This is a genomic window from Streptomyces cellostaticus (genome assembly GCF_001513965.1).
Taxonomy (GTDB): Bacteria; Actinomycetota; Actinomycetes; order Streptomycetales; family Streptomycetaceae; genus Streptomyces; species Streptomyces cellostaticus.
Genome location: NZ_KQ948015.1, coordinates 84,734 through 196,443 on the forward strand (window position 1 = coordinate 84,734; position 111,710 = coordinate 196,443).

At 71.8% G+C, this 111,710-nt stretch carries 99 protein-coding genes, 8 pseudogenes and 1 riboswitch (1 of these 108 cut by a window edge); of the genes and pseudogenes, 55 read left to right on the forward strand and 52 right to left on the reverse strand.

Going from position 1 to position 111,710, the window contains the following annotated elements:
* Window positions 1-396, reverse strand: a pseudogene (locus AQI88_RS00345) (hypothetical protein); the annotation flags it as partial.
* 310 nt (window positions 397-706) lie between these two features.
* Between AQI88_RS00345 and AQI88_RS00350 the strand changes: the two are divergent.
* Window positions 707-1,924 (forward strand): PP2C family protein-serine/threonine phosphatase, encoded by a 1,218-nt coding sequence (locus AQI88_RS00350; protein ID WP_244183996.1) that lies wholly within the window; start codon window positions 707-709, stop codon window positions 1,922-1,924.
* 307 nt (window positions 1,925-2,231) lie between these two features.
* Window positions 2,232-3,881, forward strand: coding sequence for an allantoin permease (locus tag AQI88_RS00355; protein WP_066989861.1), 1,650 nt, complete (start codon window positions 2,232-2,234; stop codon window positions 3,879-3,881).
* 33 nt (window positions 3,882-3,914) lie between these two features.
* Here AQI88_RS00355 and AQI88_RS00360 read toward each other — a convergent pair whose 3' ends face one another.
* From AQI88_RS00360 to AQI88_RS00370, 3 genes are all read right to left on the reverse strand, one after another.
* Window positions 3,915-4,934 (reverse strand): cytochrome c oxidase assembly protein, encoded by a 1,020-nt coding sequence (locus AQI88_RS00360; protein ID WP_066989864.1) that lies wholly within the window; start codon window positions 4,932-4,934, stop codon window positions 3,915-3,917.
* A gap of 118 nt (window positions 4,935-5,052) precedes the next feature.
* Window positions 5,053-6,339, reverse strand: coding sequence for an NRAMP family divalent metal transporter (locus AQI88_RS00365; protein ID WP_244183997.1), 1,287 nt, complete (start codon window positions 6,337-6,339; stop codon window positions 5,053-5,055).
* Complete coding sequence (locus AQI88_RS00370) at window positions 6,336-7,703, reverse strand: magnesium transporter MgtE N-terminal domain-containing protein (RefSeq protein ID WP_066991499.1); 1,368 nt, start codon at window positions 7,701-7,703, stop codon at window positions 6,336-6,338. The genes AQI88_RS00365 and AQI88_RS00370 overlap by 4 nt, the downstream gene beginning before the upstream one ends.
* Window positions 7,704-8,010: 307 nt before the next feature.
* Window positions 8,011-8,184, reverse strand: a riboswitch (M-box (ykoK) riboswitch).
* A gap of 60 nt (window positions 8,185-8,244) precedes the next feature.
* On the opposite strand from AQI88_RS00370, the gene AQI88_RS00375 reads away from it, so the two are divergent.
* Window positions 8,245-8,625 (forward strand): PepSY domain-containing protein, encoded by a 381-nt coding sequence (locus tag AQI88_RS00375; RefSeq protein ID WP_066989867.1) that lies wholly within the window; start codon window positions 8,245-8,247, stop codon window positions 8,623-8,625.
* Window positions 8,626-8,774: 149 nt separating this feature from the next.
* A pseudogene (locus AQI88_RS47340) lies at window positions 8,775-9,362 on the forward strand (class I SAM-dependent methyltransferase); the annotation flags it as partial.
* A 46-nt stretch (window positions 9,363-9,408) separates the two neighbouring features.
* Here AQI88_RS47340 and AQI88_RS00385 read toward each other — a convergent pair.
* Window positions 9,409-9,951 (reverse strand): multicopper oxidase domain-containing protein, encoded by a 543-nt coding sequence (locus AQI88_RS00385; RefSeq protein ID WP_244183998.1) that lies wholly within the window; start codon window positions 9,949-9,951, stop codon window positions 9,409-9,411.
* Window positions 9,952-10,077: 126 nt separating this feature from the next.
* On the opposite strand from AQI88_RS00385, the gene AQI88_RS00390 reads away from it, so the two are divergent.
* Window positions 10,078-10,788 carry an SDR family NAD(P)-dependent oxidoreductase gene (locus tag AQI88_RS00390; RefSeq protein WP_066989873.1) on the forward strand — a complete coding sequence of 237 codons (711 nt, stop codon included), beginning with the start codon at window positions 10,078-10,080 and terminating at the stop codon, window positions 10,786-10,788.
* A gap of 274 nt (window positions 10,789-11,062) precedes the next feature.
* Here AQI88_RS00390 and AQI88_RS00395 read toward each other — a convergent pair whose 3' ends face one another.
* Window positions 11,063-12,472, reverse strand: a complete 1,410-nt coding sequence (locus tag AQI88_RS00395) for a short-chain fatty acyl-CoA regulator family protein (RefSeq protein ID WP_066989876.1) — start codon at window positions 12,470-12,472, stop codon at window positions 11,063-11,065.
* Between the two features lie 381 nt (window positions 12,473-12,853).
* Here AQI88_RS00395 and aceA point away from each other — a divergent pair, with 381 nt between their 5' ends.
* The 3 genes from aceA (at window position 12,854) to AQI88_RS00410 (ending at window position 16,699) form a co-directional block, all read left to right on the forward strand.
* On the forward strand, window positions 12,854-14,137 hold the full coding sequence (gene aceA, locus AQI88_RS00400; protein ID WP_066989879.1) for an isocitrate lyase: 1,284 nt from the start codon (window positions 12,854-12,856) through the stop codon (window positions 14,135-14,137).
* 100 nt (window positions 14,138-14,237) lie between these two features.
* Window positions 14,238-15,833: a malate synthase A gene (gene aceB / locus AQI88_RS00405; protein WP_066989882.1), complete on the forward strand. Its 1,596-nt coding sequence runs from the start codon at window positions 14,238-14,240 to the stop codon at window positions 15,831-15,833.
* Entirely contained in the window at window positions 15,830-16,699 is an 870-nt protein-coding gene (locus AQI88_RS00410; protein ID WP_066989885.1) for a 3-hydroxybutyryl-CoA dehydrogenase, read from the forward strand. Before aceB ends, AQI88_RS00410 begins: the two co-directional genes overlap by 4 nt.
* Before the next feature lie 137 nt (window positions 16,700-16,836).
* Here the strand turns inward: AQI88_RS00410 and AQI88_RS47345 are convergent.
* From AQI88_RS47345 to AQI88_RS00430, 5 genes and pseudogenes are all read right to left on the reverse strand, one after another.
* Window positions 16,837-17,092 (reverse strand): annotated as a pseudogene (locus AQI88_RS47345) (hypothetical protein); the annotation flags it as partial.
* Complete coding sequence (locus tag AQI88_RS00415) at window positions 17,089-17,718, reverse strand: hypothetical protein (RefSeq protein WP_066989888.1); 630 nt, start codon at window positions 17,716-17,718, stop codon at window positions 17,089-17,091. The gene AQI88_RS00415 and the pseudogene AQI88_RS47345, both read right to left, overlap by 4 nt.
* Window positions 17,719-17,953: 235 nt before the next feature.
* Complete coding sequence (locus AQI88_RS00420) at window positions 17,954-18,673, reverse strand: FAD binding domain-containing protein (RefSeq protein WP_066989890.1); 720 nt, start codon at window positions 18,671-18,673, stop codon at window positions 17,954-17,956.
* A gap of 288 nt (window positions 18,674-18,961) precedes the next feature.
* The gene (locus AQI88_RS47350) at window positions 18,962-19,504 is read right to left on the reverse strand and encodes a hypothetical protein (protein ID WP_244183999.1); all 543 of its coding nucleotides are present in this window, start codon (window positions 19,502-19,504) and stop codon (window positions 18,962-18,964) included.
* A 309-nt stretch (window positions 19,505-19,813) separates the two neighbouring features.
* The gene (locus AQI88_RS00430; protein WP_066989893.1) at window positions 19,814-20,263 is read right to left on the reverse strand and encodes a hypothetical protein; all 450 of its coding nucleotides are present in this window, start codon (window positions 20,261-20,263) and stop codon (window positions 19,814-19,816) included.
* Window positions 20,264-20,693: 430 nt separating this feature from the next.
* Here AQI88_RS00430 and AQI88_RS46960 point away from each other — a divergent pair, with 430 nt between their 5' ends.
* The 5 genes and pseudogenes from AQI88_RS46960 to AQI88_RS42505 form a co-directional block, all read left to right on the forward strand.
* On the forward strand, window positions 20,694-21,617 hold the full coding sequence (locus tag AQI88_RS46960) for a hypothetical protein (RefSeq protein ID WP_159050276.1): 924 nt from the start codon (window positions 20,694-20,696) through the stop codon (window positions 21,615-21,617).
* A 49-nt stretch (window positions 21,618-21,666) separates the two neighbouring features.
* Complete coding sequence (locus tag AQI88_RS46965) at window positions 21,667-22,641, forward strand: NAD(P)/FAD-dependent oxidoreductase (protein WP_066989907.1); 975 nt, start codon at window positions 21,667-21,669, stop codon at window positions 22,639-22,641.
* A gap of 151 nt (window positions 22,642-22,792) precedes the next feature.
* Window positions 22,793-23,473 carry a class I SAM-dependent DNA methyltransferase gene (locus AQI88_RS00455; protein WP_066989910.1) on the forward strand — a complete coding sequence of 227 codons (681 nt, stop codon included), beginning with the start codon at window positions 22,793-22,795 and terminating at the stop codon, window positions 23,471-23,473.
* A gap of 51 nt (window positions 23,474-23,524) precedes the next feature.
* Window positions 23,525-25,310 (forward strand): annotated as a pseudogene (locus tag AQI88_RS00460) (SpoIIE family protein phosphatase).
* Between the two features lie 164 nt (window positions 25,311-25,474).
* Window positions 25,475-25,606 (forward strand): annotated as a pseudogene (locus AQI88_RS42505) (LysR family transcriptional regulator); the annotation flags it as partial.
* A gap of 47 nt (window positions 25,607-25,653) precedes the next feature.
* Here AQI88_RS42505 and AQI88_RS00465 read toward each other — a convergent pair.
* Window positions 25,654-26,766, reverse strand: a complete 1,113-nt coding sequence (locus AQI88_RS00465; RefSeq protein WP_066989914.1) for an ABC transporter substrate-binding protein — start codon at window positions 26,764-26,766, stop codon at window positions 25,654-25,656.
* 245 nt (window positions 26,767-27,011) lie between these two features.
* Between AQI88_RS00465 and AQI88_RS00470 the strand changes: the two genes are divergently transcribed.
* Window positions 27,012-27,491: an SRPBCC family protein gene (locus AQI88_RS00470; protein WP_208615687.1), complete on the forward strand. Its 480-nt coding sequence runs from the start codon at window positions 27,012-27,014 to the stop codon at window positions 27,489-27,491.
* 93 nt (window positions 27,492-27,584) lie between these two features.
* Here AQI88_RS00470 and AQI88_RS48955 read toward each other — a convergent pair.
* Window positions 27,585-27,884 (reverse strand): annotated as a pseudogene (locus AQI88_RS48955) (WD40 repeat domain-containing protein); the annotation flags it as partial.
* A 168-nt stretch (window positions 27,885-28,052) separates the two neighbouring features.
* On the opposite strand from AQI88_RS48955, the gene AQI88_RS00475 reads away from it, so the two are divergent.
* Window positions 28,053-28,493, forward strand: a complete 441-nt coding sequence (locus AQI88_RS00475) for an ROK family protein (protein ID WP_107118419.1) — start codon at window positions 28,053-28,055, stop codon at window positions 28,491-28,493.
* Window positions 28,494-28,598: 105 nt separating this feature from the next.
* On the opposite strand, the gene AQI88_RS00480 is transcribed toward AQI88_RS00475, so the two are convergent.
* Window positions 28,599-29,537 (reverse strand): L,D-transpeptidase, encoded by a 939-nt coding sequence (locus tag AQI88_RS00480; RefSeq protein WP_066991509.1) that lies wholly within the window; start codon window positions 29,535-29,537, stop codon window positions 28,599-28,601.
* Window positions 29,538-30,009: 472 nt separating this feature from the next.
* On the opposite strand from AQI88_RS00480, the gene AQI88_RS00485 reads away from it, so the two are divergent.
* Window positions 30,010-30,384: a VOC family protein gene (locus AQI88_RS00485; protein ID WP_066989920.1), complete on the forward strand. Its 375-nt coding sequence runs from the start codon at window positions 30,010-30,012 to the stop codon at window positions 30,382-30,384.
* Window positions 30,385-30,558: 174 nt separating this feature from the next.
* Here the strand turns inward: AQI88_RS00485 and AQI88_RS00490 are convergent, their stop codons facing one another.
* The gene (locus AQI88_RS00490) at window positions 30,559-31,770 is read right to left on the reverse strand and encodes an erythromycin esterase family protein (RefSeq protein ID WP_066989923.1); all 1,212 of its coding nucleotides are present in this window, start codon (window positions 31,768-31,770) and stop codon (window positions 30,559-30,561) included.
* 46 nt (window positions 31,771-31,816) lie between these two features.
* Here AQI88_RS00490 and AQI88_RS00495 point away from each other — a divergent pair, with 46 nt between their 5' ends.
* Entirely contained in the window at window positions 31,817-32,566 is a 750-nt protein-coding gene (locus AQI88_RS00495; protein WP_066989926.1) for a TioE family transcriptional regulator, read from the forward strand.
* 465 nt (window positions 32,567-33,031) lie between these two features.
* Window positions 33,032-33,931, forward strand: coding sequence for an oxidoreductase (locus AQI88_RS00500; RefSeq protein WP_066991512.1), 900 nt, complete (start codon window positions 33,032-33,034; stop codon window positions 33,929-33,931).
* 93 nt (window positions 33,932-34,024) lie between these two features.
* On the opposite strand, the gene AQI88_RS00505 is transcribed toward AQI88_RS00500, so the two are convergent.
* Window positions 34,025-35,107, reverse strand: a complete 1,083-nt coding sequence (locus AQI88_RS00505; protein WP_066989929.1) for a class I SAM-dependent methyltransferase — start codon at window positions 35,105-35,107, stop codon at window positions 34,025-34,027.
* Between the two features lie 253 nt (window positions 35,108-35,360).
* Between AQI88_RS00505 and AQI88_RS00510 the strand changes: the two genes are divergently transcribed.
* Complete coding sequence (locus AQI88_RS00510) at window positions 35,361-36,161, forward strand: oxygen-binding di-iron domain-containing protein (protein ID WP_066989932.1); 801 nt, start codon at window positions 35,361-35,363, stop codon at window positions 36,159-36,161.
* Between the two features lie 106 nt (window positions 36,162-36,267).
* Here AQI88_RS00510 and AQI88_RS00515 read toward each other — a convergent pair whose 3' ends face one another.
* Window positions 36,268-36,561, reverse strand: a complete 294-nt coding sequence (locus AQI88_RS00515; RefSeq protein ID WP_066989935.1) for a hypothetical protein — start codon at window positions 36,559-36,561, stop codon at window positions 36,268-36,270.
* Between the two features lie 13 nt (window positions 36,562-36,574).
* Window positions 36,575-37,741 carry a PP2C family protein-serine/threonine phosphatase gene (locus AQI88_RS00520; RefSeq protein ID WP_398697584.1) on the reverse strand — a complete coding sequence of 389 codons (1,167 nt, stop codon included), beginning with the start codon at window positions 37,739-37,741 and terminating at the stop codon, window positions 36,575-36,577.
* Between the two features lie 51 nt (window positions 37,742-37,792).
* Here AQI88_RS00520 and AQI88_RS00525 point away from each other — a divergent pair, with 51 nt between their 5' ends.
* The 3 genes and pseudogenes from AQI88_RS00525 (at window position 37,793) to AQI88_RS00535 (ending at window position 39,069) form a co-directional block, all read left to right on the forward strand.
* Window positions 37,793-38,101, forward strand: a complete 309-nt coding sequence (locus AQI88_RS00525) for a hypothetical protein (RefSeq protein WP_066989938.1) — start codon at window positions 37,793-37,795, stop codon at window positions 38,099-38,101.
* A 69-nt stretch (window positions 38,102-38,170) separates the two neighbouring features.
* Window positions 38,171-38,659 (forward strand): annotated as a pseudogene (locus AQI88_RS00530) (MarR family winged helix-turn-helix transcriptional regulator).
* A 62-nt stretch (window positions 38,660-38,721) separates the two neighbouring features.
* Window positions 38,722-39,069, forward strand: coding sequence for a tetratricopeptide repeat protein (locus AQI88_RS00535; RefSeq protein WP_066989941.1), 348 nt, complete (start codon window positions 38,722-38,724; stop codon window positions 39,067-39,069).
* Window positions 39,070-39,119: 50 nt separating this feature from the next.
* Here AQI88_RS00535 and AQI88_RS00540 read toward each other — a convergent pair whose 3' ends face one another.
* Genes AQI88_RS00540 through AQI88_RS00555 form a run of 4 tightly spaced genes read right to left on the reverse strand, consistent with a single transcriptional unit; the run spans window position 39,120 to window position 42,530 of the window.
* On the reverse strand, window positions 39,120-39,695 hold the full coding sequence (locus AQI88_RS00540) for an N-acetyltransferase (protein WP_066989943.1): 576 nt from the start codon (window positions 39,693-39,695) through the stop codon (window positions 39,120-39,122).
* 16 nt (window positions 39,696-39,711) lie between these two features.
* The gene (locus AQI88_RS00545) at window positions 39,712-40,641 is read right to left on the reverse strand and encodes a M56 family metallopeptidase (protein WP_066989947.1); all 930 of its coding nucleotides are present in this window, start codon (window positions 40,639-40,641) and stop codon (window positions 39,712-39,714) included.
* Between the two features lie 6 nt (window positions 40,642-40,647).
* Window positions 40,648-41,079 (reverse strand): BlaI/MecI/CopY family transcriptional regulator, encoded by a 432-nt coding sequence (locus AQI88_RS00550; protein ID WP_066989950.1) that lies wholly within the window; start codon window positions 41,077-41,079, stop codon window positions 40,648-40,650.
* A gap of 38 nt (window positions 41,080-41,117) precedes the next feature.
* Window positions 41,118-42,530, reverse strand: coding sequence for a PepSY-associated TM helix domain-containing protein (locus AQI88_RS00555; protein WP_066989953.1), 1,413 nt, complete (start codon window positions 42,528-42,530; stop codon window positions 41,118-41,120).
* A 132-nt stretch (window positions 42,531-42,662) separates the two neighbouring features.
* On the opposite strand from AQI88_RS00555, the gene AQI88_RS00560 reads away from it, so the two are divergent.
* On the forward strand, window positions 42,663-43,307 hold the full coding sequence (locus AQI88_RS00560; protein WP_066989955.1) for a peptide deformylase: 645 nt from the start codon (window positions 42,663-42,665) through the stop codon (window positions 43,305-43,307).
* Window positions 43,308-43,315: 8 nt separating this feature from the next.
* On the opposite strand, the gene AQI88_RS00565 is transcribed toward AQI88_RS00560, so the two are convergent.
* Entirely contained in the window at window positions 43,316-44,746 is a 1,431-nt protein-coding gene (locus AQI88_RS00565) for a dihydrolipoyl dehydrogenase family protein (protein ID WP_066989958.1), read from the reverse strand.
* 140 nt (window positions 44,747-44,886) lie between these two features.
* Here AQI88_RS00565 and trxA point away from each other — a divergent pair, with 140 nt between their 5' ends.
* Window positions 44,887-45,261: a thioredoxin gene (gene trxA, locus AQI88_RS00570; RefSeq protein WP_066989961.1), complete on the forward strand. Its 375-nt coding sequence runs from the start codon at window positions 44,887-44,889 to the stop codon at window positions 45,259-45,261.
* Between the two features lie 24 nt (window positions 45,262-45,285).
* Here the strand turns inward: trxA and AQI88_RS00575 are convergent, their stop codons facing one another.
* On the reverse strand, window positions 45,286-46,728 hold the full coding sequence (locus tag AQI88_RS00575) for an aldehyde dehydrogenase family protein (RefSeq protein WP_066989964.1): 1,443 nt from the start codon (window positions 46,726-46,728) through the stop codon (window positions 45,286-45,288).
* A 134-nt stretch (window positions 46,729-46,862) separates the two neighbouring features.
* Window positions 46,863-47,897 (reverse strand): LacI family DNA-binding transcriptional regulator, encoded by a 1,035-nt coding sequence (locus tag AQI88_RS00580; protein WP_079057375.1) that lies wholly within the window; start codon window positions 47,895-47,897, stop codon window positions 46,863-46,865.
* A 138-nt stretch (window positions 47,898-48,035) separates the two neighbouring features.
* Between AQI88_RS00580 and AQI88_RS00585 the strand changes: the two genes are divergently transcribed.
* Window positions 48,036-48,698 carry a TetR/AcrR family transcriptional regulator gene (locus tag AQI88_RS00585; protein ID WP_066989970.1) on the forward strand — a complete coding sequence of 221 codons (663 nt, stop codon included), beginning with the start codon at window positions 48,036-48,038 and terminating at the stop codon, window positions 48,696-48,698.
* A gap of 21 nt (window positions 48,699-48,719) precedes the next feature.
* Entirely contained in the window at window positions 48,720-49,874 is a 1,155-nt protein-coding gene (locus tag AQI88_RS00590; RefSeq protein ID WP_066989973.1) for an FAD-dependent oxidoreductase, read from the forward strand.
* 7 nt (window positions 49,875-49,881) lie between these two features.
* Here AQI88_RS00590 and AQI88_RS00595 read toward each other — a convergent pair whose 3' ends face one another.
* Window positions 49,882-50,562 carry a TetR/AcrR family transcriptional regulator gene (locus AQI88_RS00595; protein WP_066989976.1) on the reverse strand — a complete coding sequence of 227 codons (681 nt, stop codon included), beginning with the start codon at window positions 50,560-50,562 and terminating at the stop codon, window positions 49,882-49,884.
* A 100-nt stretch (window positions 50,563-50,662) separates the two neighbouring features.
* On the opposite strand from AQI88_RS00595, the gene AQI88_RS00600 reads away from it, so the two are divergent.
* The 3 genes from AQI88_RS00600 to AQI88_RS00610 all read left to right on the forward strand — a co-directional run bounded on the left by AQI88_RS00600 (window position 50,663) and on the right by AQI88_RS00610 (window position 53,016).
* Window positions 50,663-51,226 (forward strand): NAD(P)H-dependent oxidoreductase, encoded by a 564-nt coding sequence (locus AQI88_RS00600; protein WP_066989979.1) that lies wholly within the window; start codon window positions 50,663-50,665, stop codon window positions 51,224-51,226.
* A 441-nt stretch (window positions 51,227-51,667) separates the two neighbouring features.
* Window positions 51,668-51,952, forward strand: coding sequence for a hypothetical protein (locus AQI88_RS00605; protein ID WP_066989982.1), 285 nt, complete (start codon window positions 51,668-51,670; stop codon window positions 51,950-51,952).
* 83 nt (window positions 51,953-52,035) lie between these two features.
* Window positions 52,036-53,016, forward strand: a complete 981-nt coding sequence (locus AQI88_RS00610) for an alpha/beta hydrolase (RefSeq protein WP_066989984.1) — start codon at window positions 52,036-52,038, stop codon at window positions 53,014-53,016.
* A gap of 3 nt (window positions 53,017-53,019) precedes the next feature.
* Here the strand turns inward: AQI88_RS00610 and AQI88_RS00615 are convergent, their stop codons facing one another.
* Together AQI88_RS00615 and AQI88_RS00620 are read right to left on the reverse strand one after the other, a co-directional pair.
* Entirely contained in the window at window positions 53,020-53,478 is a 459-nt protein-coding gene (locus AQI88_RS00615; protein ID WP_066989987.1) for a (2Fe-2S)-binding protein, read from the reverse strand.
* A gap of 20 nt (window positions 53,479-53,498) precedes the next feature.
* The gene (locus AQI88_RS00620) at window positions 53,499-55,571 is read right to left on the reverse strand and encodes a xanthine dehydrogenase family protein molybdopterin-binding subunit (protein WP_066991519.1); all 2,073 of its coding nucleotides are present in this window, start codon (window positions 55,569-55,571) and stop codon (window positions 53,499-53,501) included.
* Window positions 55,572-55,792: 221 nt separating this feature from the next.
* Here AQI88_RS00620 and AQI88_RS00625 point away from each other — a divergent pair, with 221 nt between their 5' ends.
* The 4 genes from AQI88_RS00625 (at window position 55,793) to AQI88_RS00640 (ending at window position 60,405) form a co-directional block, all read left to right on the forward strand.
* Complete coding sequence (locus AQI88_RS00625) at window positions 55,793-56,923, forward strand: helix-turn-helix domain-containing protein (RefSeq protein WP_066989991.1); 1,131 nt, start codon at window positions 55,793-55,795, stop codon at window positions 56,921-56,923.
* 192 nt (window positions 56,924-57,115) lie between these two features.
* Window positions 57,116-58,540, forward strand: a complete 1,425-nt coding sequence (locus tag AQI88_RS00630; RefSeq protein WP_066989994.1) for an amidase — start codon at window positions 57,116-57,118, stop codon at window positions 58,538-58,540.
* 25 nt (window positions 58,541-58,565) lie between these two features.
* The gene (locus AQI88_RS00635) at window positions 58,566-58,784 is read left to right on the forward strand and encodes a hypothetical protein (RefSeq protein WP_244184002.1); all 219 of its coding nucleotides are present in this window, start codon (window positions 58,566-58,568) and stop codon (window positions 58,782-58,784) included.
* A gap of 133 nt (window positions 58,785-58,917) precedes the next feature.
* Window positions 58,918-60,405 (forward strand): SPFH domain-containing protein, encoded by a 1,488-nt coding sequence (locus AQI88_RS00640; protein ID WP_066989996.1) that lies wholly within the window; start codon window positions 58,918-58,920, stop codon window positions 60,403-60,405.
* Here AQI88_RS00640 and AQI88_RS00645 read toward each other — a convergent pair.
* Window positions 60,350-62,005, reverse strand: a complete 1,656-nt coding sequence (locus tag AQI88_RS00645) for a hypothetical protein (protein WP_079057328.1) — start codon at window positions 62,003-62,005, stop codon at window positions 60,350-60,352. The genes AQI88_RS00640 and AQI88_RS00645 overlap by 56 nt on opposite strands.
* An 82-nt stretch (window positions 62,006-62,087) precedes the next feature.
* Between AQI88_RS00645 and AQI88_RS00650 the strand changes: the two genes are divergently transcribed.
* Window positions 62,088-62,534, forward strand: coding sequence for a type II toxin-antitoxin system PemK/MazF family toxin (locus tag AQI88_RS00650; RefSeq protein ID WP_066989999.1), 447 nt, complete (start codon window positions 62,088-62,090; stop codon window positions 62,532-62,534).
* Between the two features lie 6 nt (window positions 62,535-62,540).
* On the opposite strand, the gene AQI88_RS00655 is transcribed toward AQI88_RS00650, so the two are convergent.
* Window positions 62,541-63,392 (reverse strand): TIGR02452 family protein, encoded by an 852-nt coding sequence (locus AQI88_RS00655; RefSeq protein WP_066990002.1) that lies wholly within the window; start codon window positions 63,390-63,392, stop codon window positions 62,541-62,543.
* 277 nt (window positions 63,393-63,669) lie between these two features.
* On the opposite strand from AQI88_RS00655, the gene egtA reads away from it, so the two are divergent.
* From egtA to egtD, 4 genes are read left to right on the forward strand one after another with little or no spacing between them, the layout of a single operon-like run.
* A complete protein-coding gene (gene egtA / locus AQI88_RS00660) occupies window positions 63,670-64,983 on the forward strand; it encodes an ergothioneine biosynthesis glutamate--cysteine ligase EgtA (RefSeq protein WP_066990005.1) in 1,314 nt (437 codons plus the stop codon).
* The gene (gene egtB, locus AQI88_RS00665) at window positions 64,980-66,317 is read left to right on the forward strand and encodes an ergothioneine biosynthesis protein EgtB (protein WP_066990008.1); all 1,338 of its coding nucleotides are present in this window, start codon (window positions 64,980-64,982) and stop codon (window positions 66,315-66,317) included. The genes egtA and egtB overlap by 4 nt, the downstream gene beginning before the upstream one ends.
* On the forward strand, window positions 66,317-67,096 hold the full coding sequence (gene egtC / locus AQI88_RS00670; RefSeq protein WP_066990011.1) for an ergothioneine biosynthesis protein EgtC: 780 nt from the start codon (window positions 66,317-66,319) through the stop codon (window positions 67,094-67,096). Before egtB ends, egtC begins: the two co-directional genes overlap by 1 nt.
* Window positions 67,093-68,055 carry an L-histidine N(alpha)-methyltransferase gene (gene egtD, locus AQI88_RS00675; protein WP_066990014.1) on the forward strand — a complete coding sequence of 321 codons (963 nt, stop codon included), beginning with the start codon at window positions 67,093-67,095 and terminating at the stop codon, window positions 68,053-68,055. Before egtC ends, egtD begins: the two co-directional genes overlap by 4 nt.
* 1 nt (window position 68,056) lies before the next feature.
* On the opposite strand, the gene AQI88_RS00680 is transcribed toward egtD, so the two are convergent.
* The gene (locus AQI88_RS00680) at window positions 68,057-69,313 is read right to left on the reverse strand and encodes an extracellular solute-binding protein (RefSeq protein WP_066990017.1); all 1,257 of its coding nucleotides are present in this window, start codon (window positions 69,311-69,313) and stop codon (window positions 68,057-68,059) included.
* A 262-nt stretch (window positions 69,314-69,575) separates the two neighbouring features.
* Between AQI88_RS00680 and AQI88_RS00685 the strand changes: the two genes are divergently transcribed.
* Complete coding sequence (locus tag AQI88_RS00685) at window positions 69,576-69,791, forward strand: dodecin (RefSeq protein ID WP_066990020.1); 216 nt, start codon at window positions 69,576-69,578, stop codon at window positions 69,789-69,791.
* Window positions 69,792-69,795: 4 nt separating this feature from the next.
* Here AQI88_RS00685 and AQI88_RS00690 read toward each other — a convergent pair whose 3' ends face one another.
* Window positions 69,796-70,287 (reverse strand): phosphatase domain-containing protein, encoded by a 492-nt coding sequence (locus AQI88_RS00690; protein WP_066990023.1) that lies wholly within the window; start codon window positions 70,285-70,287, stop codon window positions 69,796-69,798.
* 98 nt (window positions 70,288-70,385) lie between these two features.
* Between AQI88_RS00690 and rpmF the strand changes: the two genes are divergently transcribed.
* Genes rpmF through AQI88_RS00705 form a run of 3 tightly spaced genes read left to right on the forward strand, consistent with a single transcriptional unit; the run spans window position 70,386 to window position 72,794 of the window.
* A complete protein-coding gene (gene rpmF, locus AQI88_RS00695) occupies window positions 70,386-70,568 on the forward strand; it encodes a 50S ribosomal protein L32 (protein WP_066990026.1) in 183 nt (60 codons plus the stop codon).
* Window positions 70,565-71,740, forward strand: coding sequence for a GTP-binding protein (locus tag AQI88_RS00700; protein WP_066990029.1), 1,176 nt, complete (start codon window positions 70,565-70,567; stop codon window positions 71,738-71,740). Before rpmF ends, AQI88_RS00700 begins: the two co-directional genes overlap by 4 nt.
* Window positions 71,741-71,789: 49 nt before the next feature.
* Window positions 71,790-72,794 (forward strand): LLM class flavin-dependent oxidoreductase, encoded by a 1,005-nt coding sequence (locus tag AQI88_RS00705; protein WP_066990032.1) that lies wholly within the window; start codon window positions 71,790-71,792, stop codon window positions 72,792-72,794.
* A 5-nt stretch (window positions 72,795-72,799) separates the two neighbouring features.
* On the opposite strand, the gene AQI88_RS48405 is transcribed toward AQI88_RS00705, so the two are convergent.
* Window positions 72,800-75,274 (reverse strand): ATP-dependent Clp protease ATP-binding subunit, encoded by a 2,475-nt coding sequence (locus AQI88_RS48405; RefSeq protein ID WP_066990035.1) that lies wholly within the window; start codon window positions 75,272-75,274, stop codon window positions 72,800-72,802.
* Between the two features lie 144 nt (window positions 75,275-75,418).
* Between AQI88_RS48405 and AQI88_RS00715 the strand changes: the two genes are divergently transcribed.
* Both AQI88_RS00715 and AQI88_RS00720 read left to right on the forward strand, forming a co-directional pair.
* Window positions 75,419-75,610, forward strand: coding sequence for an antitoxin (locus AQI88_RS00715; protein WP_066990038.1), 192 nt, complete (start codon window positions 75,419-75,421; stop codon window positions 75,608-75,610).
* A 69-nt stretch (window positions 75,611-75,679) separates the two neighbouring features.
* Window positions 75,680-78,019, forward strand: a complete 2,340-nt coding sequence (locus AQI88_RS00720) for an ATP-binding cassette domain-containing protein (protein WP_066990040.1) — start codon at window positions 75,680-75,682, stop codon at window positions 78,017-78,019.
* On the opposite strand, the gene AQI88_RS00725 is transcribed toward AQI88_RS00720, so the two are convergent.
* The 5 genes from AQI88_RS00725 to AQI88_RS00745 form a co-directional block, all read right to left on the reverse strand.
* A complete protein-coding gene (locus AQI88_RS00725) occupies window positions 77,995-78,840 on the reverse strand; it encodes a lysophospholipid acyltransferase family protein (protein WP_066990042.1) in 846 nt (281 codons plus the stop codon). The genes AQI88_RS00720 and AQI88_RS00725 overlap by 25 nt on opposite strands.
* The gene (locus AQI88_RS00730; protein WP_066990045.1) at window positions 78,840-79,613 is read right to left on the reverse strand and encodes a GNAT family N-acetyltransferase; all 774 of its coding nucleotides are present in this window, start codon (window positions 79,611-79,613) and stop codon (window positions 78,840-78,842) included. The genes AQI88_RS00725 and AQI88_RS00730 overlap by 1 nt, the downstream gene beginning before the upstream one ends.
* A 276-nt stretch (window positions 79,614-79,889) precedes the next feature.
* Window positions 79,890-80,639 carry a succinate dehydrogenase/fumarate reductase iron-sulfur subunit gene (locus tag AQI88_RS00735; RefSeq protein WP_066990048.1) on the reverse strand — a complete coding sequence of 250 codons (750 nt, stop codon included), beginning with the start codon at window positions 80,637-80,639 and terminating at the stop codon, window positions 79,890-79,892.
* Window positions 80,636-82,585: a fumarate reductase/succinate dehydrogenase flavoprotein subunit gene (locus AQI88_RS00740; protein WP_066990051.1), complete on the reverse strand. Its 1,950-nt coding sequence runs from the start codon at window positions 82,583-82,585 to the stop codon at window positions 80,636-80,638. Before AQI88_RS00740 ends, AQI88_RS00735 begins: the two co-directional genes overlap by 4 nt.
* A gap of 2 nt (window positions 82,586-82,587) precedes the next feature.
* Window positions 82,588-83,259 carry a succinate dehydrogenase gene (locus AQI88_RS00745; protein ID WP_066990054.1) on the reverse strand — a complete coding sequence of 224 codons (672 nt, stop codon included), beginning with the start codon at window positions 83,257-83,259 and terminating at the stop codon, window positions 82,588-82,590.
* A 120-nt stretch (window positions 83,260-83,379) separates the two neighbouring features.
* On the opposite strand from AQI88_RS00745, the gene AQI88_RS00750 reads away from it, so the two are divergent.
* Window positions 83,380-84,264, forward strand: coding sequence for a LysR family transcriptional regulator (locus AQI88_RS00750; protein WP_066990057.1), 885 nt, complete (start codon window positions 83,380-83,382; stop codon window positions 84,262-84,264).
* A gap of 120 nt (window positions 84,265-84,384) precedes the next feature.
* Here the strand turns inward: AQI88_RS00750 and AQI88_RS00755 are convergent, their stop codons facing one another.
* From AQI88_RS00755 to AQI88_RS00765, 3 genes are all read right to left on the reverse strand, one after another.
* Window positions 84,385-86,529 (reverse strand): putative bifunctional diguanylate cyclase/phosphodiesterase, encoded by a 2,145-nt coding sequence (locus tag AQI88_RS00755; RefSeq protein ID WP_066990058.1) that lies wholly within the window; start codon window positions 86,527-86,529, stop codon window positions 84,385-84,387.
* Entirely contained in the window at window positions 86,526-87,338 is an 813-nt protein-coding gene (locus tag AQI88_RS00760) for an SAM-dependent methyltransferase (protein ID WP_066990059.1), read from the reverse strand. Before AQI88_RS00760 ends, AQI88_RS00755 begins: the two co-directional genes overlap by 4 nt.
* Window positions 87,339-87,614: 276 nt before the next feature.
* Window positions 87,615-88,592, reverse strand: a complete 978-nt coding sequence (locus AQI88_RS00765) for an SCO0930 family lipoprotein (RefSeq protein WP_066990061.1) — start codon at window positions 88,590-88,592, stop codon at window positions 87,615-87,617.
* A gap of 816 nt (window positions 88,593-89,408) precedes the next feature.
* On the opposite strand from AQI88_RS00765, the gene AQI88_RS48410 reads away from it, so the two are divergent.
* The gene (locus tag AQI88_RS48410; RefSeq protein ID WP_279616516.1) at window positions 89,409-89,537 is read left to right on the forward strand and encodes a hypothetical protein; all 129 of its coding nucleotides are present in this window, start codon (window positions 89,409-89,411) and stop codon (window positions 89,535-89,537) included.
* A gap of 32 nt (window positions 89,538-89,569) precedes the next feature.
* Window positions 89,570-90,334, forward strand: coding sequence for a bestrophin-like domain (locus tag AQI88_RS00770; protein ID WP_066990064.1), 765 nt, complete (start codon window positions 89,570-89,572; stop codon window positions 90,332-90,334).
* A 93-nt stretch (window positions 90,335-90,427) separates the two neighbouring features.
* Here the strand turns inward: AQI88_RS00770 and AQI88_RS47375 are convergent.
* Window positions 90,428-90,829: pseudogene (locus tag AQI88_RS47375) on the reverse strand (hypothetical protein); the annotation flags it as partial.
* A gap of 648 nt (window positions 90,830-91,477) precedes the next feature.
* On the opposite strand from AQI88_RS47375, the gene AQI88_RS00780 reads away from it, so the two are divergent.
* Entirely contained in the window at window positions 91,478-92,149 is a 672-nt protein-coding gene (locus AQI88_RS00780; RefSeq protein WP_066990070.1) for a class F sortase, read from the forward strand.
* Between the two features lie 32 nt (window positions 92,150-92,181).
* Here AQI88_RS00780 and AQI88_RS00785 read toward each other — a convergent pair whose 3' ends face one another.
* Entirely contained in the window at window positions 92,182-93,015 is an 834-nt protein-coding gene (locus tag AQI88_RS00785; protein ID WP_066990073.1) for a polysaccharide deacetylase family protein, read from the reverse strand.
* Window positions 93,016-93,245: 230 nt separating this feature from the next.
* On the opposite strand from AQI88_RS00785, the gene AQI88_RS00790 reads away from it, so the two are divergent.
* Window positions 93,246-94,676, forward strand: a complete 1,431-nt coding sequence (locus AQI88_RS00790) for an MFS transporter (RefSeq protein ID WP_066990076.1) — start codon at window positions 93,246-93,248, stop codon at window positions 94,674-94,676.
* On the opposite strand, the gene lysX is transcribed toward AQI88_RS00790, so the two are convergent.
* Window positions 94,621-97,899 carry a bifunctional lysylphosphatidylglycerol synthetase/lysine--tRNA ligase LysX gene (gene lysX, locus AQI88_RS00795; protein WP_079057330.1) on the reverse strand — a complete coding sequence of 1,093 codons (3,279 nt, stop codon included), beginning with the start codon at window positions 97,897-97,899 and terminating at the stop codon, window positions 94,621-94,623. The two genes, AQI88_RS00790 and lysX, sit on opposite strands and share 56 nt — an antisense overlap.
* Window positions 97,900-97,988: 89 nt before the next feature.
* Here lysX and AQI88_RS00800 point away from each other — a divergent pair, with 89 nt between their 5' ends.
* Window positions 97,989-98,459 carry a universal stress protein gene (locus AQI88_RS00800; RefSeq protein WP_066990078.1) on the forward strand — a complete coding sequence of 157 codons (471 nt, stop codon included), beginning with the start codon at window positions 97,989-97,991 and terminating at the stop codon, window positions 98,457-98,459.
* Between the two features lie 520 nt (window positions 98,460-98,979).
* Complete coding sequence (locus AQI88_RS00805) at window positions 98,980-100,404, forward strand: amino acid permease (protein ID WP_066990081.1); 1,425 nt, start codon at window positions 98,980-98,982, stop codon at window positions 100,402-100,404.
* Here AQI88_RS00805 and AQI88_RS00810 read toward each other — a convergent pair whose 3' ends face one another.
* Window positions 100,405-101,559 carry a CapA family protein gene (locus AQI88_RS00810; protein WP_066990084.1) on the reverse strand — a complete coding sequence of 385 codons (1,155 nt, stop codon included), beginning with the start codon at window positions 101,557-101,559 and terminating at the stop codon, window positions 100,405-100,407.
* A gap of 227 nt (window positions 101,560-101,786) precedes the next feature.
* Here AQI88_RS00810 and AQI88_RS00815 point away from each other — a divergent pair, with 227 nt between their 5' ends.
* From AQI88_RS00815 to AQI88_RS00825, 3 genes are all read left to right on the forward strand, one after another.
* Window positions 101,787-102,335: a sigma-70 family RNA polymerase sigma factor gene (locus tag AQI88_RS00815; protein ID WP_066991528.1), complete on the forward strand. Its 549-nt coding sequence runs from the start codon at window positions 101,787-101,789 to the stop codon at window positions 102,333-102,335.
* Between the two features lie 150 nt (window positions 102,336-102,485).
* Window positions 102,486-103,001: a hypothetical protein gene (locus tag AQI88_RS00820; RefSeq protein WP_066990086.1), complete on the forward strand. Its 516-nt coding sequence runs from the start codon at window positions 102,486-102,488 to the stop codon at window positions 102,999-103,001.
* Window positions 103,002-103,152: 151 nt separating this feature from the next.
* The gene (locus AQI88_RS00825) at window positions 103,153-103,806 is read left to right on the forward strand and encodes a zf-HC2 domain-containing protein (protein ID WP_066990089.1); all 654 of its coding nucleotides are present in this window, start codon (window positions 103,153-103,155) and stop codon (window positions 103,804-103,806) included.
* Between the two features lie 36 nt (window positions 103,807-103,842).
* On the opposite strand, the gene AQI88_RS00830 is transcribed toward AQI88_RS00825, so the two are convergent.
* Together AQI88_RS00830 and AQI88_RS00835 are read right to left on the reverse strand one after the other, a co-directional pair.
* Window positions 103,843-104,706, reverse strand: coding sequence for an Fpg/Nei family DNA glycosylase (locus tag AQI88_RS00830; protein ID WP_066990091.1), 864 nt, complete (start codon window positions 104,704-104,706; stop codon window positions 103,843-103,845).
* A gap of 31 nt (window positions 104,707-104,737) precedes the next feature.
* A complete protein-coding gene (locus AQI88_RS00835; RefSeq protein ID WP_066990094.1) occupies window positions 104,738-106,825 on the reverse strand; it encodes a SpoIIE family protein phosphatase in 2,088 nt (695 codons plus the stop codon).
* A 160-nt stretch (window positions 106,826-106,985) separates the two neighbouring features.
* Here AQI88_RS00835 and AQI88_RS00840 point away from each other — a divergent pair, with 160 nt between their 5' ends.
* On the forward strand, window positions 106,986-108,407 hold the full coding sequence (locus AQI88_RS00840) for a lipase maturation factor family protein (RefSeq protein ID WP_066990096.1): 1,422 nt from the start codon (window positions 106,986-106,988) through the stop codon (window positions 108,405-108,407).
* On the opposite strand, the gene AQI88_RS00845 is transcribed toward AQI88_RS00840, so the two are convergent.
* The 5 genes in view from AQI88_RS00845 to AQI88_RS00865 are tightly spaced (each overlapping or abutting the next) and all read right to left on the reverse strand, a layout consistent with a single transcriptional unit that may run on beyond the window.
* Window positions 108,395-109,234 carry an amidohydrolase family protein gene (locus tag AQI88_RS00845; RefSeq protein WP_066990099.1) on the reverse strand — a complete coding sequence of 280 codons (840 nt, stop codon included), beginning with the start codon at window positions 109,232-109,234 and terminating at the stop codon, window positions 108,395-108,397. The genes AQI88_RS00840 and AQI88_RS00845 overlap by 13 nt on opposite strands.
* A complete protein-coding gene (locus AQI88_RS00850) occupies window positions 109,231-109,581 on the reverse strand; it encodes an L-rhamnose mutarotase (protein ID WP_066990102.1) in 351 nt (116 codons plus the stop codon). The genes AQI88_RS00845 and AQI88_RS00850 overlap by 4 nt, the downstream gene beginning before the upstream one ends.
* Window positions 109,578-110,546, reverse strand: a complete 969-nt coding sequence (locus tag AQI88_RS00855; protein ID WP_066990106.1) for an aldo/keto reductase — start codon at window positions 110,544-110,546, stop codon at window positions 109,578-109,580. The genes AQI88_RS00850 and AQI88_RS00855 overlap by 4 nt, the downstream gene beginning before the upstream one ends.
* Window positions 110,543-111,301 carry an SDR family NAD(P)-dependent oxidoreductase gene (locus AQI88_RS00860; RefSeq protein WP_066990109.1) on the reverse strand — a complete coding sequence of 253 codons (759 nt, stop codon included), beginning with the start codon at window positions 111,299-111,301 and terminating at the stop codon, window positions 110,543-110,545. Before AQI88_RS00860 ends, AQI88_RS00855 begins: the two co-directional genes overlap by 4 nt.
* Window positions 111,298-111,710 carry the final stretch of an L-fuconate dehydratase gene (locus AQI88_RS00865; RefSeq protein ID WP_066990111.1) on the reverse strand. 928 nt of this gene lie beyond the right edge of the window, so only the last 413 of its 1,341 coding nucleotides appear in the window; its start codon lies beyond the right edge, outside the window; it ends in the stop codon at window positions 111,298-111,300. Before AQI88_RS00865 ends, AQI88_RS00860 begins: the two co-directional genes overlap by 4 nt.

Genomic DNA, 111,710 nt, shown 5'->3' on the forward strand with positions numbered 1-111,710 from the left:
GGGACCGATCGCCCGAGGATCATCCTGCTTCGGACCGATCGCCCGAGGATCATCCTGCTTCGGACCGATCGCCCGAGGATCATCCTGCTTCGGACCGATCGCCCGAGGATCATCCTGCTTCGGACCGATCGCCCGAGGATCATCCTGCTTCGGACCGATCGCCCGCGACGAATCCTGACCGGTCGGGCGGCTGCCCTGGACGGTGATGGCGGTCGGGTCCGGGGCCGGATCGGTGAAACCGCCGTCCGGGCCGGCGGCCGCGACGTGGGATCCGTCCGTCGTGTGCTCGCCGCCGGTGCGGGCGGCCGCGGACGGATCCGCGGCCTCCGCATGCGTGCCTGCCGTCGCGTCGCCCTCCGGACGCGGCACGCCCGGCTCCCGTCTGCCTTCGCTCATCGCGCGCAATCCCCCACTGGCCCTCAATGGCCGTCGCTGGACATCGCCCCCATCACCACCGTCATGAGCCATGACGCCGAGGGGCTGCTCATAATTAGCCACCGTTTGGCCGAGAGGTCCACCCCAGGGATATGACAGCAACGTCCCGATCTCGTACCGACCCCCCCGTCCAGAACCGCCCGGTCCGCCGGGGCGGTGGTGCCGAGGCGGGTGAACCCCCGGGTTGTGTATGGTCACGTCCCCTGCATCCGGCACGACCGTGCCTGACGTGAGAGGGGTCGGGATCGGTGTGAGACTGAGCGCGGAAGGGGTGATCCCCGTGCCTGACCCACCGCATGCGTCCGCCGGTTCCGACACTGCCGTCGACGAGAGCCGGCTGGAAGACCTGATCATAGAGGCGCAGACGGCGCTGCCGTTCGAACTGTCCGCCCTGGCGAACCGGTGCGCTGCGGCTCTCGGCCTGGACACCGTGCTGATCTACCTCGTCGACCTGCAACAACGGCTGCTGATCCCCCTCGACGAGGCCTTGGCGCCGCTGCCGGTGGCAGACTCGTCGGCCGGCTGGGCGTACCGCACCGTCTCCCCGCGGGTGGTCGACGCCGACGACGGCGTGATGGTCTGGATGCCTCTGGTCGACGGTGCGGAGCGGCTGGGCGTGCTGGCGGTGGGGACCGCCTCGCTCGACGGGGTACGGATGCGCCGCAGCAGGATGCTGGCCCATCTGTTCGCCATGCTGATCACCTCCAAGCGTGCCTACAGCGACTGGCTCGCCGCCCGCACCCGCACTACGGCCATGCGGTTGCCCGCCGAGATGCTGCGGGCTTTCCTGCCACCCCACACCATCGGCAGCAGCAAGTGTGTCTCGACCGCGGTCCTGGAACCGGCGTACGACATCGCCGGCGACGCCTTCGACCACTCGGTGGTCAAGAACGTGCTGCACACCATGATCCTCGACTCCATGGGTCACGATCTGACCGCCGGCCTGACCACGTCGGTCGCCATGGCGGCGGCACGGAACACCCGCCGCGGCGGTGGCGACCTGGCCGACGTCGTCGGCTCCGTCGACCAGGCGCTCACCCAGTGGCTGCCCGACCATTTCTGTACCGGCGTGCTGTGCCGGCTCGATGCGGTCACCGGCGTGCTGCACTGGGTCAACTGCGGTCACCCTCCGCCGCTGCTGATCCGTGCCGAGCGGGTGCTCGACGGGGCGCTCGACAGCCCCCCGGAGCCCCCGATCGGCCTGGCGGGCGAACTCGCCCCGGCAGCCCGGCAGGTCCACGAGACGACACTGAAACCGGGCGACCACGTCCTGCTCTACACCGACGGCGTCGTGGAGGCACGCGATGCGGACGGAGTGGAGTTCGGCCTCGACCGGTTCACTGACTTCATCATCCGCTCCTCCGCCGCCGGCCAACGCCCGGCCGAGGTGCTGCGGTTGCTCCTCCACGCCATCCTCGACCACCAGCGCAACCAGCTGCGGGACGACGCGACCATCCTGCTCTTCGAATGGCGCCCGCAGGGCCGGTGACGCGGCGCCGAGCCTCTCCTGCGCTCACGCGCAGTCTTCGAGCCCCGCCTCTTCCAGGTGGTGTCGCCCCACCCTCACTGAGCCAAGACCCTGAGGCAGCAGGTGAGTTCTCGGAAACAACGCGTTCACGACAGCGGGGACCGACGGTAACAACGGCTTTCTAGCGTGACCGGCCGTGGGATCAGAGTCGTATACACGGCCGCACGCGACTCATGACGGTCCGTCGGCTTCCCCGTCCTGCCGATGACGCCAAGCGGGGCTCTTCCCTTCATCGAAGCACCCGCACCGGCACATCGGGAGGCGCGACATGAGCACCACCGAGTCACAGCTGACAACGACAAGCACGACGAAAGCCGCCGAGGACCAGGCGGTCAGGGAGACGCTGGAGGACTACACCCTCCGTTTCGCTCCCCGCAGTTACCGCCGCTGGACCCCCATGGTCGTGGCGACCACCGCGCTCGGCGGCATCGCCTACATGGCCGACTTCTCCATCGGCGCCGGCATCGGCCTGGCGCACGGCACGGGCAACGCGCTGGTCGCCATCGCCGTGGCCGCCGTCGTCATCTTCATCACCGGCTTTCCTCTCGCCTACTACGGCGCCCGCTACAACATCGACCTCGACCTGATCACCCGCGGCTCCGGCTTCGGCTACTACGGCTCGGTATTGACCAGCGTCATCTTCGCCAGCTTCACCTTCATCTTCTTCGCCCTCGAAGGCTCGATCATGGCCCAGGGCCTCAAGCTCGGCCTCGGACTGCCGCTGTGGCTGGGCTACCTGGTCTCCACCTTCATGGTCATCCCGCTGGTGATCTACGGCATGAAGGCACTGAGCAAGCTCCAGGTGTGGACGACCCCGGTCTGGCTGCTGCTGATGGTCGGCCCACTGGTCTACCTCGTCGCCACCGACCCCGGCACGGTCGACCGCTTCCTCGCCTACACCGGCACGGACGGCGACGGCGCCGTCAACACCGCGTCCGTGTTGCTGGGTGCAGGCGTGTGTCTGTCGTTGATCGCGCAGATCGGCGAGCAGATCGACTACCTGCGCTTCATGCCGCCCAAGACCGAGGCCAACAAGCGCACGTGGTGGACCGCCGTGGTCATGGCCGGTCCCGGCTGGGTGGTGCTCGGCGCGCTGAAGCAGGCCATCGGCGTCTTCCTCGCCGTCTACATCCTCGCCAAGGTCGGCCCGGCCGCCGCGACCGAGCCGATCCAGCAGTTCCGCGGTGCCTTCGATGCGATGATGCCGTCCTGGATGGTCGTCCCGCTGGCCGTGGCGCTCGTCGTGATCAGCCAGATCAAGATCAACGTGACGAACGCGTACTCCGGTTCACTGGCGTGGACGAACTCCTTCACCCGCGTCACCAAGCACTACCCGGGCCGCATGGTCTTCGTCCTGGTCAACCTGGGCTTCGCGCTCGCCCTGATGGAAGCCGACATGTTCAGTTTCCTCAACAGCATCCTGGGCTTCTACTCGAACTGCGCCATCGCCTGGGTGGTCACCGTCGCCACCGACATCGGGATCAACAAATACCTGCTGAAGCTCTCCCCGCTCCAGCCGGAGTTCCGCCGGGGCATGCTCCACGCAGTCAACCCGGTCGGTGTCGTGTCCTTCATGGCCGCCTCCGGGCTGTCCATCGCCATGTACTTCCATCTGCTGGGCGATACTCTCCAGCCGTACTCCCCCGTCGCCGCGGCCGTGATCGCCTTCGTCCTGACCCCGCTGATGGCGATCGTCACCAAGGGCAAGTACTACCTCCGCCGCATCCACGACGGCATCGACGAGCCCCTGCTGGACGCGGACGGCAACCCGAGCGCACTCACCCTCGACTGCCACGTCTGCCACCAGCCGTACGAGCGCCCGGACCTGACCGCCTGCGCCACCCACGACGCGGTGGTGTGTTCCCTGTGTCTGAGCACGGACAAGGCCGGCGACCACGTGCTGCCGTCCGCGGCCTAACGCACACCCTGCTTCGAAGCGGAGCGCTGCGGGTCAGTCGTCCCCTCGCTGGCGTCGGATCCTGGCGGCCACGTCGTTCTGTTCCGTCTCCCACCAGGGGCGTACCCGTTCGGGGGACGGTGCCGGGCCGTGGTCCGCCGCGGGCGGGGCGGGGACGACGGCGAGTTCCGCGTCCAGGCGGCGGTCCAGCACCGCGGTCTGGGCCCGATCGGCGCGCGCCCACTGGAACAGGATCGCCAGCAGGAAGGGCAGCGCGACCAGTTCGGCGATGCTGAGCATCGCGCCGCCGCCGATCTGCTGGTCGTGCTGAACGTCCGGCGACCAGGACGGGGCATGGTGCAGATACCAGGCACCCGCGATCAGCGTGCCGTGCGTCATGACGACCACGCCCGGGACCGCATCGACGATGCCGTCCAGGAAGACCAGCGCCGCCCGCACCGGATGCGTGCACCAGGACGGCAGCGCCTCTTCGTGCGTCAGCACCGGTACGACGACCAGGCAGCCGGCCGCCAGCAGGTGCAGGTACATCAGCTCGTGCAGCCAGCCCACGCGCAGGGCAGTGGCGAAGTACGGCGTGAAGTAGACCGTCAGCTCGGTGCCCAGCACCAGGGCCGTACTTACCAGCGGGAACGTCAGCGTACGTACCAACCGGCCCGTCATCACCCGCCGGACCCGCCCCGCGGCCCTCTCCGGCAGCGCTTCGACGGCCAGGCGCAGCGGATCGCCGAGGGCCAGGCCCAGGGGCGCGACCAGATCGAGCAGGATGTTCTGCACGGCGGCCGGCCAGAACAGCACGTGGTCATACACGGCGAGCCCGGACATCGTGGCCGTCACCAGGCCCCCGAGCCCGATCAGCACGAAGGCGGCTGCACGGGCGGGCGGCCAGGGCTCGCCGCGCCCGAGCAGCCGGGCCACGCCCCAGCCGTAGAGCACGCCCAGGACCACGACCAGCAGCAGCGCGGGGAGGTCCAGTTGCCACGAGGACAGCAGACGGCCGGCGGTCAGTTCCGCGAGTTGGCCTGCCGATTGATCGGTCACCGCGTAACCAAGCATGCGGATTGCCCTCCTTCGGGTCTTATGGGGACGAGTCGCCTCCACTCCGCAGCGGGACGGTAGTCCCCCAGCGCCCCGGGATGGGACAGGGGGTCTCGCGATGCGCCGGGTAGCGAGGTCACGCCAGGCCGAACCAGCCGAGCACCGTCTGGACGAGCAGGATGGTGGACATGGCGGCGACGCCGACGACCACGGCGGTCGCGGCGATGCGGTAGCGCGGCCCGTTGGCGGCCTCGCCGAGGACGGAGCGGCGGTTGGTCAGCACCAGCAGGTAGACCAGCACGATCGGGCTGATCAGGCCCTGAAGGACCTGGGTGCCGATCAGCAGCTGGATGACATCGACCGGGGTCATCGCCACCGTGGCGCCCAGCACGATCTGGGCGGTGAACAGGCCCAGGAACAGCGGGGCGTCGCGGAAGCTGCGGGAGACGGAGCGTTCCACGCCGGCGGCCTCTCCTATGGCGTAGCTGGCGGAGAGCGGGACGACGGCTCCGGCCAGGGCGGAGGCGCCGATCAGGCCGAGCGCGAACAACAGCTCGGCGTTCTGCCCGGCGACCGGCTTGAGCGCCTCGGCCGCCTGGGCGGCGGAGTTCAGCGGGCCGGTGCCGCCGATCGCAGAGGCGGTGGCGATGATGATGGTCAGGCTGATGACACAGGCGAAGACCGCGCCGAGGACGGCGTCAGCACGGATGAGGGGGTAGTCGGCGGGCTTGGCACCCCGGTCCACGACGCCTGCGGCCGCGTAGAACTGCATGTACGGGCTGACCGTCGTACCGATCAGAGCGACCGCCAGCAGGATGAAGTCCTTGCTCGGCTCGACGTGCGGGACGACCAGGTGGTGGCCGACGGCGCCCCAGTGCGGGTGGCCGAGGATCATCGCGATGGGGTAGGCGAAGAACGCCAGCGACATGATGAGGAAGATGCGTTCGGCCCAGTGGTAGGAGCCGAACAGCACCAGCGCCCAGAGCAGGATCGCAGCGGGCGGGATGACCGCCCACTTGGGTACGCCGAGGAGTTCGAAGGCGGCGCCGATGCCCGCGAACTCGCTCACCACCAGGCCCGTGTTGGCCAGCAGCAGGCAGAACACGGCGAGGGCGGTCAGGCGCAGGCTGAACTGCTCACGGATCAGCGCGCCGAGGCCCTTGCCGGTGTGGGCCCCGAGGCGGACGGCCATCTCCTGCACCATCACCAGGGCGAGGGTGACCAGGACCATGAAGAAAAGGGTTCCGTAGGTGAACTGGGAGCCGGCCGAGGCGTAGGTGGCGATGCCGGCGGCGTCGTTGCCCGCGTTCGCGGCGACCAGGCCGGGGCCCGCGATCGCCGCGACCATGGTGAGGCGCCGCCAGCCGGTACGGCGCGCCGGTGCCGCTGTCGGGGCGGTGACGGTGTCCAGGTCGTGGGTCACTGCAGGAACCTCCGGAAGTGCAGGCGCCCGCGCTCGGGCAGCATGGCGTCGAGCAGGTCGTCGGCCAGGATCCGGCCGATCGGGCGGTCCCCGTCGTCGACCACCAGCAGCGAGGAGGCGCGGGCGGCCACCAACTGATCGGCCGCCTCGGCCAGCGGGGTGTCGGCGTGGACGGTGACGGGCGGGCCGAACTGGGCCAGCCAGACGAGCAGATCGGCCACGGGCGACGTGTCCTCGGCCACCGCCAGGTCGAACAGTGCGATGTCGCACAGCAGCCGGTCGTGGTCGTCCACGACGGCGACGGCGTCGATCTCGGTGCGGTGCTCGGCCTGTTCGGCCAGCCGGGCCCGTACTTGGGCGACGGTCTCGTCCCCGTGGGCGGTGACCAGCAGGGTGGTCATCGCGCCGCCCGCGGTGCCCTCCCGGTGGGTCAGCAGCCGGCGCAGTTCCGCCGCCTCGCCGGTCGGCATACGGCGCAGCAGGTTCTCGCGCTCCTCGGGGGTCAGGTCGCGCAGGGCGTCGGTGGCCTCGTCCGGTTCCATCTCGTCGACCAGCCGGGCCGCGTGGTCGGGAGCCGCCTCGCGCAGGAGGTTCTCGAGTTCGGCCGGTTCCATCTCCTCCAGCGCGTCGGCGGCCTGCTCCGGCTCCAGCCAACCGAGCAGCTGCTGGCGCTCGCTGCGGCCGAGGTCTTCGAGGATGTCGGCCAGATCGGCCGGGCGCAGCCGTCGCAGGGCGGTCCGGGAGGCGCGCAGCCGTACCTCGGGCGGTCCGTCGGTGGCCTGCTCGGCGAACGGGGCGACGGCCTGCCAGTCCAGCACCCGCTCCGGGGTCGGCCGGGCCTGCCAGCGGCGGGGGCCGAGCCGCCGCAGCAGGGTGGGCAGCGATACGTCCACGCCGACCAGCAGCACGCGGTCCACCAGGGGCGCGAGGTAGAGGTCGGCGGCGCGGGTGACCTGGACGCCGTCGACGTCGACCAGTTGGTGGTCGAGGACGTCGCGGGCGAGCAGGACCTCGCCGGGGCGGCGGACGAAGTCGCGCAGGTCCACCCGGGCGGTACGCAGCCGCACGTGCCCGGCGTGCACCTTGCTGATGGCGTCCGCGGCCAGGAACGTGCGCCGTCGCCCGATGCGCAGGATCAGCCCGGTGACCGGCGGATACGGATCCGGCCCGTACAGGCGGGCTACGACGTCGACGACACGGCCGACCTCCTCGCCGGCCTGGTTGGTGACCGGTCCGCCGACCAGTCCGGCCAGCGAGACGAGCGAGGTGCGGACCGCCTTGGAGGCGGTGGCGCGGCGCTCCAGGGTCCCCCGGCGGTCGCGAAGACGGGCCGAGGTGGACATGAGCAGCGTGTTGACGGACAAGGTGAACACCCCCTTGCCCCTGCATGACGGGGCAGCGGGCGGGCCACGGCAGCGCCGTCTCCCCCGCCGAGGGCCGCACGACACACAAGTGCCCCGCAACTCCGGGCGGTCCGATGACGGCCGCCGGGCGGATCAGGTAAGCAGGAGGGAGAAGACGGGCTGCCCCGGGCCGCGGAAGGACGGCGAGGACAACGCGGAAAGGGGCCGACTATGACCCGGACTGCTGTCCAATTCCGCCTCCTCCCGATCCCGGCCACACTCGCGACGCTGCGGCCGAACGGCAAGGGGCAACCGGGCAGCTGGGCCCGGCGCACCCCAACTCGTCAGAGCTTTGGCACTCCACGGCGTATCCCGTACGTACGGGGAAGCCACTTGGGGTCACCCCTTGGGCCGGGGAGACCTGTCCTGATCCGGAGCGTCTCTCGACGGGTGGGATCAGTGGCCTGTGTCCGTGAAGACGCCTCACCGAACGAGGTGTCCTGTCGAAACCGCGTCAACCATACGCCCCCGCCACCCCGCCCTCCCCACCCATGACCGGCGCTTGACCTCGTGCCTACGCGACCGTGACCGTCCCTGGCTCCGCCCCGGTGGCGGACAGGGCGCGGTTGCGGCGCTCGAGCACGTCCGGCGAGGCGACGACGGCGTCCGCGTCAGCCACATCGCTACGCTCGCCGACCAAGGCGACCAAGGCGACCAAGGCGACCAAGGCGACCAAGCGTCAACATGTCCCCGCCTGCCCATTCTGAGCAACGCAACAGACGACCACGGCTGGACCGCCGCCTGGCACGTCGACCTGACGGATGCCAAGGGCGAGGACCCCGAGGTCACCGTCGACGCGAAGACCGGCAAGGTCACGGCCACCAAGGCTGACGACGGGCGGAACGACAGCGACAGCACCTCCGGCGACCACGACGAGGGCTGACAGCAGATCACCGGCATCACAGAAACCGGGCGGGGACCGCTCCGGCGGACACCCCGCCTGGTCACACCGCGCGACCTCGCGGGCAGGCCGTGCCGCTCGCTCCGGGCCACGCTGCCAGGCGGGGGCTGTCGTGGATCACGGAGTCAGCGATGCCGAAGCCCGAGCCGACGAGGAACCGGTCGTCCCTGCGACACAAGCTCCGCTGCGCCCTGCGGCACCCCGCACGGGTCCCTCTCTCTCCCTGCGCCGACTGCTCGGGACACCTGGCTGGGCCTGCGCCACCGCGACCACGTCGGGTACTACCGCGCCGTCATCAGGCGGACACCGCACGCAGCCCGGAGCGGGCCGTCGGAAGCCGTTCGGAGGAGCGGTGGCTGGCGCTGCTGGGCCTGCAGTTCGACTGCCTCGTAGAGCACGGTCTGAGGCCGCAGGACCGGATGCTGGAGATCGGCTGCGGGAACCTGCGCGCGGGGTGGCGGTTCATCGACCACCTCGAACCCGGCCACTCCTACGGGATCGACATCTCACCGGACATCCTCCTCGAGGCGCAGCACACCCTCGTCCGCCGGGGCCTGCAGGCCCGCCTCGCCCACCTGGCCCTCGTCGAGAACCTGGTGCTCGACTTCCTGCCCTCGCGCTGGTTCACCGTGGTGCACGCCCACAGCGTCTTCTCGCACTCGCCACTGGACGTGATCGACGAGTGCACGACTCCCGCACGGCCAGTCGAAGATCCGGGTCACGGACGCGGCGACGTAGCAGCGCCGCAGGCGTGTCGTGCGGTGATCACACCACCTGGAAGCTGGCCATCATCGCCATGTCCTCGTGTTCCAGGTTGTGGCAGTGCAGCATGTACCGGCCGCGGTAGCCGCGGAAGCGGACCAGCACGTCGACGACCTCGTAGGGGCGGACGTCGACCGTGTCCTTCCAGCCGGCGTCCGTCGGCTCGGGCGCCCGGCCGCCGCGCGACAGGACCTGGAAGTGGGCCAAGTGCAGATGCACCGGGTGGTGGAAGTCGCTGGTGAAGCGCCAGCGTTCGACGGTGCCGAGGCGCGGGCGGGCCATCACCTCCGAGCTGCTGAAGGGGCGGCCGTTGATGGTCCACGCGTCGTCGGAGCGGCGGAAGTCGAAATGGCGGGTGGCGACGGCGGATGCCGGGTGCAGGGCTGTGTAACGGGAGAGGCGGGCCGGGATGTGGCTGACGTCCTTCTCCTTGCGGACGACACGGAAGCGCATGACCTGGCGCATACGGCCGTGCACCGCAGTGTTGACCAGGGTGACGTGGCTGCCCACCGGCGACCAGTGGATCAGCGAGGTCCGTGCCGACACCCTCGGCCACGCGCTCCCGCCCGACCCCTCCTCGGACCGGCTCAGCCGCATCGACGCCTACCTCGTCCTCGACTTCTACGCCTGCCCCCTCCCCCGTCGGGTCACTCACCGAAACAGGAGCACCACATGTCCAGCACCACCCTCGACTTCTCCGGCCAGAAGGTCGTCGTCACCGGCCGCACGCAGGCAAGCGCCGACGAGGCAGCGGCTGCCCTGTCCTCCCACGGCAAGGCCGTCGGCCTGGCGGCCGACCTGGCCGACCCCGTGGCCGTCGACCGCCTGCGCATCGTCCTCAACGACCAGCACGCCGACGCCACCCTCCTCGTCAACGCGGCCGGTGTCTTCGCACCGAAGTCCTTCCTGGAGCACACGCCCGAGGACTACGACCGCTACCACGCCATCAACCGGGCCTTCTTCCCCCTCACCCGGACGATCGTCGGCGACATGATCGACCGCGGCGCGAAGGGAGCCGTCGTCAACATCGGCTCCATGTGGGCTCACCAGGCCGTCGCCGCCACGCCCTCGTCGGCGTACTCGATGGCCAAGGCCGGACTGCACGCGCTCACCCAGCACCTTGCGATGGAACTCGCCTCGCACGGCATCCGCGTCAACGCGGTCGCCCCGGCCGTCGTGCGCACCCCGATCTACGAGGAGTTCATTCCCAAGGCGGAGGTCGACTCCGCACTCGACGGCTTCAACACCTTCCACCCCCTCGGCCGCACCGGCACCCCCGACGACGTCGCCGCCACCGTCGCCTTCCTCCTCTCCAGCCGGACCGACTGGGTCACCGGCGCCATCTGGGACATCGACGGCGGAGTCATGGCCGGACGCAACTGACCAGCGCCCCCTCCCACTCGCGCGCCGTCCCCAGGCGGCGACGCCCGGGCCGTGGCCGTGGCCGTGGCACTGACCACCCAGTGCGCCTACTGCATCGAGACCACCATGATCGCGGCCGCCCTGCGGGCCGGCGGTGGCACCTCGGGGCCGACCAGGTCCTGTCATCAGAATCAGCGTCGAACGAGCCTCAACCATCGCCTCGGAACTCATCAGGAGAAGAGTCCACGGGCGCCCGGCCCACTGCGCTCTCTTGGAAAAGCCGCAGGCAGCACGCTCACGCGGCCCCGTCGTCCTCGACCGGATAGGGCACGAACGTGCTGCTGTTCTGATCGATGAGCAGCGAACGCCCCAGCGGGGGCACGGCCCGCTGCGAACAGCCGAGGCGTTCGCAGACCCGGCAGCCCATGCCGATCGGGGTCGCGGCGGAGGCGTTGGCCAGGTCGAGGCCGTCGGAGTAGACGAGACGGTGGGCATGACGGATTTCGCAGCCGAGCCCGATGGCATAGGTCCTGCCGGGTTCACCCCAGCCGCCGCGGTGCCGGGTGACCGCGCGGGCGGTCCACAAGTAGCGCTGTCCGTCGGGCATTTCGGCGATCTGGACATGGATGCGGCCAGGGGCGGCGAACGCCTCGTAGACGTTCCACAGCGGGCAGGTACCGCCGGCCCGGGAGAACGGGAAGCCACTCGCCGACTGTCGCTTGGACAGGTTGCCGGCCCGATCCACACGGACGAAGGAGAACGGCACCCCGCGCAGCCGGGGGCGTTGCAGGGTGCTCAGCCTGTGGCAGACGGTTTCGTAGCCGAGGCTGTAGTGGTCGGTGAGGCGTTCGATGTCGTAGCGCGCCTCTTCGGCTGCCGTGTGGAACGCGGTGTACGGCAGGATCAGCGCGGCGGCGAAGTAGTTGGCGATGCCGATGCGGGCCAACGCGTGGGAGGCCGAGCCGGGCGCGAAGTCCTCGGCGGCCTGCCGGCCGAGGATTTCGCCGTGTTCCAGCAGGGCCAGCTGGGTCGCCATCCGGAAGGCACGCTGACCGGGCCGCAACCTCGGGGACAGATGGAGGGTGCGGCTTCTCCCGTCGTAGCGGTGCAGCCGTTCGCCGGGCTCGGCGGCGAGATGGATGCCGTGGGCGTCGGCGAGTCTTCTGGTGAGTGCCCCGATCACCTCGCCCGGCCGGATGCCGATCTCCCCAGCCAGTCGCTCGGCCGCGAGGTCACTGTCGTGGAGATAGTTCTGCCGGCGGTAGAAGAAGTCCCGGATCTCCTCGTGGGGTGAGGACGCAGCTCCCCGGTCGCCGTCCCGGCCGTCCGTCACCCCGGCCAGACGCTCGGACAGCCGCTGATTGCGGCGACCGAGGTCGAGCAGGACCTGAGCGACGGCAGGCAGACGGGCAGCGAGATCACCGAGGTCGGCGGCCGTGACGCCGCCCTCGGCCATCTCCCCGGCGAGCGCCTCGCGCAGGTCGGCCAACAGCCGAGCCGTGTCACGCTCGGAGAAGAAACCCGGGTCGACGCCGAACGCCTCGGTCAGCCGCAGCAGGACCGGCACGGTGAGCGGACGGGAGTCGTGCTCCATCTGGTTCAGATAGCTCGGCGAGATCTCCAGTACACGGGCGAGTTCGGCCTGGCTCATCCGGCGTTCCTCACGCAGCCGTCGCAGTCGCGCGCCCGCGTACGTCTTGCTCACCGACCGCTCCTCCACACCCGGGACCCGATCCCGTCAGCGTACGGGACCGACCCCCGGCTGCAACCTTCGCAAGGTTGGCAAAAACCGGCGCGAAGATTCGCAGAAGTTGGCATCGATCCACCATTGATGGCACTCGGTGCCAGTGCCAAAGTCGTAGTGCGGCCCGCCGGACACCGGCAGGAACAGTCCGGAACCGGGGCACGATTTCTGCCCTGACGTCGGAGATCCCGGCAGCGGTGGCGGCCTGTATCGGCAGCATTGCTCAGCTTCGCCCTCCAGGGTGACGGCGGGCCGCATCCCGTACAACGACACGCAGTGCCAATCCTGCTTCATTGGGCGGCGGGATTGGCAGCCGGCACAGACCGAGGAGACGTGACAGGCATGGCAGGAGCAAGGACGCAGGCGGCCGATGAACTCGCGCAGCGCTGGGCCACCGACCCGCGCTGGCAGGGCATCGACCGCACCTACAGCGCCGACGACGTCGTACGGCTCTCCGGCAGCGTCCGTGAAGAGCACACCCTGGCCTGGCGCGGCGCCGAGCGGCTGTGGCGCCAACTGCACGAGCAGGACTACGTCCACGCGCTCGGCGCCCTCACCGGCGGGCAGGCCGTCCAGCAGGTCAGGGCCGGCCTCCAGGCCATCTACCTGTCCGGCTGGCAGGTCGCCGCCGACGCCAACCAGGCCGGCCACACCTACCCCGACCAGAGCCTCTACCCCGCCAACTCCGTACCCCAGGTGGTCCGACGGATCAACAACGCGCTGCCGCGCGCCGACCAGATCGCCACCGCCGAGAACGACGGCGACACCACCGACTGGCTCGCGCCGATCGTCGCCGACGCGGAGGCCGGGTTCGGCGGTCCGCTCAACGCCTTCGAGCTGACCAAGGCGATGATCGCGGCCGGCGCCGCCGGCATCCACTACGAGGACCAGCTCGCCTCGGAGAAGAAGTGCGGTCACCTCGGCGGCAAGGTCCTGGTGCCGACCTCCCAGCACATCCGCACCCTGAACGCGGCCCGCCTCGCGGCCGACATCGCCGACGTGCCCACTGTCATCATCGCCCGCACCGACGCCCTAGCCGCCAACCTGCTCACCAGCGACATCGACGAGCGCGACGCCGAGTTCGTCACCGGCGAGCGCACGGCCGAGGGCTTCTACCGCGTCCGCAACGGCATGGCCCCCGTCATCGCCCGAGGGCTGGCCTACGCCCCATACGCCGATCTGATCTGGGTCGAGACCGGCACCCCGGACCTCGCCCAGGCACGGGAGTTCGCCGAGGCGATCCACGCGCGGTACCCGGACCAGATGCTCGCCTACAACTGCTCCCCCTCCTTCAACTGGAGGGCCGCCCTGGACGACGACCAGATCGCCAAGTTCCAGCGGGAACTGGGCGCGATGGGCTACCGCTTCCAGTTCATCACGCTGGCCGGCTTCCACTCCCTCAACCACGGCATGTTCGACCTCGCGCGCGGCTACGCCGAGCACGGCATGACCGCCTATGTCGACCTGCAGGAACGGGAGTTCGCCGCCCAGGAGCACGGCTTCACCGCCGTCAGGCACCAGCGCGAGGTCGGCACCGGCTACTTCGACCTCGTCTCCACCGCCGTCAACCCCGCCTCCTCCACCACCGCCCTGGCCGGCTCCACGGAGGAAGAGCAGTTCCACTAGGCCGCCAGGCCACACTCCCCGCGGCCGGCCGGCCCTCGGCCGAGCGGAGGGCGGACGACCGTCTCCGTCCCCCTCCGCTCCCATCCCTCAGGAGAGCCCGATGTCCACCACCACCGCACTCACCCACGACGTCCGTGTCCTCGCACCTTCCGGCCACCGCCACGACGAGGTCCTCACCCCCGCAGCCCTCGATTTCCTCGGCCGGCTCGCCGCCGCATTCGGCAAGCGCCGCCAGGAACTCCTCAAGGAACGCCGACGGCAGGCGCTGCGACTGGCGTCGGGCTCTCCGCTCGACTTCCCCATGGTCACGTCCGCCGTCCGCGCCGACCCCTCCTGGCGCATCGCCCCGCTCGCGCCGGGCCTGAGCGACAGGCGCGTGGAGATCACCGGACCGCCCGACCGCCGTATGACCGTCAACGCGCTGAACTCCGGCGCGAAGGTGTGGATGGCCGACTTCGAGGACGCCACCGCACCCCTGTGGGAGAACGTCATCGGCGGCCAGCTCAACCTGCTCGACGCCATCGAGCGCCGGATCGACTTCACCACACCCGAAGGCAAGGAGTACCGGCTCGGCGAACAGCTCGCCACCATCATGGTCCGGCCGCGCGGCTGGCACCTGGACGAGGAGCACCTGGAATACGACGGCCGCCCTGTGCCCGCCTCGCTCGTCGACTTCGGCCTGTACTTCTTCCACTGCGCCCAGCACCAGATCGACGCCGGACTCGGCCCGTACTTCTACCTCCCCAAGCTGGAGAACCGCTACGAGGCCCGTCTCTGGAACGACGTGTTCCTGCTGGCCCAGGAACTGCTCGGCATCCCCTCGGGCACGATCCGCGCCACCGTCCTCATCGAGACGATCACCGCCGCGTTCGAGATGGAGGAGATCCTCTACGAGCTGCGCGAGCACAGCTGCGGCCTCAACGCGGGCCGCTGGGACTACCTGTTCAGCCTCATCAAGACCTTCGGCCACCGCAGCGACTTCCTCCTTCCGGACCGGGCGAAGGTGACCATGACGGCCCCGTTCCTGAGGGCCTACACCGAGCTGCTTGTGCGGACCTGCCACAAGCGCGGCGCTCACGCCATCGGCGGCATGGCCGCCCACGTGCCGGGCAAGGACCCGGCCGCGGACGAGGCCGCCCTCGCCAAGGTCCGGCTGGACAAGGAGCGCGAGGCCGAGGACGGCTTCGACGGATCCTGGGTCGCCCACCCCGCGCTCGTCCCCGTCTGCCGCGAGGTCTTCGACGGCGTACTCGCCGACCGCCCCCACCAGCTCGACCGCACCCGCGACGACGTGGAGGTGACCCACTCCGACCTCCTGTCGGTGCGCCGGATCAGCGGTCCGCCCACGCCGGAGGGCGTGCGCACCAACATCGCCGTCGCCCTGCGCTACTTCGCCGCCTGGCTGCGCGGTCAGGGTGCGGTCGCGCTGTACGGCCTGAGGGAAGATGCGGCCACAGCCGAGATCGCCCGCGTGCAGATCGGGCAGTGGCTGCGGCACCGGGTGATCGATCGGGAAACCGTGGTCGGACTGCTCGACGACGAGATCGCCGCCCTGGGCGCCGAGTACCCCTACGCGCCCGTCGAGGACATTCGCGCCCTGTTCGAACGGACCGCGCTCACCGGCGAGCTGCCCCTGTTCTTCACGCCGGACGCCTACAGCCGGCACCTCGTGCGCCGAACGGAGGTCGGAGCATGAGCGGGGACATCCGGCGCGTCGGTGTGGTCGGCGGCGGTCAGATGGGCGCCGGTATCGCCGAAGTCTGCGCCCGGGCCGGGCTCGACACGGTGGTGTGCGAAGCGGACGCGGTGGCGGCCCGCGCCGCCCGTGACCGGGTTGCGGCCTCGCTCGACCGTGCCGTGCGGCGTGGCAAGGTGACGAACGACGGCGCCCGGGACGCCCTTGCCCGGATGGCCTTCAGCGGCAGCCTCGACGGCCTCGCCGACCGGCAGCTGGTGGTCGAGGCCGTCGTGGAGAACCCGGACGTCAAGACCGAGGTGTTCGCCGCCCTCGACAAGATCGTCGAGGATCCGGAAGCCGTGCTGGCCTCCAACACCTCGTCCCTGCCGATCATGCGACTGGGCATGGCGACCGGCCGCGCGGACCGGGTCGTGGGCCTGCACTTCTTCAACCCCGTCCCCGTCCTGCCGCTGGTGGAGGTCGTGACCTCTCTGCACACCTCGGCCGCGACCGTCGCCGCCGTCGAGGACTTCGCGGTCCGCATCCTCGGCAAGACCGTGATCCGCTCCCAGGACCGGGCCGGCTTCGTCGTCAACGCCCTGCTCATCCCCTACCTGCTGTCCGCGGTCCGGATGGCGGAATCCGGTTTCGCCACCGCCGCGGACATCGACACGGGCATGGAGTCGGGTTGTGCCCACCCGATGGGCCCGCTGAAGCTCGCGGATCTGATCGGCCTGGACACCGTCGCCTCGATCGCCGAGTCGCTCTACGACGAGTTCCGTGAGCCCGTCTACGCCCCGCCGACGCTGCTCCAGCGGATGGTGGAGGCGGGACTGCTCGGCCGGAAGGCCGGACGGGGGTTCCACACCTACGACCAGGACTGAGGGCCTGGTTGTGCGCGGGCTGAGGGGCCCGCACCGCCGCAGGGGTGAGGGCCCCCGCGCGGCGTGACAGGGGGAAGGGCGGGAAGCACTGGTGCCGTGCTTCCCGCCCTCTGAACGACTGGAGAAGTCGCTCTCCGGCCGTCGTGTCCGGTGCCGGTGGTGCTCCAGCCCGCCTTGGTCGAGCAGCTCGCAGTCCGTTGTCGATGTCGTCCCGCAGGAGCGCAGGATGGGGCCGCCCCAGTGGCTGAAGTCGACGGCGAGGACGACGCCGGAGGTGGTGGTGCAGCGCCCCATGGGCTGCGGGTCGGCGACGGTCGGGGCCCCGGTGGCGGCGACCGCTGCGGGCGTCAGGCCGAGCGCGGCGGGCACTCGGAGCAGACGCGCGCCCTTCATCGTCCGCTCCTTGTGTCCGTGCGACGGCGCGCGACGATCACCGTGCGCCGGCCGGCGAGCGCCAGCGGGGCGGCAATCGCGGCGAAGGCACTGCCCTGGGCACCGGTGGAGGCGAGAACTCCGCCGCTGCCACCCCCACCGACGGTCGTCGCGCCGTCGCCACCGCCTGACCGGCCCATGGTGACGATGTCCGGGACGCTGCCGCTGGGGCTCGGCGTGGGCTGCGCGAACGTACCGGTCAGGCTGCGCTCCAGCTTGCCGAAGGAGATGGCTCCGCCGACGGCCTGAGCGGAGGCGCGCAGGTCGGAGTCCTTCGTGGACGGGATCAGCCTCGGCCAGGCCCCGCTGGACTGCTGAAGACTCTCCAGGTAGGCGATCGGCTGTGTGGCCGCCGCCTTCCCGCCGGGGCGTAGCTGTGCCGTCACGGCCAGGGACTGGGCGAAGACGGATGGCGCGTAGGTGTAGGCGCCCTTGGCCACGCAGGAGCGGGCGGGAGCCTTGCTCGGCTTGGCGCAGGCGGCCTTCGCGAGCGCGGCGATGAGGTCGTGCCCCGCGAAATGGCGCGCATAGCGGCCGACGGCCTCGGCGAGAACGCGGTCTTGCTGGTGGAGCCACCTGCGGCACACGGCGTGCCGACGCCGGTCCAGTCGTTGACGCTGCGGCCCTCGCCGTCCTTGCCACGGTGGTCGAAAGAGTCGATGATCCGCGCAGCTTGGCGTTGTCCGGTCCGGTGGCGGCGAGCGCGTAGGCGCAGAGGCAGGCGACGCCCTTCTTCAGGTCGGTGACGCCGAGCTCGTTCGGATCGGGGCCGACCCTCACCACCGTCCGGGCGCGAGGTCCACCGTCGCGCTCCCCGCCTCCTCAATCCGCGCCGCAACCGCCCAGAAGGCTGGTGACCTGTGAGCGGACGACGTCCCACACGGCGGCCGGGAGGTCACCGAGGGCCGTCCCCTGCAGTGCGTGCAGGGTCTCCTCGGCCTCGGTGTCGCAGGTGGCGCTGCCGCTGAGCACGTCATAGCCGTCGCGGACGGCGACCCGCAGGCAGTCCTCACCGTCGTCGGCATGCACCGCCGAGGCGACCACGAGGGGCGGCGGTCCCCCTGCCTCACTGGTCAGTTTGTGGTAAGCGCAGGCAATCGGCTCACGCCAGCGCAGGCTGAGCAGGACAGGACGCTTGGCCACCACCTCGGCCAGGTCCGTCTCATGGATGCCGTCGGGTTCCAGCACCGTCGCCCGGGCGTCCAGCACGAGCGCCGCGGGCAGCAGGCAGCGCAGGGTGCTGCCGACGAGGTTGCCGCCGACGGTCGCCGTCCGCCGCACGGCCCCGGTGCCCACCGTGGCGGCCGCCAGGCGCAGTACGTCCGGTACCCGGTCGTCGATCCGGTGCAGGACCACGGCGCCCCCCACGGTCTCCCGCCCCAGGACGTTGGCCTCAGGCAACTCACGTAGAGACATGGCCAGTTCGGGAAAGCCGTCCCGCTGCCACGTGGCCCACATGAGCGTCGCCCCACCGATCGGCACGGCCCCCTCGGCCAGGCACTCCTGCGCTTCGGACACCGATGTGGGCAGACGCAACAGCACAGCGACCGACCTGCCTTTCTGAGGACGTGGACGACGGCGAAGGGTGATGTTTTGGCCACCTGCCCGCCAGCAAGGCAGTTTTCTCGCCAGGGCGGGGGCGCGTACAGGGCTCACACGAGCACACGGTGCGCCCTCGCTGCCGACGATGACTTCGACGCAGAGACAGAGATAGGGACCGGGATCGCGCCAGGACGTTCGCCGGACTGCGGGTGACGCAGTTCGCGCGCCTGTTGAAGGTGGTGCAGGAGGGGTACTCCGACGGACAGGTGGTTGCGGATCAGTTGCCGATCAGTCGATGCGGTCACTCAGGCCCAGCACCTGCGGGCAGTCGCTGGGGAAGTCCCTGGGCATGCCCGGCACGTCGATGGTGCGCCCGTACACGCCGGCCAGGAACTCGACGGCGCCGACCGGGAACTCCGACCAGTCGCCGTTGTCCCCGCGGACGACCACCGGCCATGCGTCCGGGTCCGCGGAGCTCGTCCTCCAGTAGAAGGTGTCGCCCGAATAGGAATCCGCCCAGGAGATCAGGCCTCCCGGCTGCGGGAAGGGAACGTAGTCCTCGGTGTCGCCCATCTCGTACAGATCCTGAAGGATCTCGTCCTCCCTGGACGCGGACGCCCATGACGCCTCGGCGCCGGGCGAGGGAACGGACACGCTCAGGAAGTCGTCGACGACCAGGATCGGATACGCCTCGGCCAGAGAGCGGAAGTCCGAGGGCAGCGCCGTCCCGAGGCCCGCCTCGAGGGCGGTCCAGTCCACGCTCCGCCCGCCGGGCACACGCCACTGCGTCATCGACGGCAGCACGGCCTCCAGCTCTTCGATCCTCAGCATGTCGTCTGCCAATCCGGGTTGTTCTGGACCACGACGTTGTCGAACGATACGCCGTCGTCAGACGGACCTCTCCGCCGACTTCAACACCTCCGACGCAGCAGCCTGATGTACCGCGAACCCAACGTCACCTTCATCGCGGACGCTCGCCACGGCCTCGTCGCAAAGGGCGGCTGGAAGCAATAACACGCTCATGCTCTGATGCCTCCAGAAGACGTTGACCCAACCGAGGCCGGCGTTCAGGCAGACGTCGCAGGTGAGGGGTGACCGAGAGCCTGCTCCCGGCCACCCCTCACCGTGTTACTCCTGCTCTTACTCCTCCTCGCCGATCTGGCTCACGAATTCCAATGTCCACGTCTCTTGGAATTCGGGCTTAGGTGCGACGAGTTCGAGCTGTGCGCCACGATGCCCCGCGCGCAGGGCGAGCCCCTTGTCCGACAGGATCTTGACCCCGCCGATGACATGTTCGAACGTGAACTGCGCCCACTCGGCGCGCGGAACGTTGTTGACCCAGAGTTTTTCCTCGGCGACCACGAGCCCCGCTTGATCGTGCTGGGCGAGTCGCATCACATACGGCGCCCCCGGCACAGGCTCCGTCGGTTCGATGACCCACTCCTGCTCGATGGGGAGGGGGTTGAGCCGGTCGGTGATGACCGGAGCGCCGTTCTTGACGGCGTACTCGGTGGCTGTCACCAGGCTGGTCGGGCCGATGATGTGAGCGTGGATCTTGTAGATGCCGGGCCGTACAGGGATCGGAGGCATGCGCGTAACTCCCTATCTCTCACGGTTCGCTCGCCGCTGGCCTGTCGCCACCGGAGTGGATCCCACCCTCTACGTTCGCCAGACGCCTTAGAAGATGAGATATAGCCAAAGACTGCACAGTTCGGTCCAATCGGACAAACTTGCGAATCCGTCGCCGTAATGATCTACCCGCAGACCATTCCTGCGCGATGGCTGTCCCCACCTCGTCCGGTGTTCAAGCCGCCGCTGAGCCACAGCCCTTGGTCCGTTCGGGCGTTCACAGAAGGGGGCCGCCGCAGACGGGCTCCTGCTCGGGTTTCCCGGGCTCACCGTCCAGTACGAGGCCGTAGCCGCGCCGGCCTCCAGACCTCTCCTCGAGCCCGTCGCCGACGCCTGCGCCCGCCTCGCCGACCAGGGCTGGCGCACGCTCCTGCGCACCGTCACCCGCGGCGTGCTCGACATCGGCGCCCGGGACCTGGCCGCCGAGCTCGCCAAGCCTGTCGCCGAACTCGACCGCACCGTCCCGGGCTTCGGTGACTTCGCCCCGACGCGCCCCGCCCGCGGCATCGAACCCGGCAGCCCGGCACGCAGCCTCCTTTACCACTCCTTCGCCTCGGCGGCCGTGCGCACCGACGGTCGCGGCCGCACCCTCGGCGCGCTCCCCACCCTTGCCGAGGCGAGGCCGTCGAGAACTACGTCTACGGGGTCCGGCCCCCCAGCCTGGACCGGCTGCGCGAGATCGCCGGGGACAACCCGCTCGGCGTCGTCGTCTTCGCCCTGGACTACCGCGACGCCACCGGCGCCGTGCCACGGCCGCCACGCCGACCTCTGCTTCTCCCGGACCGGCGTCACCCGCATGGGCACCGCCGGACCTCATTACGACGCCCGGAACCGCCAGTTCGCCTCACCCGACCCGAAGCAGCCCTTCGTCTTCCGGACGGTGCCGCAGCGGTTCGCCCCGTACGTCGCCATGCAGGTGACCGGCGCCGACCCCCGGCTCTTCGGCCCCCATGACGTCGTCAGCGGCGACGAGCAGCGCTCCTTCCGGGTGCCCCTGCACAAGCCCTTCCCGGGCCGCGAATGCCTCCACCGCCTGGACCCGACCCTCTCCCTCGCCTCCCACCTCGTCAACGAGAAGCTCAAGCGGATGCACCTCTTCCAGCGGGAACAGGGCTACCCCACCGAGTGGACTGGCACGGACCTCGACGCCTTCCCCTTCTCCCTCCGCGGTGACAGCATCGCCTCCCTGCTGCCCGCACAGCAGGCCAACAGCTCCGGCGTCCCCATCCCGCAGCCGCGCGTCTACCGGCCCGGGGCGCAGAGCCGGGACCCCCATGACATCCAGAAGGTCCTGGTGCAGATACCAAGCACGTGACGGCCTGCACCGACGGCCGGACCGTCCTGCTGAGCAGGGACGGAGGGCCGTGGACGTGCGCCACCTCGATCCCGGCGCCGACGCGGACGTCCTGATCGCCGGGGCGGGACCCGCGGGCTGCGCGGCCGCCATCGTCTGCGCGGCCGCCGGGCTACGGACGGTCCTCGCCGAGCGCGCGCCCGGCCCGGCCGCACGACCCGGCGAGGCCCTTCACCCGGGAGCCGAGACACTGCTGGCCCGGCTGCTGCCGGACGGCTTCGCGGACGCCGTCCGGGCCCGGCACGACGGCATCACCGTCGGCTGGGGCGCGCCGCCCCGTTTCCAGCCGTTCGGACGGGACGCGAACGGACCCTGGTACGGCTTCCAGGCGGACCGGCAGCGACTGGACGCCCTGCTCCTGGAGCGGGCCCGGCACGCGGGCGCCGACGTCCGCCACGGCTGCCGGGTCCTGGAACCGGCGGTACGGACCGGGGCGGTGACCGGGGTCCGGCTGAGCGGGGCTGCCACGGCGCTGCGCACCCGTACGGTCATCGACGCGACGGGCCGGGCCCGCCGGCTGACCCGCTCCCTGGGCCTGACCGGTCCGCCACGCTCACCGAGGCTGCTGGTCAGGTACGGGTACGCGGCCGGGGTCTGCCCGCGGCGCGACGCCGCGCCCGCGATCGTCGCGGACGGCTCCGGCTGGACCCCGACCGCGCGGGTGGCGCCGGGTCGGTACCAGTGGATGCGGCTGGACTTCGTCCCGGATCAGACGCGGCGCCTGCGCGCCGGGCCCCCGGATGAGTTCGCGGGGCTGCGGCCGGAGGGGGGCCAGGGCGGCGGATGTCAGCTGGCGGCTGAGCCCGAGGGTGGCCGGGCCGGGCTGGTTCGTGGTGGGCGACGCGGGGGTATTGCTGGACCCGGCGTCCTCGCACGGCGTGCTGCGGGCCCTGCTGTCCGGCTGGACGGCGGGCTCGCTGGCCGCGGCGGTCCTGGACCGGGTCCTGGAGGCGGAGGGGGCAGCAGCCTTGTACGGGTCCCATGAGAACCGGAGCAAGCAGGGCGAGATGGGGGGAAGTGAAAAGCCGCCAGGGCGAGTGCGTCACCAGCCTTGCTGGTACTTTGAGGCATACAGGAAGCTTTATGTATGCAGCAGTACAAAAAGTGCATGTTTGGGAGGTTGAAGGAGAACAACCTTGGACGGCCCTGACGACAGGTTCCGCTACGAGAGTCTCCCGCTTGACCGCACGGGTCAGGCAGAGGCGTTCGACGCCATCGGTGACCGTTATGACGCCGCCTTCCCGCACCGGGAGGGGCAGGTCGCGTGTGCGGAGTGGCTCATCGGGCTGCTGCCGGAGGGGGCTCGTGTACTGGATCTGGGCTGCGGCACCGGGCTTCCTACCGCCCGCCAGCTGACGGACGCGAACTTCAGGGTTGTCGGCGTCGACCTGTCGGCCACGATGGTCGCTCTCGCCCGCGAGCACGTACCCGCTGGTGAGTTCCACACGGTGGACATCGCGGAGCTGCGCCCCAAAGGCCCCCGGGACCTCGGTCGCTTCGACGCGGTGGTCGCCTTCTTCTCTCTCCTCATGCTGCCGCGCGCCGAGATCCCCTTTGCCTTGCGGACCATCCATCACCTCCTGGTTCCAGGCGGCCTTTTCGCTCTGTCGATGGTGGAGGCCGATGTGGACGACTTCCCGATCCCGTTCATCGGCAGGACCATCCGCGTCTCCGGCTATCTGCGGGACGAGTTGCGTGAGGTGGTCGAGGCTGCCGACTTCGAGATCATCGACGAATCCTCGTACTCGTACGCTCCGGCAGCGGCTGACATCCAGCCCGAAGTGCAGATCTTCCTGCGCTGCAGACGGCACGCCTGACCACGCCTGACCCGCTCGCCACAAGGGGGCGGCTCGGCTGGAGGGACTCACATGACCAAGCACTCCGGGGCGGACGAGGGTACGGATGTGGAGGTACCCGGCACGCTTCCTGGGGGGATCCTGTCTGCTGGGGAAGAACCCGCCGGGGGCATGCTTGGACCCGGGGCAGATGTCTCCGTGCCGAAGGCCGACAGACTGCGGTACCTCGACACTGCGACCCGGCAGATCGCGCGGGGCGTGAACGTCGACGAGACGGTGCACGAACTGTGCCGCGTGTCCGTACCGGCCTTCGCCGACACCGCGATCATCCATCTGCACGCCCCGCTACCGGTCGGCGACGACAAGGCCGTCAGCCCCGGCGCCCTGGAGTTGCACACGGTGGACCATGGTTCTGCGCGGCTTCCCCTCGCCCAGGCGGCAGGCGTCGTACGCCCGGTTGCCGATGGGAGACTGGCGAAGGTGCTGCACGACGGGCGACCGGTGTTCGGGGACACCCCGGAAAACTCCGAGGCGGTCGCCGAGTTGCTGCCAGCGGCCAACACCGTTGGGACGGTGTCGCATGGCAGTCGCCTGATCCTGGCTCCGTTGCACGGACGCAGCCAAGTCCTCGGCAGCGTCGTCCTCATCCGCACGGCCGGTCGGCCCGACTTCACCGGCGACGATCTGCTCGTCGCCTCCCAGTTGGCCACGCACACCGCTCTCGCGATCGACAAGGGCGATGCTGTACGAGCGTGAGGCATCCGTAGCCGACACGTTGCAGCGCACGATGCTGCCGCCCTCGCTGCCGGAGCTGCCCGGTGTGCAGTTGGCCAGTCACTATCTGCCGTCCTCTCACACGGCCCACGTCGGTGGCGACTGGTACGACTCGATCCCGCTGCCGCGCAACCGCATCGCCCTGGTCATCGGCGATGTGATGGGCCATTCCATCACCTCGGCCGCGATCATGGGACAGCTGCGCACCAGCGTGCAGACCCTGGCCGGGCTCGACCTGCCCCCGGACGAAGTCATGCACCATCTCGACGAGCAGGCAGTGCGGTTGGGCAGCGAACACACGGCGACCTGTCTGTACGCGATGTACGACCCCGTGCTCTGCCGACTCCTGGTGTCCAACGCCGGCCATCTGCCGCCGGTGCTCCTCCACGCCGACGGCAGCGCGGAGATCCCCGGCATTCCCTCCGGAGCGCCGATCGGCGTGGGCAGCGGCGGATTCGAGTCCACCGAAATACCTGCGCCGGCCGGAACGACTCTGCTGTTGTACACCGATGGCCTGGTGGAGTCCCGCGGCTCGGACGTGCTGACCGGGATGGAGCAGCTGCGCGCGCGGCTGGAGGCAGCCGCCTCAGGAGCCGCGCCACCGGCACCGGAGGAGTTGTGCGACGTAGCGCTCGGCACCCTCGGAGCGGCGGCTCGCGACGACGACATCGCACTGCTCGCCGCCCGGTTCGAGGGACTGCTGCCGGAGACGGTCGCGTACTGGTACATGGCTCCTCATCCGCAGACTGCGCGACGAGCGCGCCGGTTGACTCGCAGGACCCTCCACCAGTGGGGTCTCGACTCGCTGGCGGAGTCCACGGAGCTTCTGGTGAGCGAGGTGGTCGCCAATGCCGTGCGCTTCGCTTCCCGGCCGATCACGCTCCGCCTCCTCCGCGCGGACACACTCCGCTGCGAGGTGGGCGACGACTGCCCGGTGGTACCGAGGATGCGGCATGCCCAGCTGAGTGACGAGGGCGGCCGAGGGCTTTTCCTGGTCGACCAGTTGGCACAGCGCTGGGGGGCGACCAGAGTGAGCACGGGCAAAGTCGTCTGGTTCGAAATGGCGTTGCCGGACAGCTGGTGACCTGCGTCCTTGGCGCAAAGCAGGCCCACGCCGCCGGTCGTTAAGGAAATATTTGCCAGCCCCGGTGAGTTCATGACGCAGCCCTCCCAGAAAACCGAAAAGCGAGCCGTCACAGCAGGCGGACCGCAGCTCCCGCACCGGCGTCGTGCCACCAGGGTGTCGGCGTGGACCTCGACACCGTCCGAACCTTCGTCGCCGTCGCCGACGCGGGACAGTGCCAGGAGGCCGCCGCCGAGCTGGCGGTCACCCAGCAGGCCGTCTCCAAGCGCGGCGCCGAGCTCACCATCGACGGACGGTGACTCGGGGTGGGCAGGGCGCGGCCATCGGCACACTCCATGCTCTCTCAGCCGGCGTGAAGGATCCGAAAGCGATCGGGTTCCGCCGGATCTCGGTCAACGACTTGGACTGGCGACCAGGCCCATTGCCAGACGCTGATGCCTGGCGTGCGGGAGAACTGGATCTGCCCGCGGGTGCCTTCGACTGCAACGCGCGGCCAGGATTCGGCGGTGCGCGCCCAGTCCGCACCGTGAGAACGCAGCACCTCGGCGAGGACGGCGACCGTGTCGTAGCCCTCGAAGGCGACGAAGGAGGGCGCTTGGGCCAGCCGCTCCCGGAGGGCCGTCTCGACTCGTGCACCGAGTGGGCCGAGGCGCTCGGGAAGGTAGCGCAAGAACGGGATCGCGGTGCTGTCGTCGCCCAGCAACCTCGCCCATTCGGCGAACTCCGGTTGCCCGGCCGGGGCACCGATCATGATCTCGGCGAGGCGCTGGTCGCGGCGGACAGACTTGACGATCGACACCGCCGGCTCCGGGTGGCCGACCAGAAGAAGGAGGGCTGTCGCGCGATGGTCGACGAGTTCGTCGCACAGGGCTGTGGGGGTGAGCGCGCTCATGTCGAGTTCGAAGACGGTGCCGCCGCGTGGAGCCAGGTAGTCCAGCAGAATGCGAGCTCCGGATGCCCAGTAGACACTCGGCTGGGCCGCTACGGCAATGCGGCTGTGGCCCGCGCCGAGGAGGAAGTCCGCGTAGATCTGCCAGCCGTGGGACTGCGCCGGGGCGAGGCGCGCGACCCATTCCGTCGGCTGTTCGGTGAGCGCGTCGAGAACCGCTGACGAACAGAGGAAGGGCAGGCCGAGGGCGTCGGCCCTGGCGGCAGCGGCGCGAGCGACGACGCTGTGATACTCCCCCGCCAAGGCAGCCACGCCCAGGCGAGCCAGTTCATCTACGGCCTCCGCGGCCCTCTGTGGATCAGCCGCGGTGTCTCGGACCACCAGCTCGAGTGGTCTTCCGACGATCCCGCCGGCGTCATTGACGTCGCGAACGGCCAGCTCGAGTCCGGCGAGCAGGTGTTGGCCTGCCTCGATCCAGCCAGGCCGGGTCAGCGGAACGAGAGCGCCGATCCGGACGGATGATCCGTCAGTCCGCTCCGCTCCAGACGGCGATGGTGGCGTAGTCATGCGTTGGCGTCTCCCGTGTGACCATCCGTGTGCAGTTCGCCCGGATCGCCGGACATTGCATCCACCACCATCGCCCACAGGCAACCGATTATTTGTCGGCCCTCGCAAGCCCGCCATGGGTGGCACGGGCGCGGGTTCCGCTCACACGACCGATGAGTTTTGCCCCGCCGGGTCGTCTGCATGGTGGGAACCCCTTCCGCGCCTGGCGGGAGGCCCGAGATGAGATGACAAGGAGCGTGCACACCGTGGACCAGGAGAACGTGAGCGCCACCCTGACTGTCGCCGCGCCCGCCGCGAGGGTGTTCGCGGTGCTGGCGGACCCGACGACCCATGCTGCGATCGACGGCACCGGCTGGGTTCAGGAAGCTGTCGACCGGGCGCCGCTGACCGAGGTGGGACAGATTTTCCGGATGCACATGTACCACCCCAACCATCCAGACGGTGATTACCAGGTGGCCAACCAGATCCACGCGCTCGACCCGCCGCGCAACATCGGCTGGCTGACGGGACAGGAGAAGGACGACGGTCACCTGGAGTTCGGCGGCTGGCTCTGGCGTTACGACCTTGCGCCGCTCGGTCCGTCCGAGACTGAGGTCACGCTCACCTACGACTGGTCGGCGGTGCCGCAGTCCATCCGGGAGTACATCCAGTTCCCACCGTTCGGACCTGAGCATCTCACCAACTCGCTGCACCACCTGGCCGAGCTTGCCGCACCGACGTCCTGAGGTGATCGCGTCGCCCGGTGTGGGGAGCGGGTCGTCGAGCGGCTGCTGGGGCGCCGTGTCCCACAGGTGCAGGGTTCCGGCGTCGCCGCCGACCGCGAGGGTGCGGCCGTCCGGTGAGAAGGCCAGGGCGGTGACCTCTTCCGGGGTGTCGCCGAGAGGCGGCGGGAAGACGTTGTCCTGGATGCCGGCGCGACGGTGCACGTCTCCGTCCCACAGGGCGACCCGGCCGGTCTGGTCGCCCGCGGCCAGTCGGGTGCCGTCCGGTGAGAAGGCCAGTGCCCCGATCGGGGCACCCTGGACCAGACCGACGCCGTTACCCGGGCCGGAGGGCAGGCGGGCGACGCGGTGGTCGCCCACGAGGAGACGGCCGTCGGGGCGGACGGCCAGGTGCATGCTGTTCAGGCCCGCGAGAGTCCTCTCGTGGCGGTGGCCGAGAGACGGGCTGCGCAGAGGGTGCGGCCGCGTGGGCCGAGGGCGAGGGAAACGAGGCTCGGGGCGCCGGCCGGGGCCGCCAGGTCCAAGCTGGTGCGCGGGCGGTCCCGGGTCAGATCCCAGAGGGTGATGCGCTGCGGGGCGGCATCCGAGGGCCCGGTGTGCGAACTGGGCCACCGGGGCTGCGCCACGAGCTGTCTCACGAACGAGTCGACAGTGCGTGCGCTCGGCTCCGCGGACTACACCGAGGCGATCACCCGGGCTCGCGATGCCGACGCCGCCGCGCAGCGGGTGTTCGGCGAAGCGGCATACGCGCTGGGCACCGTGATCGGCACCGTGGCCAATCCGGTCGACCCGGAGAAGGTACTGCTGACCGGCGACGGTCTGCCGCTGTACGAAGTCGCCGCGGACCGGATGCCCGAGGGCATCGCCCGGTCCTACACAGGCGACCCCTCGCAGATCGGCCTCGACATCCAGCCGTTCGACGTCGGCGAGTGGGCCCGCTCCGGAGCGGCTCTCGCCATCCGTGCCGCGCTGACCGGCCGGATCACCGGCCCCGCAGCGTGGTGACGCCCGAGGCGGTGACCGAGCCGACGTGGGTGAGGCCGGCAACAGCGCCACCGGCAGAGTGACGTACACGAGCCGGCAGCTGACCGGCGTCACCACCGCAGCGCATCACAGCGTTGCGGTCGTCCCCTCCCCGGACCCGCTGCCCGCGAGCCACTGGTCCCATCCCAGGTTGAAGTCGGCGTAGCCGTTGTCGGGCGAGGCCTTGGCACGGGTCGAGCCGGTGATGGTGACGGGGTCGCCCTGCTTCACCTGGCCGTAGAACCACTTGGCGTCCGCCATGGACAGGTGGACGCAGCCGTGCGAGCCGCGGGCGCTGCCGCTGCCCGGATTGGGGTCGCCGGTCGAGTAGTGCACGTAGGTGCCGGACTGGGTCAGGTGAATGTCCCAGGGCAGCGTCAGGTCGTAGTAGTTGGGGCTGCCCTTGTCGCAGCTGATGCCCACGCTGCAGGAGGTCATGTGGACCTTCTCCTGCTTGTCGATGACGGCCATCGTGCCGTTCCACGTCGGGTACTGCGGGCTGCCCGCATTGATCGACAGGGTGCGCACCGCCTTGCCGTTGCGGGTCACCTTCATGGTGTGGCCGGTCACCGAGACATCCGCGCGTACGTCGTCGCCGATCTTGAAGGTGTGCGTGTAGCTGCGCACGCCGTAGCGTCCGTTGCCGTTGCTGACGCCGTTCATGTCAGCGTCGATCTTCACCTTCGTGCCGGAGGGCCAGTACGTCTTCGGTCGCCAGTCGGCGCGCTGGTCGCCGAACCAGTGCCAGGCGCCGGCCACCGGCTGCGAGGTGCTCACTTTCATGTGCTTCTCCACCGTGGCCCGGGCCTTTGCCGACACCGGGTTCGTGAAGACCACCGAGATCGGCATGGCCACGCCGACCGTGGTTCCCGTCTGCGGAGTGATCGTCTCCAGCAGCATCGGCGGGCCCGCGGGCTTCGTCGGTGACGGAGAGGCACTCGCACCCGGCTTGCCCGGCGCCTTTGCGTCGTCCCCGCCCGCCTTGTCACTGCCGCCCCCGCCGCAGGCACTCGCGCCCACCAGCATCGCACCCGTGACGAGCGCGATCCCTATGCCGCCCTTGCGCCGTCCCACGACCAGCCCCGCTCTCTCGTTCCTCGGCCCTGACGGGCCCGACTCCCTGTCAGACAGCGAGGGCGCGGGCCGCAGTTGCGCGCGCCGGGTAAAGCGTGTCCCAAAACTCGGTGCGCACCGCCGGCTCGGGGCGACGAGGGGTACGACATCGTCGCCTCCCGCCTTCGGGGCGCGTCAGGATGCGTCCGCGCCGCCGGAGAACTCCGGTTCGGCGTGCGTCACGGACAGCGGTTCATGATCGGCCCTGGTGCCTGTCTCGACCTGCGGGTGAATGCCTTTCTCGCTTGCCCGGAACATCTCGACGGGGCAGACACAGAATGCCTGGCAGGAGCGACGCCGCCGAGCAGAACGCGAACGCGTAGCCCGTAGCCCGCCGGCACGCGGCCGACGATCGACTCCCGGGTTGTCTACGTACACTGACGGGATGGCATGCCGCATCAGTGAACTGGTCATCGACTGCGCCAACCCCAACCGGCTCGCCGCATTCTGGAGCGACGTCCTCGGCTACGTCGAACTCGGCCGGGAGGACGACGGAAGCATCGCGATCGGGCCGCCCGACGCCGGCCCGCAGCCCACCCTCGTCCTCAGCCCCAGCAGCGACCCACGGACCGGGAAGCTCCCACTGCACATCGACGTCAACGCCACCGACCGGGACCAGGACGCCGAGCTGGAGCGGCTGCTCGCTCTCGGCGCCAGGCCCGCCGACGTCGGCCAGACCGGCACCGAGAGCTGGCACGTCCTGGCCGACCCGGAAGGCAACGAATTCTGCCTCCTGCGCACCCGGCTCCAGCCCCTCTGACCACGTGCGTCCTGACGCCGAGCCGCTCGGTCGACGAGCGGCCGCGGATGTCCGGCGGCGGGCCTCCGCGTAGAGCTGGTCGTAGGTGGGGCCGTCGGCAAGCACCGGAGTGGGAGCGTCGGCCGCCCCCGTTTGCCGGAGGACATGTCGTGGGGGTGCGGCTCGCGTGCGGGCCTAGCTCGGCGGGGCGTCCTTGACGAACACGATCCCGTCATGGCCGGCCATATGGGCCGGGTCCAGCGGGGAGTAGCCGAACCAGGGGGACACGCGGGGAGCGGGCGTCGTGTCACCGAGGACAGCGGCCAGCCGGCGGGGGTCGACGACGTACCGGTCCTCCGGGAGCGCGTACAAGAGCCCTTCGACAGTGTCCGGGGGCGGGGTGTCCACCCCGTGGTGGCGGATCGTGCCGAGAGCCGTGGCCATGAAGGCGTACTCATCGCCCAGTTGGGCGCTGACGATCGCCCCGGCGCTCCACCATTCCACCGGCAGGCCGCTCATCTGCATCCTGCTCTTGTCCCGCTGGAGATGCCCGTTGTGGGCGTACGCCAGCGCCGGGCCGCGCTCGGCGAGGGCGAGCAGGTTGGCGGCCATCATCGACGCCCGCACGCCCAGCAGCTGCGCCATGCGGCTCGGTGACGGGTCGGCCATCCAGAAGTGGTACCGCAGCAGTCCGGTGGCGGTACGACCGTACATGCGTGCCCGGTCCCAGTCGTCCGACGAGGACGCCGCGATCAGGTGTGGCGTCTGCGTGTCAAGCAGGGCTACCAGGTCGTCGGCGAGCAGCCGCAGCTGCTTGGCCTCGGGCGTCTGTCCCACGGACCGGGACGGGTCCATCATCGCGGCGGGATCGGTCCACCGGGCGTCGGCGCCGAGCAGGTGGTCGAGCGTTTCCGTGGTGCAGGGAAGCAGGTCGGCGTCCACCCGGGCGGTGAGGTAGGCGTGGAGTGCGGTGAGGGCCTGCCGGGGGCTCTCGGCGCCGGTGATCTCCAGCGGGCCGTCGAAACCGGCGAAGCGCAACTGCTCCGACTCGGGCCGGCCGTCGTTGTACGCACGCATCCAGCGCACAAGCTCGCGGTTGGCCGCAGACGCGCCGAGCCCGATCTCCGGATGGCTGAAGCCGCGCTCCATGACCTCGTCGAGGGTTCCCGTACCCGACGTGACGTAGTCGTCCACGACCAGGCCCCTCATGCAGTCGCTCTCGATCGTGATCGTCCGGTAGCGCTCCTGTTCGACGAGTTGCCGGAAGAGATCGTTTCGCACCTCGAGCAGAACGTCCTCGCCGTGGGTGGGCTCACCCAGGGCAAGCAGCCGCGGCCGGGCCGGGAGCAACCCCATGACGGCAGCGGCGTCGACGGCTTGGGCGGCGTCTTTGATAGCAGCAGTCATGCCCTCAACGGTATCGTTGAAGCATCGGTTGAAACTTATTCGCGATATGGGCAAAGCAGTGAGGCAAAACCCTCAAGACCGCGGTCGGCTCAGGCCAGTCGACCTGGCGCGTGGGCACGGCCTGTCCACACAGGCGGTCAGGAACTACGAGGCGGCCGGGATCCTGCCGGACGCCGAACGCACTCCGCACGGCTACCGCACCTACACGCCGCTGCACGCGCAAGCGCTGCGCGCGTTCCTCGCGCTCGTACCCGGACACGGCCACCGGACGGCCACGTTGATCATGCAGTCGATCAACCGGGGCACGACTGAGGACGCTCTTCGGCTCATCGACGAAAGTCACGCCCAGCTTCTCGACGACCGCCGCACCCTCCAGGCCGTCGAAGGCGCGCTTCACGACCTCAGTCCCGTACCGCAGGAACGCGGCGACACGTTCGTCGGCCCGCTGGCGAAAAGGCTCGGCATCCGCCCGGCCACGCTGCGCACATGGGAACGCGTCGGCTTGGTCCAACCGCGCCGCGACCCGCAGACGGGCTACCGGGTCTACAGCGCGGCCGACGTGCGCGACGCCAAACTCGTCCACCAGCTCAGACGAGGCGGCTACCTGCTGGAACAGATCGCCCCGCTGATCGTCCAAGTCCGCTCCGCCGGAGGCGTCGCACCCCTTGAATCGACGCTGCGTGACTGGCATGCGCGCCTCTCGGCCCGCAGCCGCGCCATGCTCACCGGCGCCGCCGCACTGGACACCTACCTCGACTGCCGACCGGACGACCCCGCCCGGAGACAGGCCGAGTGACCACACCATCGCCTCGTCAACCACGGCCCTGATCCGGCCGCCCGGCAACTCCCGCTGGCCGCCGCTCAACAGCCCCGTCCCGATGACCTCCCCAGGCGACCGGCGGTCCGGCCCCGTGCCATGAACTCCTCAACCACGCGCCGCAGTTGGCCGACCGCACCCGTGCCGTCATCGGGCCGTCCGCGCACCCCGACGATCCGGCCGTCGGCAACCGCGACGTCCATCGCGTCCCCGTTGGAATGCAGCACCAGGCCTACGACGACGCGGCGCCGGTGACTCTCGGCAAACCGCGAAGGCGTCACCACTGACAACCTTGTGTGCCTTGCGCAGATTCCCGGTTTCACTGTGACATTCATCCGCCATCAGGTGCCTTCTCGTCACCGCTCCCACCTGGGCATACTCCATGCCTGCCCCGCCTCAAATCACCGAAGTGCGTGGGCTGTTGCGAAGGAGCTGATGGAAGAGATGACGTTGGAGACAGTCCGTGCAGGGGCCGCAGGCACATGGCTGCTTGGAGATCTCACGGTCAACCGGATCGGTTTCGGTGCCATGCGATTGACCGGCAGTGCCGCCTTCCACCGGGGCGTCCCGCACGACCGCAGTCAGGTGATCGGCGTACTGCGCCGTGCGGTTGAACTCGGCGTCAATCACGTCGACACCGCGGCGTTCTACTTCTCCCGGCTGCGCTCCGCCAACGAGCTGATCAACTCGGCGTTGGCCCCGTACCCGGACGACCTGGTGATCGCCACCAAGGTCGGCCCCGCACGGGACGCGTCCGGTGAGTGGGCGGCCCCGGCCCGGCCCGATCAGTTGCGTGGCCAAGTCGAGGAGAATTTGCGCCAGCTCGGCCGCGACCACCTCGACGTGGTCAACCTGCGCCTCATGGGCCAGGACTCGATCAGCGAGCACTTCGGGGCCCTCACCGAACTGCGTGATGCCGGACTGGTCCGCCACCTCGGCATCTCCGGCGCACGCCCCACTCACCTGGCCCAAGCCCAAGCGATCGCGCCCGTGGTGTGCGTCCAGAACCGCTACGGCATCGACGCACGCGCCGGCGCGGAGATGCTCCAGACATGCGCCGCACAAGGCATCGCGTTTGTACCCTTCTTCTCCATCGCCGGCGAGGGACGCGAGGCGGGCGCCGTCCGCGCCGAGCGGGAACAGATCCTCACGGTCGCCCGTGCACACAGAGTCTCGCCGGCGCAGGTACGTCTGGCATGGACCCTGCGACAGGGCAAGCATGTCCTGGCCATCCCAGGAACGGGCGACCCGGACCACCTCATCGACAACCTGGCGGCAGGCTCACTGCATCTGACAGAGGAAGACCTCGAACTCCTCGATTCGATCGACTGCACTGCACCCTGATACCGACTGCCGGCAGACGCGCTTGAACAGATGCAGGACCGCCCTTGTCAGGCACGAACCCTCTGACCGGCGCGCCGCGGGTGTGCCAGGCCGTCAGCGCTTGGTCGCGACGTAGTAGACGTTGACCGGGTCGCCCTCGACGGACTTGATGTCGATGTTCCCGAACCCGGCCTCTTCGAGCATGCGCACCGCCGTCTCCTGACCCCAGACCGTGCCGAGACCGGCTCCGCCGGTGCTGAGGGAGGTCGTCATGCAGTAGAAGACGGAGAAGCCGTAGAGCGCGGGCCCGAAGGGATGACCGATGTTCTCCTCCAGCCTGCTGGAGGCGGCGATGTCGCCCATGAGGAACGTGCCCCCGTCACGCAGGACTCGGGCGATCGCCGCCAGCGTCTCGGCCGGCCGGGCGAGGTCGTGGACCACATCGAAGGCGGTGATGAGGTCGTACTCGCCGCTGATGTCTGTCGAATCGGCAACGGTGTAGCGGACGTTCCGCAGATCGGCACGGGCCGCCGCGGCACGTGCGGTATCGATCCCGGACTCCGACTGGTCCAGACCGTGGAAACGGCTGGTGGGAAAAGCCTTCGCCAGCACCAGGGGCGCATGGCCCTGCCCCGTTCCCACGTCGAGGACGTCGATGCCGTCACGCAGGCGCTCGGGCAGCCCTGGCACGAGCGGCACGATCGTGTCCACCAGCGCCAGGTCGTAGACCCGGGCGGTCTCCTCGGCCTGCAACGCCTGGAACCGCGGATACGCCGAGTACGGCACACCTCCGCCGTCCCGGAAGCACCGTACGACCTGCTGCTCGACCTCGCCCATGAGCCCGATGTAGGGCATCATGCCCGCCAGGTTGTCCGGGCCCGCCGCCGTGGTCAGCGACGCCGCGTGCTCCGGCGGCAGGACGAAGGTCTCCCCCTCCGGGTCGTACTCGACGAATCCGCCGACGACCATGCCGCCCAGCCATTCACGCACATACCGTTCGTCGAGGTCCGCCGCCTTGGCGATGTCGGCACTGGACGACGGCGGAAGGCCGGCCAGGGCGTCGAAGAGGCCGCACTGGTGGCCGACGCTGGTGAGCAGGGCCAGCGCCGCCTTGTTGAGCACATCGACCACTTCGGCGGCGAATGCCTCCTGCCTGGCGGGATCCAGTGGCGCCTGCTGCGCTCCGAGAACCGACATGACCGCTCCTTCAACGGGGTGGCGACGAGGCATCAGCGACACCCAAAGGTGCCCGATTGCCAGGTTATGCCCCATTTGGAGTCCCGGATCTTACGGAACTGGGACAGCCTTCGCGTGGCTGCGTGTCGGCGTGGTGGAGCGGTCGGTTCCGCGGCGAGAGGGCGCGTGGTCCGCACGGAGTAGCCGGATGGCTCTGCCCGGATCCCCTGCGTAGCGTGCAAGGCACCGCTTGCTGCTCTGAGGAGGCCGTGCCGTGGAGACGTGTGTCGATGAGATCGCCGATGGCATCTATCGGATTTCGACGTTCTTCCCGGAAGTGGCCGAGCCCGCCGGGTTCACCTTCAACCAGTTCCTGATCAAGGCGGAGGAGCCGCTGCTGTTCCACACCGGCATGAAGCACCTGTTCCCCGCTGTCTCCCAGGCCGTCGGCCGGGTGGTGCCCATGGAACGGCTGCGGTGGATCGCCTTCGGTCACGTGGAGGCCGACGAATGCGGGGCCATGAACGAATTCCTGGCCGCGGCGCCGCACGCCGAAGTGGCGCACGGCCTGCTCGGCTGCCAGGTCTCCCTCAACGACCTCGCCGACCGTCCTCCGCGTCCGATGGCGCACGGGGAGGTGCTCGATCTGGGCGGCAAACAGGTCCGCCGGCGGGTCCGCCACCTCAACACGCCGCATGTGCCGCATGGCTGGGATGCCCGGGTCCTCTTCGAGGAGACCACCGGCACCCTGCTCTGCGGTGATCTGTTCACACACGTCGGAAACGGGCCGGCAGTCACCGGGGAAGACCTGGTCGAACGCGCCCTCGACGCGGAGGCCGCGTTCCGGCAGACGTCCTGCCTCACCGCAGCCGTGACCACGCTGCGGTCCCTCGCCGACCTCCGGCCGCGCACGCTGGCTGTCATGCACGGCTCCTCGTTCCACGGCGACGGCGGCGCTGCGCTGCACGCGCTTGCCGACGGTTTCGAACGGCGATTCGGCCCGGAGCCCCAGTTCGTCACCCGGCACAGCGTGCTCGCCGGCGAGGACGCACCGGGATACGTCCCACGGGCGTGAAGCCGGGTGCGCCTGCTGATCGGGCGGAGCTGCCCATCCCCTGATCCGTCTATCGGGTGCCCCCAGGGCCGGTATTCCGCTCGTGCGCGGATCCGGCCGGCGGGCGTCACTCTCCGTCGATGTCCGGCTGGATCTCGACGGTGAGGGCCGCGTCCTCGGGGCCGGTGCCTTCCGCGTCCTCCCAGACGATCACGCGGACGTGCTGGTGGACGGCGCCGCGGCGGTCCCACTCGGACACCAGGTCGGTCACGACGAGGGCGGCGACGTACTCGGCGTCCTCCTTCGGATCATCGGTGGTGACGGTCCCTCGCCAACGCTCGGGATGGTCGCCGTGGGGACGCCAGCCCTCGGAGCCGTGCGGCTCGTCCACCCGGTACACCCAGTCCGTCTCGGTGCTCATGGAGCCGATCCTGTCAGGAGGCGTGACCGAAGCCGCTCGAGTGGGTGACACGCCCGTGGCGGCGGCGTCGGTGGCTGTCGGGCTCGCGGTGGAGCGCGACGAGCGCCGCGTCGTCGTCAAGGCGTCCGCGGGTATGGGCGTGCAGATCGCGTTGGATGTGGTGAAGCAGCGATTCGGGGCCGGCTTTGTTCCACTGGGCGGCCCGCGCCTCGAAGGGGTAGAAGCGGCCGTCGGCGTCGCGGGCTTCGATGACGCCGTCCGTGTAGAGCAGGAGGGTGTCGCCGGGCTCGAAGGAAACCACGTCGATGGTGTATCCATCCGGTCCCGTCTCTGCGATCCCCAGTGGGGGCGCGGGGTGCAGGCTGGGGACCGTCAGGGCGCTACCGGGGGTGAGCAACAAGGGAGGGGGGTGTCCGCAGCTGATCATCCGGGTGATGTGGTCGTCGTCGGGGAGTTCCAGGAGCAGGGTGGTGGCAAAGCGTTCGCCGGCCTCTGCGGTGGGCTCGAAGTCGGCCAGGTAGCGGGTCACGCTCTGCTCCAGGGTGGCGGCCAGATCGGGCAGAGTGACGTGCCGGTGGGCGGCCTCACGGAAGGCCCCGAGCAGGAGGGCGGCCTCGCCGATGGCGGACAGGCCCTTGCCCCGTACATCTCCGATCATGATGCGCACGCCGCCGGTGATGCGGGTCGCCGCGTACAGGTCACCGCCGATCTGTGCCTCGTCCTCGGCGGCCAGGTACAGGCAGGCGATCCGCAAGGGGCCCATCCGCTCCGGCAGCGGCCACAGCAGGCCGTGCTGCGCGGCCTCGGCGACCGAGCGCACCTGGGCCAGCTGGCGCTGGTGTCGCACGCGCACCAGGCAGAAGAAAACGATCAGGGCTGACAGCACCGTCAGGGCGAGGATCTGGACCAGCACGTTGCGCGAGAACAGCACGCCGAAGTGCCAGCCGATGTATGCCTGCGCCGCCACGGTCAGGAACCCGATCAGCGCAGTCAGCCTGGGGCCGGCGAACGAGGCGGTGATCGCAGGGGCGATGACCAGGAGCGGGCCGAGATGGACGTCCTCCGGGACCATCTGGTCCGCCGCCGTGATCACCACGATGAGCACGATCGGGATCAGCAACAGCGCGTGGCTCGACTGCCGCAGCTGCCGCACACCAGCCAAGCCGTGCTCGGCGTTCACATCTTCCACATTGCCACTGTCGAGGACACCTGACGAACAGGGAGGACCGCTGTGACCTCGCAGGCCGACCGGCCGTACGGCGCTGGACTGCCGTGGAGCGGGACCCGCGACACGGAACCCTCGGGGGTGAACCTTCCTCCGGCGATCCGGACGCTGCGCCCGGGCTGGCTGCTGTGGCCCGTCAACCGCCCGCCGGCGGGCATCGTCTGGCGCATGGTCCGGCGCAATGCACGTGCGGACCGCGACATCCTGTGCTGGATGCGACCGGTGGACAGGGACCTCCGGTCAGCGGCGGACGGCCCCTCGGTACGCGCCTACCGGCGCTTCTGCCAGCGCAATCTCCCGGCAGACGCTCCGTAGGGACCACGTCCCAGCCGCACGGTCAGGGTGGTGACTCCGCCGCCATAGTAGCCATGTACAGCATCCGCCATGAGCAAGGCATCCGAAGGAGCCACCCCCGGTTTCCTGGTGTGGCGGCTGTCGATGAAGTGGCGGGTCGCCGTCGACCGGGCGGTGGCCCCGCTCGGCCTCACCCACGCCCAGTACTCACTGGTGGCGTCGCTGTACGGCATGTAGGGCGCGGGCGAGCGGCCCAGCCAGCGGCGCCTCGCCGACCACACCGGCCTGGAACCGCTGTACGTCTCCAAGCTCGCGCGCAGCCTGGAGGCAGCTGGACTCCTGGAGCGCGCCAAGGACCCGCGCGACCCGCGCGCGGTACAGCTCGCGCTCACCGACGAGGGCCGTGAGGCCACCCGGCGGGCGATCGGCATCGTCCAGGGCCTGCTGGCCCAGCTGCTGGAGCCGCTCGGCGGTCCGGACAGTGCGCGGACCCGGGAGCTGACCCGCGACCTGACGGCGCTGCTCGACGCACCCCTCGACCCCGCTGCGGCCGGTCTGCCGCAGCAGCAGGAGAAGTAGTGGAATATTGAACTACTGCGTTCCGTTGTGGCCGTCGAAGGAGGTCGTGAGTGGAGACGCAAGTGGAGAGCACGTACTACGGCCAGGGAACCCCCGCCGAGCGCTGGGAGCGCGCGCAGCTGTTCTTCGAGGCCCAGGACTACGCGGGCGCGGCGCGGGTGCTGGCCGGGCTGGTCGAGGAGGTTCCGGAGCAGACCGGCCCCCGACTGCTGCTGGCCCGCGCCTACTACCACTCGGCCCAACTGAGCCGTGCGGAGGCCGAGTTGCGGCTCGTCGTGGAGCGCGACCCGGTGGAGCACTACGCCCGGCTGATGCTGGGCCGCACGCTCCAGCGGCAGGCTCGGCACGAGGAGGCGGCACAGCACCTGCGGATCGCCTCGGCGCTCGCGGGTGACTTCCCTGAGGAGTGAACGGCGTGAGCGGGCCCGGTTCCGTCGAGGAACCGGGCCCTTCGCGCGTCTCAGGCCGGCCGGCGGACCGTCCGGGCGACGACCCAGTGGTTCTTGCCCAGGCGGCGGCCGCGGGTGAAGCCCCGGCTCTCGAACATCGCCAGGGTGCCGTTGTGCAGGAAGGACGCCGACACCGAGCCGCCGTCCGTGTCCTGCGGGCAGCTCTCAACGGTGCCTCCGCCCAGCCGGGCGATCTCGCGCAGGGCGCCGTCGAGCGCGGCGGAGGCCACCCCGGTGCGCCGGTGGGCGCGGTGCACGAAGAAGCAGGTGATCCGCCAGTCGGGCAGCACCGGGTCCCCGGCCTCGTAGGCGCGGCGGTGCTTGATGCGGGGCAGTTCGGCGGCCGGCCCGAACTGGCTCCAGCCGACGCAGTCGGCGCCGTCGTACACGAGCGCCGCGTGGGCCCGGCCCTCCCGCACCCGCCGCTCCTTCCCGGACCGGTTCTGCTGCGGGGTCTTCGTCCGGCCGACGCCCTCCTCGTGGAAGGCCATGCACCAGCAGCCGCCCCACACGCCGTCGTGCTCCTCGACCAGCCGGGCGAAGTCCGGCCAGGTGGCCGGGGACAGGGGCCGTACCGTGAACGTCATCGGTGACCTCCCCAGGTCACAGCGGGGTCGCCGAGTGCAGGATCCGGAACAGGGTGACGGCCGAGTTCGCCGAGGACATCGCCGACATCAGGGCGCCCGCGGCCGCGCCCCAGGCGGCGAGGCCGACCGCAGTGAAGGCCGACGGCCAGGTGCGGGCCGCGGGGGCGGGTGCCAGCAGGGCGGCCACCCGGCGCGGGACGGGGCCGGTCGCCGCGAGCGCGGCGAGGGTGGGCGCGGGGGTGCCACGGGACAGCAGCGCCGCCTTGCCGATCGCGCGGGCGACGGTGCGCCGGTCGCCGACCGCGCGGGCCGCCTCCTCGTCCGCCCAGCGCTCGGCCGTGTAGACGACTGCCGTGCGCAGCGGACGCAGGAAGGGGTTGGCCCGGGCAGCCAGGTGGGCGGCGAGCAGATGGCGGTGGTGGCGGGCGGCGAGGTGGGCGCGCTCGTGGGCGAACAGGGCGCGCCGTTCGGCGGGGGCGAGCCCGGACAGCAGCGCGGTGGTGACGACGATCCGGCCCCGGCCGCCGGGCAGGGCGTAGGCGTACGGCGTGCTGTCGGGCAGGACGGCCACCGTCGGGCCGGGCAGCGCGGCCAGTGCGCGGTGGGCCCGGCGGGTGACCCGGCGGTGCCGCCACAGGGTGCGGCCGCAGGCGACGGCGACCGCGCCGAGGGCGGGGATGGCGACGCGGCCGGCGACCTCGTCGTGCGGGACGGCGGCCCGCACCTCGGGGTCGGACCAGCCGTCCGGGAGGGGGTTGCCGGGCAGCTGGGCGGTGCCCACGACCATCAGCAGGGCCAGGCACAGCGTGCTGCACACGGCCATGACCACGGCGACCGCGGTGAGCAGCCGGGTGGCGGTGCGCGGATGCAGATGCCCCTCGGCGAGCCGGGCGACCGGCCAGGCGGACAGCGGCAGCACCAGCGGCAGGAAGACGAAGACCCCCATGGGCGCTCAGTCTTCCGTACCGCCGTCGCGGGTGTGCGCAGTCTTCCTGCTGTTCACCGAGCCGGGCTCGGCGGCGTCCAGCAGCGCCCGCAGCACCTGTTCGTCGCCCGGCGGCAGGGCCGTGACGAAGCTCGCCAGGACGGCCTGACGGTCCCGCTCGCCGTCCAGCAGGCGGCGCATGCGCAGAGCGGCGAGCCGGGCCACGTCGGCGGTGGGCGTCCACAGGAAGGAGCGGCCCTGCCGTTCGCGGGCGACGACGTCCTTGGCGAGCAGCCGGGTGAGGATGGTGACGACGGTGGTGTAGGCGAGGTCGCCGCCGAGGCGTTCCTGCACCCAGGCTGCGGTGACCGGTCCCTCCGCCTCGCGCAGCGCACCGAGGACCTGACCCTCCAGTTCACCCTGGCCGCGCCGCCGGGCCCGGCCGCCGTCCCGCACCATGTCCCGACTCTCCCTCTTCATCGGCCTGCCGGACCACGCTACTTCACGCCGGCTGTGCTCCCGTACGTGCGACGCCCGCGCCGGTGCGCGATCTCGCCGAGGCCGATGTCGACGGCGATGAACGCGGCCAGCGGGATGCCGAGCAGCGGCACGAAGTACCCGAGTACGGCGATCACCGCCAGGGCCGGTACGAGGAGGTACGGCGGCACCTGGGCCCAGGCGCCGCGCGGGAGCGGGCGGCCGAAGGCGGAGCCGCGGCCACGCTGCCACCACATGCGGTAGCCCCACCCGATGAGCAGGATCAGGGCGAGGGCGAGCAGGGCGAAGGCGATCTGGTTGACGATCCCGAAGAGGACGCCGGTGTGCAGGTCGATGCCCCAGCGGGTGAGCTTGGCGAGCACCGGGTAGTCGGCGAAGCGCAGTTCGTCGGTGACCTTGCCGGTGGCCGGGTCGACGGCGACGGCGTCCTGCTTCTCCGGCCAGCTGCGCTGGACCTGTCTGACGACGTAGGCGCTGTGTGCGTCGGCGGGCGGCACGATCTCCACGGGGTCGCCGAGCCCCTTGGCCCGCGCCGCCGCGAGCACCTTGTCGAGGCCGGCCCCGTGCCCGCCGTCCCCGCCTGCGCTGGCCGCCGTGCCGTGGCCCGCGTGCTCGCCGCCGGGCGCGGCCGCGGAGACGGACGGGGTGGCCTGGCCGAGCGAGGTGCGCAGCTCGTCGATGTGGGCGCCGGCGTAGGTGGACCAGGTCAGGCCCGTCGCCGACAGGAACAGGAAGCCGGTGGCGGCCCAGGCGCCGACCGTGCCGTGCAGGCCGAGGGTGCGGCGCCGCCCGCTGGTCCCGCGCACCTTGCGCAGGGCGCGCCGCCGGGAGAACCACAGCACCAGGCCGCCGCCCGCGATCACCCACAGCCAGCTGGCCGCCAGCTCGCTGTAGAGCCGGCCGGTCTCGCCCAGGTGCAGGTCGCGGTGGAGTTCGTCGACCCAGGTGCGCAGGGGCAGCGCGCCGGTCGCGCCGTACTGTTCGAGCGCGCCGCGCACCGTGCCGGTGTACGGGTCCACGAACACGGCGAGGGTGTGGCCGGGGTCGACGCCCTTGACGCCGGAGAGCAGCACCCGGGTGGTCGCGCCGGGCTCGGGTGCGGGCCGTACGGCCGAGAGGGTGCCCTCGGGGTGGGCCTTGCGGGCGGCGGCCACCTGGGCGGAGACGGGCAGCTCGCGTTCCCCGACGGGAACGGTCAGTTCATGGCCGTACACGAGCTTCTCGGCCTGGAACGAGCCCGCGTACAGCAGGCCGGTGACGGCGGCGACCAGCAGGAACGGGGCGACGAGGAGGCCCGCGTAGAAGTGCAGGCGCAGGACGAGGGGGCGCAGCGGGGCCCAGCGGCTCGGGGAGGGGGCCGGGGCGGGCGGTGTGGGTGTCTGGTCCGTGGCGGGCGGGATAGCGGTGGACATCGGCGGCTTCTCCGGGGACTGGGGCCGAAAGCGGGGGCGGTCCAGTGGTCGGATCGCGAAGCGCCGGAGTTCCCCGGAGTGTTGGTGACCTGCGCCACTTGGAGCGGCAGGCGGGCATGGCATGCTGACGCGATGGCACCTCCCAGTGATCGCGCACCTCTCGCCGAGCGGGTCGAGGAACTCCTCGCCGCCGGCGGCCCCTTGCCCATCGTCGCGGCCGGCCTGCCGGTGCTGCGCCAGGGCACCGAACCGTACGACGGGCAGCTCGGTCCCGCGCTGCTGGGCCGCTTCGTGGAGGCCCTGCGCGACACCATGCACGCGGCCCCGGGCGTGGGCCTGGCCGCGCCGCAGGTCGGCGTGCCCCTGCGGATCGCGGTCATCGAGGACCCGGCGCCCGTGCCGGAGGAGGTGGCGCTGGCCCGGGGCCGGGTGCCACAGCCGTTCCGGGTCCTGGTGAACCCGTCGTACGAGCCCGTGGGCACCGCCCGGGCCGCGTTCTTCGAGGGCTGTCTGAGTGTGCCCGGCTGGCAGGCGGTCGTGGCCCGGCACGCCGAGGTGCGGCTGCGCTGCCAGGACGAACAGGGCCGCGCCGTGGACGAGGTGTTCACCGGCTGGCCGGCCCGCATCGTCCAGCACGAGACGGACCACCTCGACGGCCTGCTCTACCTCGACCGCGCCGAGCTGCGTTCCCTGTCCACGAACGAGGCGGTGGCCGCCCGCTGGGGGCAGCCGACCCCGCGGGCGGCGGCCGAGGCGCTGGGTTTTGAACTGCCCTGAGCCGACGCTCAGTTGTCCCGGAACGCCTCCAGCAGCCGCAGCCACACCTCGCTCAGCGTCGGATACGACGGGACCGCGTGCCACAGGCGGCCGACCGGGACGCGGCCCGCGACCGCGACGGTCGCGGAGTGGATGAGTTCGCCGACGCCCGGGCCGACGAAGGTGACGCCGCGCAGGATCTCCTCCTCCAGGTCGACCACCATCCGGGCGCGGCCCTTGTAGCCCTCGGCGTACATGCCGGCCCCGGCGACCGAGGAGAACTCGACGTCGACGGCACGGACGCGGTGGCCGGCCTGTTCCGCCTCGGCGAGGGAGAGACCGACCGCGGCGGCCTCCGGGTCGGTGAAGACGACCTGCGGTACGGCGTAGTGGTCGGCCGTGGCCGCGTGGGCGCCCCAGGGCTCGTCCAGCAGGGAGCTGTCCGCGGCGCGGGCGGCGATGGCGGCGCCCGCGATGCGGGCCTGGTACTTGCCCTGGTGGGTGAGGAGGGCGCGGTGGTTGACGTCGCCGACGGCGTACAGCCAGTCGGTGCCGGTGACGCGCAGGCTGTCGTCGGCCTCCAGCCATGAGCCGGGTTCCAGGCCGACGGTGTCGAGGCCGATGTCGTCGGTGTGCGGGACGCGTCCGGTGGCGAAGAGGATCTCGTCGGCCTCGAGGCGGTCGCCGGCGGCGGTGACCACCACGACGGTGCCGTTCACGCGGGTGACGGACTCGACGGAGGTGCCGGTGCGGACGTCGACGCCCGCCTCGGTGAGGGCCTGGGCGACCAGTTCCCCGGCGAACGGCTCCATGCGGCCGAGCAGACCCTTGCCCCGGACCAGGAGGGTGACTCGCGAGCCGAGGGCCTGCCAGGCGGTGGCCATCTCGGTGGCGACGACACCGCCGCCGACCACGATCAGCCGACCGGGGGCCGCCTTGCCGCTGGTGGCCTCACGGCTGGTCCAGGGCTTGACCTCGGCCAGGCCCGGCAGGTCGGGCAGCTGGGCGCGGGTGCCGGTGCTGACGGCCACGGCATGCCGGGCGGTGAGGGTGGTCACGGTGCCATCGGGACCGGTCACGGTGACCGTTCGGGGCCCGGCCAGGCGGCCGTGGCCGCGGTACAGGTCGGCGCCGATGCCGTCCAGCCAGCGGACCTGGCCGTCGTCCTGCCAGTGCGAGGTGTACGCGTCCCGGCGGGCGAGGACGGCGGGCGCGTCGAGGGGGCCCTGGACCGCCTGGCTCAGGCCGGGCAGGCGGCGGGCGTCCGCCTGGGCGATGACCGGCCGCAGCAGTGCCTTGCTGGGCATGCAGGCCCAGTACGAGCACTCGCCGCCGACCAGCTCGCTCTCCACGACCGCAGTGGTGAGACCGGCCGCGCGGGTGCGGTCGGCGACGTTCTCCCCCACGGGTCCGGCCCCGAGCACCACGACGTCGTACGCGATGGATTCCGTTTCCGTCATGGGGTCAGTCTGGTGGGTGGTTGGCGCCGGGGCCACACGGGTACGCGCGCCGGTACGACCGTGCCCGCACGGAATAGGCAGCCGGGGTGCCGTGTTTGTTCCCTCGGCACCACCCCACACCAGGAAGAGGACATCACGCCATGAGCAGCACTGTGGAGCTGACCAAGGAGAACTTCGACCAGACGGTCACCGAGAACGAGTTCGTTCTCATCGACTTCTGGGCGTCCTGGTGCGGGCCGTGCCGCCAGTTCGCGCCGGTCTACGAGAAGGCCGCGGAGGACAACCCCGACCTGGTGTTCGGCAAGGTGGACACCGAGGCCCAGCCGGAGCTGGCCCAGGCCTTCGGCATCCAGTCGATCCCGACGCTGATGATCGTCCGCGACCAGGTCGCGGTCTTCGCCCAGCCTGGCGCCCTGCCCGAGGCCGCCCTCACGGACGTCATCGGGCAGGCCCGGAAGCTGGACATGGACGAGGTCCGCAAGAGCATCGCCGCCCAGGAGGGCAACGCCCAGTAATCCTCGGAAGGGGTACGGCAATCCTCAGAAGGGGTACGGCGCCACGTCGCCGCGTACGGTCGTCCAGCGCAGGTCGGTGAAGGCCTCCAGGTTGGCCTCGCCGCCGAAGCGGGCGCCGGTCCCGGACGCGGCGACGCCGCCGAAGGGGGCCACCGCCTCGTCGTTCACCGTCTGGTCGTTGATGTGGACGATACCGGTCGGGATGCGTTCGGCGAGGTCCAGGCCGCGTGTGGTGTCCCGGGTGACGATGCCGAGGGAGAGGCCGTAGGCGCTGTCCGCCGCGAGCGCGGCCGCCTCGTCGGCGGTGGCGAAGGAGCGGACCGGGGCGACCGGGCCGAAGACCTCCTCGGTGTAGGCCGGGGTGCGGTCGTCGGCCCCGGCCAGCACGGTCGGCCGGTAGAAGAGATCCCGGTAGGTGCCGCCCGCGGCGAGTTTCGCGCCGCACGCGGTGCTGGTCTCCACCAGCCCGTGGACCTTGGCGAGTTGGCCCGCGTCGATGACCGGGCCCAGGTGCACCTGCTCGCGGTGCGGGTCGCCGACGGCGAGCGAGTCGGCCTTGGCGGCGAGCCGTTCGACGTACTCCTCGTACAGGGAGGCGTGGACCAGGTGGCGGCCGGTCGTCATGCAGATCTGGCCCTGGTGGAAGAAGGATCCCCAGGCGGCCGTGGAGATCACCGCGTCCAGGTCGGCGTCCTCCAGCACGATCAGGGCCGAGTTTCCGCCGAGTTCGAGGTGGGCGCGCTTGAGGTGGCGGCCGGCCGCCTCGCCGACGGCGCGGCCGGCCGCGGTGGACCCGGTGAAGGAGATGACGGGGACGAGCGGGTCCTCGACCAGCGCCTGCCCGGCCTCGGCGGCGCCGGGCAGCACCTGGAGCAGGTCCTCGGGCAGGCCGGCCTCGGCGAGGACGGCGGCCAGGGCCAGTCCGCCGCAGACCGCGGTGCGCGGATCGGGCTTCAGGACGACCGCGTTGCCGAGCGCGAGGGCCGGCGCGACCGAGCGGATGGAGAGGATCAGCGGGGCGTTGAACGGCGCGATCACCCCGACCACGCCGACCGGGACCCGGCGGGTGTACGACAGCCGGGGCGCCTCGCTGGGCAGCACCTGTCCGGCGGGACGGGAGGCGAGGGCGGCGGCCTCGTAGCACTCCTGGGCGGCGACGTGCAGTTCGAAGTCCGCCTTGCCGGGGACGGACCCGGACTCGCGGACCAGCCAGGTGCTCAGTTCACCGGCGTGCTCGGTGAACAAGTCCCCTGCCCTGCGCAGCACTTGGGCCCGTACGAGGTGCGGTGCGCGGGCCCACGCCCGCTGGGCGGCGCGGGCGGCGCGCGCCGCCGGGGCGATGTCCTCGGGTGCGGCGAGGGTGAGCATGCCGAGCGCCTCGCCGGTGGCGGGCTCGGTGACGGTGTACTCGGGGCCCGCCAGGGTGCGGGGCTGCCAAGACATCGGGTTCGGGTCGAGCAGCGGCATGTCGCTCTCCGATCGATCGCCGGGCGGTACGGCTCGGCGCGCGGGCCCGGTCCGGGGACGCGCCTATTTTGTTGAGCGCGAAACTACATCGCAGCCATGCCCTTCCGGAACCCTAACCGCCGCCGGAAGCCCGGTCAGCTGGAGTCGCGCTGGACGAGCGACGCGCCCAGCACCTTGCGCACCTCGGGCTCCCCGCCGGGGTCGCGTACCGCGCGGTCGACCAGTTCCGCGAGATCACGGCCGGAGGGCAGCTCGATGTGGACGGTACTGAGCCGGGGCCGCAGCAGCCGCCCGAGCACCAGGTCGTCCGCGCCGACGACGGCCACCTCCTCGGGGATGCGCACACCCTCGTCCTGCAGGGCGCGCATCAGTAGCATCGCGTACTCGTCGTTGTAGGCGAACACCGCGTCGAGCCCCAACTCCCGCCAGCGGGCGGCGAGTTCGGCGGCGGCCTGCTCGGTGTACGCGAGCGGCAGCTCGGTCACGGCAGCCTCCGTACCACGCAGGGCCCGGCGCACACCCGCGAGCCGGGGCCGGGAGAACGCTTCCAGACCCGGCTCCTCGGGCACGACCACGCCGATACGGCGCCGGCCGCGGGCCCGGAGATGGGCCGCGGCGCAGTGGCCGACGGCGCCGTGGTCCGTCAGCAGGGCGTGCGCGCCGTCGACGCGCTCGGGTCCGAGGGTCACCACGGCCCGGGCACCGGACCGCTTGAGGACCGCGACGCCCTGCGGGCCGAGCCCCGTGCCGGGCACCAGGACGGCGACGGGACGCAACTCGGCCCAGGCGCGGGCGGCCTCGTCACCCTGGAGGCCGACCGCGCCGTACTGCACGACCGTGTAGTCGAGGCGGCCGAGGGCCGACTGGAGCTCGTCGAGGAAGCGGCTGTAGAGGGGGCCCACCGGGACCGCCGGGGCGGGCATCAGGACCATCCGGCTGTGTCCGGCGCGCAGGCTGCGGGCGGCCGCATGGGGCACGTACCCCAGTTCCCGCGCGGCTTCACGGACCCGGCGGCGGGTCGGCTCGCTGATCCGTACGGCGCTGGTGTTGTTGAGGACGTAGGAGACGGTCGCACGCGAGACGCCGGCCAGCCGGGCCACATCGGCACTCGTGGGCACGGAGCGCGCTGCGGGCGCAGCGGACGGGGGCGTGTTCGGTATCTGCACCATGACAGACCGCATCTTGACAGAGGGGCCGGAGCCGGAGGCGGGCGGGGGAACGTCGTTCATCGCTGAACCAAAATGACCGCTGGCGAACACGTTCGGAGCGAACTTGTTCGCAACGAACATGTTCGTTACGGTCGGGGCATGACAGCAACCCCCCGCTCCCGCCGCGAGCGTCCCGCCAAGCCCGCGCTCACCCGGGAGGGCATCGTCGCGGCAGCGGTCGCGATCCTGCGGGCCGAAGGACTGCGGAAGGTGACCATGCGGCGGCTGGCCCAGGAGCTCGACACGGGCCCGGCCTCGCTGTACGTCTACGTCCGCAACACCGACGAACTGCACGCGGCCGTCCTGGACGAGCTGCTCGGCACGGTCGGGCCCGCCCCCGCCCAGGGCACCTGGCGCGAGCGGCTGGAGCATGTGCTCACCGCCTACACCCGGATGCTCCTGGAGCATCCGAGCCTCGCCCGCTCCGCACTGACAGCCCGGCCCAGCGGCCCGCACTACCTGAACCTGATCGAGACCCTGCTCGCCCTGCTCGACGAGGCCGGGGTGCCGCGCGAGCGGGCGGCCTGGGGCGTCGACCTGCTGCTCCAGCACGCCACCGCGACCGCCGCCGAACACGCCGGGGAGGAGTCCCCGGCCGACTGGCAGGCGCTGCACCACGCCCTGCACGAGGCGTCCGAGGACACCCACCCACACATCGCCGCGACGGCCGGCGCCCTGCTGTCGGGCGCCCCCGAGACCCGGCTGGCCTGGGCCTTCCAGGCGCTGGTCAACGGCATCGAGCGGACCGCCGTACCCGACTGACACCCTCTTCAGGAGGCCACCATGACCACCCCCTCCACCGCCCTCCCCCACCACCCCGTCGCCGTCGTCGGCGGCGGGCTCGGCGGGCTGACACTCGCCCGGGTGCTGCACGTGCACGGCATCGAGGCCGCCGTGTTCGACCTGGACGCCTCGCCGGCCGCGCGGACCCAGGGCGGCATGCTCGACATCCACGACGACTCCGGCCAGGTGGCGCTGCGCGCGGCCGGGCTGCACGGGGAGTTCCTGGCCCGGGTCCACGCCGGCGGCCAGGCCCTGCGGATCCTCGGCCAGGACGGCGCCGTCCGCCTGGAGGAGGGCGACGACGGCACCGGCGGGCGCCCCGAGATCGACCGCGGCGAACTGCGGGACCTGCTGCTCGGCTCCCTGCCAAAGGGCACCGTCCGCTGGGGCGCGAAGGTGACCGGCGCACGCCCGCTCGGCGACGGCCGGCACGAGGTGACGCTCGCGGACGGCAGCGCCTTCACCACCGGCCCGCTGGTCGGCGCGGACGGGGCCTGGTCGCGCATCCGCCCCCTGCTCTCCTGCGCCGAGCCGGTCTACACCGGCGTGTCCTTCGTCGAGGCGGACCTGCGGCAGGCCGACCGGCGCCACCTGGCGAGCGCCCGGCTGGTCGGCGGCGGAATGCTGTTCGCGCTCGGTGCGGGCCGGGGCTTCCTCGGGCACCGCGAGAGCGACGCAAGCCTGCACATCTACGTCGCCGTCGAGGCTTCGGAGGACTGGCTGGACGGCATCGACTTCGCCGACACCGAGGCGGCCAAGGCGGCCGTGCTCAAGGAGTTCGACGGCTGGGACGAGAGCCTGAAGGCGCTGGTCACCGACGCGGACGGGGCGCTGGTGCCGCGGCGGATCCACGCCCTGCCGGTCGGGCACCGCTGGGACCGGGTCCCCGGCATCACGCTGCTCGGCGACGCCGCGCACCTGATGTCGCCGTTCGCGGGCGAGGGCGCCAACCTCGCGCTGCTCGACGGGGCCGAACTGGGCCTCGCGCTGGCCGCGCACCCCGGGGACACCGAAGCTGCGCTGGCCGCCTACGAGGAGGAGCTGTTCCCGCGCAGCGAGATGTCCGCGGCGGAGTCCGCCCGCAACGCCGCACTGCTGTTCCGCGCCGACGCACCGCAGGGACTGCTCGACATGTTCGCCGCCGACCACGGCTGAAGAGGCATCAGCCGGAAGGCTCCGTGCACGTCACCCGCGCCACGAGGTCGTGCCAGCCGGCCTCCAGCCGCGCCATGGGCATCCCGCACTGCCGGGTCAGATGGTTGATCAGGGCGGGGTCGAGATAGGCCATCAGCGTCTGGGAGAGGAGTTCGCAGTCGGCTGTCGGCACGATCTGCCGCAGCAGCATCGCGACGTGCGTGCGCAGCGCCTGGACCGAGGGGTGGGAGAACCGGCGGGTCGGCTCCGGCTGGGCGGCCAGCTGCAGATCCAGCTGCTCGGCCGAGCGGTACAGCACCGCCACACCGAAGGCGCGCAGCCGCTCCAGGGGCGGCGCCCCGGGCCCCAGCGGCGGAGGTCCGCCGAGGAAGTCGGCCTGCAGCTGTCGCGCCGAGTGGTCGAGCAGTGCCGTCAGCAGCCCGGTGCGATCGCCGAAGCGGCGGAACACCGTCCCCTTGCCCACCTGGGCCGCCGCGGCCACCGCCTCCATCGTCACCGCCGCCACTCCGCGCTCCGCGATCAGCCGGGCGGCGGCCTCCAGCAGCCGGGCCCGGTTGCGGGCCGCGTCGGCGCGCAGGCAGGGCTCGTCGGGGCCCTCCTCGACCTGGAGCAACTGAGGTGCGTCGACGGGCTCCTGAGGCTTCGGGAAGGGCGGCAGGGCGCTGGACATGAAGACAGCGTAAAGCATGGGGAACAAAACTGGACCGCGGTCCGGTTAGCCTGATACAAACTTAAACGGACCTCGGTCCGGATCGTAACAGCGATGTTTCAGCCCCTTGGAGTACGCCATGTCTGTTCGCATCCTCGCGCTCGTCGGCAGCCTTCGCGCCGGTTCGCACAACCGCCAGCTCGCCGAGGCGGCCGTGAAGCTCGCGCCCGAGGGCGCCGAGGTCGTGCTCCACGAGGGCCTGGCCGAGGTCCCCTTCTACAACGAGGACATCGACGTCGAGGGCAACGTCCCGGCCGCGGCCGCCAAGCTGCGTGAGGCCGCCCAGGGCGCCGACGCGTTCCTCCTCTTCTCCCCCGAGTACAACGGCACCATCCCGGCCGTCCTGAAGAACGCCATCGACTGGCTGTCCCGCCCGTACGGCGCCGGCGCCTTCGGCGGCAAGCCCGTCGCGGTGATCGGCACCGCCTTCGGCCAGTACGGCGGCGTGTGGGCGCAGGACGACACCCGCAAGGCCGTGGGCATCGCCGGCGGCAAGGTGATCGAGGACATCAAGCTGTCCATCCCCGGCTCCGTGACCCGCTTCGCCGAGACCCACCCGGTCGACGACACCGAGGTCGCCGCGCAGCTGACCGAGGTCGTCGCCCGTCTGCACGGCAACGTGGGCGAGACCGCGGCCGCCTGAGCCGTATGCACCAGGAAGGGGCCGGAGTCCGCTCCGGCCCCTTTGCGCAGTCCCGGACTGTGTACGTGACCCCGGTCACCGCATGGGGGCCTCGGCGCCGCGTCCGGAGCGCGCCCGAAGTGAAGCGAACGCGAGCTGCTCGCCCAGCGGGCTGCGCCGGTGGAGCGCGTGCCGTCCGTCCCGCACGCGGGTCACCAGGCCCGTGGCGCAGCACCAGCAGGTCCTGGGAGACGACGCTCGGAGTCACGCCGAGGCGGTGAGCGCGGAGGCGCCAGGGGCGGGTTCCGGTTCCCACAGGGGCACCGCGCCCCCGCCCGGACAGGCGAACATCGGCCGCTCGTCGGCGCTGACCGGGGGTGCCGGCCGGTGCGCCCCGGGCTCGTTCGGCCGCGCCTTTGGGCTCGTCGCGCTCGTGACGGCACGCTCCTGCTGGATGTGGGCATGCAGTCCGGCACGGTGGCCAACCGGGTCCGGATCCACTCCTTCGGCGCGGACGGCCACAACCGTCTCGACAGCGTCTCCATGACGTGCGCCTACCTGGGGACCCGGCTGGGCACGCGGACCTACGGGCGGTTCGGCCGGGCTGGGGTGTGCGCCCCGATCGTCGCCCTGTTCACCGCGCCGAGCCTGCTGCGGCACCTGGGTGTGCGGCCCGCCCCGGCCCGGGAACCCGCCGTCCGGCGGACAGGTTCCGCCGCCTGTCGGCCTCCGGGCGGCGCGGGGTAGGCAGACGATGGCCGTCACGCGGGCCGCAGGACGAGCGGCACGCACGCACCGCATGAGTGACATGCGTCAGGTGAGGAGAAGCCATGTCCCCGACCCCGCCCCCTCCCCCCTTCGATCCGGAGCTCGCCGCCTCCCTGGAGCTGATCAAGGACATGATCTCGCCCGGCCTCTCCATGGACGAGATCCCCGCCGCCCGGCAGGGCGCGGGCATCGAGCTGCTCGGCCGGCTCGACCTCAGCATGGGCGGTGCCTTCGCAGTGGAGGACCGTACGGTGCCGGGCCCGCAGGGCGCCCCGGACGTCTCCCTCCTGATCTGCCGCCCCGCGTCCGCCGATCCCGCCGAACCGCTGCCGGTGATCTACCACGTCCACGGCGGCGGCATGGTCCTCGGCGACAACCGGGCCGGCGTGGACGGCCCGCTGGCCTGGGCGTACGAGCTGGGCGCGGTCGTCGTGTCGGTCGAGTACCGTCTGGCGCCCGAACACCCGCACCCGGCACCGATCGACGACGTGTACGCGGGTCTCCTGTGGACCGTCCGGCACGCGAAGGAGATCGGCGGCGACCCGGACCGGATCGTCCTCGCCGGTGCCAGCGCCGGCGGCGGCCTGACCGCCGCGCTCGCCCTCCTGCTGCGCGACCGCCAGGGCCCGCCGGTCATCGGCCAGCTCCTGATGTGCCCGATGCTGGACGACCGCAACGACACCGTCTCCAGCCACCAGATGGCGGGCCTCGGCGTCTGGGACCGCACCGCCAACGAGACCGGCTGGACGGCGCTGCTCGGGGAGCACCGTGGCGGCCCCGACGTCTCCCCCTACGCCGCCCCCGCCCGCGCGAGCGACCTGTCCGGCCTGCCCCCGGCCTTCCTGGACGTGGGCTCCGCCGAGACCTTCCGGGACGAGGTCGTCGCCTACGCCTCCCGCATCTGGCAGTCCGGCGGCATCGCCGAACTCCACGTCTGGCCCGGCGGCTTCCACGGCTTCGACGGCTTCGCCCCACAGGCACCCCTGTCCCAGGCGGCCCGGGCGGCCCAACTGGACTGGCTGCGGAGGCTGTTGGCCCGGTGAGGGTCAGCCCCCGTTCTCCGCCGCTTTCTTGATCGCCTCCCGGATGCGGGCGTACGTGCCACAGCGGCAGATGTTCTCGATGGTGTCGATGTCGCTGTCCGTGGGGTGAGGGGTGCGCTTCAGGAGGGCGGCGGCCGCCATGATCTGGCCCGGCTGGCAGAAGCCGCACTGGGCCACGTCGCAGTCGAGCCAGGCCTGTTGGACGGGGTGGAGGGTGTCGCCGTCGGCGAGGCCCTCGATGGTGGTGACCGTGCGGTTCGCGCAGTCGGCGAGCGGGACCGTGCAGGGCTGGATCTCGGCGCCGTCGAGGTGGCTGGTGCAGGCGCGGCAGACGCCCACGCCACAGCCGTACTTGGGGCCGGTGACGCCGAGCAGATCGCGCAGGACCCACAGCAGGGGCATGTCGGCGGGGGCCTCCACGGTCACCGGTCTGCCGTTGAGGGTGAAGGAGTACGAGCGCATGGGTGCCTTCGGGTCGTGGGTCAGAAGGTGAGCGGGAAGGTGCGGGGTACGGTGCCGGTCGCGCGGGCGTAGGCGTTGGCGACCGCGCCCGATGCGGCAGGGACGCCCAGTTCGCCGGCGCCGCCCGGTTCGCCGGTCGAGGGCAGGATGTGGGCCTCGAAGGTGAGCGGGGCCTGGCGTTGGCGGGCGTAGCGGAAGTCGGCGAAGCTGCCCTCGCGGACGGCGCCCCGGTCGATGTGCAGGCCCGCCTGGAGGACGACGGAGATCCCGTCGATCGCGGTGCCCATCAACTGGGCTTCCAGACCACGCGGGTTGACGGCGATGCCCACGTCGGCCGCCATCACCACCTTGGTCACCCGGGGGCTCTTCGGGTCCCTCGTGTCGATCTCGGCGAGGCAGGCCACGCAGGAGCCGTACTCCTCGTGCACGGCGACCCCCTGGGCGGTGCCCTCGGGCATGGCCCGGCCCCAGTCGCCCGCCGCCGCGACCTTGTCGAGGACGGCTCTGACCCGCTTGTTCCGCAGGGTCGTGCGGCGGAAGGCGACGGGGTCCTGGCCGAGGCTGCGGGCGATCTCGTCCACGACGATCTCCTCAGCCGTCCGCACCGTCCCGGAGTCCACCGACCGCCAGGCGCCGAGCGGGACGGCGAGTTCGATGCCGCCCGAATCACCGGACGTACGGCCGAAGTTGTACAGTCCCGTGTCGCTGGGCCGGGGGCCGGAGAGCGAGCTCACGCCGCCCTGCGCCGACAGGCCCGTGCCGTCGCCCGACTCCGCCACCGAGGCCGTCACCTGCTCGAAGGCGACCACCCGGCCCCCAGCCACACTGGCCCGGATCCGGTGGTGGCTCGCGGGGCGCATACGGCCGTGGCGGATGTCGTCGCTCCGGCTCCACATCAGCTTCACCGGGCGCCGGGCCGCCTTGGAGACCAGCGCCGCCTCGATCGCCGCGTCGAAGTTCAGGCGGCGGCCGAACGAGCCCCCGCCGCGTACGACATGCACCCGGACCGCGGACGGGCGCATACCGACCGCCGCGGCGACAGCGTCCCGTGCGTCCATGGGGGTCTGGGAGGAGAACCACAGCTCCGCGTGGTCGGCGCGGACGTCCGCCACCGCCGTCAGCACCTCCATCGGGGCGTGGCTGACGAAGGCGAACGCGAACTCGCCCGACACCGGGGTGGATCCGCGCGGCGGGGTGCCGAGCCGGGGCACGGCCGCCTTCAGCCGGGCCCGGATCTGCGCGTCCGAAAGGCCGGCGAGCGGTCCGGGCGCCCAGGTGAGGCGCAGCGCGTCCCGGGCGCGGAAGGCCTGGTGGAACGTGTCCGCGACGACGGCCACCCCGCCGGGCAGCCGGACGACCGCGTGGACGCCCGGCAGGGCGCGGGCGGCCCGGTCGTCGACCGAGACCAGCTTGCCCCGGAGCGTCGGCGGCCGGGCCACCACCGTGGGCTTCACCCCCGCCACCGCCAGGTCCCCGGCGTACTTCGCCTGCCCGGTGACGATGTCCCGGGCGTCGATCCTGGTCGTCGGCCGGCCGATCACCCGGTGCCGGGAGGCCGGCTTGGGGCGGCTCGGGACGGCGGTGCGGCGGATCCGGGCCGCGCTCTCGGTGAGCGAGCCGAAGGTGGCCGTGCGCCCGTCCGGGGCGACGACCATCGTGTCGCGGGTGCGCAGGGACCAGGCGGGCAGGTGCCATCGGCGGGCGGCAGCGGTCACCAGCCTGGCGCGGGCCGTGGCGGCGAGGTGCCGGGCCGGGGCGTAGAGCGAACTGACCGAACTCGAGCCGCCGGTGTACTGGTTGCCCTTGGTGCGGGCGTCGGCGAGCGGGATGCGCACGTCGGCGAGGCGGGCGTCCAGTTCCTCGGCGATCATCATGGCGACCGCGGTGGTGATGCCCTGGCCGACCTCGGCCCGGGGCAGCCGGACGACGATGTGGTTGGCCGCCGTGACCTCCAGGACCAGCATCTCCTCGTCGGTGCCGGTCACCAGGACGTCGGAGCCGGCGCGGGCGGGCTCGGCGCCTTGTGCGGGTGAGGAGGTGCAGGCGAGCGGGGCGGCGACCGTCAGGGTGGTCGCGGCCACCGAATACACCATGAACCGGCGGCGGGACAGGCTGGCGGAGGACGGGGGCTCGGTGCGGTCCAAACGAGGGCTCCTGTCGGCGCGTGGGGCGGGCAGGGCACGGCACAAAGGGCGCGGCGCGTGTCCCGGTACGGATCGCTCGACAGGTAGGAGGGGTCCGGCCCCGCGCCGGTTGCCTGCCGGATCCGGTCCGCTGCCTCGGCCGCGCGGGTGCGGTGGCGCATCATGGCCGTATGAAAGAGCTCGCCGGGCGGCTGGCCGCGCTGGACCCGGATGCCGGGGCCGCCGTGCGGGTCATCGCCTATTTCGACCGGCTGGCCGAGACCAGGGCCGGTGTCGAGGCGCTGGTGCGCGGTGCCGCCGTGCTGGCGGGGTGCCCCGCGCGGCTGGTGGACGCGGAGCGGCGGGTGGTGCTGCGGGTGGAGCCGGACGGGCGGCGCCGCGATCCGGCGGCGGAGCCCGACCCCGGCTGGCCGTCCGCACCGCTGGTGCCGGGCGGGCCCGGGGCCCTGTGGCTGGAGCGGGCACAGGCCGGGCCGAGCGTGGTGGACGCGGTGATCCTGGAGCGGGCCGCCGCAGCCGTACGGTCCGTGCTCGACCGCACCCGGGGCCGCGCGCCGGCGGCACCTGCCGAGGACCCGGCGCTGGTGGAGACGGTCCTCGACGCGACGGCACCCGAGCCGGTCCGGTTGCACGCGGCCCGCCGGCTGGGGCTGGACACGGCGGACCCGGCGCTGCGAGCTCGCGCGCTCGCTCCGGCCGAGGGGCCGCCCCGGATCGTCGCGGCGCAGGAGACGGCGGACGTCACCCGGTCAGGGAACACCCTGCCCGCGCACGGCGGCGGTGCGGCGGCGCCCGGACGGCGCGGAACCGGACCCGCGCACCCCGGCTTCCCCGGGGACGCCGGACCCGGTGGGGACGCGGTCCGCTCCGAGCGCCTCGGCATCGGCCCCGCGGTCCCCGTCCTGGACCTCCCCCGTTCCTGGGCGGCCGCCCGGCTCGCGCTGCGGTTCACCGGCGAGGGCGACGGTCTGGATCCCGGGCAACGGGTGGTATGCGCCGACGAGTTGGGCGCGATCGGGCTGCTCGCCGATCTCGTCGTACCGGGTGCGCAGCCGCACCCGGACGTCCGAGCCGTGGAGACGGCCGCCGCGGACGCGCCGTGGATGCTGCGGACGCTGCACGCGGTCGCCGCCACGGGCAGCCTGCGCGCGGCCGCCGCCGAGGCCGGCGTGCACCACTCCACGCTCCAGACCCGCCTCGCCCACGCCGAACACCTGCTGGGCTGGCCGGTGCGCACCCCGCAGGGCCGGTTCCGGCTCCAACTCGCCCTGACGTTGAGACACTTGATCAGACGGAACTGAAGGACGCGCCGATCGGCATCCTCAAGCCGATCCCGGCGGCCTGATGACACTCGCCGCCCAGCCGCCGGGATGCGGACAGGTTCACGTCAGCGCTGTGAACTTGACGCGATGTCACCTGTGCGAAACCTGTACGGCACCCGGCTCCCGGCGGTTACCGTTCGGTAGACAGCGTGCTCCCGGAGGTGCCCCGCCATGACGCCCGACCGTGCCGCAGGCCTCGCTCAGTCCGTCCGCGCGCTCGCCGACGGGGAGGTGACCTCCCGCGCGCTGGTCGAGCAGGCCCTGGCCCGCATCGAGGCCACCCAGCCGACCCTGAACGCCTTCCGGCGCCTGCGCGCCGAGGCCGCGCTCGCCGAAGCGGACGCCGCCGACCGGGAGTTGGCTTCCGGAGCGCGGCGCCCGCTGCTCGGGGTACCGGTCGCGGTGAAGGACGACATGGACGTGGCGGGCGAGCCGACCGCGTTCGGCTGCCCCGGCGACTTTCCGCCGGTGGCGGCGGACGGTGAGGCGGTACGGCGGCTGCGCGCGGCCGGGGCCGTGATCGTCGGCAAGACGAACACCTGCGAGCTCGGGCAGTGGCCGTTCACCGAGGGCCCGGCGTTCGGTCAGACCCGCAACCCGTGGCACACCGGTCACACCCCCGGCGGCTCCTCCGGGGGCTCGGCAGCGGCGGTGGCCGCCGGTCTGGTCCCCGCCGCGCTCGGCTCGGACGGCGCCGGATCGGTGCGGATCCCGGCCTCCTGGACCCACCTGATCGGCATCAAGCCGCAGCGCGGGCGCATCTCGACGTGGCCGCGCGGAGAGTCCTTCCACGGCATCACGGTCAACGGCACGCTGGCCCGTACGGTCGCCGACGCGGCCCTGCTGCTGGACGCGGCGAGCGGCAACCACGACCGGGACCCGCACCGCCCGCCGGCGCTCGCGGTGGCGGACGCGGTCGGCCGCGACCCCGGCCGGCTGCGGATCGCGCTGTCGCTGAAGCCGCCGTTCACCGCCGTACCAGCCCGTCTGCACCCGGAGGTACGGGCCCGGGTTCTCGAACTCGCCGAGAAACTCGGCACGTTGGGGCACTCCGTCGAGGATGCCGACCCTCCTTACGGCCAGATCGGGCTGACCTTCGTGCCGCGCGCCACCGCCGGCATAGCCGACCATGTCCGCGAGACCCCCGACCCCGCCCTGCTCGACCCGCGCACCCGGGACGCGGCCCGGCTCGGCCGGCTGCTCGGCGGGGCCCCGCTCAGGGCGGCCCGGCGGGCCGAGGCGGTCCTGCACGACAGGATCGGGGCGTTCTTCGGGTCGTACGACGTGATCCTCGCTCCCACGACGGCCGCTCCCCCGCCCGCGATCGGCGCCCTGTACCGGCTCGGCGGCCTTGCCACCGACCGCGCCATGATCGCCGCCTGCCCCTACGCCTGGCCGTGGAACGTCCTCGGCTGGCCCGGCGTGAACGTGCCCGCCGGCTTCGTCGGCCCAGGCCTCCCGGTGGGCGCTCAGCTGCTGGGCCCGGCGAACAGCGAACCCCTGCTGGTCTCCCTCGCCGCCCAGCTGGAGGCGGAGCTGCGCTGGCACGAACTCTGGCCGCCCAAGGAGCCGGACGCGGATTCCAGGGCGGCATGAGCGCGTCCGCCCGTACCCTGTGACCATGGACGATGCGTCGATGGTCGGGCTCATGGGGCGGGTGACGGGGACGATCGGGCCCGGCCTGGTCGGCGAGGTGATCGTGCGGGTGCGCGGCGGTGCGGAGCACTTCCTCGCCTACGCCGCCGACGGCACGGGCCGCATCGAGCACGGCACGGTGGTGATGGTGGTGGAGTACCTGCCGCCGAGGACCGTCTACGTCACCGCCGCCTACGACAGTTGAGCATGCTCCGCCCCAGGTGAGGGGGGTGTGCGTCAAGATTGCAACAAGGATTCGTCAGCGTCTTCTCGGCGAGTCGCCACAGGCGCACACTCCCTTCGTTCGGTGCCGAACGGGCACCATGCCAAGGGGGCGAATGCCGATGATCGTCGGCGTCGTTGCGGGGGCGGCCGTCGTTGCCGTCCTCGTTCTGATCGGTCTGTTCAAGATGATGTGGCGGGTCGCCGAACCCAACGAGGCGCTCGTCATCTCCGGGTCCAAGCACCGTACCGAGGGCCTTGAGGAGGGCATGGGATTCCGCATCGTCACCGGGCGCGGCACGCTGGTGCTGCCCGGTGTGCAGGCGGTGCGCAAGGTCTCCCTGGACCTGAACGAGACCGAGCTGCAGGTGGACTGCGTGACCCACCAGGGCATTCCGCTGAAGGTGCGGGGCGTGGTCATCTTCAAGGTGGGCGACGACTTCGTGTCGATCGCCAACGCGTCCCGCCGTTTCCTGGACCAGCAGCGGATGATGTCGGAGCGGGTGCACAACGTCTTCGCCGGTCATCTCAGGTCCATCGTGGGCGGGTTGACGGTCGAGGACATGATCCGCGACCGGGAGAAGCTGACCGGGCAGACCCGGGCGGCCTGCGGTACGGAGATGGAGAAGCTCGGCCTGATCGTCGACTCGCTGCAGATCCACGAGATCGAGGACCCGACGGGGTACATCCAGAACCTGGCCGCACCGCACGCGGCCGCCGTCCAGCGGGACGCGCGCATCGCGCAGGCGGAGGCGAATCGTCTCGCCACCGAGGCCGAGCAGCAGTCGTTCGCCCGGATGGCGGAGGCCACCCGGGACAGCGAGATCCTGCAGGCCGGCTACCAGGCCGAACGGGACAAGGCGGCGGCGAAGGCCCGCCAGGCCGGTCCGCTCGCCGACGCGGGCGCCCGGCAGGAGGTGGTCGTCCAGGAGACGCGGGTCGCCGAACTGGAAGCCCACCGGCGGGAACAGCAGCTCCAGGCGGACGTCCGCAAGCCCGCCGACGCCAAGGCCTACGAGAAGCGGACGCTGGCAGAGGCCGAGCGCGACGCGCGGATCTCGGCGGCCGAGGCCAAGGCCAAGGAGACGGAACTCGCGGCGGCCGCCGAGGCCACCCGGGTCAAGACGGCCGCGGGCGCCGAGGCGGAGGCCACCAAGACCCGGGGTGCGGCCACGGCCGCGGCGACCCGGGCCACCGGTGAGGCCGAGGCCGCCGCCGCGCAGGCCAAGGGTCTGGCGGAGGCCGAGGCGACCAAGGCCCAGGGGCTCGCGGAGGCGGAGGCCATCAAGGCCCGCGCCGCCGCCCTCGCCGAGAACCAGGAGGCGGTCGTCGCCCAGCAACTCGCCGAGAACTGGCCGGAGATCGTCCGGGCCGGCGCGTCCGCGTTCGGCAACGTGGACAACATGGTGCTGCTCAACGGCGCCGACGGCATGGCCGAGCTGTTCGCCAAGGCGCTCACCATGGGCGGCACGGGCCTCGGCCTCGCCCGCCAGCTGCTCTCCTCGATGAACCAGAACGGGCAGGCACAGAACGCCACTTCGCCCTCCCTCAACGGGGTGGCGACGCCTCCGGCGCAGAAGGTTCCGGTGGAGCAGGAGGACTAGGCACCGGGCCGGGGTCCTCTCCAGGGCTCCGGCCGGCCGTCGTCAGCAAGCGGTCGATCGTGGCCGGGGCCAGTGCCGGGTTCGCGGCGGCGGCGTGGGCCAGTTCCTCGTCGTCGAGGAGTTGCGCGAGCCGGGGCCGGGGAAGGTTCGGGTGGCGGGCCAGCGCGGCCCGTACGTCCGGGTCCGGGTCCCGGGTGAGCCGGTCCACGGTGGCCGGCGCGGTGTCCGGGTCCCGTGCGGCCAGGGCACGGACCTGCGGGTCCTCGTGGTCGGCGAGGGTGGCGAGACCGGCACGCGGGAAGTTCGGCCGGGTGAGCAGGTTCTCGCGTTCGGGGCCGGTGTACTCCAGGAAGCTGCGCAGCAGGAGTGCCGCCGGGGCGTCCGGATGGTTCTGGGCCAGCAGCACCCGTACGCCGAGATCGTTGTCCTCGGCCAGGCGTGCCACGAGGTCCGCCGGCAGCTCATGGTCCTCGGCGGCCTTCCGGCGCAGCATCGGGTGGCCGGAGAGCGCGTTCCGGCGGACGGCCTCGGGGTCCCGGGGCTGTGGCAGCACGGACACGAAACGGAATCCGAAGCGACAGTCCATGGGGACCTCGTAGTCGATGCGCGACCGTTCCTCCTCGGTCAGCGCGGGGTGGACGGACACGGCCAGCCGCACCTTCGGGTCGGAGTCCGCCGCGAGCGCCCGGCGCTCGTCGGGCCCGAGATCCTCGCGGTACGCGACCGCCCGGCGCACGTCCGGGTCCGGATCGGTGACGAGTGGGTGACGTTCGGCGGGCTGGAGGTCCGGGCGGCGCGCGATCCGTTCCCGTACCGTCGGGTCCGGATCGGCGGCGAGGAGGACCACCACGTCGGGCGGGAGACTGGGGTTTCCCGCGATCGTGGCCCGTTCGTCCGCTTGCGCCGGAGCGGTGAGGACGCCGTCCACGACGGCTCTGCTGAGGGCCCGTTGGAGCAGGACATCGGTGCGGCCATGGCACGGGTGGGCGGGCAGCACGCTCTCCACCCAGACCGGGTCCTCCAGGCGGGCCATCGCTTGTGCCCGTTCCCGGACCGTGTCGTCGGGATCCGCCAGCAGCGCGGCCCGGATGCCGGCGGGCAGCCGATGCCAGCCGCCGACGCCCCAGCACCGGACCTCCGGAAGCGGATGCGTGGGCATGGACCGGATCAGCTCGGCGGACATCTGCTGGTAGACGCCGAGAGAGCCCAGGTGTTCGCCCTCGTAGGTGCGGATCATGCGGACGACGACCTCGTCCGGCAGTGGCCTCGGCCGGTGGGGATGACGTATGCGGGGCCCGTCGGCGAGGTGGCCGCGGACGAACCAGTCCGGATCGTCCACCAGCCGTGCCCGCTGGGCGGGATCGACGTGGGGGTTGACGGCGAAGAAGCCACGCGCATGCCGGTCGGGATGCGCGATCACGGCGTCCATGACGGCCCCGGGCAGGTCCCGGTCCCGGCACAGCACCATCCGTACGGCCAGGGGTGCTTCAGCGAGCAGCCGCAGCAGGACGTCCTCCGACGCGGACGGATTGAGCGCGAGGCCGGCGAGCCGACGCGTGGGCAGGTCGGCTTCGTCCCAGATCTGTTCAGGCGTAGGCATGCCCCCCGGATACCCCCCGTATGCGATCCCGGCCCTCAAGACCCCTTGATCAGCCAGCATATGGGACCACTAGGGTGCCTGCGTGAGCACGTTTACCGATGAAAATGTCCCCGGCCGCTACGGCCCCCACGCCACCACCGAGGCCGACCCGCGCGAGGTCGGCCGGGTGCGCACCGAGTACTCCCCCGCCCACGACGGCGATCCCGACCCCGGCGAGATCGTGTGGACCTGGGTGCCGTTCGAGGAGAACGACGGCCGGGGCAAGGACCGTCCGGTGCTGGTCGTCGCCCGGGAGTCGGTGGGCACCTTCCTCGCGGTCCAGTTGTCGAGCAAGCGGCACGACAGCGACCGGGAGTGGGTGGCGATCGGCAGCGGGCCCTGGGACCGGTCGGGCCGCGACTCGTGGGTGGACGTGGACCGCGTGCTGCGGCTGCACGAGGAGGGCATGCGCCGGGAGGCGTGCGCCCTCGACCGGATGCGGTTCAACCTGGTCCGCCAGCGGCTCCACGAGCGCTACGGCTGGACCTGACGGTCATCACCGGGTGACCGGACGCGTGTGTTCCGCGAACGCCCGCACGAAGGCGTCGCGGACCGTCGCTCCCGGCGTGCGGTCCAGGATGCCGAACACCACGTGTGCGAACGTCCGCGCGAACCGCCCGTCGGGCCCGAGGAGCGCGCGGAAGGCCCCCGCGACCTGCGCCGGGTCGTTCTGGAAGACGCCGCAGCCCCAGGCGCCGAGCACCAGCCGCCGGTAGCCGTGGGCGGCGGCGGTCTCCAGGACCCGCTCGGCGCGCACGGCCAGGGCGGCGGGCAGCTCGCCGGTGCGCTCCGGTGCCGTACGCCGTACGACGCCCGCGTTGGGCGCCGCGGCGGTCAGGAAACCCGCGCGGTACGGCTCCGGCAGCAGTCGGCCCCGGTCGTCACGGAAGACCGGCACGGCCGGGGTGTGGACCACCCGGTCCGTGTAGAACGGGTCGCGGTGGGCGCGGTGGTGGTCGTAGAACTCCCGGGCCTCGAGCAGGCAGGTGTAGAGCGCGGAGGCGCGGCACAGGGCCTCTTCCTGGGCCTGGGCGCCGTTCAGGTAGCCGCCGCCCGGATTGCGGGCCGAGGCGAAGTTCAGGACGGCGACCGGGGCGTCGGCCAGCCTGCGGGCGGCCTGAAGACTGCTCTCGCCCGTGACCTCGAAGAAGGGCTCCACCTCCACGTCCGCGGGCACCGGCACCGGCACCGGCACCGGCACCGGCTCGGGGCCGTACATCCGCGTGCCCGCCCGGGCGGCCTCGACCGCCGCCGCCACGGACACCTCCCGGCCGTCCGGAGCGCGGTACCCGCCGACCGCCACGATGCGCTCGGTCTCCGCCGCGAGGCTGCGCAGGCGCGCGCTCACGGCGCCACCCCCGTGGACTCCGTGACCGCGGCCCGCGCTGCCGCCCCCGTCGTGCTCATACACGCATCCTGGGTGATGCTGGTGATGCGGTGCAACGGAGTTTCCCGGTCCCCGGAACGGCCTGGAAACGCGCAAGAAAACGGAGGTTACCGATCCGGAACGTCCCGAGGGGCACCCTTGTGCGAATCGTTTCGACGGTCTTGGGTAGGACGAGTGCCGGCGCGGCTCGCCGAGAACCACGCCGGTGACATGGTGGTACCCGTAGGAGGATCCCGACATGTCCGACTCCATAACCGATGGCGGTGACTGTACGGAGCACCGCACCGCAGTCACCGAAGCCGAGGTGGAGGCCCTCGTCCGGGGCATCTGCTTCAAGACCGGCCCGCCCCGCACGCTCGGGGTCGAAGTGGAATGGCTCGTCCACGAGCTGCGGCTGCCGCAGCTCCCGGTGACACCCGAAAGACTCGAAGCGGCCTACGCCGCCCTGAGGACCGTGCCGCTGGCATCGCCGCTCACGGTCGAACCCGGCGGCCAGCTGGAGCTCAGCTCGCCGCCCGCCGCCTCCCTGATGGAGTGCGTGGCGACCGTCTCCGCCGACCTGGACACCGTCCGCGCGGTCCTCGCCGAGGACGGCCTGGGACTCGTCGGCGTCGGCCACGACCCCTGGCACGCACCCCGCCGGTTCCTGCACGAACCGCGCTACGACGCCATGGAGGCCTGCCTCGACCGCACCGGCACGGCCGGCCGGCACATGATGTGCACCTCCGCCTCCGTCCAGGTGTGCCTGGACGCCGGATACGAGGAACCCGGCCCGCTCGGGCACGAACGGCGCTGGTGGCTGGCACACCACCTGGGCGCGGTGCTGGTGGCGGCCTTCGCGAACTCCCCGCTGATCGGCCGGCAGCCCACGGGCTGGCGCTCCACCCGGCAGCTGCTGTGGACGGAGATCGGCGCCGGCCGCGCGGGCGCTCCCCCGTCGGACGGGCAGCCGCGGGACGCCTGGGCCCGGCATGTGCTGGACGCCCCGGTGATGTGCGTCCGCCGCGACGGCAGCCCGTGGGACGTGCCCGAGGGCCTGACCTTCCGCGAGTGGACCCGCTCGCGCTCGCCCCGGCCGCCCACCCGGGCGGATCTCGACTACCACCTGACCACCCTGTTCCCGCCGGTGCGACCGCGCGGCCACCTGGAGCTGCGCATGATCGACGCGCAGCCCGGGGACGACGGCTGGATCGTGCCGCTCGCGGTGACCGCGGCGCTGTTCGACGACCCGGAGGCCGCCGAAGCGGCGCACCGGACGGTGAAGCCCCTGGCGGAGCGGGCCCTGAACCTGCCCGCCCCGCACAATCCGCTGTGGATCGACGCGGCCCGGCAGGGGCTCACCGACCCCGAGCTGCGCGAGGCCGCCGTCGCCTGTTTCGCGGCGGCGCTGGAGGCCCTGCCCCGGCTCGGCGCCACACCCCCGGTCATCGAGGCCGTGACGACGTACCTGAACCGCTACGTCGTCCAGGGCCGCTGCCCGGCCGACGACCTGCTGGACCGTCTGCGCGGCACCGACAGCCGCGCCCACGGGAGGAAGGACATCCGCACATGACCGCCGCCGAGACCGAGGCCACGATCCCCGAGGCGGACAGCGAGGCGCTGCGCGAGCGCGCGCTCGCCTCGCTCACCACCGCCCGGGCCCGCACCACGCTGCTGACCAGCTGCGTCGAGGACCCGGACCTCACCGCCCAGCACTCCCCGCTGATGTCCCCACTGGTGTGGGACCTCGCGCACATCGGCAACCAGGAGGAGCAGTGGCTGCTGCGGGCGGTCGGCGGCCGGGAGGCGATGCGGCCCGAGATCGACGGCCTGTACGACGCCTTCGAGCACCCGCGCTCCGAGCGGCCCTCGCTGCCGCTGCTGCCGCCCGCCGAGGCCCGGCGGTACGCGGCCGAGGTGCGCGGCCGGGCCCTGGACCTGCTGGAGGCCGCGGACTTCCACGGCACCCGGCTGACCGAGGCGGGCTTCGCCTTCGGGATGATCGCCCAGCACGAACAGCAGCACGACGAGACGATGCTGATCACTCATCAGCTCCGCAGAGGGCCGCAGGCCCTGACCGCCCCCGACCCCGCACCGGCCCCGCTGTTCACGGGTCCGGCCGAAGTCCTCGTCCCCGGCGGCCCGTTCATGATGGGCACCTCCGGCGAGCCGTGGGCTCTGGACAACGAGCGTCCGGCGCACCCGGTGGACCTGGCACCGTTCTGGATCGACACGACGCCGGTGACCAACGCGGCGTACCAGGCGTTCATCGAGGACGGCGGCTACGGCACCGAGCGCTGGTGGACGCCCGAGGGCTGGGCGCACATCCGGCAGCACTCCCTCACCGCGCCGCTGTTCTGGCGCCGGGACGGCGGCCAGTGGCTCAGGCGCCGCTTCGGGGTCACCGAGGCCGTCCCGCCCGACGAGCCGGTGCTGCACGTGTGCTGGTACGAGGCGGACGCCTACGCCCGCTGGGCCGGGCGCCGGCTGCCCACCGAGGCGGAGTGGGAGAAGGCCGCCCGTCACGACCCGGCCACCGGCCGCTCGACCCGCTACCCGTGGGGCGACGCCGACCCGGCGCCCGAACACGCCAACCTGGGCCAGCGGCACCTCAGGCCCGCCCCTGCCGGCAGCTACCCGGCCGGTGAATCCCCGCTGGGCGTACGGCAGTTGATCGGTGACGTGTGGGAGTGGACGGCGAGCGACTTCCTGCCGTATCCGGGGTTCACGGCGTTCCCGTACAAGGAGTACTCGGAGGTGTTCTTCGGCTCGGACCACAAGGTGCTGCGCGGTGGTTCGTTCGCCGTGGACCCGGTGGCCTGCCGGGGCACGTTCCGCAACTGGGACCACCCGATCCGGCGGCAGATCTTCTCCGGGTTCCGCACCGCCCGCTCGGAGGCCGTCTGATGTGCCGTCACCTGGCCTATCTGGGGCCCGAGGAGCCGCTCGGCCGGCTCCTCACGGAGCCCCCGCACAGCCTGTACCGGCAGTCCTGGGCACCGCGGCGGCAGCGCTACGGGACGGTCAACGCCGACGGTTTCGGCGTGGGCTGGTACGCCCCCAACGATCCGGTCCCGGCCCGCTACCGGCGGGCCGGGCCGATCTGGGCGGACCTGTCCTTCACCGACCTGGCCCGGGTCGTGCGCAGCGGTGCCGTGCTCGCCGCCGTGCGCGACGCGACGCTCGCGGGCGCGGACGCCGAGGCCGCGGCGGCGCCCTTCACCTCCGGGCGGTGGCTGTTCAGCCACAACGGCGCGATCGCGGGCTGGCCCGACTCGGCGGCACCTCTGGCGCCCTCGCTGCCTCCGGTCGACCTGCTGTCGCTGGAGGCGCGCACCGACTCGGCGTTCGTGTGGGCCCTGGTCCTGCACCGGCTGCGCTCCGGTGACGACCCCGCCGACGCCCTGGGCGACACGGTTCGCCAACTGGCCGAGGCGGCCCCCGCCTCCCGGCTGAACCTGCTGCTCACCGACGGCGAGACCATCGCCGCCACCGCCTGGGGCGACAGCCTCTGGTACCGCACGGCGCCTGGACCCGGCACGGTCGTCGCCTCCGAGCCGTACGACGACGACCCGCTCTGGCAGGAGGCCCCCGACCGCACCGTCCTCACGGCGAGCCGCGCCGGCGTGCTGCTCGCCCCGCTGGAGGACCCGGCGTCCGTACCATCGAAGGAGCCCTGTACGTGAGTTCCCTGCGTGTCACCCGCACCCTTCCCGAGGACGCCACGGACGCCGCACTGCGCGCCGATGTCCGGCACGGCCTCACCGTCAACCCGAAGACGCTGCCGCCCAAGTGGTTCTACGACGCGCGGGGCAGCGAGTTGTTCGAGCAGATCACGGAGCTGCCCGAGTACTACCCCACGCGCGCCGAGCGCGAGATCCTCACGACCCGCTCGGGCGAGATCGCCGCCGCGAGCCGCGCCGGCGCCCTGATCGAACTGGGCTCCGGCTCCTCGGAGAAGACCCGCTACCTGATCGACGCGCTCACCTCCCTCAAGGCGTACGTCCCGGTCGACGTCAGCGACAGCGCCCTCACCCAGGCGGGCCAGGCGCTCGTCGAGGAGCGGCCGGGCCTCGAAGTCCACGCGCTCATCGCCGACTTCACGGCCCCGCTGGCCCTGCCCGAGACGCCCGGGCCCCGGCTGGTGGCGTTCCTCGGCGGCACGATCGGCAACCTGCTGCCCGCCGAGCGGGCGAAGTTCCTGGCGTCCGTGCGCGCCCTGCTCGTGCCGGGCGACGGCCTGCTGCTCGGCACGGACCTGGTCAAGGACGAGCGGGTGCTGGTCCGGGCGTACGACGACGCGGCCGGGGTGACGGCTGCGTTCAACAAGAACGTCCTCGCGGTCGTCAACCGGGAGCTGGGCGCCGACTTCGACCTCGACGCCTTCGACCATGTGGCGCTGTGGGACGCGGAACAGGAGTGGATCGAGATGCGGCTGCGCTCGCGCACCGCGCAGACGGTCAAGGTGCCCGCGCTGGACCTCGCCGTGGACTTCGCGGCGGGCGAGGAACTGCGCACCGAGGTGTCGGCGAAGTTCCGCAAGGACGGCGTGAGCGCCGAACTCGACGCCGCGGGGCTGGAGTTGACCCACTGGTGGACGGATGCGGAGGACCGCTTCGCGCTGTCGCTGAGCGTGGTGCAGTGAGTCAGCCCAGGTCGGTCGCGAGGGCTTCGGTGATGGTGTGGGAGGCCCGGCGGGCCTCCGTCGCCGGGTCGGCCCCGCCGAGCACCTCGGTCATGTACCCCTTGATCGGGTTGTCGGCCTCGACCGCCGCCCACTGAGGGGTGTTGGGGGTCGCCCGCCCGTGTGCGGCGCCCACCGCCATCGCGGCGACCCCCTCCTCCCCCGCCACCGCGCCCGCCAGGGTGGTCTTGTTGGGCACGTAGTTCATGGTGCGGGCGAGTTCGGTGTCCCATTTCGCGCCCGTGAGCGCCCCGATGACGGCCGTCGCGGCGAACTGGTCGTCGGTGTTCTGCGGGACGACGAGGTCGGACCCGCCGGTGAAGACCGTGCCGGGCCGGGCGGCGCTCTTGCCGGGCACCGGGAAGAAGCCCAGCTTGTCCTTGAGGCCCGGGTTCTGCTGCACGACGGACTGGGCGAGCCCCGGTACGGCGATGATCTGGGCCACCTTGCCGCCGGCGAACACCCCCGCCTGGGGCGGGTGTTCCTCGTCGGCGTCCACGGGCCCCTCGCCGAGCGCCTGGAGCCGCCGGTAGAAGTCCATGCCGCGCAGCGCGGCCGGTGTGTCCAGGGCGCCCCGCCACTGGTAGTCCTTCTGCACGGCCAGCTCGCCGCCCTCGTCCCAGATGAAGCCGGAGAGGGTGTACCAGTCCTGTCCGGCGAGGTAGATCCCCTGGTTGCCGCCGGAGTCGAGCTTCCGGGTGTCGGCGAGCCACTCGTCGCGGGTCTGCGGCGGGGTGGTGATGCCGGCCTGCGCGAAGAGGTCCTTGCGGTAGATCACGACCCGGTTGGCCGCGTACCAGGGCACGCCGTACTGCTTGTTGCCGTCCTTGCCGGGTTCGGCGAGGCCGCGCAGCCAGTGCTCCTTGCCCCAGTCGCGCATCGACTCCAGCGTCAGGTCGGCGAGCTGGCCGTCGTCGACGTACTGCGAGACCTGGGTGTTGCCCACCTCGATGACGTCGGGCGCGTCCTTGGCGTCGTCCTTGAGCGCCGCCCGGACCTTCGCCACGATGCCGGTCCAGTTCTGGATGCGGATGTCGAGACGCAGGTCCTGGTGGGTGCGTTCGAAGTCCTCGGTGAAGCGCCGCAGGAAGTCCTTCGAGGCGCTGTCCTTCATCAGCCACACGGTGACGGTGTGCCGCTGGTGCCCGCCGGGGAGGACCCCGCAGGCGCTGACGAGCGAGCCGGTGACGCAGAGGAGGGCGAGCAGACGACGTCTCACGAGGGGTCCTGTTCTGTCTGTCATGGGCGGTGCGGACAGGGAAAGGGGCCCGACGTGGGGGGACGGACACGAAGGTCCGTACGGGTGTACGGGATTTTGGTATGGACCAATGCAGAGGTCAAGCGCTACCGGGGGTACGCGGGCGACGCCTCGCGCGCCGGGCGCGGATACGGCACGGTGGAGTACGGCGTGACATACCGGTCACGACGGACGTGGGACACAGGCACACCTCGCCGGCCCCACGGCGGAGAGGAGCACCCGCATGACGAACCACACCTACCGGGTCACCGAGATCGTCGGCAGCTCGCACGAGGGCATCGACCAGGCCATCCGCAACGCCATCGCACGCGCCGACCAGACCCTGCGCAACCTGGACTGGTTCGAGGTGACCCAGATCCGCGGCCAGCTCGCGGGCGGGCGGATCGAGCACTACCAGGTCGGCCTGAAGGTAGGATTCCGCATCGAGGACGGCGAGTAGGACATCAGGTCCGGCCCTCCCGCTCCTGGGCGTCCTCCAGCGCGGCGGACTTCGCGGCCCAGCGGGCCCGCACGACGGTGAATCCGGCCCGTTCGGCGTCGTCGCACACCAACTCGTCGTCGTCGACGAGGAACCGGACCTCACGGTCCCGGGCGATCCGGCGCAGGACCTCCAGCTTGGTGAACCGGGCGGGCCTGCGGTCGGCGTTGCCCCGCATACGGACGCGTCCTTCGGGCAGCCTGTGGGCGGCGAGCCAGGCCAGCGTGTCGCGCCGGCAGCGCTCGGGCCGCCCGGTGAGGTACACGATCTCGCACTCCCGGGACGTCTCCAGGCAGAGCGCCACGCCCTGAACGAGCGGCGGATCCCCGGGCGCGGCCGCGAAGAACGCGGCCCAGTTCCGCGGGCGTTCCTCCAGGAAGCGCTGGCGGTGCGCGGTGTCGGCAAGGGTGTTGTCCAGATCGAACACGGCAACCGGCCGCTGACTGCTGTCTGTCACCCGGTCACCCTAGCCACCCATGGCAAATTGCTAATGGAATCCATTTTCATATAGCGTCCTCGGTGCCTGCCCGACCCGCAGTACCGAGGAGGAATCCCATGGCCGTTCCCAAACGGAAGACGTCCCGCAGCAACACCCGCCACCGCCGCGCCCAGTGGAAGGCGGCCACCCCGGCGCTGGTGCCCGTGACGGTCGACGGCGTCCGGCATCTCGTACCGCAGCGGCTGGTCAGGGCGTACGAGCGCGGGCTGCTGCGCCCCGGGGGACTGAACCGGCGATGACACACTCCCCGTCCGGGCCGCTGCCCGTCACCGTCCTGTCCGGCTTTCTCGGCGCCGGGAAGACCACACTGCTCAACCACGTCCTCGCGGGCCGCGCCGGCCTGCGGGTCGCGGTGATCGTCAACGACATGAGCGAGGTCAACATCGACGCGGCGCTGGTGCGCGGCGGCGAGGCCGCCCTCTCGCGCACCGAGGAACGCCTGGTGGAGCTGACCAACGGGTGCATCTGCTGCACCCTGCGCGACGACCTCCTGGAGGAGGTCGCCCGGCTGGCCCGGGAGGGCCGCTTCGACCACCTGCTCATCGAGTCCTCGGGCATCTCCGAGCCGCTGCCGGTCGCCGCCACGTTCGCCTTCACGCGCGACGACGGCGCGACACTCGGCGGCCTCGCCCGTCTCGACACCATGGTCACAGTGGTCGACGCGGCGAACTTCCTGCCCGAGCTGGCGCGCGGCGACGACCTGGCGGCGCGCGGCCTCGACCAGTTCGAGGACGACGAGCGCACCGTCAGCGATCTCCTGGTGGACCAGGTCGAGTTCGCCGACGTCATCGTGCTCAACAAGCTCGACCTGGTGGACGAGGCCATCGCCGGACGGCTGCGCGCGACCCTCGCCCGGCTCAACCCCCTCGCGCGGATCGTCCCCGCCGTGCACGGCCGGGTCGGCCTCCAGGAGGTGCTGGGCACCGGGCTGTTCGACCTGGAGCGGGCGCAGCAGGCGCCCGGCTGGGTGCGGGAGCTGAACGGCGACCATGTTCCGGAGACCGAGGAGTACGGCATCTCCTCGCTGGTGTTCCGTGCCGAACGCCCCTTCCATCCCGGGCGGTTGTGGCGGTTCGTGACACAGGAGCTGGACGGGGGCCGGTTCGGGCGGGTGCTGCGGTCCAAGGGCTTCTTCACGCTGGCCGGGCGGGACCGGGTGGCCGGACTGTGGTCCCAGGCGGGCGCCGTGGCCCGCTTCGAACCGTCCGGCGTACGCGACCTTGAGGCGCCGCACGCCCAGGAACTCGTCTTCATCGGAACCGGGTTGCGCGCCGAAGACCTGCGCACCGCGCTGGCGGCCTGTCTGCTGGCGCCCGGCGAGCGTGTTCCGCAGGCCGACCCGTTCCCCGCCTGGGCCCTGCACGGAGCCGACGACGCCTGCGAGGCAGAGCTGTCGGTGCCGGCGCACTGACGGTGCGTGACGGCGGGAATCCTGGAGCCGCCACGGTGTTGAACCCTGCGTGAGTGCAGTGATCGCCCGGACCAGGTTCTCCGTCCTCGACCGCTCCCGCACCCGCGAGGGGCACCCGCCCGCCGAGGCGCTGCGGGACACCGTTGCGCTGGCGCGGGAGGCGGAGGCGCTCGGCTACCACCGTTTCTGGGTGTCCGAGCACCACGGCGTGCCCGGCGTCGCCGGGTCCGCGCCGACCGTGCTGGCCGCCGCGGTGGCCGCCGCGACCCGCACGATCCGGGTCGGCACCGGCGGGGTCATGCTGCCCAATCACCGACCGCTCGTCGTCGCCGAGCAGTTCGGGGTGCTGGAGTCGCTCTTCCCGGGCCGGATCGACATGGGGCTCGGCCGTTCCGTGGGCTTCACCGACGGGGTACGCAAGGCTCTCGGGCGGGACAAGGACGACGCCGGGGACTTCGCGGCGCAGCTCGGCGAACTGCTCGGCTGGTTCGCCGGGACCTCGCCGACCGGGGTGCACGCCCGCCCGGCGGAGGGCCTGCGGGTACCGCCGTTCGCGCTGGCGATGGGCGAGGGCGCGCGGATCGCGGCCCGCGCGGGAGTGCCGATGGTCATCGGGGACATGCGGAGCCGGGAGAAGATGCTGCGCGGCATCGACCAGTACCGCTCCCTGTTCCGCCCCTCCCCCTGGGCGTCCGAGCCGTACGTCGTGATCTCCGGCACGGTCGCGGTCGCCGGGACCCCGGAAGCCGCGCGGCGGCTGCTCGTACCGGAGGCCTGGGCCATGGCGTACGCGCGCACCCACGGCACCTTCCCGCCCCTGGCCCCGGCCGAGGAGATCCTGGCCCGGACGATGACCGCGAGGGAACGGGACCTCTACGAGTCCGGGCTCGCCGGTCACCTCGCCGGCGCCGAGGACCAGGTCGCCGACGAACTGGAGACGGTCCTGAAAGAGACGGGCGCCGACGAAGTACTCGTCACCACCAGCACCTACGACCGTGCGGCGCTGCTGGACTCCCACCGGCGCCTCGCCTCGCTGTTCGCGCCCCACCGCTGAGCGGCTCAGCCCTCCACACCGGCCGGCTTCTCGGCGCGGATCGCCACGGAACCGTCGGCCGTGCCCACCACCGCCCGGTCGCCCGGGCCCAGCTCGCCGGAGAGCAGCAGGTCGGCGAGGCGGTCGTCCACCTCGCGCTGGATGGTGCGGCGCAGCGGGCGCGCGCCGAAGTCGGGCTGGTGGCCGATGTTCGCGAGCAGGTCGGCGGCCGCGTCGGTGACCTCCAGGGAGACGTCCTGGGCGTGCAGGCGGCGCCGGGTGTGCTCCAGCAGCAGATCGACGATCCGGCGCAGCTGAGCGCGGTCCAGGCCGCGGAAGACGATGATCTCGTCGATGCGGTTGAGGAACTCCGGCCGGAAGTGCTGGCTGAGGATCGGCATCACCGACTCGCGGACCTTGGCGTAGTCCTCCACACCGGCGGCCAGGATGCGGTCGGCACCGATGTTCGACGTCATGATGACGACGGTGTTCTTGAAGTCGACGGTGCGGCCCTGGGAGTCGGTGAGCCGGCCGTCGTCCAGGAGCTGCAACAGGGTGTTGAACACATCCGGGTGCGCCTTCTCCACCTCGTCCAGCAGGAGAACGGCGTACGGCTGCCGGCGCACCGCCTCGGTGAGCTGGCCGGCCTCCTCGTGGCCGACGTATCCGGGAGGGGCACCGACCAGGCGGGAGACCGTGTGCCGCTCCTGGAACTCGCTCATGTCGAGACGGATCATGCGGCTCTCGTCGCCGAAGAGGGCGGCGGCGAGGGCACGGGCCAGTTCGGTCTTGCCGACGCCGGTCGGGCCGAGGAAGAGGAAACTGCCGACGGGACGGTTGGGATCGCTCATGCCGGCGCGGGCCCGGCGCACCGCGCGGGCGACGGCGGTGATCGCCTCGTCCTGCCCGACGACCCGCTCGTGCAGGTGCTCCTCCAGCTTCATCAGCCGCGCCCGCTCCTCCTCGGTGAGCTGCGAGACCGGGATGCCGGTGGTGCGGGAGACGACCTGTGCGATGTCCTCGGCGGTGACCTTCGGGGCGTGCTCCTCGGCCTTGCCCGCCGTGGCCAGCCGTGCCTCGGCCTCCTGGATGCGGTCACGCAGGTCCCTGGCGCGCTCGTACTCCTCGTCGGCGACCGCCTGGTCCTTCTCCCGGTTCAGGGCGGCGATCCGGTCCTCGATCTCCCGGGTGTCCGCGAGGGGGGTCCGGGCGCGCAGCCGGACCCGGGCGGCGGCCTGGTCCATCAGGTCGATCGCCTTGTCGGGCAGGAAGCGGGAGGTGATGTACCGGTCGGACAGCTCGGCCGCGGCGACCACCGCCTCGTCGGTGATCCGGACCTGGTGGTGGGCCTCGTACCGGTCGCGCAGGCCGCGCAGGATCTCGATGGTGTCGTCCACGCCGGGCTCGCCGACCAGGATGGGCGCGAAGCGGCGCTCCAGGGCGGCGTCCTTCTCGATGTGCCTGCGGTACTCGTCCACGGTCGTCGCGCCGATCAGATGCAACTCGCCACGCGCCAGGGCCGGCTTGAGCATGTTCCCCGCATCCAGGGCGCCCTCGCCGCCGCCTCCGGCGCCGACGACGGTGTGCATCTCGTCCAGGAACAGGATCAGTTCGTCCCCGTGCTCGCGGACCTCGTCGAGGAGTCTCTTCAGCCGCTCCTCGAACTCGCCCCGGTACTTGGTGCCGGCCACCATGCCGGCCAGGTCCAGCGAGACCAGCCGTTTGCCGGCGAGCGTGCTGGGCACGTCCCCGGCGACGATGCGCTGGGCGATGCCTTCGACCACGGCGGTCTTGCCGACACCGGGATCGCCGATCAGGACGGGGTTGTTCTTGCTGCGCCGGGAGAGCACCTCGATGGTCTGCTCGACCTCCTCCTCGCGCCCGATCACCGGGTCCAGGCGGCCGGCCCGGGCGTCCTCGGTGAGATCGCGGCCATACTCGTCCACGGTCGGCGTGCTGCTCGGCTTCTTCCGCTCGCCCGCGCCCTCGGTGGGCAGCCGGGCCGGCTCCCAGCCGCCTTCCCCGAGCACCTGCCCGGCCGCCGACTCCGGGTTCGCGGCGAGCGCGCGCAGCAGGTGGCCGGGGCCGATGTAGGAGGCTCCCTCGGCGCGGGAGATCCGGTAGGCGTCGAGCAGGGCGCGCTTGGCGGCCGGGGTGAGCGCGGCGGGCTCGGTCTTCTCGGCGCCGTTCGCGCCGGTGCCGAGCTGCTCGCGGATGCGGTCGGGGTCGGCGCCGGCCTCGGCGAGCAGGCGCCGGGTGGATTCGTTGCGGGTGGCGGCGGCCAGCAGGTGCCGGGCGTCGAGTTCCTCGCTGCCCTCGACCGCGGCGATGTCCCGGGCCTCGGCCACCAGGTCCCGGGCCCGCTCGGAGAGCAGGCTGCCGATGTCGACGCGCTGGGTCCGCCGGGCGGACGCGGCCGGTCCGCCGCCGAAGAACCGGGACATCAGCTCGTCGAACTCCTCGAACGGGCTGCGTCCGAAACCGAAACCGGGGGTGCTCATGGGGCGGGGCCTTTCTGGAGCGGCGGACGTCCGCCCCCAAAATCGCATAAATGGTGCACATATGCATGGGAGCCGCTCCGAGATGCGAACCCGACCGGAGCCGGTGACCCTGGAAGCAAGCCTCAAGCCGCGAGGAGGGCTGTTATGTCCATGCTGGACAAGCTCAAGGGCCTGCTCAAGGGCCACGAGGACACCGCCCGGCAGGGCGTCGACAAGGCGGGCGACGCGTTCGACGAGCGGACCGGGAACAAGTACCAGTCCCAGGTCGACACGGCCCAGCAGCAGCTGAAGGACGAGCTGGGAAACCAGGAGCGGGACATCCCTCCGCATCCGTAGCCGGGGCCCGGCGGGCTAGAATCGCGGAGTTTGTCCCCGCCCGACAGGCCCGTACGGAGTGTCCGCCCGATGCACAGCCCCCACGATCCGTACGACCCCTACGTCCGTGTCCGCGGCGCCCGCGAGCACAACCTCAAGGGCGTCGACGTGGACATCCCTCGGGACGTACTGGCCGTGTTCACCGGCGTGTCCGGCTCGGGGAAGTCGTCCCTGGCGTTCGGCACCGTCTATGCCGAGGCACAGCGACGCTACTTCGAGTCGGTCGCGCCGTACGCGCGCAGGCTGATCCACCAGGTCGGGGCCCCCAAGGTCGGCGAGATCACCGGGCTGCCGCCCGCGGTCTCCCTCCAGCAGCGCCGCTCGGCCCCCACCTCGCGCTCCTCGGTGGGTACGGTCACCAACCTCTCCAACTCCCTGCGCATGCTGTTCTCGCGCGCCGGCGACTACCCGCGCGGAGCCGAACGGCTCGATTCGGACGCGTTCTCCCCCAATACGGCGGCCGGTGCCTGCCCCCAGTGCCATGGTCTCGGCCAGGTGCACCGCACCACCGAGGAACTGCTGGTCCCCGACCCCTCGCTGTCGATCCGTGAGGGCGCGATCGCCGCGTGGCCGGGCGCCTGGCAGGGCAAGAACCTGCGCGACCTCCTCGACGCGCTCGGGTACGACGTGGACCGGCCCTGGCGCGAGCTGCCCGCCGAGCAGCGGGAGTGGATCCTTTTCACGGACGAGCAGCCGGTCGTCACCGTCCATCCGGTCCGGGACGCCGACCGGATCCAACGGCCGTACCAGGGCACGTACATGAGCGCGCGCCGGTATGTGATGAAGACGTTCTCCGACACCAAGTCCGCCACGCTGCGGGCGAAGGCCGAGCGCTTTCTGACCAGTGCGCCCTGCCCGGTGTGCGGCGGCAGCAGGCTGCGACCCGAGGCCCTGGCGGTGACCTTCGGCGGCCGGACCATCGCCGAACTGGCCGCACTGCCGCTGACCGACCTGGCCGGGCTGCTCCACGGCGGCTCGGAGACCGCCCGTGTCCTCACCGAGGACCTGCGGTCCCGGATCGCGCCGGTCGTGGAGCTGGGCCTCGGCTATCTCAGCCTGGACCGGGCCGCCCCCACCCTGTCGGCGGGCGAGCTGCAACGGCTGCGGCTGGCCACCCAGTTGCGCTCGGGGCTGTTCGGTGTCGTGTACGTGCTGGACGAGCCGTCGGCCGGACTGCACCCGGCGGACACCGAGGCCCTGCTCACGGTGCTGGACCGGCTGAAGACGGCCGGCAACTCGGTGTTCGTGGTGGAGCACCACCTGGAGGTGGTGCGCGGCGCCGACTGGCTGGTGGACGTGGGTCCCGGCGCGGGCGAGCACGGCGGGCGGGTGCTGTACAGCGGCCCGGTGGCCGAGCTTGCCTCGACCGAGGAGTCGGCCACGGCCCGCTATCTGTTCGACGAGGCCCCGGGCCCGGCGCGTGAGGTCCGCGAGCCGCGCGGCTGGCTGACGGTGGGCCCGGTGACGCGGCACAACCTGCGCGCGGTGACGGCCGAGTTCCCGCTCGGTGCGTTCACCGCCGTCACCGGTGTCTCCGGCTCCGGGAAGTCCACGCTCATCGGCGAGTTGACGGAGGAACCGGCCGGGGTGGGCCGTCTGGTCCGGGTGGACCAGAAGCCGATCGGGCGCACTCCGCGCTCCAATCTCGCCACGTACACGGGCCTGTTCGACGTCGTACGGAAGGTGTTCGCCGCCACCGACGCGGCACGCGAACGCGGGTACGGCGTCGGGCGGTTCTCCTTCAATGTGGCGGGAGGGCGCTGCGAGACCTGCCAGGGCGAGGGGTTCGTCAGCGTCGAGCTGCTGTTCCTGCCGAGCACGTACGCACCGTGCCAGGAGTGCGGCGGTGCCCGCTACAACCCCGAGACCCTCCAGGTGTCGTACCGGGGGCGCAACGTCGCGGAGGTCCTCGACCTCACCGTCGAGGACGCGGCCGCGTTCTTCGCGGACGTCCCGGCCGCGGCCCGCAGCCTGGGCACGCTCCTCGACGTGGGCCTCGGCTATCTGCGTCTGGGCCAGCCCGCCACCGAGCTGTCCGGCGGGGAGGCCCAGCGGATCAAGCTGGCCAGTGAGCTGCAGCGCGGCCGCCGCGCGCACACCCTCTACCTGCTGGACGAGCCGACGACCGGGCTGCACCCGGCCGACGTCGAGGTGCTGATGGACCGGCTGCACGGGCTCGTCGACGCCGGGCACACGGTCGTCGTGGTCGAGCACGACATGACGGTGGTGGCGGAGGCCGACTGGGTGATCGACCTGGGGCCGGGCGGCGGCGACCGGGGCGGGCGCATCGTGGCGGCCGGGCCGCCGCAGCGGGTGGCGCGGGCGGAGGGCAGCGCCACGGCGCCCTACCTGGCCCGGGTCATGCCCTGACATCGGGAAGCCTGCGGGGCCAGCAGGGCCGCATGGGTCCAGGCGGGCTCGGGGGTGACCGGCTGGGCGGCACGGGCGAGGGCACGGCGGTCGCGATGGGCTCCGGGCGGTATCGCCGGGCACACCTCCACCTCGGCCACCAGGCCCCGCGCGTGGGCGACCCGCCACAGGGAGGCGAGCAGGGTGTCCTCGCCGACGAACGCGGCCGCGGTGCTCGTCCCTCCCTCGTCCTGCCGGTAGCGCAGCCGGACCGGCTGTACGGGCACGCCCGCGTCCAGGGCTGCCTGGAAGACGGCCCGGTGGAAACGGCCGTGGGCCCGCCCGCACCAGGTGCTGCCCTCGGGGAAGGCGACCACCGCCGCCCCCTGGCTCAGGGCCTGCGCGATCCGGGCGACCGTGCCGGGCAGGGCGCGCAGCCGGTCACGCTCGATGAACAGCGCCCCGCCCCGCGCGACCACGGCGCCCGCCACGGGCCACCGGCGGATCTCGGTCTTGGCGATCATCCGGGCGGGCCGTACGGCGGCGAGCAGCGGTATGTCCAGCCAGGAGACATGGTTGGCGACCAGCAGCAGTCCGCCGGTCGGTGCGGCGGCGCCGGTGACACGGACCCGTACCCCGATGGCCCGCACGACCATGCGGCACCACCGCCTGACCCACTCGGCGGGGATCCTCCCGCCCAGCGGGGAGAGCAGGATCCCGGCCAGCACCAGCAGTGCGACCGCGGTGAGCCGCAGCACGGCGCGCGGTACGGCCGTGGCGGAACCGGCCGGCTCCACGCAGGCGCCCGGAGTACAGGGCGCGACGGGCAGCCAGACGCTCATCAGGCCGGCACGAGGGAGAGGAAGTGCCGCAGGTAGCGCGCGTTGACCCGGCGCATCGACAGCAGCACGTACAGGTCGGCGACCCCGAAGTCCGGGTCGTGGGCGGGCTCCCCGCACACCCAGGCGCCGAGGCGGAGGTAGCCGCGCAGGAGGGCCGGCAGATCGCTGTGTCCGGCCGGGACCTCGGCGTTCGGGATCCACGGCCGCAGCGGCCGTACCCGGAACTCCTCCGGCGCCAGGTGCTTGGCGCGCACCCGCTCCCAGGCACCGGTGGCCAGGGTGCCGCCGTCGGCGAGCGGCACCGAGCAGCAGCCCGCCAGCCACTCGTGGCCCCGGTCCACCATGTAGCGGGCTATCCCGGCCCAGATCAGGCCGATGACCGTGCCGTCGCGGTGGTCGGGGTGCACGCAGGAGCGGCCGACCTCGACCAGACCGGAGCGGATCCCGTCGAGCGGGGCCAGATCGAACTCGCCCTCGGAGTACAGGCGGCCGGCGACCGCGGCGCGTTCGGGCGGCAGCAGCCGGTAGGTGCCGACGACCTCGCCGGTGCGGCCGTCCCGGATGAGGAGGTGGTCGCAGTACGCGTCGAAGGCGTCCATGTCCAGGCCCGGCTCCGGGCCGTCGAGACGGGCGCCCATCTCCCCGGCGAACACCAGGTGGCGCAGGCGCTGCGCGGCCCGGACGTCGTCCTGGTCACGGGCGAGCGACACCAGGTAACCGGAGCCGCCGGGCGGGGCGGCGAGGGCGGGGGGCGAGGCGGGCATGGCGGTCATGGAGGTCTCCTGCGCCGAGCGGAAGCATGAGGAAATCTGCACCTGCTTTCTTCCGCGACCGGCTGGCCTCGGCGTGACCGGCGCGGGACACCTGGGTGTGCGGCTGCTGAATGCCGGGGTTCGGCGTCCGCCGGACATGCCAGACGGGACCGGGATGAGCACCTCTCCCGGTCCCGCCCGTCCGCCCACTTTTCGGCGAACGTCACCTGCAGCGCGCCCCAAGGGGCGCGGGGAACTGCGCGAGCAACCCCCACGCACCCGCACTTCCCGGCGGCGCTACCTCTTCCCCGCCTTCCGGGCAGCCCGCAGCCACTCCTTGTTCATGCTCGTGATGGACACCAGCGGAATCCCCTTGGGACAAGCCGTCGCACACTCACCCGTCAGCGTGCACCCCCCGAACCCCTCCGAATCCATCTGCGCCACCATGTCCAGCACCCGCGTCTCCCGCTCCGGCGCCCCCTGCGGCAGCACATTCAGATGGTTGATCTTGGCGGAGGTGAACAACATCGCCGCCCCGTTGGGACACGCCGCCACACACGCCCCGCACCCGATGCACTCCGCGTGCTCGAACGCGAAGTCGGCGTCCGCCTTCGGCACCGGCGTCGCATGCGCCTCCGGCGCGGACCCGGTGGGCGCGGTGACGTAGCCGCCGGCCTGGATGATCCGGTCGAACGCGGACCGGTCGACGACCAGATCCCTGATCACCGGGAACGCCGACGCCCGCCAGGGCTCGATGTCGATCGTGTCGCCGTCCTGGAAGGACCGCATGTGCAGCTGGCAGGCGGTGGTCCGCTCGGGACCGTGCGCCTCGCCGTTGATGACGAGCGAACACGCACCGCAGATCCCCTCGCGGCAGTCGTGGTCGAAGGCGACAGGCTCCTCCCCGGAGAGGATGAGCTGTTCGTTGAGGATGTCGAGCATCTCCAGGAAGGACATGTCCGACGAAATGCCGTCCACCGCGTAGGTGGACATCGCGCCGTCGGCGTCGGCGTTCTTCTGCCGCCAGACGCGCAGGGTGAGCTTCATGCGTAGCTCCGCTGGGTGGGGTGGACGTACTCGAAGACCAGGTCTTCCTTGTGCAGGGTCGGGGCGACGCCCGTGCCGGTGAACTCCCAGGCCGCTGCGTAGGCGAACGTGTCGTCCCGGCGGGCGGCTTCACCCTCGGGGGTCTGGGACTCCTCGCGGAAGTGGCCGCCGCAGGACTCGGCGCGGTGCAGCGCGTCGAGGCACATCAGCTCGGCGAGCTCCAGGTAGTCGACGATGCGGTTGGCCTTCTCCAGCGACTGGTTGAACTCCTCGCCGGTGCCCGGCACCTTGATGCGCCGCCAGAACTCCTCGCGGATCTGCGGGATGCGTTCCAGCGCCTTGCGCAGCCCGGATTCGGTGCGGGCCATGCCGCAGAACTCCCACATCAGCTCGCCCAGTTCACGATGGAAGGAGTCGGGGGTGCGGTCGCCGTCGACGGCCAGGAGGAGGTTCAGCCGGTCCTCCGTGTCGGCCAGCATCTCCTGGACGACCGGGTGTTCGGGGGTCACCGGGTCCTGGTGCGGGTTGCGGGCGAGGTAGTCGTTGATGGTGGCCGGCAGGACGAAGTAGCCGTCGGCCAGGCCCTGCATCAGCGCCGAGGCGCCGAGCCGGTTGGCGCCGTGGTCGGAGAAGTTGGCCTCGCCGATCGCGAACAGGCCCGGGACGGTGGTCTGCAGGTCGTAGTCGACCCACAGGCCGCCCATCGTGTAGTGCACGGCCGGGTAGATGCGCATCGGCACTTCGTAGGGATCCTCGTCGGTGATCCGCTGGTACATGTCGAAGAGGTTGCCGTACCTGGCCTCGACGGCCGCCCGGCCCATGCGCCGGATCGCATCGGCGAAATCGAGGTAGACACCCTGCCCGCCGGGGCCGATTCCCCGTCCCTCGTCGCAGACGTTCTTCGCGGCACGGGAGGCGATGTCCCGTGGGACCAGGTTGCCGAAGGAGGGGTAGATGCGCTCCAGGTAGTAGTCGCGCTCGTCCTCGGGGATCTGGTTCGGCGGCCTGGTGTCTCCCTTGGCCTTCGGTACCCAGATCCGGCCGTCGTTGCGCAGCGACTCGCTCATCAGGGTGAGCTTGGACTGGTGGTCGCCGGTGCGCGGAATACAGGTCGGGTGGATCTGTGTGAAGCAGGGGTTGGCGAAGTGGGCACCGCGCCGGTGCGCCCGCCAGACGGCGGTCGCGTTGGAGTTCATGGCGTTCGTGGACAGGTAGAAGACGTTTCCGTAGCCGCCGCTCGCGAGCACGACGGCGTCGGCGACGTACGTGTCGGTCTTCCCCGTGACGAGGTCCCGCGCGACGATGCCGCGTGCCCGCCCGTCCACGACGATCAGGTCCAGCATCTCGGTGCGCGGATGCATCTCCACGTTGCCTGCGGCGATCTGCCGGGACAGCGCCTGGTAGGCGCCCAGCAGCAGTTGCTGACCCGTCTGGCCGCGGGCGTAGAACGTACGGGACACCTGGACGCCGCCGAAGGAGCGGGTGTCGAGCAGGCCGCCGTACTCGCGGGCGAACGGCACGCCCTGGGCCACGCACTGGTCGATGATCTCGACAGAGATCTGCGCGAGACGGTGCACGTTGGACTCGCGGGCGCGGAAGTCGCCGCCCTTGACGGTGTCGTAGAAGAGGCGGTGGATGGAGTCACCGTCGTTGCGGTAGTTCTTCGCCGCGTTGATACCGCCCTGGGCGGCGATGGAGTGGGCCCGGCGCGGAGAGTCCTGGTAGCAGAACTGGACGACGTGGTAGCCCTGTTCGGCGAGGGTGGCGCCCGCCGCGCCGCCGGCCAGGCCCGTGCCCACGACGATGATCGTGTGCTTGCGCCGGTTGGCGGGGTTGACCAGCCTGGCCTCGAAGCGGCGCTTGTCCCAGCGCTCGTGGACGGGGCCGGAGGGAGCCTTGCTGTCGACGGCCGGCTCCCCGGTCGTGTAGTCGGTGTACGAGGTCATGGTCAGCTCACCACTCCGGTCATGACGCCCACGGGTACGGCGATGAAGCCGGCCGTGAGCAGCAGCGCGAGGACGTCGGCGATGGTCTTCAGGGCGCGGTCGCGGGCGCGGCTGCCCACGCCGAGGGTCTGGGCGGCGCTCCAGAAGCCGTGCCGGATGTGCAGGCCGAGCGCGAGCATCGCGACGATGTAGATGACGTTGCCGTACCAGGTGGAGAAGGTGTCGACCACGTTCTGGTACGGGTGGCCCGCCTGGAAGCCGCCGGAGTGCACGGTGCCGGTGGTCAGGTCCAGGACGTGCCAGACGATGAACAGGCCGAGGATGATCCCGCCCCAGCGCATGGTGCGCGTCGCGTAGCTCGCCTGCGGCTTCCTGTGCACGTACTTGCTCGGGCGCGCCTTGATGTCGCGGCGGCTGAGCTGGTACGCGCAGACGGCGTGTGCGACGACGGCGCCGGCGAGCACGACGCGGATGAGCCAGAGCGTCCACTCGTAGTGCATGAAGGGTTCGCCGACGGTGCGCAGCCAGTGGCCGTAGTGGTTGAACTCCTCCGGGCCGAAGAAGATCTTCAGGTTGCCGATCACATGGGCGACCAGGTACATCAGCATGATCACGCCGCTGACGGCCATCACTGTCTTCTTGCCGACGGTGCTGTCCCACACGGTGCGCGCCATGGACGGCCGTCGGTCCGTCCGCGTTGCCAGAGCCATGGCATAAGACGCTAGGGCCAACCGGCCCCATCGGTCCAAGACATGGTCCAGCTGGATTCAATAGGCAGGAGCTATCGTGAAGCCATGCAGTTCCAGCAGCTCCAGTACTTCGTGGCCGTCGCCGAGACCCGGCACTTCACCCGGGCCGCCGAACTCGTGCATGTCGCCCAGCCCTCCCTCTCCCAGCAGATCAAGGCGCTGGAGCGGGAGCTGGGCGCCGACCTGTTCCTGCGCGCCCGGGGCAACATCACGCTCACCGACGCGGGCGAGGCCCTGCTGCCGCTGGCCCGGCGGATCCTGGCCGACGCGGACACGGCCCGGCACGAGGTGCAGGAACTGGTGCAGCTGCGGCGCGGGCGGGTGCGGCTGGGGGCGACGCCGAGCCTGTGCACGGGCCTGCTGCCCGACGTCCTGCGCGCCTTCCACGACCGCTACCCCGGCATCCAGCTGCTGATCGAGGAGGGCGGGTCGCACGACCTCGTACGGGAGCTGGCGCGCGGCGCCCTGGACCTCGCCCTGGTCGTGCTGCCGCTGCCGACGCCCGCGCCCGCGCTGACGACGGTGGAGCTGCTGCGGGAGGACCTCGTGGTGGTGTCCTCGCCGGAGATGCCGGCGCCGGGGCGAGGAGGCCGGGCGGTGGACATCGCCGGTCTGGAGGGCGAGCGGCTGGTGATGTTCCGGCACGGGTACGACCTGCGCGAACTGACGGTGGCCGCGTGCCGCTCCGCCGGGTTCGAGCCGGACTTCGCGGTGGAGGGGGGCGAGATGGACGCGGTGCTGGGGTTTGTGCGGGCGGGGCTCGGAGTGGCCGTGGTGCCGCGGATGGTGGCGACCAGATCCGGGCACGGTCTGCGGGTGACTCCGTTGGCTCGGCCGGGGCTGCACCGGACCATTGCGTTGGCTCACCGCAGTGACGTGGCGCCGCCGCGGGCTGCGCGGGAGTTGCAGCGGATGTTGCTTGAGCGGTGACGGTGTGTGTCGCCGGGTGCGTCTGCCTCTGAAGCGCCGTTTCGGGCTTTTCCGCCGTCGTGGTTGCTCGCGCAGTTCCCGGCGCCTCTCAGGGAACTGCGCTGCGCCTCCTTGAAAAGTTCACCCCGTCGCGTCCACCAGCGCCAGGTCGTGCAGGCGCTCCGGTGGGCCCGGGCGGGCGTAGTACCAGCCCTGGGCGGTGTCGCAGCCCAGTATGCGCAGTTGCTCGGCCTGGGCGCCCGTTTCCACGCCTTCCACGGTCACCGCGAGGTCGAGGCTGTGGGCCAGCGAGACGATGCCCTCGACGATCTTCAGGTCGACGGGATCGGCCGGGAACTGCTGCATGCCCCGGGTGAAGGAGCGGTCCAGTTTGAGGATGCTCACCGGGAGGCGGCGCAGGTTGGCGAGGTTGGAGTAGCCGGTGCCGAAGTCGTCCAGGGCGATGTCGACGCCCATCTCGGCGAGTCGGCGCAGCGGTTTGAGGAGATCGTCGTCGGCGCCGATCAGGGCCGACTCGGTGACCTCCAGGCAGAGGGCCTCCGGCGTGACGCCCGAGCGCTCGAGGATGTCCACCGTGTCCTGGACCAGGCCGGGATGGCTGAGCTGGCAGGGCGACAGGTTGACGTTGATGCGCAGAGGGCCGGCGGTCGTCTGTTCGCCGTAGCGTTCTCGCCATTCGCGGGCCTGGCGGATGGACTCCTCCAGGACCCAGCGGCCGAGCGGGACGATCAGGCCCGTGTGCTCGGCGAGCGGGATGAAGCGGTCGGGCCCGAGGACGCCGTGCTGCGGGTGCAGCCAGCGCACGAGCGCCTCGGCGCCGCGGACGCTGCCGTCGCCGAGATGGACCAGGGGCTGGTACTCGATGAAGAACTCGCCGCGCTCCAGGGCCGTCGGCAGGGCGGTGGTCAGGCCGTGCCGGGTGATCGCGCGGGCGTCGGCCTCGGCGTCGGCGAGTTCCGAGCGGTTGCCGCCCGCCGACTTGGCCCGGTACATGGTGATGTCGGCGCTTCGGAGGATCTCCGCCGCGGTGCGTTCGCCCGCCGGGCCCTCGACGATGCCCAGGCTGCCGCGCACCAGCAGGTCCCGGCCGTCGATGCTGACCGGGGTGGTCAGCGCGTTCATGATGCGTTCGGCGAGTTCGTCGACCTTGCGCTCGGTGCCGGGCCCCGTGGTCAGGGCCACGAACTCGTCGCCGCCGAGCCGGGCGACCATCTCGCCGGGCGCGGTCGCGCAGGACTGGAGCCGGTCGGCGACCTCCACCAGCAGCCGGTCGCCGGCCGCGTGGCCTAGGCTGTCGTTGATGGTCTTGAAGCCGTCCAGGTCGAGGTAGCACAGGCCGAAGCGCTGCCCCTCGCCCGCGCCCAGTACCTTCTCCAGGCGCTCGAAGAACAGCGTACGGTTGGGTAGTCCGGTGAGCGCGTCGTGCGTGGCCTCGTAGCGCAGCCGCAGGTGGAGCAGGCGCCGTTCGGTGGTGTCCTCCATGAGCGCCAGCTGGTACTGCGGGTTGCCGTCGGGGTCGCGCAGCAGGGAGACCGTCAGATTGGTCCACAGGACCGTGCCGTCGGGCCGGTTGAAGGCCTTCTCCACGTGGTAGTGCTCGCGCCCACCGCGCACCAGCTCGTCGTAGAGCTTCCAGGTCTGGGGAGCGTCCTCGGGGTGCGTCCAGTCGAAGACCCGGCGGCCGCGCAGCGTCTGCTCGGAGAGCCCGAACATGCGCAGCAGCGCCTTGTTGACCTGGAGTACGTTGCCGTCCAGGTCGGCGATGCCGATTCCTATCGCCGCGCCTTCGAAGACGGCGCGGAACCGGGCCTCGCTGGCATGCAGCGCCTGCGCCACCACGCCCTGGGCCCGCAACGCGGCCTGGGCGATGGCCTCCTGCTCGGCGAGCGTACGTTCACGCAGCGCCTGCGCGTACCCGGCGGCCATCGCGTGCTGCAACCGCGAGGAGCGCATGCGCAGTTCGTCCTGGGGGCCGTCCTCGCCGCAGTAGAGGACCAGATAGGCGTCGACGCAGTCCAGGGTGCGGGTGAGCGCCTCGGGATCGGTGCAGTGCGCCTCGACCAGGGCGGCACCGACCGCCTTCGCCTCCTCGGCGTCGAAGCTGCGGGCCCGCAGCAGGCTGCTCAACCGGTGTGCGAGCGGCAGGAGTTCCTCCTCGAACTCCGCACGGGTGAGCGACGTGGAGGTGACCGGGAAGAGGGACCGGCTCCAGATCGTCGTCAGCCGGCGCAGTCTGCCCTCCGGCCCGTCCGGCTCCGCGCTCACGCCGTACGCCCCACGCCGGCGAATCCGGAGAAGGCATACGGATCCTCGTCCTCCGGCGCCGACTCCGGGCGCCAGTGCGGCATCGGCACCAGTCCGGGTTCCACCATGTCGTACCCCTCGAAGAACCGCGCGATCTCGTCGCGCGAGCGCATGATCAGCGGGTTGCGAATGTCCCTGTATACGTCCACCACGCCCTCGGCCCGCTCCGGCGGCAACGGGATTCCCTCGTACGAGGCATGGGTGAGGATCAGCAGGCTGCCGGGCGCGAGCGCCTCGCGCAGCTCCGCCACCGCACCGTAGGGGTCGTCCACGTCTTCCACGAAGTGCAGTATGGCAACGAGAAGGACGGCGACTGGCCGATTCAGGTCGATAAGACGTTCCCGCCCCGGGCTGGAGAGGATTTCCTGGGGCTTGCACAGATCCGCGGCGACCACGTCGACGGCCTCGTTGCCCCGCAGCACCGCCTGGCTGTGCGCCACCGCCACCGGATCGTGGTCGACGTAGAGGACCCGGGCGCCCGGTACGGCGGCCTGGGCCACCTCGTGGACGTTGCCGAACGTCGGGATGCCCGAGCCGATGTCGAGGAACTGGGTGATGCCCTCCTCGGCCGCGAAGCGCACGGCCCGGCGCATGAACGCCCGGTTGGCCTGCATGATCTTCGGCAGGCCCGGCATGAACTCCATCGCCTTGCGGGCCGCTTCCCGGTCAACCTCGAAGTTGTGCGATCCGCCCAGGTAGTAGTCGTAGATACGCGAGACGCTCGGCACCGAGATGTCGATGCTCCGTGGCGCCCAGGCGGGACGCTCCATGTATCTCTCCAAGGCGTGGGCGACAGGGACAGGCGATCCGGTGTTCGAGCTGAGGCTACTGATCGCCCGGCAAAGGAGCGACCCGAAACGGAAATTGACCATCCGTTCCCGGTCACTGCCTGCGGCAAGTGCCCATGTGACCCCGCTGTGTGACAGCCGTCCGGCAGGACGGAACGCCGCCTGACACAACGGTCCGCCCCCTCCGTGCGGTGCGGAGGGGGCGGACCTTCGGTCAGGCGCCGGTGGGCGGGGCGATCGACCCTGGGGAGGTGATCTCTACTTGCCCGGCGCGCCGACCGGCTTGCCGTCGGGCGCGACGGCATACCACGTGCCGCCCACGCCCTGACCGTTGGTGTCCCCGGGAGCCTTGTCCCCGGAGAAGGTGTAGATGGGCCAGCAGTTGACCGTCATCTGCTTCGCCCCGTCGGGCCGGGTGAAGCCCATGAGCCCCTTCTTCTGGACGCCCTGGGTGTCGTCGGCCTTGACCGGGGCGACCGCGGGCCACTTCTCCAGGCAGGCCCCGGTGCAGTTCGAGATGACCTTCGGCCACGCCTTGTCCTTCAGGAAGCGGTAGACCGTCCTGCCGTTCTTGTCGACGATGATGTCGCCCAGCTTGGGGTCCTTGCGGACGGACAGACCGGGCAGGGAGGACAGGGTGGCCTTCTTGCCGTTGGGGGCGAGCGCGAACCACTTGCCGCCCACACCCTGGCCGTTGACGTCGCCGGCGTTGACGTCCTTGGCGTAGCGGTAGGCGGGCCAGCCGCCCACGGTCAGCTGCTTGGTGCCGTCAGGACGGGTGACCTCGCCGAGCAGGGACTTGTCGATGCCGGCGCCCGCAGAGGCGTCGTCCGCGGGGACCGGCGGCCAGGTGGTGGCGCAGTCGCCCTCGCAGTTCGACTTGGGCGGGTTGGCGGTGTCCTTGTCGAACCGGTAGAGGGTCAGGCCTGAGCCGTCCGTCAGCACATTGCCCAGGTCGGGGTTGCTGGCCACGGTCAGCTTGCCCGCGGGGGCGGCCGGGGTCGGGGAGCTGGAGCTCTGGTTGCCGTCGGCGCCGTAGCCGTTGCCCGCACCGGTGCCTGTGCCCGTGCCGGTCGTGCTGCCCGGGTTGCCGTACTGGCCCGCCGCGGCCGTGGCCCCGACGTTCTGGGCCGCCGAGGCCGGGGTGGTGCTGTTGTCCTGACCGCACGCCGTCGTCAGCGCCAGCACCGAAGCGGCTGTGGCCACCAGTGCGGCGGTCCGCCAGGAGGTCTTCATCGTCAACTCCCCAAATTCGCCTGGATATTGCAGCGCTTGCCGTGCCGCCGCACGGTCATGGGTACGCAGCGAAGGGGCCTCGGTGTTCAACCGGCGGGCGAATTTCTTTCCGGATCCTGTGACGGGGCCCGCGTCCGGGACTCGTACGGGACTCGTACGGGCGTACATATCGACCAGCCGGGAGGCTTCTGCTCGTCAAACCATTGATCGCCTTTTATCCCTCTTTCGGGCCAATCCCGGCCCACTCCGGCGTGCGACCGCGCCCGGCACCTCATGATCTCCGACGTGCATGGACCCGAAGTGACCCGATGTGCCCCCGCCACACGGGTGTTGGCCCTCCTGACCCTGACCTGGACCCTGGTGGGCTGCCCGGTCGGCACCGCGTCGGCCGACGCCTGCGCGTCCGCCTCGACGGGCCCGGACGGCACGGTGGCGGTGGCCGTGGCGGGAAGCGGCGACCGCCGGCCCTCCCCCAAGCTCTCAACTTCGTTCGAGCAGGGGGTACCCCCACTCCCACCGTGCCCGACGCCCACGCCGCCACCGTGTCCGCCGACGCCGACGCCCACCCCCACGCCGATGCCCACGCCGACGCCCGCCCCAACGCCGAAGCCGAAGCCGACGCCCAAGCCGCGGCCCACCCCCACTCCGAAAGCCCCGCCGAAGCCGCGGCCGAAGCCGCCCGCTCCGCCGGCACCCGCGCCCCGGCCGACGCCGACCCCGACGCCGACCGCGACGCCGGCTCCGCCGCCCGCCCCGGCGCCGGAACCGAAGCCCACCCCGACGCCCAAGCCCCGTCCCCGGCTCTCCGTGACCCCGGTGACCTACCCGGCGTACCACCCCCGGCCGGCCGCACACACCGCGCCCGCCCACACCACGCCGGTCACCTACGTCCTGCTCATCACCATCCCCGCGATCGTCGCCGTCGCGGCGCTGCGCCCGCGCTGACGTGCCGGCCGCCCACTTTCTGGAGGTACCCGTTGTCGGATTGGCTTGTTCTCGTCCTCGCGATGCTGGGGGCCTGTGCCGTGGTGGTCGTCATCACCCTCGTACGGCACAAGCGGGCGCCCGACGACGAGGATCCCAGCGAGACCCCGGACGTCATCGAGTACATGACGATGTGGATCGGTGTCGTGTACGCCATCGTCCTGGGCCTGGCCATCGCGGGTGTGTGGGAGGCGCGCAGCTCCGCCCAGGACCATGTGCAGGCCGAGGCCCAGGCGCTGCACGAGATCTCCGAGCGGGTGCGGGTCTACCCGCCGGACGTCCGTGACCGGATTCGGGACGACGTCAACGCCTATGTCGGACAGGTCGTGACCACCGAGTGGAAGGCGATGACCCGGCACGAGCGGGTCACCGAGCGCGGCACCGCACTGCTGGCGCAGGTCCGCCACGACGTCACGGACTACCAACCGAAGAACGACTTCGAGGCGCAGGCCTACCAGCCGCTGCTGGACCAGATGGCCGCCGCCGACCAGGCGCGCAACGCGCGTGCCGACTCGACCGGACCGACGATGCCGGTCGTGGTGTGGTTCGGGCTGCTCGCCGGGGCGGTCGTCACCGTCTGCATGGTCTTCGCGCTGCAGATCCGGCGCACCCGGCGCGAGTTGGTCCTGGCCGGGCTGTTCTCCGCGACCATCGCCTTCATGCTCTTCCTCATCTGGGACTTCGACGCCCCCTACAGCCGGGGCATCGCGGCGACCGCCCAGCCGTTCCTGAACCTGTTCCCGAACATCAAGGGATAGCCGCACCACGCACGGGCCTTCGCCCCGGTTCCCGCAAGGGGCCGGGGCGAAGGCCCGTCCGCGTGCGTCGTGCTGCGGGATCCGGGGCCCAGGTCAGATCCGCTTCTCGTGGCGCCGCCGCAACCAGAACGCACCACCCCCGATGACGGCCGCGGCCACCAGTCCGCCGCCGATGGCCATGTCGGTCGACGTGGCACCGCTGGTCCTGCTGCCGCCGACACCGCCCTGGACGCCGCCGAGCACGGTGAAGGCCGCCGGGCGGGTGAGGGTGCGGCCGTTGCAGTTGACCGTGATGTCGTAGTGGCCGGGACGGGCGTCCCGGTCGATCATGGCCTCACCCCGCGAGATGTCGTCGCGAATCGGCACCAGCCAGATGGTGCGGAAGGCGCGCGAGGATGCCGTGCCGCCGTGGCAGCCGTCCACGGTGACGGTGAGCCGGCCGCCGGCGGCGATCACGCCGGGCGTGGCGATGATGTTGCGCGGATTGCCGTCGCCCCGGTCGCCGAAGATGTCACCCCGCCCGTTGTCACCCCGGCCGAAGTTGTCGCCCCGTCCGTTGTCACCCCGGCCGAGGTTGCCGTTTCCGTTTCCCAGGCCGTTCCCGTTCCCGAAGCCGTTCCCCAGGCCGTTCCCGTTTCCGATGCCGTTCCCGATGCCGTTGCCGACATTGCCGGTGCCGGGGATGGTGATGACGGTGTTGTCGTTCGAGCCGCCCCCGTTGCCCATGCCGTCCGCGACAGCCACGGGGGCGGCGAGCCCGAGCGCGGCGACCGCGGTGCACGCGGCCGCCAGGGCACGTTGGTTCTGCATCTGATCCTCCGCGGGAGGCACACCGGGTCCGGTTCCCGGTCGATCGGCGAGAAAGCACCTCCCGACAAGACCCTCAGACGCGCGGAACACGCCCGCATGTCGAGAATGGTCCGTCCTGGTGAGCGGACACGCCGCGAGAAAACCACATAATCGGATATTATTGCAGGTCACGGACCGTCAGAAAATTCCTCTGGGCTGCAACTCGGATGGCGCACCGGGAGGGTGACGGGCCACCCGTTCGCCCGTCGCCCCGTCGCCCGTCACGCGCATGGGACTTAGCGTTTTCCCATGCGCGAGGGACGTGGTGACGGCCGCGTCGAGAAGGGTTGGCGAATGTCTGCGTCCGAGCTGTCCGAGCTGGCCGAAGAGGAGGAGCGCCGCAGGAGGCGCGCCCCTTGGGGCGTAATAGCGCTTGTTCTGCTGACCGGCCTGGCGCTCATTCGAAATGGTTCCGGGGAATTCGACGTCGGGCCACCGCAGCCCGCGTCGGCGGCGGCCGCGGACACCCGTGCCACCCCGGGCACGTTCACGGCCGCTCCCGCCCCGCTGCCCTTCTCCGTGCCCGACCGGGTCCGGATCCCCTCCATCCACGTCGACGCACCCATCGTGCCCGTCGGCCTGGACGACCAGGGCTGGGTCGGTGCTCCGCCGCCGGAGGACCCCAACCTGGCGGGCTGGTTCACCGGCGCGGTAGCCCCCGGGGAAAAGGGCACCGCGGTCGTCGTCGGTCATGTCGACAACAAACAGGGTCCCGCCGTTTTCTACGGACTCGGGGCCCTGGAAAAGGGCAGCCGGGTCGAGGTCCCGCGCAAGGACGGAAAGACCGCGGTGTTCGAGATCTACGGAGTCGAGGTTTTCGCGAAGAACAGTTTCCCGGGCGGCCGGGTGTACGGCTCGAAGGGCACGCCGGAACTCCGGGTGATCACCTGCGGCGGCGGTTTCTCCAAACAGCACGGCTACGACGGGAATGTCGTCGTCTTCGCCCGCCTGGCCGCGGTCACCTGAGATGCCGCGTCACCGAGCGGGCGAAAGCCCCGTCAGGACATGCGGCGGCGCGGCACGGTGAGGTGATATCCGGAGTCGAGCAGATAGGGCAGATACCGGCGGATGGCGCGGACGCTCTGCGAACGGTCGCCCCCGGCATCGTGGGAGAGCACCACGACTCCGGGGGCGGCACCGTCCTCCACCCGGTCGACGATGGTGCGCGTGCCGGGCGTCATCCAGTCGGTCGTGTCGACCGTCCAGGCCATCGGCTCCATGCCCATCTCGGCGCCGAGCTGGAAGGCGGCGCGGTTCCAGGCCCCGTACGGCGCACGGAACCACTGGGGGCGCTCCCCGTAGGCGTCCTCGATGGCATCGCTGGTCTGCTTCATCTCCCAGCGGATCTCCTTGCGGCCGAGGGTGGTCAGCAGCGGATGCGTCCAGGTGTGGTTCCCGACCACGTGTCCCTCGTCGGCCATCCGGGCCAGCAGCTCCTTGTTCTCGACCACCATCTCCCCGCACACGAAGAACATCGCCCGTACGTCGTACTCGGCGAGGGTGTCCAGGATGTGCGGGGTGTACTCCGGATGGGGGCCGTCGTCGAAGGTCAGCATCATGTGCCGGCCGCGTCCGGAGATCCGCAGGATGGGTTCGTGGCGCACCTTCAGCTTGCGCGGTGCGGCGCGCGGCGGGCCGTATCCGGTGAGCGGCTGGAGCCGGAAGGCGGAGGGTTTGAGCACCTGGCGGGCCTGCGGGCCGGCGACGGGGGCGGCGGAGCGGGCCGCTTCCTCGCTGCCGGCCACGATGACTGCCGCGGTGCCCGCGGCCCCCAGGGCGGCGGCGCCGGCAAGCAGCATCCGGCGCCGCGTGAACAACTGATCCTTCTGCATGACTCATCAGTCGCCCGGCAGGCCTGCGGCGCAGCTCAGCGACACCGGTGCGCGGCGGGAATGCACCCGTTCGGCCGAGCGGCGGGGGCGGCGGTGCGGCGCTGGTGGGCTTCTGATAATCAATCAGTCCGCAGGAACGGATCTGATGACGCAGTCGGGGGCGAGCCGAGTTGGTCGTGCACGGGGGAACACACGGGGGAACAAGTGGATTTCGGCGCAGGGGACTGGCGGTGGTGCTGCTGGCCGTCTCCCAGGTGCTGGTCGTCTTCGACACCACGGTCTTCACCGTGGGGCTGCCGTGGATCGAGGTCCGGTCGCGGCTGTCCTTCGAGGGGCTGACATGGCTGCTGAGCGTGTACAGCGTGTGTTTCGCCGCGCTGCCGGTGCTCGCGGTGGCACTCGGCGAGGCGTTCGGGCAACGGCGGGTGCTGATGGGCGGGCTCGCACTGTCGAGCCTCGCCGCCGTGGCACCCGCGGTGACGTCGGACGCCCAGGTGCTGCTGACCTCGCGGGCCGTGCAGGGCGTCGCAGCGGCGGTGATCACGGCTGGTGCGCTGGCCCTGATCGACTCCACGCATCCGCAGGGGCCGGGCCGGGACCGGGCGCTGAGCGTGCACTTCGCGGTCGTCGCCTGTGCCCCGCCCGCGGTGCTGCTGCCCTGCACCATGCTGCTGGATGCCTCGATGCGGGGCGAGACGGTCTTCTGGGTGCAGGCCGTCGCCGGGGCGGTGCTCCTGCTGCTGACGCCGGTGGCGCTCACCGAGTCCGCGCCCGTGCCGGGGGCCCGCGTCCGGGTGGGCCGTGCCGCACTGGGCGTCGTCCCGCTGGGCTTCCTGGCCTGGTTCGCCGACTGGTTCGGTGACCGGAGCGTGTCCCCTACCACGGTCATGGTCGTCGCCGTGGCCGGCGCGCTGGTGCCGTCCTCGCTGGGCCTGCTCGGCCGGGGCGAGGGGGTGCCGGCGCTGTTGGCCCGGCTGTACCGGCAGCGGGCGGCGTTCGGCGCGTACACGGTGGTGGCTCTGCTGGCATCCTGTCTGGCCGGTGTCCTCTTCGTCCTCACCCTGGCCCTGCAGATGCTCGGCGGTCTGTCCCCGATGCAGGTCGGCTGGGTCCTGCTGTCCGCCGTCGCCGGGGTGGTGCTGGGGTGGCTGGTGCTGCCCGCCCTCGCGGCACGCATGGGTCTCGGTGCCGCGGTGGCCGGGGCCTGCGGTGTGGCGGCCGTCGGGTTCGTCCTGCTGAGCCGGGAGAGCGCCTTCCACTTCGCCGATGTGCTGCTGCCGCTGCTGCTGGTCGCCTTCGGCTGCGGGGTGCTCGCCCTGCCCGTGGGTTTCGCCCGGTCCGGGAGCGGGGCGCTGCCACAGGGACTGAACTCGTCCCGGCAGCTCGGCGCCGGCCTGGGCGTGTCGTTGTTCGTCGGCATCGTCACGGTCGTGCAGAAGCAGACGTCCCCGGCCCGCGGCAGTCTCCAGGCGTACAACGCCGTCGTGGCAGACGGTGTCCGTGACTGCTTCGAGCTGGGCGTGGCCCTGTCCCTGACCGCCGCGGCGGTCGCCCTGCTGACGCTGCCCCGGCAGAGCCTGCGGGCAGCCGCCCCGGAGCCGGCTGCTAGCGACGGCGCACCAGCGGGAACGGCAGGGTCTCCCGGATCGTCAGGCCGGTGAGGAACATGACCAGCCGGTCGACGCCGATGCCGAGCCCGCCGGTCGGCGGCATCGCGTACTCGAGGGCGTCGAGGAAGTCCTCGTCGAGTTCCATGGCCTCGGGGTCCCCACCGGCCGCCAGCAGGGACTGCTCGGTCAGCCGGCGGCGCTGTTCGACGGGGTCGGTCAGTTCGGAGTAGGCGGTGCCGAGTTCGGTGCCGAAGGCGACGAGGTCCCAGCGCTCCGCGAGCCGCGGGTCGGCGCGGTGCTGCCGGGTCAGCGGGGAGACGTCGGTCGGGAAGTCCTTGTAGAAGGTGGGCAGCCGAGTGCGTTCCTCGACCAGCCGCTCGTACATCTCCAGGACCACGTCGCCCGGGCCGTCGTCGGCGGTGTACGGCACCCCCGCGCGGTCGCACAGCCGGTGCAGCCTGAGCAGCTCGGTGCCGGGGCCGATCTCCTCGTCCAGCGCCTCGCTGAGCGCCCCGTACACGGTCTTCACCGGCCACTGCCCCGAGATGTCGTACTCCTGGCCCTCCTTGCGGACGACCGGGGAGCCGAAGGCAGCGACGGCGGCGCCCTGGATCAGCTCGCGGGTCAGGTCGAGCATCACGTCGTAGTCGGCGTGCGCCTGGTAGGCCTCCAGCATCGTGAACTCGGGGTTGTGCTTGTAGGAGACGCCCTCGTTGCGGAAGGTGCGGCCCAGTTCGAAGACCTTCTCCAGGCCGCCCACGCACAGCCGCTTCAGGTACAGCTCGGGCGCGATGCGCAGGTACAGGTCGAGGTCGTAGGCGTTGATGTGGGTGGTGAAGGGGCGGGCGTTGGCGCCGCCGTGGATCTGCTGGAGCATCGGGGTCTCGACCTCCAGGAAGCCGCGGTCCAGCAGGCCCTGGCGCAGGGCCTGTACGGCGGTGGAGCGGGCGCGGACGACGCTGCGGGCGGCCGGGCTGGTCACCAGGTCGAGATGGCGGCGGCGGACCTTGGCCTCGGGGTCGGCGAGGCCGCGTCGCTTGTCGGGCAGCGGGTGCAGGCACTTGCCGGTCAGCTGCCAGGAGGTGACGAAGACGGTGGGCTCGCCCTGGTCACTCAGGCCCGCGCGGCCGGTGGCGGTGATGTGGTCGCCGATGTCGGTGTGCGCGCGGAAGCGGTCGAGGGCGGGTCCGCATGCGTCACGGGTCAGGGCCAGTTGGTGGTCCCCGGACCAGTCGCGCAGGACGGCGAAGACGATCCCGCCGAAGTCACGGACCAGCATGATGCGGCCGGCCACGATGACCTCCTGGCCCGACGGGACGTCGGCGAGGGCGTGCGTGGGGGCGGGGACGCCGGCCGGGTAGGGGTCGGTGCCGGCGGCGCGCAGCCGGTCGAGTTTGCGGTGCCGGACGCGGACCTGGTCGGGCAGGCCCGCGTCCGGGGCGGCGGGCCCGGCCTCGTCCCCTCCGTCGAGACCCAGCGCCGTCAGGGACGGCAGGCCCTCGGTGGTGGCGGGCCGCTGCCCCGTCTTCGGGTGCCCCTTTCCCCAGAGTTTGCGCAAGGACGGTACGGAGACGAATCCTTCGGCGATGCCGGAGGCGAGGCCGATGCGGGCGAGGGAGGCGGTCTCGCCGTAGCAGATGAAGCGCGGGTACCACTCGGGGTGGTACTTGGCGTTGGAGCGGTAGAGGGCCTCCAGCTGCCACCACCGGGAGAAGAACAGCAGCAGCCGGCGCCAGAGTCTGAGGACGGGTCCGGCGCCGATGCGGGCGCCCTCCTCGAACACCGAGCGGAAGACGGCGAAGTTCAGCGAGATCCTGTGCACCCCCAGTTTCGGGGCGGCCGCGCACAGTTCGGCGACCATGAACTCCATGACCCCGTTGGGGGCGCTGCGGTCACGGCGCATCAGGTCCAGGGAGACGCCGTCGCGTCCCCAGGGCACGAAGGAGAGCAGGGCGAGGAGCCGGCCGTCCTCGCCGAGGGCCTCCACGAGCAGGCAGTCGCCGTCGGTGGGGTCGCCGAGCCGGTCCAGGGCCATGGAGAAGCCGCGTTCGGTCTCCGTGTCCCGCCAGGCGTCGGCCTTGTCGACGATCTCCTCCATCTCGTGGTCGGTGAGGGTGGCGTGGCGGCGGATGCGGCTGGTCGCGCCGGTGCGGCGGACGCGGTGCACGGCCTGGCGCGTGACGCGCATGTCGCGTCCGTCGAGGTCGAATCCGGGCACGTGCAGGATCGCCTCGTCGCCGAGCTGGAGGGCGCCGAGCCCGGCGCGGGCGAAGGCGCGGGCGCCGTCCTCGGAGGCGCCCATCACCGCGGGTGCCCACGCGTACCGGCGGGCCACGTCCAGCCACGCGGCGATGGCGTGCGGCCAGGCCTCCGGGTCGCCGACGGGGTCGCCGCTGGCGAGGCACACACCGGCCTCGACACGGTAGGTGACCGCGGCCTTGCCGCTGGCGGAGAAGACGACGGCCTTGTCCCGGCGGGTGGCGAAGTAGCCGAGCGAGTCCCGAGCGCCGTAGGCCCGCAGCAGGGCGCGGATGCGGGCCTCCTCGTCGCCGTGCAGGGCCGCCTCCAGGCGCTGCGAACGGAACAGCGCGGCGGCGGCGTTCAACAGGGCGAGCGCGCCGAACAGGCCGAGCAGGAAGGTGACCCGGCGCGGCGGGCGGCCGTCGAACGAGCTGTTGGAGACCAGTCCGCCGCACACCCGGTCGGCCGCCCAGGCCAGGTGCTGGCCCTCCGGAAGGGTGCCCGGGAACAGCGAGACCAGGCCCCAGCCCGCGACGATCGCCACGGCGAGACCGGCCAGCAGCACGCCCAGTGCGCGCCACACGGCACCCCGGCGGGAGGCGGCGTAGAACTCCCCCCGGGCCACCACCAGCAGGAGCAGCAGCAGGGCGCACAGCACGAGGGAGGGCAGCGACTCGGCGTACTGGCCGAGGGCCACACCGAGGACGTCGGTGAGGAGCAGCAGGCCCAGGTAGACGACGACCAGCCACCAGGCGGCCTTCTTGCGGGCCGCGGTGGCGGCGGCCAGCAGGAACAGGAAGACCGCGTAGGCGAGGTTGGCGCTGATGGGGATCAGGAACAGGTCGAGGATGCGGACGACCGGGCGCAGCAGGCGGCGCAGCGGGGCGAAGAACGCGAGCAGGGCGCACAGCAGGCCGAGCGCGGCGAAGAGGGTCCCGAAGGCCTCGGGCACCCAGCCGAGGCGGCTGCCGGCGGGCGGGCGTACCGGGTCCGTGGCATCCCTTCGCGCGGCCGGCCCGGCGGTGGCAGTCATGGTTCCGACTGTAGGAAGGGCGCGCGCGGCTCGCCCGTCGAGCGGGCCCGGGCCTCGGTGGGAAGCGCCGGTTCCGATAGCCTCGGGATGTGACGGAGCAGCACGAACAGCACGCGCACCAGTTCGAGCGGGGCACGGACGGGCCGAAGGTCATCGTGGTCGGGGTGGACGGCTCCGACTCCTCGTTGCGGGCGGCCGCCTACGCGGCCGGTCTGGCCCGGCGGCAGCACGCGCTGCTGGCCGTGGTGTACGTGCAGCCGGTGCTCGCGGCCGGGGCGGCGCTCGGGGCGCCGGTGGCGGAGACGACCGACGAGATCGCCGAGGATCTGATCGCGCAGATCCGGGAGGCGGCCGAACGGCTCAAGGGGATATTCGAGGTGCGCTGGGAGTTCCACACCTTCCGCGGCGACGCCTACAACGGCCTGGTGAAGGCGGCCGACGAACTCAAGGCGGACGCGGTGGTGGTGGGCGCCTCGGAGCAGGCCGGGCACCGCATCGTCGGCTCGGTGGCGGTCCGGCTGGTGAAGGCGGGGCGGTGGCCCGTGACGGTCGTTCCGTAGCCTGCCGGCCGAGCAGCAGGGCCCCGGCCGGGCCGAGCGCGGTGCGCGGGCCGGTGAGGGCGGCCAGGGCGGCGGTCGTGGCCTGCCGGGGACCGACCAGGCGGCGAGGGTACGGGCCACCCGGTCGGCCGGGGTCGGCTCCGGGCGCTCATCGGCGAGAACGGGTTCAACACCCCCGCGCAGGTGATCAAGCCTGCCTCGACCGCCGTCGCCAGCAGCAGGCCGGGCACGCCGGGGCGGACGAAGGCGAGACCGGACGACCGGATCGCGCGCAGCGTGCCGGTGGTGAGCAGGACCCGGCGGCGACCGTACCGGGTGGCCGGCGGGCGGGCCGGGCATGAAGACCCGGAGCACCGGCGAGGTGGCCATGATCAGGCCGTCGACCGGCACCACGTCGATCTGCGGCGCCTCCCGCACATGGACACCCGTCCGGGCCGTGCGTGGCGTCTTCCCTGGGTGTCTCCCCTGAGCCATCATGATCCGCCGTCAGCCGTTTGCCGTCGGTGAAGAGGTGAGGCGTATGGCCAAGATCCTGGCAGGTGAAGGAATTCTCCGCCGCAAACCCATCGAGCACATCGAGGAGACGGAAGTCGGCGAGGGCCCCCGGCTGGACAGGTCGCTCGGGCTGTGGCAGCTCACCGCGATCGGCGTGGGCGGCATCATCGGCGCGGGCATCTTCACGCTGGCCGGCACGGTGGCCAACGGCACGGCCGGGCCCGCGGTGCTGGTGTCGTTCCTGATCGCCGGCGTGGCGAGCGCCTGCGCGGCGCTGTCGTACGCCGAGTTCGCCGGGCTGATCCCGAAGGCGGGGTCGGCGTACACGTACGGCTACGCGGTGCTCGGCGAGTTCGCGGGCTGGTTCATCGGCTGGGACCTGCTGCTGGAGTACACGGCGATCGTCGCCGTGGTCGCCATCGGCATCTCGGGATACTTCGGCTTCCTGGTCGAGGAGCTGGGCGCGAACCTGCCCGCCTGGATGCTGGGCGCGCCCGGCACCGGGCACGGGCACCGGGTCGACCTGTTCGCGGCCGTGCTGTGTCTGCTGATCGCCTGGCTGCTCACCATGGGCATCCGCACCGCGGCCCGCTTCGAGACGTTCGTGGTCGCGCTGAAGGTGCTGGTGGTGCTGCTGGTGATCGGGGTGGGCATGTTCCACATCGACACCGCGAACTACCACCCGTTCTTCCCGTTCGGCATCAGCGGCGCGTTCACGGGCGCGGCGACCGTGTTCTTCGCGGTGTTCGGCTACGACGCCATGTCGACCGCGGCCGAGGAGTCCAAGGACGCACAGCGGCACATGCCGAAGGCCATCATCTACTCGCTGGCGATCTCGATGGTGCTGTACGTGGCGGCCTGCCTGGTGCTGACCGGCATGCAGAACTACAAGGACATCGACCCGGAGAGCGGCTTCTCCTCGGCGTTCAAGTCGGTGGGGCTGCACAAGCTCGCGGACGTGATCGCGGTGGGCGCGATCATCGGCATCTGCACGGTGATGTTCACCTTCATGCTGGGCGTCACCCGCGTGTGGTTCAGCATGAGCCGGGACGGGCTGCTGCCCAGGTGGTTCGCCAAGACGCACCCGACGCGGCACGTGCCGACCCGGGTGACGTGGATCGTCGGGGCGGCGTCGGCCGTGATCGCCGGGTTCCTGCCGATCGGCGAGGCGGCGGAGCTGACCAACATCGGCATCCTGCTGGCGTTCGTGGTGGTGTGCGTGGCGGTGATCGTGCTGCGCTACCGCCAGCCGGAGCTGCCGCGTACCTTCCGCACCCCCTGGATGCCGTTCGTGCCCGCGCTGGGTGTGGTCTTCTCGATCTGGCTGATCACGTTTCTGCAGTGGCAGACCTGGGTGCGGTTCGCCGTCTGGTTCGTGATCGGCTGCGTGATCTACTTCGGCTACTCCTACCGCCGCTCGGCGCTGGCCGGGCGGCAGCCCGCCGAGTGATCAATCCCCCATGGCCAGCCCGTCCGCGGCGGCCCCGCGGCTGAGGACGACGTCCCTGATGCGGTCGCGCACGCCCTCCAGGTCGGAGCCCTGGGCGATCGCCTCGTTGAGGTCGATCACCCGGCCGGCGTCGAGGTCGTACGTCTGCGGGATGAACTCGGCCCGGGTGACCGACCAGCGGCCGCCGGGAGCCGTGGGCGGGGAGAAGGTGAAGCGGCCGATCGTGGACTCGTTGCCGCGCGAGTCCCGCACGCCCTTGTCGTTGAACATCTCGCCGGCGATCTGGTCGCCCAGGCCGTAGACCACCCAGGTGCCGTTGACCTTCTCGTACGCCTGCGGGACATGGGCGTGGGTGCCGAGGATCAGGTCGATGTCCGGTCGGCCGTTCGTGCGCGAGGCGGTGAGGCGCTGGGCGAGGTCGACCTGCAGCCGGTCGGGGGCGTCCTGCCACTCGGTGCCCCAGTGCACGGAGACCACGACCACGTCGGCGCCCGACAGGCGGGCGGCGCGGGCGTCGGCGATCATCCGGTCCGCGTCGATCAGGTTGACGGCCCAGGGCTGTCCGGCCGGCAGCGGGCCGTCGCCGGTGCCGTAGGTGTACGAGAGGTGCGCGACCTTGGCCGGGCCGGCCTGGAGCATCGTGACCGAGTGGGCCTCGGCCTCGGTGCGGGCGGTTCCGGAGTGTGCGAGGCCGGCCCGGTCCATGGCGTCCAGGGTGCGCCCAAGGCCCGGGGCGCCGTCGTCCAGGGCGCGGTCGGAGGCGGTGGAGCAGCCGTCGTAGCCGGTCGCGGCGAGGCCTTCGGCGATCTGCGGTGGGGACATGACGTCCGGACGGCCGCCGGTGGAGGTGCCGGCCGCGCCGTAGACAGTCTCCATGTGACACAGCGCCAGATCGGCGTGGCGTACGAGGGGTTCGACGCCGGAGAGCATCGGGCGGAAGTCGTAGCCGGTGCCGCCGGCGTCGTAGCCGGCCCGGTCGTTGACGGCGTTGTGCGGCAGGACATCGCCGGAGGCGACCAGGGTGAAGCTGCGGGCGACGGCCGGCGCCGGACGGCCCGGAGCGGCGGCCTCCTGCCGCTGGTGGTTCTGGCAGGCGGCCGCTGCGGCAAGGAGCGCGGTCACGGCCAGTGCCACCTGGTGCCTTCGTCCGATCATCAGCTCACCCCGGGATCGTCGTATTTACCGACAACGCCTTGATGGGCATATGGGTATGAATACGGCCTTCCACGCAAACAATTCAGACGCTCTCCTTAACCCATCCGGGGCTGTGGACGCGCGGTCGCGGACCGCTCGTCCTACCGTTCGCCGACACGATCGACCGTCCGTCGCAGAGCCGCGTGCGCCCCCTGTCCCCCGGCGGCGCCCTGCGTTCCCATACGGCCATGACGGCCGGAACCGCACTTCCCCACGGGACGACGACCGCCGAGCACGAGCTCGCCGCACTCCAGCGCGAGCACGGCGGCCCCCTCTTCGCGCTGCTCCTCAGGCTGAGCGACGGGGACCGCCAGCGCGCCGAGGACCTCGTCCAGGAGACCCTGGTACGCGCCTGGCAGCACCCCGAGGCCCTGCGCTCGGACGACTTCGACTCGGTACGGCCCTGGCTGCTGACCGTCGCCCGGCGGCTCGCGATCGACGCCCGGCGGGCCCGGCAGGCACGGCCGCCCGAGGTCGGCGACGAGGTGCCCGAGAACGCCCGGGTGACCGCCGACCACGCCGAGCGGGCCGCGGCGATGCTCGATGTCCGGGAGGCTGTGAAGACACTCACGCCGGAACACCGTGACGTCCTGATACTCGTGTATTTCCGTGGGGCCAGTGTTGCGGAAGCCGCGCAGACCCTGGGAATTCCACCCGGTACGGTGAAGTCCCGCGCGTACTACGCGTTGCGCGCCCTGCGCCGGGTCCTTCCGGGTTACGCAGCCGATCTGCGGTGAAACCGAGGACCTGGTCAAGCCTCGGTAAAGCGCCTTGCTGTGACCCCCGTTCGGGCAATCAGCTGTCCTCATCCGTGTTCCGGACGGGGACTGCCCGTATGGGGTCCAGGGGTTCGGGCGACACGCACGCACCGAGGAAGGCAGGAAGGGATGCTGCACAGAGGGCACGAGAGCACGGACGGCACCGGCGGCGGTGAACTGGCCGTCCCCATGGCCTGGCTGTACGCCGAGTACATCGCCGACGAACTGCTGCGCACCGGCGATCTGATGCCGCCGACGTCCTTCGAGTTCCGGGCCGGCCGGGACGCGCTGGCACTGACCGTCTTCCTGTCCGACACCGACGGCGAGCTCTCCGGCATCCGGGTGATCTCGCAGCTGGAGAACTGGCTGTCGCTGACGGCGTACGACCAGCCGTGGCAGGGCTGGGTGCGCGAGCGCATGGCCGAGCTGACCGCCGAGCAGGACGCCTCCGGCACGCCGTCACCGGACCTGGCCCTCGCGGCCGAGGCCTGGCGCTGGCTGGAGGAGACCGAGCTGCTCGCGCCCGACCTGGACGCGGTGCCGCAGGGCGGCGCGGTGTCCTGCGAGGACGACGGACCGAAGGTGTGGACGCCTGCCTGGCGGCTCGGACTGCCGCTCGGACACCTGGCCATCCACCTTTTTTGAGTTCTCGGGAAATCGGACCAATCCGCGGGCCGGGCCGCTCCGAATCTCTTGGTCACGATTCGGTGTGCGCCTTGAGTGATTCGGTGGTCGGCTGCGTACGGATGGGAGCAAGGAGTAACCCCACCCACACCCATAGGCACGAGGATTCGGCATGAGGTCCCTGGAAAGGCATCGCGACGTCGGCGCGTACGCGCTCGGCGTGCTGGACGAGGCGGAGGCCTTCCGCTTCGAGGACCACCTCATGGAGTGCCCTCAGTGCGCGGCACACGTGACCGAGTTCGGCCCCACGGCACGGCAGTTGATGCTGTACCGCCGGGCCACGCCGCGCTTCGTGCACCCCATGACCCAGCCCGGTCCCCGGCTGCTGGACCGGCTCCTCGGCGAGCTCGGGCAGCGGCACCGGGCCCGTCGCCGCCGCTTCCTGTACGGTCTGGCCGCCTCGGTGGTACTGGCCGTGGCCGGGCCGGGGATCATGGTCTACGCCGGGCACGACCAGCCGGCCGCGCGCGTCACCGCGGCGACCGACCCGAAGACGGGGGTGTGGGCCCAGGTCACGACCGAGGACGGGGACGCCGGCAGCCGGATGCGGCTGGAGGTGAAGGACACCTCCGGGCCCCACTCCTGCCGGCTCGTCGTCATCGGCAACGACGGCTCGGAGCAGGTCGTCAGCGGCTGGAACGTGGGCGCCCACGACACCGACATGACCACGACCATGGCGGGCTCCACCATGCATCCGGACGAGATCGCCCGCTACGAGGTGCGCACCGCGGACGGACAGCCGCTGGTCACCCTCGACGCCCGCTGAATATCGTGAGCAACCACGGGTGAGGATGCGGCCCGACTACTTCAGCAGCCGCGACAACCTGCGGTCCGCCAGCGGCTTGCCGCCCGTCTGGCAGGTCGGGCAGTACTGGAGCGAGGAGTCGCTGAAGGAGACCTCGCGGATGGTGTCGCCGCACACCGGGCAGGGCTCGCCGGTACGGCCATGGACGCGCAGGCCACTCTTCTTCTCCGCCTTCAACCGTCCTGCGGCCAGTCCACGCGACCGCTCGACCGCCTCGGTGAGCGTGGTGCGCAGCGCCTCGTAGAGGCTTCGGGTCTCCTCGGCGGTCAGGGACGCGGCGAGTTTGAACGGGGACATCTTCGCGGCGTGCAGGATCTCGTCGCTGTAGGCGTTGCCGACGCCGGCGATCAGGGACTGGTCGCGCAGGGCTCCCTTCAGCCGGCGCCGCTCGTCCTTCAGCAGGGCGGCGAAGCGGTCCTCGTCGAAGCCGTCGGCGAGCGGGTCCGGGCCGAGGCGGGCCACTGCGGGCACGTCCTGCGGGTCGTGGACGATGTACACGGCGAGCTTCTTCTGGGTGCCGGCCTCGGTGAGGTCGAAGCCCGAGCCGGTCTCCAGCGCCACGCGCAGGGCGAGGGGTCCCTTTCCGGGGCGCGGCGGGCCGTCCGGAAGCCGGTCCTTCCACTGCAGCCAGCCCGCGCGGGCCAGGTGGGTGACGAAGTGCAGGCCGGTGTTCCCCTCGATGTCGAGGAACTTCCCGTGCCGGTGCACGGCGGTGACCTCGCTGCCCTCGAACGCGCCGGGAGGAGGGTCGTACGTCTTCAGGACACTGATCGCGACAGGCAGCACCCGTACGACCTCGTGGCCGACCAGGTTCTCGGTCAGGAAGTCCCTGAGGGCTTCCACCTCGGGCAGTTCCGGCATACGTCCAGAGTGCCATCCGGGGCCCCTGGGGTCAGGTGCGCTCGGACACCAGGAACTCGCACCACACGCACTTGCCGCCGCCCCGCGCCTCCACGCCCCACACGTCGGCAAGCCGGTCCACGAGGAGCAGTCCGCGTCCGGAGACACCGTCCTCCCCCGCCTCTCGACGGCGCGGCAGGGCGCTGGAGCAGTCCTCGACCTCGACGCGCAGCCGCCGGTCGCTGCCTTCGAGGCCCCGCAGGGTGACGATCGCGGAGCCCTCGGTGTGTATCAGGGCGTTGGTGATCAGTTCGTCGGCGACCAGCTCGATCTCGTCGGCCCGGTCCCGGGCGCCCCAGGAGCGGACCGCGGCGCGGATCATGTGCCGGGCGTGGGTGAGGGCCTCCGGGTCGCCGGGAGCCACGTGCTGCTGGAGCCGGCCGCCGGTCCGCGGGGCCTCGGGGACCCGGCGGCGCAGCAGGAGCAGCGCCACGTCGTCGTCGCCGCGCCGCTCCTCGGCCACCTCGATCAGCCGGGCGGCGAGGTCGCGCACCTCGTCCGGGCCCTTGGCGATGAGGGTCGTCAGGGCCTGCATCCCGTCGTCGAGGTCGGTGCCGGGCTGCTCGACGAGCCCGTCGGTGCACAGCAGCAGGGTGTGGCCCGGGTCGAGTTCGAGCGTGGAGACGGGGTACTCGAGACGGCCGAACTCGGCGGAGAGACCGAGCGGCAGCCCGCCCTCGACCGGGACCCGGCGGCAGGTGCCGTCGGCGTCCCTGACCAGCGGGTCGATGTGCCCGGCCCGGACCACCTGGACGACCCCGGTGGACAGGTCGGCCTCCGCGTACAGGCAGGTGGCGAAGCGGTCGGTGTCGAGTTCGTGCAGGAAGACGGAGGCGCGGGCCATCACGGTGGCCGGGGTGTGTCCCTCGGCGGCGTAGGCGCGCAGCACGATCCGCAGCTGGCCCATCACGGCCGCCGCGTGTGTGTCGTGCCCTTGTACGTCGCCGATGACCGCTCCGACCCGGCCGCCGGGCAGCGGGATCAGGTCGTACCAGTCGCCGCCGATGTCCCGGCCGAGGGCGCCCCCGGCGGTGGCGGCGCGGTAGCGGACGGCGACGTCGGCGCCGCGGACGCTCGGGATGGTGCGGGGCAGCATCGCCTGCTGGAGGCCCTGGGCGAGGTCCTTCTCCTGCTCGTAGAGCATGGCCCGCTGCAGGCTCTGCGCGATGCTGCTGCCCAGCGCCACCAGGACGGCACGCTCCTCGCTGGAGAAGCCCTGCCGGTCGTTGTAGAGCAGGCCCATGGCGCCGAACGGGCGGGCCTGGGCGATCAGCGGCAGGTAGACGGCGGAGGTGATGTGCAGGCCGGTGATGTGCGGCCACAGGATCGGGTAGCCCTCGGCGAACTCCTCCGGGGACTCGATGAAGCGCGGGGTGAGCGTGCGGACGACCTCGCCCATCGGGTACGGCTCGTCGATCCGGGTGATCCGGGTGCCGGGCACGAAGCTGCCCACAGGGCCCTCCGCGATGAGCCGGATCCGGCCGGCCTCCACCAGCCCCATGACGAGGCTGGCCGCGCCGAGGTGGCGGATGCCGTGGGCGTCCTTGAGGACGTCGATGACGTCCTGGACGCTGCGGGCGTGGGCGAGGGCGGCGGAGATGACCTGGACGACGTTGGTCTGCTGACGGAAGGCCTGGTCCTGGGCGGCCCGCACGCTGCGCGCCTCGGTGTCGGCAAGTTCCTCGGTGGCGTCGCGGACGATGCCGACGACCCGGCGCGGCCGGCCGGTCTCGTCGCGCCGGATGTAGCCCTGGGTGTGGGCCCAGCGCGGGGTGCCGTCGCGGCAGCGGATGCGGAAGTAGGCGCCGTAGTTCTCGCTGCCGTCCTTGATGGCCTGGGCCACCAGCGCGTCCAGCCGGGCGGCCTCCGGCGGCGGCACCCGGACGGCGAGGGACTCCGCCCGGCCGTCGTACTCCTCGGGAAGCAGGTCGAAGACCTCGTGGGCCTGGGCATCCATGTGGAACAGGCCCGCGTCCAGGTCCCAGTCGAAGCTGCCCATGCGGTTGAGCGCCAGGATCGGGCCCGGGTGGGCGGGCCATTCCTCCAGGAGTGACGGGGCGCTCGCTCCCCGATCGGCCATGGGGCCACCTTGCCAGGGATTCTCCGATTATTCGACTGGGACGAAGACCGTCCGCTTCACTGCCCGGGGTTACGCAGACGCAGCGGTACGGTACCCGCAGTGACGAGCCCTTCCGGCGCGCCACCGCCGGTGGCGACAATGGAGGCAGGAGCGCACAGCCGTGGACTGGTTCACCGCACCCGACTACTGGCTGAGCCGGCTGGTCTTCCAGCGGGCTCTGGCCGGCCTGTATCTCGTCGCGTTCCTCGTGGCCGCCCTCCAGTTCCGGGCCCTGCTGGGCGAGCGCGGCATGCTGCCGATCCCTCGTTTCACGGCGCGGGCACCCTTCAGGCGGACCCCGAGCCTGTTCCATCTGCACTACTCGGACCGTTTCTTCGCGGCCTGCGCCTGGTCCGGCTGCGCGGTCTCGGCCGCCCTGCTGGCCGGCGCGGACTCCCTGCTGCCGCTGGGGGCCGGCATCCTGCTGTGGCTGGTGCCGTGGGCGCTGTATCTGTCGATCGTCAACGTGGGCCAGACCTGGTACGCGTTCGGCTGGGAGTCGCTGCTGCTGGAGGTCGGCTTCCTGGCCGCGTTCCTCGGCAACGACGCGGTCGCACCGCCCGTCGTCGTGCTGTTCCTGCTGCGCTGGATCCTGTTCCGGGTCGAGTTCGGGGCCGGGCTGATCAAGCTCCGGGGCGACGCGTGCTGGCGGAAGCTGACCTGTCTGGACTACCACCACGAGACCCAGCCGATGCCGGGCCCGCTGAGCTGGTTCTTCCACCATCTCCCGAGGCCCCTGCACCGGGTGGAGGTGGCCGCCAACCACGTCACCCAACTGGTCGTACCGGTCCTGCTGTTCACTCCGCAGCCGGTCTCCTCGGCCGCCGCCGCGCTGATGATCGTCACCCAGCTGTGGCTGGTGCTGTCCGGCAACTTCTCCTGGCTGAACTGGATCACCATCGTGCTGGCCCTGTCCGCGCTCCGGCTGCCCGCCACGGCACCGTCCGTGCCCGCGGCACCGCTCTGGTACGAGGCCGTGGTGCTCGCCCTCGCCGCCCTGCTGATCTACCTGAGCTACCACCCGGTGCTGAACATGATCTCCCGGCGCCAGGTCATGAACCGCTCCTTCGACCCCTTGCACCTGGTGAACACCTACGGCGCGTTCGGCAGCGTCAGCCGGATCCGCTACGAGGTGGTGGTCGAGGGCACCCGGGACGACCTGCCGCGGGAGGACTCGGAATGGCGGGAGTACGAGTTCAAGGGCAAGCCCGGCGATCCCCGGCACTGGCCCCGCCAGTTCGCGCCGTATCACCTGCGTCTGGACTGGCTGATGTGGTTCGCCGCGCTGTCCCCGGCCTACGCCGGCGACTGGTTCGGCGGGCTGGTGGAGCGGCTGCTGGAGAACGACCGTGACACCCTGAAGCTGCTGCGCCGCTCCCCGTTCCCGGCGGACGCCCCGCCCCGCTACGTCCGCGCCCGCCTCTTCCGCTACCGCTACACCACCTGGCGGGAGCTGCGGGAGACGGGGGCGTGCTGGGAGCGGGTGTACGTACGGGAGTGGCTGCCGCCCACGCGGCTGGCCGGGGTGGCTCAGAGGTCGTAGACGCGGCTCGCGGTGCCCTCGTACAGGGCGGCGCGCTCCGCCGCGCCGAGCCCTGACGTCAGCTCCCGGGCCGCTTGACCCACTTGTGCGTAGGTGGCCGCCAGGGTGCACACCGGCCAGTCGGAGCCGAACATCAGGCGGTCGGGGCCGAAGGACTCCAGGGCGGCGTCGGTGTACGGGCGCAGGCCGGCGGTCGTCCAGGAGGCGGGGTCGGCCTCGGTGACCAGGCCGGAGAGTTTGGCGACGGTGTTGGGGAGGGCGGCGAGGGCGCGCAGGTGGGTCGTCCAGGGTTCGCGTTCCCCCGAGGCGATGGGCGGTTTGCCCAAGTGGTCGAGCACGAAGGTCAGTCGGGGCAGGGCTGCGGCCGCCTCGGCGCAGGCCGGGAGCTGGTGGGGCAGGACCACGAGGTCGTAGACCAGGCCCGCCTCCGCCACGGCGGCCAGGCCGCGCCGCACGTCGCCCCGCAGCAGCCACTCGGGGTCGGGCTCGCTCTGGACCTGGTGGCGGATGCCCTTCAGGAAGCTGCCGCCGGGAAGCTCGCGCAGGCGGGCCAGTTCGTCGGCGATGCCGGGGCGGGTGAGGTCGGTCCAGCCGACGACGCCCGCGACCAGGTCGTGTGCGGCCGCCAGGGCCAGCAACTCGGGGGTCTCCTCGGGCACGGTGACCGTCTGGACGAGGACGGTACGGTCCACTCCGGCCGCCCGGGCCTCGGGTTCCAGGTCGGCAAGGCCGAAGTTCCGTCTGAGCGGGCGGAGTCCGGGACCGGTGATCCAGTCCTGGTCGCGGACCGACAGGTCCCAGACGTGGTGGTGGGCGTCGACGGTCACGGCAGCTCCCAGACGACGGGCAGCCCGGCCTGTGCGCCGCCCTCGGAGTAGTCGTGCACGACGTCGAGCAGCTCGGCCATGCGGGCCTGCCAGGCGACGTTGACCGGCAGCTGTTCGAGTTCCGCGAGCAGGCGGGCGTAGTCCTCGCATGCGAGGAGGTGGAAGAGGTCGGTCCCTCCCCCACGCTCGGCTTCGCTCGCGCGGGGGGACCCCCACCGCCAGATGGTCCAGGAGGTCGCTCCGGCGGCGCGGATGGCGTCGGTGAGTTCCTGCGGGACCTCTCGGTGGGCCGCCTCGTAGTCGGCGATCCGGTGGGCGCGGACCTTGGTGTGCAGGGCGACTCTCATGACGGCTCCTCGGGGGGCAGCAGACCGGTGTCCCGCAGCTCCTGCCAGAAGGCGGCCGGGACGGGGGTGGCGAACTGCTCGGCGCAGTCGTGGACTTCGGCGCAGGAGCGGGCGCCGGCCAGGACGGAGACGACAGCGGGGTGCGCGGAGCAGAAGGCCAGGGCGGCGGCGCGCAGGGTGGTGCCGTGCCGGCCGGCGACCGCCTTCAGGCGCAGGGCGCGGTCCAGCAGCTCCCTCGGTGCGCGGCCGTAGTCGTACGTCGACTGCGGCGTCGGGTCCGCCAGCAGGCCCGAGTTGAAGGCGCCGCCGATGACGACCGACACGCCCCGCGCGCGGGCCTCGGGCAGCAGCTCGGTGCCCGCGCTCTGGTCGAGCAGGCTGTAGCGGCCCGCGCAGAGCACCACGTCCACGTCCGTGTCGCGGACGAACCGGGTGAGCATCCCGGTCTGGTTCATGCCCGCGCCGATCGCGCCGACGACGCCCTCGGAGCGGAGCTTCTCCAGGGCGGGATAGCCCTCGCGGAAGGCCTGCTCGGCGTGGTCGTCGGGGTCGTGGAGGCAGACGACGTCGACGCGGTCGAGGCCGAGGCGGTCCAGGCTCGCCTCCAGGGTCCGGCGGATGCCGTCGGCGCTGAAGTCCCAGACGCGGCGGTGGGCGGCGGGGACGGCGAAGCCGTTCGCCAGGTCGTCTCCGGTGCCGTCGGCGGGTTCCAGGCGGCGGCCGACCTTCGTGGAGACCGTGTACGTGGTGCGGTCGTAGTCCCGCAGGGCCGCGCCGAGGCGGCGTTCGGAGAGGCCGAGGCCGTAGTGGGGCGCGGTGTCGAAGTAGCGGATGCCCCGCTGCCAGGCGGCCCGCACGGTCTCGTACGCCTGCTCGTCACCGACCTCGGTGTAGAGGTTGCCGAGGGCAGCGGCGCCGAAGCCCAGGGGGGTGACCTCGACGCCGCTGCGGCCCAGGGCGGTCACCGGTCCGCCGCCGGGCGCAGCCTCAGGCCCTGCATGCCGCCGTCGACGGCGAGGGCGGTGCCGGTGGTGGCGCCGGACAGGGGGCTGGCCAAGTAGGCGATGGCGCCCGCGACTTCGGCGGACGAGACGAGGCGGCCGGTGGGCTGGCGGGCCTCCAGGGCGGTGCGCTCGGCGGCGGGGTCGGGGGCCGCGTCCAGCAGGCGGCCCACCCACGGGGTGTCGGCCGTACCGGGGTTGACGCAGTTGACCCGGATGCCCTCGTGGACGTGGTCGGCGGCCATGGCCAGAGTGAGGGAGTACACGGCGCCCTTGGTGGCGCTGTACAGGGCGCGTTGCGGAAGCCCGGCGGTGGCGGCGATGGAGCAGGTGTTCACGATGGCCGCGTGCCGGGATCGGCGCAGGTGCGGGAGGGCGGCGCGGGCGGTGCGGACCATGCCGAGGACGTTGACGTCGAAGACGCACCGCCACTCGGCGTCGTCGTTGTCCTCGACGGTGCCCTGGGCGCCGATGCCGGCGTTGTTGACCAGGATGTCCAGGCCGCCGAGGGTCTCGGCGGCCTGTGCGACGGCGGTCCGCACCGAGGCGTCGTCGCTGACGTCGGCGACCAGTGCGAGGAGCGGCTTGTCCACCGAGGACGGGTCCAGGTCGAGCACGGCGACCTGGGCGCCGCGCTCGGCGAGGAGGCCGGCGGTGGCCCGGCCGATCCCGGACGCGCCGCCGGTGACCAGGGCTCTGAGGCCCTCGAAGTCGTTCATGCCGCCTGTCCCTTCTGCGTGTCGGGGTCGACGGCCCAGAAGGTGCCGCCGGGGAAGGTGTACCGCGCGAGGGACTCCGGGCGCATGGCGGCCGAGAAGCCGGGCGCGGTGGGGGCCGTGTAGTGGCCGTCGCGGATCACCACGGGGGTGAGGAAGTGCTCGTGGAGGTGGTCGACGTACTCGATGACCCGGTCCTCGGTGGTCCCGGAGACGGACAGGTAGTCGAACATGGACAGGTGCTGGACGAGTTCGCACAGGCCGACCCCGCCCGCGTGCGGGCAGACGGGGACGCCGAACTTGGCGGCGAGGAGCAGGACGGCGAGGTTCTCGTTGACTCCGGCGACCCGGGCCGCGTCGATCTGCACGATGTCGAGGGCGCCGGCCTGGAGCAGCTGCTTGAACATGATGC

What these genes read in the sequence shown, in the direction of transcription:
- AQI88_RS00355 (WP_066989861.1), top strand. Translation starts at nt 2,232, where the DNA reads ATGAGCACCACCGAGTCACAGCTGACAACGACAAGCACGACGAAAGCC.
- AQI88_RS00360 (WP_066989864.1), bottom strand. Translation starts at nt 4,934, where the DNA reads ATGCTTGGTTACGCGGTGACCGATCAATCGGCAGGCCAACTCGCGGAA.
- AQI88_RS00390 (WP_066989873.1), top strand. Translation starts at nt 10,078, where the DNA reads ATGTCCAGCACCACCCTCGACTTCTCCGGCCAGAAGGTCGTCGTCACC.
- aceA (WP_066989879.1), top strand. Translation starts at nt 12,854, where the DNA reads ATGGCAGGAGCAAGGACGCAGGCGGCCGATGAACTCGCGCAGCGCTGG.
- aceB (WP_066989882.1), top strand. Translation starts at nt 14,238, where the DNA reads ATGTCCACCACCACCGCACTCACCCACGACGTCCGTGTCCTCGCACCT.
- AQI88_RS00410 (WP_066989885.1), top strand. Translation starts at nt 15,830, where the DNA reads ATGAGCGGGGACATCCGGCGCGTCGGTGTGGTCGGCGGCGGTCAGATG.
- AQI88_RS47350 (WP_244183999.1), bottom strand. Translation starts at nt 19,504, where the DNA reads ATGCTGAGGATCGAAGAGCTGGAGGCCGTGCTGCCGTCGATGACGCAG.
- AQI88_RS00430 (WP_066989893.1), bottom strand. Translation starts at nt 20,263, where the DNA reads ATGCCTCCGATCCCTGTACGGCCCGGCATCTACAAGATCCACGCTCAC.
- AQI88_RS00465 (WP_066989914.1), bottom strand. Translation starts at nt 26,766, where the DNA reads ATGACTACGCCACCATCGCCGTCTGGAGCGGAGCGGACTGACGGATCA.
- AQI88_RS00475 (WP_107118419.1), top strand. Translation starts at nt 28,053, where the DNA reads ATGCGCTGCGGGGCGGCATCCGAGGGCCCGGTGTGCGAACTGGGCCAC.
- AQI88_RS00480 (WP_066991509.1), bottom strand. Translation starts at nt 29,537, where the DNA reads ATGCTGGTGGGCGCGAGTGCCTGCGGCGGGGGCGGCAGTGACAAGGCG.
- AQI88_RS00485 (WP_066989920.1), top strand. Translation starts at nt 30,010, where the DNA reads ATGGCATGCCGCATCAGTGAACTGGTCATCGACTGCGCCAACCCCAAC.
- AQI88_RS00490 (WP_066989923.1), bottom strand. Translation starts at nt 31,770, where the DNA reads ATGACTGCTGCTATCAAAGACGCCGCCCAAGCCGTCGACGCCGCTGCC.
- AQI88_RS00495 (WP_066989926.1), top strand. Translation starts at nt 31,817, where the DNA reads ATGGGCAAAGCAGTGAGGCAAAACCCTCAAGACCGCGGTCGGCTCAGG.
- AQI88_RS00500 (WP_066991512.1), top strand. Translation starts at nt 33,032, where the DNA reads ATGACGTTGGAGACAGTCCGTGCAGGGGCCGCAGGCACATGGCTGCTT.
- AQI88_RS00505 (WP_066989929.1), bottom strand. Translation starts at nt 35,107, where the DNA reads ATGTCGGTTCTCGGAGCGCAGCAGGCGCCACTGGATCCCGCCAGGCAG.
- AQI88_RS00515 (WP_066989935.1), bottom strand. Translation starts at nt 36,561, where the DNA reads ATGAGCACCGAGACGGACTGGGTGTACCGGGTGGACGAGCCGCACGGC.
- AQI88_RS00540 (WP_066989943.1), bottom strand. Translation starts at nt 39,695, where the DNA reads ATGACGTTCACGGTACGGCCCCTGTCCCCGGCCACCTGGCCGGACTTC.
- AQI88_RS00545 (WP_066989947.1), bottom strand. Translation starts at nt 40,641, where the DNA reads ATGGGGGTCTTCGTCTTCCTGCCGCTGGTGCTGCCGCTGTCCGCCTGG.
- AQI88_RS00550 (WP_066989950.1), bottom strand. Translation starts at nt 41,079, where the DNA reads ATGGTGCGGGACGGCGGCCGGGCCCGGCGGCGCGGCCAGGGTGAACTG.
- AQI88_RS00555 (WP_066989953.1), bottom strand. Translation starts at nt 42,530, where the DNA reads ATGTCCACCGCTATCCCGCCCGCCACGGACCAGACACCCACACCGCCC.
- AQI88_RS00560 (WP_066989955.1), top strand. Translation starts at nt 42,663, where the DNA reads ATGGCACCTCCCAGTGATCGCGCACCTCTCGCCGAGCGGGTCGAGGAA.
- AQI88_RS00565 (WP_066989958.1), bottom strand. Translation starts at nt 44,746, where the DNA reads ATGACGGAAACGGAATCCATCGCGTACGACGTCGTGGTGCTCGGGGCC.
- trxA (WP_066989961.1), top strand. Translation starts at nt 44,887, where the DNA reads ATGAGCAGCACTGTGGAGCTGACCAAGGAGAACTTCGACCAGACGGTC.
- AQI88_RS00575 (WP_066989964.1), bottom strand. Translation starts at nt 46,728, where the DNA reads ATGCCGCTGCTCGACCCGAACCCGATGTCTTGGCAGCCCCGCACCCTG.
- AQI88_RS00580 (WP_079057375.1), bottom strand. Translation starts at nt 47,897, where the DNA reads ATGGTGCAGATACCGAACACGCCCCCGTCCGCTGCGCCCGCAGCGCGC.
- AQI88_RS00585 (WP_066989970.1), top strand. Translation starts at nt 48,036, where the DNA reads ATGACAGCAACCCCCCGCTCCCGCCGCGAGCGTCCCGCCAAGCCCGCG.
- AQI88_RS00590 (WP_066989973.1), top strand. Translation starts at nt 48,720, where the DNA reads ATGACCACCCCCTCCACCGCCCTCCCCCACCACCCCGTCGCCGTCGTC.
- AQI88_RS00595 (WP_066989976.1), bottom strand. Translation starts at nt 50,562, where the DNA reads ATGCTTTACGCTGTCTTCATGTCCAGCGCCCTGCCGCCCTTCCCGAAG.
- AQI88_RS00600 (WP_066989979.1), top strand. Translation starts at nt 50,663, where the DNA reads ATGTCTGTTCGCATCCTCGCGCTCGTCGGCAGCCTTCGCGCCGGTTCG.
- AQI88_RS00605 (WP_066989982.1), top strand. Translation starts at nt 51,668, where the DNA reads ATGCAGTCCGGCACGGTGGCCAACCGGGTCCGGATCCACTCCTTCGGC.
- AQI88_RS00610 (WP_066989984.1), top strand. Translation starts at nt 52,036, where the DNA reads ATGTCCCCGACCCCGCCCCCTCCCCCCTTCGATCCGGAGCTCGCCGCC.
- AQI88_RS00615 (WP_066989987.1), bottom strand. Translation starts at nt 53,478, where the DNA reads ATGCGCTCGTACTCCTTCACCCTCAACGGCAGACCGGTGACCGTGGAG.
- AQI88_RS00620 (WP_066991519.1), bottom strand. Translation starts at nt 55,571, where the DNA reads ATGGTGTATTCGGTGGCCGCGACCACCCTGACGGTCGCCGCCCCGCTC.
- AQI88_RS00625 (WP_066989991.1), top strand. Translation starts at nt 55,793, where the DNA reads ATGAAAGAGCTCGCCGGGCGGCTGGCCGCGCTGGACCCGGATGCCGGG.
- AQI88_RS00630 (WP_066989994.1), top strand. Translation starts at nt 57,116, where the DNA reads ATGACGCCCGACCGTGCCGCAGGCCTCGCTCAGTCCGTCCGCGCGCTC.
- AQI88_RS00635 (WP_244184002.1), top strand. Translation starts at nt 58,566, where the DNA reads ATGGACGATGCGTCGATGGTCGGGCTCATGGGGCGGGTGACGGGGACG.
- AQI88_RS00640 (WP_066989996.1), top strand. Translation starts at nt 58,918, where the DNA reads ATGCCGATGATCGTCGGCGTCGTTGCGGGGGCGGCCGTCGTTGCCGTC.
- AQI88_RS00645 (WP_079057328.1), bottom strand. Translation starts at nt 62,005, where the DNA reads ATGCCTACGCCTGAACAGATCTGGGACGAAGCCGACCTGCCCACGCGT.
- egtA (WP_066990005.1), top strand. Translation starts at nt 63,670, where the DNA reads ATGTCCGACTCCATAACCGATGGCGGTGACTGTACGGAGCACCGCACC.
- egtB (WP_066990008.1), top strand. Translation starts at nt 64,980, where the DNA reads ATGACCGCCGCCGAGACCGAGGCCACGATCCCCGAGGCGGACAGCGAG.
- egtC (WP_066990011.1), top strand. Translation starts at nt 66,317, where the DNA reads ATGTGCCGTCACCTGGCCTATCTGGGGCCCGAGGAGCCGCTCGGCCGG.
- AQI88_RS00685 (WP_066990020.1), top strand. Translation starts at nt 69,576, where the DNA reads ATGACGAACCACACCTACCGGGTCACCGAGATCGTCGGCAGCTCGCAC.
- rpmF (WP_066990026.1), top strand. Translation starts at nt 70,386, where the DNA reads ATGGCCGTTCCCAAACGGAAGACGTCCCGCAGCAACACCCGCCACCGC.
- AQI88_RS00700 (WP_066990029.1), top strand. Translation starts at nt 70,565, where the DNA reads ATGACACACTCCCCGTCCGGGCCGCTGCCCGTCACCGTCCTGTCCGGC.
- AQI88_RS48405 (WP_066990035.1), bottom strand. Translation starts at nt 75,274, where the DNA reads ATGAGCACCCCCGGTTTCGGTTTCGGACGCAGCCCGTTCGAGGAGTTC.
- AQI88_RS00715 (WP_066990038.1), top strand. Translation starts at nt 75,419, where the DNA reads ATGTCCATGCTGGACAAGCTCAAGGGCCTGCTCAAGGGCCACGAGGAC.
- AQI88_RS00720 (WP_066990040.1), top strand. Translation starts at nt 75,680, where the DNA reads ATGCACAGCCCCCACGATCCGTACGACCCCTACGTCCGTGTCCGCGGC.
- AQI88_RS00725 (WP_066990042.1), bottom strand. Translation starts at nt 78,840, where the DNA reads ATGAGCGTCTGGCTGCCCGTCGCGCCCTGTACTCCGGGCGCCTGCGTG.
- AQI88_RS00730 (WP_066990045.1), bottom strand. Translation starts at nt 79,613, where the DNA reads ATGACCGCCATGCCCGCCTCGCCCCCCGCCCTCGCCGCCCCGCCCGGC.
- AQI88_RS00735 (WP_066990048.1), bottom strand. Translation starts at nt 80,639, where the DNA reads ATGAAGCTCACCCTGCGCGTCTGGCGGCAGAAGAACGCCGACGCCGAC.
- AQI88_RS00740 (WP_066990051.1), bottom strand. Translation starts at nt 82,585, where the DNA reads ATGACCTCGTACACCGACTACACGACCGGGGAGCCGGCCGTCGACAGC.
- AQI88_RS00745 (WP_066990054.1), bottom strand. Translation starts at nt 83,259, where the DNA reads ATGGCGCGCACCGTGTGGGACAGCACCGTCGGCAAGAAGACAGTGATG.
- AQI88_RS00750 (WP_066990057.1), top strand. Translation starts at nt 83,380, where the DNA reads ATGCAGTTCCAGCAGCTCCAGTACTTCGTGGCCGTCGCCGAGACCCGG.
- AQI88_RS00760 (WP_066990059.1), bottom strand. Translation starts at nt 87,338, where the DNA reads ATGGAGCGTCCCGCCTGGGCGCCACGGAGCATCGACATCTCGGTGCCG.
- AQI88_RS00765 (WP_066990061.1), bottom strand. Translation starts at nt 88,592, where the DNA reads ATGAAGACCTCCTGGCGGACCGCCGCACTGGTGGCCACAGCCGCTTCG.
- AQI88_RS00780 (WP_066990070.1), top strand. Translation starts at nt 91,478, where the DNA reads ATGTCTGCGTCCGAGCTGTCCGAGCTGGCCGAAGAGGAGGAGCGCCGC.
- AQI88_RS00785 (WP_066990073.1), bottom strand. Translation starts at nt 93,015, where the DNA reads ATGCAGAAGGATCAGTTGTTCACGCGGCGCCGGATGCTGCTTGCCGGC.
- lysX (WP_079057330.1), bottom strand. Translation starts at nt 97,899, where the DNA reads ATGACTGCCACCGCCGGGCCGGCCGCGCGAAGGGATGCCACGGACCCG.
- AQI88_RS00805 (WP_066990081.1), top strand. Translation starts at nt 98,980, where the DNA reads ATGGCCAAGATCCTGGCAGGTGAAGGAATTCTCCGCCGCAAACCCATC.
- AQI88_RS00810 (WP_066990084.1), bottom strand. Translation starts at nt 101,559, where the DNA reads ATGATCGGACGAAGGCACCAGGTGGCACTGGCCGTGACCGCGCTCCTT.
- AQI88_RS00815 (WP_066991528.1), top strand. Translation starts at nt 101,787, where the DNA reads ATGACGGCCGGAACCGCACTTCCCCACGGGACGACGACCGCCGAGCAC.
- AQI88_RS00820 (WP_066990086.1), top strand. Translation starts at nt 102,486, where the DNA reads ATGCTGCACAGAGGGCACGAGAGCACGGACGGCACCGGCGGCGGTGAA.
- AQI88_RS00825 (WP_066990089.1), top strand. Translation starts at nt 103,153, where the DNA reads ATGAGGTCCCTGGAAAGGCATCGCGACGTCGGCGCGTACGCGCTCGGC.
- AQI88_RS00830 (WP_066990091.1), bottom strand. Translation starts at nt 104,706, where the DNA reads ATGCCGGAACTGCCCGAGGTGGAAGCCCTCAGGGACTTCCTGACCGAG.
- AQI88_RS00835 (WP_066990094.1), bottom strand. Translation starts at nt 106,825, where the DNA reads ATGGCCGATCGGGGAGCGAGCGCCCCGTCACTCCTGGAGGAATGGCCC.
- AQI88_RS00850 (WP_066990102.1), bottom strand. Translation starts at nt 109,581, where the DNA reads ATGAGAGTCGCCCTGCACACCAAGGTCCGCGCCCACCGGATCGCCGAC.
- AQI88_RS00860 (WP_066990109.1), bottom strand. Translation starts at nt 111,301, where the DNA reads ATGAACGACTTCGAGGGCCTCAGAGCCCTGGTCACCGGCGGCGCGTCC.